105 protein-coding genes, 5 pseudogenes and 1 riboswitch are annotated in these 109,253 nt (G+C 71.6%); of the genes and pseudogenes, 76 read left to right on the top strand and 34 right to left on the bottom strand.

What is annotated here, in order from left to right; translation table 11 throughout:
• From DRB89_RS22390 to DRB89_RS22380, 3 genes are all read left to right on the top strand, one after another.
• Positions 1-1,087, top strand: a 1,087-nt coding sequence (locus DRB89_RS22390; RefSeq protein WP_162688686.1) for a hypothetical protein, incomplete at its 5' end; no start/stop codon positions are given.
• A 59-nt stretch (positions 1,088-1,146) separates the two neighbouring features.
• Positions 1,147-2,298, top strand: a complete 1,152-nt coding sequence (locus tag DRB89_RS22385) for a hypothetical protein (RefSeq protein WP_112453643.1) — start codon at positions 1,147-1,149, stop codon at positions 2,296-2,298.
• 14 nt (positions 2,299-2,312) lie between these two features.
• Positions 2,313-3,512, top strand: coding sequence for a hypothetical protein (locus DRB89_RS22380; protein WP_112450089.1), 1,200 nt, complete (start codon positions 2,313-2,315; stop codon positions 3,510-3,512).
• A gap of 93 nt (positions 3,513-3,605) precedes the next feature.
• On the opposite strand, the gene DRB89_RS22375 is transcribed toward DRB89_RS22380, so the two are convergent.
• The gene (locus DRB89_RS22375) at positions 3,606-5,123 is read right to left on the bottom strand and encodes an oligopeptide:H+ symporter (protein ID WP_112450088.1); all 1,518 of its coding nucleotides are present in this window, start codon (positions 5,121-5,123) and stop codon (positions 3,606-3,608) included.
• A gap of 496 nt (positions 5,124-5,619) precedes the next feature.
• Here DRB89_RS22375 and DRB89_RS22370 point away from each other — a divergent pair, with 496 nt between their 5' ends.
• Both DRB89_RS22370 and DRB89_RS22365 read left to right on the top strand, forming a co-directional pair.
• Positions 5,620-6,297 (top strand): response regulator transcription factor, encoded by a 678-nt coding sequence (locus DRB89_RS22370; RefSeq protein ID WP_112450087.1) that lies wholly within the window; start codon positions 5,620-5,622, stop codon positions 6,295-6,297.
• Positions 6,298-6,335: 38 nt separating this feature from the next.
• Positions 6,336-7,601, top strand: a complete 1,266-nt coding sequence (locus DRB89_RS22365) for an ATP-binding protein (protein WP_112450086.1) — start codon at positions 6,336-6,338, stop codon at positions 7,599-7,601.
• Between the two features lie 9 nt (positions 7,602-7,610).
• On the opposite strand, the gene DRB89_RS22360 is transcribed toward DRB89_RS22365, so the two are convergent.
• Positions 7,611-8,144 carry a GtrA family protein gene (locus DRB89_RS22360; RefSeq protein WP_112450085.1) on the bottom strand — a complete coding sequence of 178 codons (534 nt, stop codon included), beginning with the start codon at positions 8,142-8,144 and terminating at the stop codon, positions 7,611-7,613.
• 202 nt (positions 8,145-8,346) lie between these two features.
• Here DRB89_RS22360 and DRB89_RS22355 point away from each other — a divergent pair, with 202 nt between their 5' ends.
• The 4 genes from DRB89_RS22355 to DRB89_RS22340 all read left to right on the top strand — a co-directional run bounded on the left by DRB89_RS22355 (position 8,347) and on the right by DRB89_RS22340 (position 12,485).
• Positions 8,347-9,486, top strand: a complete 1,140-nt coding sequence (locus tag DRB89_RS22355; RefSeq protein ID WP_112450084.1) for a 5-(carboxyamino)imidazole ribonucleotide synthase — start codon at positions 8,347-8,349, stop codon at positions 9,484-9,486.
• On the top strand, positions 9,483-10,019 hold the full coding sequence (gene purE / locus DRB89_RS22350; protein ID WP_112450083.1) for a 5-(carboxyamino)imidazole ribonucleotide mutase: 537 nt from the start codon (positions 9,483-9,485) through the stop codon (positions 10,017-10,019). The genes DRB89_RS22355 and purE overlap by 4 nt, the downstream gene beginning before the upstream one ends.
• A gap of 41 nt (positions 10,020-10,060) precedes the next feature.
• On the top strand, positions 10,061-11,242 hold the full coding sequence (locus DRB89_RS22345; RefSeq protein ID WP_112453642.1) for a dipeptidase: 1,182 nt from the start codon (positions 10,061-10,063) through the stop codon (positions 11,240-11,242).
• A gap of 169 nt (positions 11,243-11,411) precedes the next feature.
• On the top strand, positions 11,412-12,485 hold the full coding sequence (locus DRB89_RS22340) for a membrane dipeptidase (protein WP_112450082.1): 1,074 nt from the start codon (positions 11,412-11,414) through the stop codon (positions 12,483-12,485).
• Here DRB89_RS22340 and DRB89_RS22335 read toward each other — a convergent pair.
• Positions 12,451-13,749, bottom strand: coding sequence for a glycosyltransferase family 87 protein (locus DRB89_RS22335; RefSeq protein ID WP_112450081.1), 1,299 nt, complete (start codon positions 13,747-13,749; stop codon positions 12,451-12,453). The two genes, DRB89_RS22340 and DRB89_RS22335, sit on opposite strands and share 35 nt — an antisense overlap.
• A gap of 129 nt (positions 13,750-13,878) precedes the next feature.
• Entirely contained in the window at positions 13,879-15,222 is a 1,344-nt protein-coding gene (locus DRB89_RS22330) for a UDP-glucose/GDP-mannose dehydrogenase family protein (RefSeq protein ID WP_112450080.1), read from the bottom strand.
• Positions 15,223-15,472: 250 nt separating this feature from the next.
• On the opposite strand from DRB89_RS22330, the gene DRB89_RS22325 reads away from it, so the two are divergent.
• Together DRB89_RS22325 and DRB89_RS22320 are read left to right on the top strand one after the other, a co-directional pair.
• On the top strand, positions 15,473-16,645 hold the full coding sequence (locus DRB89_RS22325) for an acyl-CoA dehydrogenase family protein (protein WP_112450079.1): 1,173 nt from the start codon (positions 15,473-15,475) through the stop codon (positions 16,643-16,645).
• A 113-nt stretch (positions 16,646-16,758) separates the two neighbouring features.
• The gene (locus DRB89_RS22320) at positions 16,759-17,841 is read left to right on the top strand and encodes an NDP-sugar synthase (RefSeq protein WP_112450078.1); all 1,083 of its coding nucleotides are present in this window, start codon (positions 16,759-16,761) and stop codon (positions 17,839-17,841) included.
• A 48-nt stretch (positions 17,842-17,889) separates the two neighbouring features.
• Here DRB89_RS22320 and DRB89_RS22315 read toward each other — a convergent pair whose 3' ends face one another.
• Positions 17,890-19,251: an LCP family protein gene (locus DRB89_RS22315; RefSeq protein ID WP_112450077.1), complete on the bottom strand. Its 1,362-nt coding sequence runs from the start codon at positions 19,249-19,251 to the stop codon at positions 17,890-17,892.
• Positions 19,252-19,357: 106 nt separating this feature from the next.
• Between DRB89_RS22315 and DRB89_RS22310 the strand changes: the two genes are divergently transcribed.
• Entirely contained in the window at positions 19,358-19,897 is a 540-nt protein-coding gene (locus DRB89_RS22310; protein ID WP_112450076.1) for an acyl-CoA thioesterase, read from the top strand.
• Between the two features lie 20 nt (positions 19,898-19,917).
• Here DRB89_RS22310 and DRB89_RS22305 read toward each other — a convergent pair whose 3' ends face one another.
• A complete protein-coding gene (locus DRB89_RS22305) occupies positions 19,918-21,360 on the bottom strand; it encodes an LCP family protein (protein WP_112450075.1) in 1,443 nt (480 codons plus the stop codon).
• Positions 21,361-21,380: 20 nt separating this feature from the next.
• On the opposite strand from DRB89_RS22305, the pseudogene DRB89_RS44775 reads away from it, so the two are divergent.
• Positions 21,381-21,611 (top strand): annotated as a pseudogene (locus tag DRB89_RS44775) (histidine kinase); the annotation flags it as partial.
• A gap of 121 nt (positions 21,612-21,732) precedes the next feature.
• Here DRB89_RS44775 and DRB89_RS22295 read toward each other — a convergent pair.
• On the bottom strand, positions 21,733-22,575 hold the full coding sequence (locus DRB89_RS22295) for a helix-turn-helix transcriptional regulator (protein ID WP_112448763.1): 843 nt from the start codon (positions 22,573-22,575) through the stop codon (positions 21,733-21,735).
• Between the two features lie 143 nt (positions 22,576-22,718).
• On the opposite strand from DRB89_RS22295, the gene DRB89_RS22290 reads away from it, so the two are divergent.
• The 5 genes from DRB89_RS22290 (at position 22,719) to DRB89_RS22270 (ending at position 27,327) form a co-directional block, all read left to right on the top strand.
• Positions 22,719-23,459 carry an SDR family oxidoreductase gene (locus DRB89_RS22290; protein WP_112448764.1) on the top strand — a complete coding sequence of 247 codons (741 nt, stop codon included), beginning with the start codon at positions 22,719-22,721 and terminating at the stop codon, positions 23,457-23,459.
• Between the two features lie 39 nt (positions 23,460-23,498).
• On the top strand, positions 23,499-23,855 hold the full coding sequence (locus DRB89_RS22285) for a nuclear transport factor 2 family protein (protein WP_112448765.1): 357 nt from the start codon (positions 23,499-23,501) through the stop codon (positions 23,853-23,855).
• 170 nt (positions 23,856-24,025) lie between these two features.
• The gene (locus tag DRB89_RS22280) at positions 24,026-25,330 is read left to right on the top strand and encodes an FAD-dependent monooxygenase (protein WP_112448766.1); all 1,305 of its coding nucleotides are present in this window, start codon (positions 24,026-24,028) and stop codon (positions 25,328-25,330) included.
• A gap of 207 nt (positions 25,331-25,537) precedes the next feature.
• A complete protein-coding gene (locus DRB89_RS22275) occupies positions 25,538-26,809 on the top strand; it encodes an amidohydrolase family protein (protein ID WP_112448767.1) in 1,272 nt (423 codons plus the stop codon).
• A gap of 2 nt (positions 26,810-26,811) precedes the next feature.
• Positions 26,812-27,327, top strand: coding sequence for a VOC family protein (locus DRB89_RS22270; protein ID WP_112448768.1), 516 nt, complete (start codon positions 26,812-26,814; stop codon positions 27,325-27,327).
• A gap of 58 nt (positions 27,328-27,385) precedes the next feature.
• Here DRB89_RS22270 and DRB89_RS22265 read toward each other — a convergent pair whose 3' ends face one another.
• The 3 genes from DRB89_RS22265 to DRB89_RS22255 all read right to left on the bottom strand — a co-directional run bounded on the left by DRB89_RS22265 (position 27,386) and on the right by DRB89_RS22255 (position 30,168).
• Positions 27,386-27,994: a TetR/AcrR family transcriptional regulator gene (locus tag DRB89_RS22265; RefSeq protein ID WP_112448769.1), complete on the bottom strand. Its 609-nt coding sequence runs from the start codon at positions 27,992-27,994 to the stop codon at positions 27,386-27,388.
• Positions 27,995-28,092: 98 nt separating this feature from the next.
• Complete coding sequence (locus DRB89_RS22260) at positions 28,093-28,386, bottom strand: hypothetical protein (RefSeq protein ID WP_112448770.1); 294 nt, start codon at positions 28,384-28,386, stop codon at positions 28,093-28,095.
• 72 nt (positions 28,387-28,458) lie between these two features.
• A complete protein-coding gene (locus DRB89_RS22255; RefSeq protein ID WP_112448771.1) occupies positions 28,459-30,168 on the bottom strand; it encodes an acyl-CoA dehydrogenase in 1,710 nt (569 codons plus the stop codon).
• 162 nt (positions 30,169-30,330) lie between these two features.
• Here DRB89_RS22255 and DRB89_RS43095 point away from each other — a divergent pair, with 162 nt between their 5' ends.
• Positions 30,331-30,525 carry a hypothetical protein gene (locus DRB89_RS43095; protein WP_162688685.1) on the top strand — a complete coding sequence of 65 codons (195 nt, stop codon included), beginning with the start codon at positions 30,331-30,333 and terminating at the stop codon, positions 30,523-30,525.
• A gap of 468 nt (positions 30,526-30,993) precedes the next feature.
• On the top strand, positions 30,994-31,974 hold the full coding sequence (locus DRB89_RS22245; protein ID WP_112448773.1) for an AraC family transcriptional regulator: 981 nt from the start codon (positions 30,994-30,996) through the stop codon (positions 31,972-31,974).
• A gap of 57 nt (positions 31,975-32,031) precedes the next feature.
• On the opposite strand, the gene DRB89_RS43090 is transcribed toward DRB89_RS22245, so the two are convergent.
• Positions 32,032-32,310: a hypothetical protein gene (locus tag DRB89_RS43090; RefSeq protein ID WP_162688684.1), complete on the bottom strand. Its 279-nt coding sequence runs from the start codon at positions 32,308-32,310 to the stop codon at positions 32,032-32,034.
• Between the two features lie 444 nt (positions 32,311-32,754).
• On the opposite strand from DRB89_RS43090, the gene DRB89_RS22240 reads away from it, so the two are divergent.
• From DRB89_RS22240 to DRB89_RS22215, 6 genes and pseudogenes are all read left to right on the top strand, one after another.
• Positions 32,755-35,061, top strand: a complete 2,307-nt coding sequence (locus tag DRB89_RS22240; protein WP_162688683.1) for a cytochrome P450 — start codon at positions 32,755-32,757, stop codon at positions 35,059-35,061.
• A 574-nt stretch (positions 35,062-35,635) separates the two neighbouring features.
• Positions 35,636-36,319 carry a tyrosine-type recombinase/integrase gene (locus tag DRB89_RS22235; protein WP_239516282.1) on the top strand — a complete coding sequence of 228 codons (684 nt, stop codon included), beginning with the start codon at positions 35,636-35,638 and terminating at the stop codon, positions 36,317-36,319.
• Positions 36,320-36,453: 134 nt separating this feature from the next.
• Positions 36,454-37,056: pseudogene (locus DRB89_RS22230) on the top strand (TSUP family transporter); the annotation flags it as partial.
• On the top strand, positions 37,045-37,410 hold the full coding sequence (locus DRB89_RS22225) for a TOBE domain-containing protein (protein ID WP_239516830.1): 366 nt from the start codon (positions 37,045-37,047) through the stop codon (positions 37,408-37,410). The pseudogene DRB89_RS22230 and the gene DRB89_RS22225, both read left to right, overlap by 12 nt.
• A 295-nt stretch (positions 37,411-37,705) precedes the next feature.
• A complete protein-coding gene (locus DRB89_RS22220) occupies positions 37,706-37,933 on the top strand; it encodes a CbtB-domain containing protein (RefSeq protein ID WP_112448775.1) in 228 nt (75 codons plus the stop codon).
• An 11-nt stretch (positions 37,934-37,944) separates the two neighbouring features.
• The gene (locus DRB89_RS22215) at positions 37,945-38,793 is read left to right on the top strand and encodes a CbtA family protein (RefSeq protein ID WP_112448776.1); all 849 of its coding nucleotides are present in this window, start codon (positions 37,945-37,947) and stop codon (positions 38,791-38,793) included.
• Positions 38,794-38,869: 76 nt separating this feature from the next.
• Here DRB89_RS22215 and DRB89_RS22210 read toward each other — a convergent pair whose 3' ends face one another.
• From DRB89_RS22210 to DRB89_RS22190, 4 genes are all read right to left on the bottom strand, one after another.
• On the bottom strand, positions 38,870-40,126 hold the full coding sequence (locus tag DRB89_RS22210) for an MFS transporter (protein WP_112448777.1): 1,257 nt from the start codon (positions 40,124-40,126) through the stop codon (positions 38,870-38,872).
• Complete coding sequence (locus tag DRB89_RS22205; protein ID WP_112448778.1) at positions 40,123-41,262, bottom strand: PLP-dependent cysteine synthase family protein; 1,140 nt, start codon at positions 41,260-41,262, stop codon at positions 40,123-40,125. Before DRB89_RS22205 ends, DRB89_RS22210 begins: the two co-directional genes overlap by 4 nt.
• Before the next feature lie 840 nt (positions 41,263-42,102).
• Positions 42,103-42,375, bottom strand: coding sequence for a LytR C-terminal domain-containing protein (locus tag DRB89_RS22195; protein ID WP_112448780.1), 273 nt, complete (start codon positions 42,373-42,375; stop codon positions 42,103-42,105).
• Between the two features lie 78 nt (positions 42,376-42,453).
• Complete coding sequence (locus tag DRB89_RS22190; protein ID WP_112448781.1) at positions 42,454-43,047, bottom strand: copper resistance CopC family protein; 594 nt, start codon at positions 43,045-43,047, stop codon at positions 42,454-42,456.
• 494 nt (positions 43,048-43,541) lie between these two features.
• Here DRB89_RS22190 and DRB89_RS22185 point away from each other — a divergent pair, with 494 nt between their 5' ends.
• The 18 genes from DRB89_RS22185 to mobF all read left to right on the top strand — a co-directional run bounded on the left by DRB89_RS22185 (position 43,542) and on the right by mobF (position 58,403).
• Positions 43,542-43,778: a hypothetical protein gene (locus DRB89_RS22185; protein WP_112463397.1), complete on the top strand. Its 237-nt coding sequence runs from the start codon at positions 43,542-43,544 to the stop codon at positions 43,776-43,778.
• A gap of 85 nt (positions 43,779-43,863) precedes the next feature.
• The gene (locus DRB89_RS22180) at positions 43,864-44,679 is read left to right on the top strand and encodes a hypothetical protein (RefSeq protein ID WP_112450048.1); all 816 of its coding nucleotides are present in this window, start codon (positions 43,864-43,866) and stop codon (positions 44,677-44,679) included.
• A gap of 101 nt (positions 44,680-44,780) precedes the next feature.
• Positions 44,781-44,975, top strand: a complete 195-nt coding sequence (locus DRB89_RS22175; protein WP_112450049.1) for a hypothetical protein — start codon at positions 44,781-44,783, stop codon at positions 44,973-44,975.
• Between the two features lie 91 nt (positions 44,976-45,066).
• Complete coding sequence (locus DRB89_RS22170) at positions 45,067-45,261, top strand: hypothetical protein (protein ID WP_112450050.1); 195 nt, start codon at positions 45,067-45,069, stop codon at positions 45,259-45,261.
• Between the two features lie 22 nt (positions 45,262-45,283).
• Positions 45,284-46,429 carry a hypothetical protein gene (locus tag DRB89_RS22165; RefSeq protein ID WP_112450051.1) on the top strand — a complete coding sequence of 382 codons (1,146 nt, stop codon included), beginning with the start codon at positions 45,284-45,286 and terminating at the stop codon, positions 46,427-46,429.
• Positions 46,430-46,584: 155 nt separating this feature from the next.
• Positions 46,585-47,055: a Pycsar system effector family protein gene (locus DRB89_RS22160; RefSeq protein ID WP_112450052.1), complete on the top strand. Its 471-nt coding sequence runs from the start codon at positions 46,585-46,587 to the stop codon at positions 47,053-47,055.
• A 42-nt stretch (positions 47,056-47,097) separates the two neighbouring features.
• Positions 47,098-47,511 carry a hypothetical protein gene (locus tag DRB89_RS22155; protein ID WP_112450053.1) on the top strand — a complete coding sequence of 138 codons (414 nt, stop codon included), beginning with the start codon at positions 47,098-47,100 and terminating at the stop codon, positions 47,509-47,511.
• A gap of 123 nt (positions 47,512-47,634) precedes the next feature.
• Positions 47,635-47,868: a hypothetical protein gene (locus DRB89_RS22150; protein WP_112450054.1), complete on the top strand. Its 234-nt coding sequence runs from the start codon at positions 47,635-47,637 to the stop codon at positions 47,866-47,868.
• A gap of 96 nt (positions 47,869-47,964) precedes the next feature.
• Positions 47,965-48,882, top strand: coding sequence for a DUF4097 family beta strand repeat-containing protein (locus DRB89_RS44770; protein ID WP_112450055.1), 918 nt, complete (start codon positions 47,965-47,967; stop codon positions 48,880-48,882).
• A 71-nt stretch (positions 48,883-48,953) separates the two neighbouring features.
• Positions 48,954-49,565, top strand: coding sequence for a hypothetical protein (locus tag DRB89_RS22140; RefSeq protein ID WP_112450056.1), 612 nt, complete (start codon positions 48,954-48,956; stop codon positions 49,563-49,565).
• On the top strand, positions 49,562-49,891 hold the full coding sequence (locus DRB89_RS22135) for a hypothetical protein (protein ID WP_112450057.1): 330 nt from the start codon (positions 49,562-49,564) through the stop codon (positions 49,889-49,891). The genes DRB89_RS22140 and DRB89_RS22135 overlap by 4 nt, the downstream gene beginning before the upstream one ends.
• Before the next feature lie 140 nt (positions 49,892-50,031).
• On the top strand, positions 50,032-50,295 hold the full coding sequence (locus DRB89_RS22130) for a hypothetical protein (protein WP_112450058.1): 264 nt from the start codon (positions 50,032-50,034) through the stop codon (positions 50,293-50,295).
• 1 nt (position 50,296) lies between these two features.
• Positions 50,297-50,725 carry an NUDIX hydrolase gene (locus DRB89_RS22125; protein ID WP_112450059.1) on the top strand — a complete coding sequence of 143 codons (429 nt, stop codon included), beginning with the start codon at positions 50,297-50,299 and terminating at the stop codon, positions 50,723-50,725.
• A gap of 114 nt (positions 50,726-50,839) precedes the next feature.
• Positions 50,840-51,418 (top strand): hypothetical protein, encoded by a 579-nt coding sequence (locus DRB89_RS22120; RefSeq protein ID WP_112450060.1) that lies wholly within the window; start codon positions 50,840-50,842, stop codon positions 51,416-51,418.
• Between the two features lie 59 nt (positions 51,419-51,477).
• Positions 51,478-52,092: a hypothetical protein gene (locus DRB89_RS22115; protein ID WP_112450061.1), complete on the top strand. Its 615-nt coding sequence runs from the start codon at positions 51,478-51,480 to the stop codon at positions 52,090-52,092.
• A complete protein-coding gene (locus DRB89_RS22110) occupies positions 52,089-52,322 on the top strand; it encodes a pRL2-19 (protein ID WP_112450062.1) in 234 nt (77 codons plus the stop codon). Before DRB89_RS22115 ends, DRB89_RS22110 begins: the two co-directional genes overlap by 4 nt.
• 332 nt (positions 52,323-52,654) lie before the next feature.
• Positions 52,655-53,002, top strand: coding sequence for a hypothetical protein (locus DRB89_RS22105; RefSeq protein WP_112450063.1), 348 nt, complete (start codon positions 52,655-52,657; stop codon positions 53,000-53,002).
• A 1,054-nt stretch (positions 53,003-54,056) separates the two neighbouring features.
• Positions 54,057-58,403 carry a MobF family relaxase gene (gene mobF / locus DRB89_RS22100; protein ID WP_112450064.1) on the top strand — a complete coding sequence of 1,449 codons (4,347 nt, stop codon included), beginning with the start codon at positions 54,057-54,059 and terminating at the stop codon, positions 58,401-58,403.
• A gap of 2 nt (positions 58,404-58,405) precedes the next feature.
• Here the strand turns inward: mobF and DRB89_RS22095 are convergent, their stop codons facing one another.
• The gene (locus DRB89_RS22095; protein ID WP_162688682.1) at positions 58,406-58,597 is read right to left on the bottom strand and encodes a hypothetical protein; all 192 of its coding nucleotides are present in this window, start codon (positions 58,595-58,597) and stop codon (positions 58,406-58,408) included.
• 111 nt (positions 58,598-58,708) lie between these two features.
• Here DRB89_RS22095 and DRB89_RS22090 point away from each other — a divergent pair, with 111 nt between their 5' ends.
• A complete protein-coding gene (locus tag DRB89_RS22090) occupies positions 58,709-59,035 on the top strand; it encodes a hypothetical protein (RefSeq protein ID WP_112450066.1) in 327 nt (108 codons plus the stop codon).
• A 21-nt stretch (positions 59,036-59,056) separates the two neighbouring features.
• Here DRB89_RS22090 and DRB89_RS22085 read toward each other — a convergent pair whose 3' ends face one another.
• Positions 59,057-59,308: a hypothetical protein gene (locus DRB89_RS22085; RefSeq protein WP_112450067.1), complete on the bottom strand. Its 252-nt coding sequence runs from the start codon at positions 59,306-59,308 to the stop codon at positions 59,057-59,059.
• A gap of 171 nt (positions 59,309-59,479) precedes the next feature.
• Positions 59,480-59,627, bottom strand: a riboswitch (cobalamin riboswitch).
• Between the two features lie 159 nt (positions 59,628-59,786).
• Between DRB89_RS22085 and DRB89_RS22080 the strand changes: the two genes are divergently transcribed.
• From DRB89_RS22080 to DRB89_RS22060, 6 genes are all read left to right on the top strand, one after another.
• The gene (locus DRB89_RS22080; RefSeq protein ID WP_112453640.1) at positions 59,787-60,032 is read left to right on the top strand and encodes a hypothetical protein; all 246 of its coding nucleotides are present in this window, start codon (positions 59,787-59,789) and stop codon (positions 60,030-60,032) included.
• A complete protein-coding gene (locus DRB89_RS22075) occupies positions 60,001-60,531 on the top strand; it encodes a DUF6879 family protein (RefSeq protein WP_112450068.1) in 531 nt (176 codons plus the stop codon). Before DRB89_RS22080 ends, DRB89_RS22075 begins: the two co-directional genes overlap by 32 nt.
• A gap of 16 nt (positions 60,532-60,547) precedes the next feature.
• Entirely contained in the window at positions 60,548-61,393 is an 846-nt protein-coding gene (locus DRB89_RS22070; protein WP_343234559.1) for a helix-turn-helix transcriptional regulator, read from the top strand.
• Positions 61,394-61,489: 96 nt separating this feature from the next.
• The gene (locus DRB89_RS43775) at positions 61,490-61,657 is read left to right on the top strand and encodes a hypothetical protein (protein ID WP_204357791.1); all 168 of its coding nucleotides are present in this window, start codon (positions 61,490-61,492) and stop codon (positions 61,655-61,657) included.
• Entirely contained in the window at positions 61,654-61,884 is a 231-nt protein-coding gene (locus tag DRB89_RS22065; protein ID WP_239516281.1) for a hypothetical protein, read from the top strand. The genes DRB89_RS43775 and DRB89_RS22065 overlap by 4 nt, the downstream gene beginning before the upstream one ends.
• A gap of 111 nt (positions 61,885-61,995) precedes the next feature.
• Positions 61,996-62,580, top strand: coding sequence for a hypothetical protein (locus DRB89_RS22060; protein WP_112450070.1), 585 nt, complete (start codon positions 61,996-61,998; stop codon positions 62,578-62,580).
• On the opposite strand, the gene DRB89_RS22055 is transcribed toward DRB89_RS22060, so the two are convergent.
• On the bottom strand, positions 62,531-62,827 hold the full coding sequence (locus DRB89_RS22055; RefSeq protein ID WP_112450071.1) for a hypothetical protein: 297 nt from the start codon (positions 62,825-62,827) through the stop codon (positions 62,531-62,533). The genes DRB89_RS22060 and DRB89_RS22055 overlap by 50 nt on opposite strands.
• A 207-nt stretch (positions 62,828-63,034) precedes the next feature.
• On the opposite strand from DRB89_RS22055, the gene DRB89_RS22050 reads away from it, so the two are divergent.
• The 9 genes from DRB89_RS22050 (at position 63,035) to DRB89_RS22010 (ending at position 73,482) form a co-directional block, all read left to right on the top strand.
• Positions 63,035-63,253, top strand: a complete 219-nt coding sequence (locus DRB89_RS22050) for a hypothetical protein (protein WP_112450072.1) — start codon at positions 63,035-63,037, stop codon at positions 63,251-63,253.
• A 705-nt stretch (positions 63,254-63,958) separates the two neighbouring features.
• Positions 63,959-64,864 (top strand): hypothetical protein, encoded by a 906-nt coding sequence (locus DRB89_RS22040; RefSeq protein WP_112450074.1) that lies wholly within the window; start codon positions 63,959-63,961, stop codon positions 64,862-64,864.
• Between the two features lie 204 nt (positions 64,865-65,068).
• Positions 65,069-66,253, top strand: coding sequence for a chorismate synthase (aroC, locus tag DRB89_RS44765; RefSeq protein ID WP_239516280.1), 1,185 nt, complete (start codon positions 65,069-65,071; stop codon positions 66,251-66,253).
• A complete protein-coding gene (gene aroB / locus DRB89_RS44760; RefSeq protein WP_239516279.1) occupies positions 66,250-67,350 on the top strand; it encodes a 3-dehydroquinate synthase in 1,101 nt (366 codons plus the stop codon). Before aroC ends, aroB begins: the two co-directional genes overlap by 4 nt.
• 255 nt (positions 67,351-67,605) lie before the next feature.
• The gene (gene tkt / locus DRB89_RS22030) at positions 67,606-69,741 is read left to right on the top strand and encodes a transketolase (protein ID WP_112449994.1); all 2,136 of its coding nucleotides are present in this window, start codon (positions 67,606-67,608) and stop codon (positions 69,739-69,741) included.
• Positions 69,738-71,012, top strand: a complete 1,275-nt coding sequence (gene aroA / locus DRB89_RS22025; protein WP_112449993.1) for a 3-phosphoshikimate 1-carboxyvinyltransferase — start codon at positions 69,738-69,740, stop codon at positions 71,010-71,012. Before tkt ends, aroA begins: the two co-directional genes overlap by 4 nt.
• Positions 71,013-71,112: 100 nt before the next feature.
• Positions 71,113-71,988, top strand: a complete 876-nt coding sequence (locus DRB89_RS22020) for a glycosyltransferase family 2 protein (protein ID WP_204357785.1) — start codon at positions 71,113-71,115, stop codon at positions 71,986-71,988.
• Between the two features lie 685 nt (positions 71,989-72,673).
• Complete coding sequence (locus DRB89_RS22015) at positions 72,674-73,162, top strand: MarR family transcriptional regulator (protein ID WP_112449991.1); 489 nt, start codon at positions 72,674-72,676, stop codon at positions 73,160-73,162.
• The gene (locus tag DRB89_RS22010; RefSeq protein WP_112449990.1) at positions 73,159-73,482 is read left to right on the top strand and encodes a winged helix-turn-helix domain-containing protein; all 324 of its coding nucleotides are present in this window, start codon (positions 73,159-73,161) and stop codon (positions 73,480-73,482) included. Before DRB89_RS22015 ends, DRB89_RS22010 begins: the two co-directional genes overlap by 4 nt.
• A 57-nt stretch (positions 73,483-73,539) precedes the next feature.
• Here the strand turns inward: DRB89_RS22010 and DRB89_RS22005 are convergent.
• Positions 73,540-73,659, bottom strand: a pseudogene (locus tag DRB89_RS22005) (MarR family transcriptional regulator); the annotation flags it as partial.
• Between the two features lie 902 nt (positions 73,660-74,561).
• Between DRB89_RS22005 and DRB89_RS21995 the strand changes: the two are divergent.
• From DRB89_RS21995 to DRB89_RS21985, 3 genes are all read left to right on the top strand, one after another.
• The gene (locus DRB89_RS21995) at positions 74,562-75,314 is read left to right on the top strand and encodes a DUF6879 family protein (protein ID WP_112449989.1); all 753 of its coding nucleotides are present in this window, start codon (positions 74,562-74,564) and stop codon (positions 75,312-75,314) included.
• A 24-nt stretch (positions 75,315-75,338) separates the two neighbouring features.
• Positions 75,339-76,184, top strand: a complete 846-nt coding sequence (locus DRB89_RS21990) for a helix-turn-helix transcriptional regulator (RefSeq protein ID WP_112453625.1) — start codon at positions 75,339-75,341, stop codon at positions 76,182-76,184.
• Between the two features lie 914 nt (positions 76,185-77,098).
• On the top strand, positions 77,099-77,803 hold the full coding sequence (locus DRB89_RS21985; RefSeq protein ID WP_112449988.1) for a hypothetical protein: 705 nt from the start codon (positions 77,099-77,101) through the stop codon (positions 77,801-77,803).
• A 492-nt stretch (positions 77,804-78,295) separates the two neighbouring features.
• Here DRB89_RS21985 and DRB89_RS21975 read toward each other — a convergent pair whose 3' ends face one another.
• A complete protein-coding gene (locus DRB89_RS21975; RefSeq protein ID WP_112453624.1) occupies positions 78,296-79,033 on the bottom strand; it encodes a helix-turn-helix domain-containing protein in 738 nt (245 codons plus the stop codon).
• 258 nt (positions 79,034-79,291) lie between these two features.
• Between DRB89_RS21975 and DRB89_RS21970 the strand changes: the two genes are divergently transcribed.
• The 3 genes from DRB89_RS21970 to DRB89_RS21960 are packed head-to-tail and all read left to right on the top strand — an operon-like array spanning position 79,292 to position 81,792.
• Positions 79,292-79,963 carry a DUF4097 family beta strand repeat-containing protein gene (locus DRB89_RS21970; protein ID WP_112449986.1) on the top strand — a complete coding sequence of 224 codons (672 nt, stop codon included), beginning with the start codon at positions 79,292-79,294 and terminating at the stop codon, positions 79,961-79,963.
• A 21-nt stretch (positions 79,964-79,984) separates the two neighbouring features.
• A complete protein-coding gene (locus tag DRB89_RS21965) occupies positions 79,985-81,010 on the top strand; it encodes an ATP-binding cassette domain-containing protein (protein ID WP_112449985.1) in 1,026 nt (341 codons plus the stop codon).
• The gene (locus tag DRB89_RS21960; protein ID WP_112449984.1) at positions 81,007-81,792 is read left to right on the top strand and encodes an ABC transporter permease; all 786 of its coding nucleotides are present in this window, start codon (positions 81,007-81,009) and stop codon (positions 81,790-81,792) included. The genes DRB89_RS21965 and DRB89_RS21960 overlap by 4 nt, the downstream gene beginning before the upstream one ends.
• On the opposite strand, the pseudogene DRB89_RS44755 reads toward DRB89_RS21960, so the two are convergent.
• The 3 genes and pseudogenes from DRB89_RS44755 to DRB89_RS21945 form a co-directional block, all read right to left on the bottom strand.
• A pseudogene (locus DRB89_RS44755) lies at positions 81,773-82,021 on the bottom strand (hypothetical protein); the annotation flags it as partial. The gene DRB89_RS21960 and the pseudogene DRB89_RS44755 overlap by 20 nt on opposite strands.
• 6 nt (positions 82,022-82,027) lie before the next feature.
• Positions 82,028-82,438, bottom strand: a complete 411-nt coding sequence (locus DRB89_RS21950; RefSeq protein WP_112449983.1) for a hypothetical protein — start codon at positions 82,436-82,438, stop codon at positions 82,028-82,030.
• Positions 82,432-83,007, bottom strand: a complete 576-nt coding sequence (locus DRB89_RS21945) for a MarR family transcriptional regulator (protein ID WP_162688681.1) — start codon at positions 83,005-83,007, stop codon at positions 82,432-82,434. The genes DRB89_RS21950 and DRB89_RS21945 overlap by 7 nt, the downstream gene beginning before the upstream one ends.
• Positions 83,008-83,738: 731 nt before the next feature.
• On the opposite strand from DRB89_RS21945, the gene DRB89_RS21940 reads away from it, so the two are divergent.
• The 3 genes from DRB89_RS21940 (at position 83,739) to DRB89_RS46015 (ending at position 85,684) form a co-directional block, all read left to right on the top strand.
• Entirely contained in the window at positions 83,739-84,995 is a 1,257-nt protein-coding gene (locus DRB89_RS21940) for a helix-turn-helix transcriptional regulator (protein WP_112449981.1), read from the top strand.
• 88 nt (positions 84,996-85,083) lie between these two features.
• A complete protein-coding gene (locus tag DRB89_RS21935) occupies positions 85,084-85,425 on the top strand; it encodes a DUF6415 family natural product biosynthesis protein (RefSeq protein WP_112449980.1) in 342 nt (113 codons plus the stop codon).
• 130 nt (positions 85,426-85,555) lie between these two features.
• A complete protein-coding gene (locus DRB89_RS46015; RefSeq protein WP_275431995.1) occupies positions 85,556-85,684 on the top strand; it encodes a hypothetical protein in 129 nt (42 codons plus the stop codon).
• A 62-nt stretch (positions 85,685-85,746) separates the two neighbouring features.
• On the opposite strand, the gene hisC is transcribed toward DRB89_RS46015, so the two are convergent.
• Both hisC and DRB89_RS21925 read right to left on the bottom strand, forming a co-directional pair.
• A complete protein-coding gene (gene hisC / locus DRB89_RS21930) occupies positions 85,747-86,883 on the bottom strand; it encodes a histidinol-phosphate transaminase (RefSeq protein ID WP_112463396.1) in 1,137 nt (378 codons plus the stop codon).
• A 167-nt stretch (positions 86,884-87,050) separates the two neighbouring features.
• Positions 87,051-88,163: a SchA/CurD-like domain-containing protein gene (locus tag DRB89_RS21925; protein ID WP_112448185.1), complete on the bottom strand. Its 1,113-nt coding sequence runs from the start codon at positions 88,161-88,163 to the stop codon at positions 87,051-87,053.
• 284 nt (positions 88,164-88,447) lie between these two features.
• Between DRB89_RS21925 and DRB89_RS21920 the strand changes: the two genes are divergently transcribed.
• Positions 88,448-90,082 (top strand): FAD-dependent monooxygenase, encoded by a 1,635-nt coding sequence (locus DRB89_RS21920; RefSeq protein WP_112448186.1) that lies wholly within the window; start codon positions 88,448-88,450, stop codon positions 90,080-90,082.
• 105 nt (positions 90,083-90,187) lie between these two features.
• Here DRB89_RS21920 and DRB89_RS21915 read toward each other — a convergent pair whose 3' ends face one another.
• Positions 90,188-90,406 (bottom strand): acyl-CoA carboxylase epsilon subunit, encoded by a 219-nt coding sequence (locus tag DRB89_RS21915; RefSeq protein WP_112448187.1) that lies wholly within the window; start codon positions 90,404-90,406, stop codon positions 90,188-90,190.
• 273 nt (positions 90,407-90,679) lie between these two features.
• Entirely contained in the window at positions 90,680-91,288 is a 609-nt protein-coding gene (locus tag DRB89_RS21910) for a DUF4360 domain-containing protein (protein WP_239516828.1), read from the bottom strand.
• Between the two features lie 279 nt (positions 91,289-91,567).
• Between DRB89_RS21910 and DRB89_RS21905 the strand changes: the two genes are divergently transcribed.
• Entirely contained in the window at positions 91,568-93,388 is a 1,821-nt protein-coding gene (locus tag DRB89_RS21905; RefSeq protein ID WP_112448188.1) for a glyoxal oxidase, read from the top strand.
• Between the two features lie 12 nt (positions 93,389-93,400).
• Here the strand turns inward: DRB89_RS21905 and DRB89_RS21900 are convergent, their stop codons facing one another.
• Together DRB89_RS21900 and DRB89_RS21895 are read right to left on the bottom strand one after the other, a co-directional pair.
• Positions 93,401-96,796 (bottom strand): CARDB domain-containing protein, encoded by a 3,396-nt coding sequence (locus DRB89_RS21900; RefSeq protein WP_112448189.1) that lies wholly within the window; start codon positions 96,794-96,796, stop codon positions 93,401-93,403.
• A 918-nt stretch (positions 96,797-97,714) separates the two neighbouring features.
• Positions 97,715-97,963, bottom strand: a complete 249-nt coding sequence (locus DRB89_RS21895) for a hypothetical protein (protein WP_112448190.1) — start codon at positions 97,961-97,963, stop codon at positions 97,715-97,717.
• Positions 97,964-98,001: 38 nt separating this feature from the next.
• On the opposite strand from DRB89_RS21895, the gene DRB89_RS21890 reads away from it, so the two are divergent.
• Positions 98,002-98,355: a hypothetical protein gene (locus DRB89_RS21890; protein ID WP_204357686.1), complete on the top strand. Its 354-nt coding sequence runs from the start codon at positions 98,002-98,004 to the stop codon at positions 98,353-98,355.
• 456 nt (positions 98,356-98,811) lie between these two features.
• Here the strand turns inward: DRB89_RS21890 and DRB89_RS21885 are convergent, their stop codons facing one another.
• From DRB89_RS21885 to DRB89_RS21880, 3 genes and pseudogenes are all read right to left on the bottom strand, one after another.
• The gene (locus DRB89_RS21885; RefSeq protein WP_112448191.1) at positions 98,812-99,423 is read right to left on the bottom strand and encodes a HutD family protein; all 612 of its coding nucleotides are present in this window, start codon (positions 99,421-99,423) and stop codon (positions 98,812-98,814) included.
• Between the two features lie 64 nt (positions 99,424-99,487).
• Positions 99,488-99,804: pseudogene (locus tag DRB89_RS44750) on the bottom strand (DUF6193 family natural product biosynthesis protein).
• Positions 99,805-99,952: 148 nt separating this feature from the next.
• Complete coding sequence (locus tag DRB89_RS21880; RefSeq protein WP_112448192.1) at positions 99,953-101,503, bottom strand: MFS transporter; 1,551 nt, start codon at positions 101,501-101,503, stop codon at positions 99,953-99,955.
• Between the two features lie 143 nt (positions 101,504-101,646).
• Between DRB89_RS21880 and DRB89_RS21875 the strand changes: the two genes are divergently transcribed.
• The 4 genes from DRB89_RS21875 to DRB89_RS21860 all read left to right on the top strand — a co-directional run bounded on the left by DRB89_RS21875 (position 101,647) and on the right by DRB89_RS21860 (position 104,217).
• A complete protein-coding gene (locus DRB89_RS21875) occupies positions 101,647-102,090 on the top strand; it encodes a MarR family transcriptional regulator (protein WP_112448193.1) in 444 nt (147 codons plus the stop codon).
• A gap of 80 nt (positions 102,091-102,170) precedes the next feature.
• Positions 102,171-102,365: a DUF5302 family protein gene (locus DRB89_RS21870; RefSeq protein ID WP_112448194.1), complete on the top strand. Its 195-nt coding sequence runs from the start codon at positions 102,171-102,173 to the stop codon at positions 102,363-102,365.
• A 370-nt stretch (positions 102,366-102,735) separates the two neighbouring features.
• Positions 102,736-103,146, top strand: a complete 411-nt coding sequence (locus DRB89_RS21865) for a rodlin (protein ID WP_112448195.1) — start codon at positions 102,736-102,738, stop codon at positions 103,144-103,146.
• Between the two features lie 159 nt (positions 103,147-103,305).
• Positions 103,306-104,217, top strand: a complete 912-nt coding sequence (locus tag DRB89_RS21860; RefSeq protein ID WP_112453328.1) for a glycoside hydrolase family 19 protein — start codon at positions 103,306-103,308, stop codon at positions 104,215-104,217.
• A gap of 9 nt (positions 104,218-104,226) precedes the next feature.
• Here DRB89_RS21860 and DRB89_RS21855 read toward each other — a convergent pair whose 3' ends face one another.
• Both DRB89_RS21855 and DRB89_RS21850 read right to left on the bottom strand, forming a co-directional pair.
• Complete coding sequence (locus DRB89_RS21855) at positions 104,227-106,998, bottom strand: LuxR family transcriptional regulator (RefSeq protein WP_239516278.1); 2,772 nt, start codon at positions 106,996-106,998, stop codon at positions 104,227-104,229.
• Positions 106,999-107,222: 224 nt separating this feature from the next.
• Positions 107,223-108,980 (bottom strand): S8 family serine peptidase, encoded by a 1,758-nt coding sequence (locus tag DRB89_RS21850; protein WP_204358011.1) that lies wholly within the window; start codon positions 108,978-108,980, stop codon positions 107,223-107,225.
• Positions 108,981-109,253 lie beyond the last annotated feature (273 nt).

Below are 109,253 nucleotides of genomic sequence, written 5' to 3'. Positions count from 1 at the left end.
TCCGGTGGGCGCCCGCAGCGCCACGATCAGCGCGGCCGCGCCCGGCCGCCCCGCCGCGCCCGGACGGCTCGGCGCGCTGCTGCTCGCCGCCGCGGCCGCCGTCCTGCTCCACACGGCGGCGGCCTTCCCGGCCGCCGCCGACGAGCCCGGCTGGACGGCCGAGCCCGTCGCCGGCGGCGCGCCCGCGGTGGCGCCCAGGGCCGGGGCCCGCCCGTACTTCTACCTCTCCGGCACCTCCGGCGCCGTGCTGGAGGACCGCCTCGCCCTGGACAACACCAGCGACCGGGAGCACACCGTCACCCTGCGCGGGGCCGACGCCTACAACACGGCGGACGGCGCCTTCGCGGTGCGCTCCGCCAAGCCCGCAGCCGGAGGCGGCTCGGAAGGGCCCGTCACCGGCGCGGGCCTCTGGATCAGCTTCGGCGCGGGCACCACGGTCAAGGTCCCGGCGCACACCCGCGCGGTGGTCCCCTTCACCGTCACCGTGCCGCCGGGCTCACCGCCCGGTGACCACCCGGCCGCCGTGGTCGCCACCGAGGCCGGCCGCGAGGTGGGCGTACGGGTCCACCTGCGGGTCGGCGGCCCGGCGCTGGCGGCCCTCACCGTCGAGGACGTCTCCGTACGCGGCAAGGGCGCGTCCGCGCGCGTGGCCTACACCCTGGTCAACCGCGGCAACGTGACCCTCGCGCCCGAGCTGTCCATCCGCGCCCGGGGCACCTTCGGCGAGGTCGCGGGCCGCAGCGCCCGCACCCTGCCCGTCGAGGTGCTCCCCGGCCAGCGGGTGGAGCTGAGCGAACCCTGGCCCGGCGCCCCGGTCTTCGACCGGGTCGCCCTCGACCTCACCGTCACCGCCCCCGGCGGCGCCCGCGCCACGGGGAGCGCCTCGGCGTGGTTCGTTCCCTGGGGGATCGCGGGCTGGACCGGCCTGGGGCTGCTCGGCCTCGGCGGAACCGCCGCGGCCGCGCTGCTGCTCGCGCGCAAACGGCGGTCCCGGGCCGGCGACCGGCACGGGACACGCCCGCACGGAAGCGCCGTACCCGAACAAGCCCCAGCACCGGACCACGAGTTGACGGGAGCAACCAGGTGAGCGCCAAGACCGGACGCGGCGGCAAGATCAGGGCCCTCGTCGCGGCGGGATGCGCGGGGCTGGCGGGACTCGCGCTCGGCGCGCTGACGCTGTTCCCGGCGGCACCGGCCGCCGCGGACGAGGCCAAGCCCGCCGTCGCCCTCTCGCTCAAGGAGGCCGCCAAGGGCACCGAGCTGTCGGTCACCGGCACCGGCTGGCGGCCCAAGACCATGGTGATGCTGCTGGTCTGCGGGCAGAACATGATCGGCGGCACCAACAGCTGCGCCAACGCCGACGGCATCGCCGTCTCGGTCGCCGACGACGGGAACTTCTCCGCCCAGCTCCCGGTGGTCGCGCCGCCCAAGCCCTGCCCCTGCGTCGTCAACGTCACCTCCGTCAACGGGGACCAGTCCACCGTCGCGGCCCCGCTGAAGATCACCGACCACCCGGTGGCCGAGCTGCCCGCGGAGGGCGGCACCGCCCGCCTCGCGATGCTCACCGGGGTCCGCCTCAAGGGCGAGGACGGGGTGCTGACCTGGTTCGGCGCCCCGCCGAGCCGCGAGTTCACGGTGACCGTCGGCAACCTCGGCTCCGCGCCGGTCAAGGACCCGGTCTTCCAGCTCGGCACCGCCCACGGGGTGTTCGCGCCGATCTGGGAGGAGGTCCGCTGGAAGGGCACGATCGCGCCCGGCGGCAAGGCGGAGATCTCCCTGAACGCGGCCCTGTCCGCGGGCGCCCACGGCGACTACACGGTCTCGCTCAAGTACGGCGAGACGGTCGTGGCCACGCAGCCCTGGGGCGTGGCCCGCCCGTACGGGGTGCTGCTGTTCTGGGGCCTGCTCCTCGTGGTGATCCCCGCGGCGGTCTTCCGGATCGGCATGGCCGTCGTCGACAAGGTCCGCCCGCGCGAGCAGGCCGGCGGCCGCCACCGGGGCTCCCGGATTCCCGACGCGGCGGCGGCGGTGACCACCCGGCTGCCGAGGATCGCGGCGGTACGGGGACCCGCGCGGGGTCCCGTACGAGGTCCCGCGCCGGCCCGCTCCGAACCGGCGGCCGGGCCCCCATCGACCACCACGGCGGCACTGCCGTGGTTCACCCCGGACAGCGCGCCGGGGACAACCGCACCATCCGAACCACCAGCACCACAGACACCACAAGCACCACACAAACCACATGCACCACAGACGTCCGCACCGTCTGAGAACAGTCCGACGACGAAGGGACAATCGTGAGGACCCAACGGAGGGTGAGCGCGGCCGCGGTCGCGCTGCTGTTCGGCGGCGCGGGCATCCTGCTGGCGGCTAGCCCCGCCCAGGCGGCCGACGTCTCCTACAAGGTGGAGTGCGTTCCGCCGGCGGGCGGTGGCGGCCCGGTCCAGGGCACGACCACGGCCTCGGTCACGGCCCCGGCCACCGCCAAGGTGGGCGACGAGGTCGAGGTGGTCTGGAAGACCGTGAAGCCGGCCTCGAACAACACCGACATCATGGATCTGGCCAAGGACAGCATCAAGCCGATCGGCTACGCGAAGGTCGGCGGCGCGCAGAGCGGCGAGCTGAAGATGGAGGGGACGCGGACCAACCCGCCGATCCCCAAGAAGGCCCCCATGGTCATCTCCGACATGAAGGCCAAGCTCAAGCTCACCAAGGCCGGCGACGTCACCATCTCGCCCGGCAAGTACGACGTCGACTGGAGCGGCCTGCTCACCCACTGCACCCCGCAGGAGGCCGTCGGGGTCGGCGTCACCATCAAGGTCACGGAAGGCGGCGGCGGCACCCCCGGCGGGAGCACCACCGGGACTCCGGGCGGCGGCGGCCAGACCGACTTCCCGGGCAAGGCCGTGGAGGTCGCCTTCGACTGCGGCGCCTTCCTGCCCGGGGGCATCAAGAGCCCGGTGACGATCAACGCCAAGAAGAACGGCGGCAACTACGACCTGACCGTCAAGACCGCCAAGGGGGCCATGAAGAGCCCGGCGGCCCTGCCGGCGGGGGCCCTGAAGCCCTCGATGAACATCAAGATCGGCGGCGGTGACAGCGGCACGGTCAAGGTCTCCGGTCCCGCGACCACCACGGCGATCGGCGCGGGCGACCCCGTCACGCTGAGCGATATGACCGGCACCTACAAGCCGGGCAAGACCGGCAAGGCGACGCTGAGCCCCGACACGATGACGATCGACGTCGTCATGGCCCCGGGCGCCACCCCGATCGTGGTGCCCTGCACCGCGACCAGCACCGGGGTCTCGCTGGAGCTCGACACCACCGCCCAGGCCGGCGGCGCCGCCGGCTCGCCCGGAGCCACGGGCAACACCTCCTCGGGCAACCTCGCCGAGACCGGCGCGGAGGACGAGGGCGGCATCAAGGCCCTCGCCCTGGTCGCCGGCACGGTGATGCTGCTCGGCGCGGCGGTCTTCACCTTCACCCCGTGGCGGCGCCTGCGCGGCCACCGGTAGGCCGCGGGCCCGCGGTCGCGGGCGGCACCCGGAACGACGGAACGGCCCGGCACACCATGCGGTGTGCCGGGCCGTTCCACGAGGCGGGACGCGTCAGTGGACGTCGCCCATCATCGTCTGGACCTTCTTGCGGTACATGTAGATCGCGAAGCCGGCCAGCGCCGCGAGCGCGGCCTGCATGCCGATGATCCCGGTCCCGTTCAGGTCCACCCCGGCGATCGAGAGCAGACCGGTGGTGCAGTCACCGGCGGTGACGGCGAGGAACCAGACGCCCATCATCTGGCTCGCGTACTTCTGCGGCGCCATCTTGGTGGTGACCGACAGGCCGACCGGGGACAGGCAGAGCTCGGCGATCGTCTGGATCATGTAGATCGAGACGAGCCACATCGGGCTGACCAGCGTGCCGCCGTTCGCCATGCCCATCGGGACGACGAAGACGAAGAACGAGCCGCCGACCAGGACGAGGGCCATCGCGAACTTCACGATGGTCGTCGGCTCCTGGTTCTTGCGCGCCAGCCAGATCCACAGCCAGGCGAAGATCGGGGCCAGCGTCATCACGAAGAGCGGGTTCAGCGACTGGAACCACGTCGAGGGGAAGTCCCACCCGAAGACCGTGTTGGCGGTGTTCTTCTCGGCGAAGGCGGCCAGCGTGGAGCCACCCTGGTCGTAGATCATCCAGAAGACGGCCGCGGCGACGAAGAACCAGATGTAGCCGTTCATCTTCGACTGCTCGGGGGCCGAGAGGTCCTTGTCGCGCTTGATGCGGACCAGGACGCCGACCGGGATCAGCAGACCCGCGACGGTCAGCGGGACGAGCGCCCAGTTCAGGGTGAAGACGCCGGTGAAGCCGATGATCGCGTAGAACAGCGCCGTGACGCCGACGACCGCGGCGACCTTGACGACGATCGCGTTGCGCTCCTGCGCCGACAGCGGGTTCGGGACCTGGCTGCTGACGGGGCTCAGGTGCTTGCTGCCCAGCAGGAACTGCGCCAGGCCCAGCGCCATGCCGACACCGGCGAGGGCGAAGCCCAGGTGCCAGTTGACGGTCTGGCCGACGGTGCCGATGACGAACGGCGCGACGAAGGCGCCGAGGTTGATGCCCACGTAGAAGAGGGTGAAGCCACTGTCACGACGAGGGTCCTTCGGACCGTCGTAGAGGTGGCCGACCATCGTGGAGATGTTGGCCTTCAGCAGACCGGAACCGGCCGCGACCAGCGCCAGACCGACGAAGAACATCGCCTGGCCGGGGATCGCCAGCGCGAAGTGGCCCGCCATGATCACGCCGCCGGCGATGGCGACGGTCTTGCGGGCGCCCCAGACGCGGTCACCGAACCAGCCACCGGGCATGGCCATGAGGTAGACCATGGCCACGTAGATGGAGTAGATGGCCGTGGCCGTGGCGGTCTTCATGGCCAGGCCGCCGCCCTGGCTGTCGGTCGCGGCGTCGACGCCGCCCGAGATCAGGTAGACGACGAGGAGGGCGCGCATGCCGTAGTAGGAGAAGCGCTCCCACATCTCGGTCATGAACAGAGTGGCCAGGCCACGGGGGTGTCCGAAGAAGGTCTTCTCGGTGGACGGGTCCGCCGAGTCCCTCGTCAGGCTGGAAGCCATGGTCGATCCTTGCTTGCTCGGGACGCGCGGCTTCGTGAGCTCAACGGCGCCCGGTGAGGGGTGGCCGGTACCGGCGGCGGGTTGTCCCGGCCCCACGCCCGGGGGCCTCGCTCCGCTCAGGCGGAGAGACGAGGGAACATCCGTAACCGGGATCCACGCCCTGCCGCGCTTCATCGCGCGAAGGGCCCGGCCCATAGGTCATTCACTGTCATCGGCCCCGAAGTGGGGGGGGTGCGACCACAGTGCCTGTCCGATCAGGACAGAAATAGAGACTTTCGGCTGGTTATTGGCCGAAAGTCTCTCAGATAGTGCATCAGGCGTCTCGACACCATACGACACGACAGTGCCGCATATGAAAGCACTTGAGAGATGGATCACAGGTTCGCGTGGAACCATCCGGGTACTTTCGAAGGCCGTCAGTCGTTCATAAGACCAGATCGGCAGGGGTGTGCAGGCGGGCCCCTTCTTTCACCCGCCGCGGACTACCATCACCCACATGACGCGTGTACTGCTCGCCGAGGACGACGCATCCATCTCGGAACCCCTGGCCCGCGCCCTGCGCCGGGAAGGGTACGAGGTCGAGGTCCGGGAGGACGGCCCCACCGCCCTGGACGCGGGACTGCAGGGCGGCGTCGATCTCGTCGTCCTGGACCTGGGGCTGCCGGGCATGGACGGCCTGGAGGTCGCGCGCCGGCTGCGCGCCGAGGGCCACGGCTTCCCGATCCTGGTCCTGACCGCCCGGGCCGACGAGGTCGACACGGTCGTCGGCCTGGACGCCGGCGCCGACGACTACGTGACCAAGCCCTTCCGCCTCGCCGAGCTGCTGGCCCGGGTCCGCGCCCTGCTGCGGCGCGGCGCCACCGAGTCCGCCCAGCCCCCCGCCACCCACGGGGTGCGCATCGACGTCGAGTCGCACCGCGCGTGGATGGGGGAGGAGGAGCTCCAGCTCACGGCGAAGGAGTTCGACCTGCTGCGGGTCCTCGTGCGCGACGCCGGCCGGGTCGTCACCCGCGACCAGCTGATGCGCGAGGTCTGGGACACCACCTGGTGGTCCTCCACCAAGACCCTCGACATGCACATCTCCTGGCTCCGCAAGAAGCTCGGGGACGACGCCGCGAACCCCCGCTACATCGCCACCGTGCGGGGAGTCGGTTTCCGCTTCGAGAAGAGCTGAGCGGCCGAGTCCGCTCCCCGTGGGGCATTCTCTAAGCCATGCGCCGCCGTCTGATCAACTCCACGCTCGCCGTGGTGCTCGTCGTCATCGCCGTCTTCGGGGTCTCCCTGGTCATCGTGGAGACCCGGACCATCACCAGCAGCGCCCAGGACCGCATCGAGTCCGAGGCGCTGCGGCTGGTGGGCATCGTCGAGGGCAGCGTCCTGGAGAAGCGGCCCGTCGACGCCGACGCGCTCGCCGAGCAGCTCGACGCCGGCCGCTACGCGCGGATCACGGTCCCCGGCCGCGAGCCGGTCGAGGTCGGCCGCCGGATCGAGGAGAGCGTCATCCGGGGCACGGCCCGCGGCGAACAGGGCGAGGTCGTGGTCGTCGAGCAGTCCCGCTCCACCGTCACCAAGGAGGTCGGGCGGACCCTGGCCGTCGTCGGCGCCGTGGCCCTGCTCGCCGTCGTGGCGGCCGTCCTGCTCGCCGTACGCCAGGCCAACCGGCTGGCCTCCCCGCTCACCGACCTCGCCGAGACCGCCGAGCGGCTGGGATCCGGCGACCCGCGGCCCCGGCACAAGCGGTACGGGGTCCCCGAGCTGGACCGGGTCGCCGACGTACTGGACTCCAGCGCCGAGCGGATCGGGCGGATGCTCACCGCCGAGCGAAGGCTGGCCGCGGACGCGTCCCACCAGCTGCGGACCCCGCTGACGGCCCTGTCGATGCGGCTGGAGGAGATCACCGTCACCGACGACCTGGAGACCGTCCGGGAAGAGGCCACCATCGCCCTCACCCAGGTGGAGCGGCTCACCGACGTCGTCGAGCGGCTCCTGACGAACTCCCGGGACCCCCGCACGGGCTCCGCGGTCCCCTTCGACCTCGACGAGGTCGTCAAACAGCAGCTGGAGGAGTGGCGGCCCGCCTACCGCAGCGCCGGCCGGGCCGTCGTGCGCTCGGGCAAGATCGGCGTCCGCGCCGTGGGCACCCCGGGCGCGGTCTCGCAGGTGCTGGCGACCCTGGTGGAGAACTCCCTCATGCACGGGGGCGGCACCGTGGCGCTGCGCACCCGCGTGATCGGCAACCAGGCCGTACTGGAGGTCACGGACGAGGGACCCGGAGTCCCGCCGGACCTCGGCAACCGGATCTTCGAGCGGGCCATCAGCGGCCGCAACTCCACGGGCATCGGCCTCGCGGTCGCCCGGGACCTCGCCGAGGCGGACGGCGGCCGCCTGGAGCTGCTCCAGGCGCAGCCGCCGGTGTTCGCGCTGTTCCTCAGCCGGACCGCGCCGGAACCCACCGAGTCGCGGGACACGGTCCGCTGACGCGGCCGGTCAGTTCGCGGCGGTCTCCGGGGTCCGCGCCGGGGCCCCGGTCTGGCCGTCGCGCTGCTCGACGACCAGCGATGACGCGGCCGGAGCGGGCAGGGCCTTGAAGACCCAGGTCCGGTAGGACCAGAAGCGGAACACCGTGGCGATGGCGATGCCGGAGAACTTGAAGAAGTTCGAGGCGAGCGGGGCGTTCCAGCCGAAGCCGTAGGTGGCCGTGAACAGGATGCCGTTCTCGATGACCAGCCCGATCGCGCTGAAGGCGATGAACAGGGTCAGCTCGCGGGTGCGCCCGGACCCGGTGCGGTCGGCACGGTCCCGGTAGGCGAAGTAGCGGAAGCCCAGGTAGTTCGTCGTGATGGCCACCAGGGTGGCTATCACGCTCGCGCGCACCACCTGCAGGTCCGTGAAGTGCCTGATCAGGTTGAAGACGCCCAGGTTGACCAGGACCCCCAGCCCGCCGACGGCACCGAACCTCGCGACCTCGCGCGTGAGTCCGCGCACGCGGTCGAGGGCAGATCCGTTCTCCGGCTCGCTCATAAGAGGCTTCAGTCCTGTCCCTCGGGCCCCCCGTATGAGGCGTCACGCGTTCTGCTTCGGCCCGCTCATGTTAAGTGTCACCCCGTTGGTACGTCTGCGCCTTCGGACGCCGTGCGACACACGGCACACTCGCCCCGCCCGCCACCGGGTACCGGCCAGGGCCGTGTCCGGATGGCGGAATACCGCCGGATACCCTGGAGGAGTGACGTTCCCGGTAGTCGGCATGGTCGGCGGCGGACAGCTCGCCCGCATGACCCACGAGGCGGGTATCCCCCTCGGCATCAGATTCAAGCTCCTCAGTGACACCCCACAGGACTCGGCGGCCCAGGTCGTGAGCGACGTCGTCATCGGCGACTATCGCGACCTGGAGACGCTGCGCGCCTTCGCGCGCGGTTGTGACGTGATCACCTTCGACCACGAGCACGTGCCCATCGCGCACCTGCGGGCCCTGGAAGCGGACGGCATCCCCGTCCGCCCGGGGCCCGACGCGTTGGTGCACGCCGCCGACAAGGGGGTGATGCGTGCCCGGCTCGACGAGATCGGCGCGCCCAGCCCCCGCCACCGGATCGTCGCCGATCCGGCGGACGCGGCGGCCTTCGCCGAGGAGGTCGGGGGCTTCCCCGTCATCCTCAAGACGGTGCGCGGCGGCTACGACGGCAAGGGCGTGTGGTTCGTCCGCAGCCAGGCCGACGCGGAGGCCCCGTTCAAGGCGGGCGTCCCCGTCCTGGCCGAGGAGAAGGTGGACTACGTCCGCGAGCTCGCGGCCAACATCGTGCGCTCCCCGCACGGCCAGGCGGTGGCCTACCCGGTCGTGGAGTCCGTCCAGGTGGACGGCGTCTGCGACACGGTGATCGCCCCCGCACCCAACCTCTCCGAGGCGCTGGCGGGCGAGGCCCAGGCCCTGGCCCTGCGCATCGCCAAGGAGCTCGGGGTCACCGGGCACCTGGCCGTGGAGCTCTTCGAGACCGCCGACGGCCGGATCCTGGTCAACGAACTGGCCATGCGCCCGCACAACAGCGGCCACTGGACCCAGGACGGCGCCGTCACCTCCCAGTTCGCCAACCACGTGCGGGCCGTCCTCGACCTGCCGCTGGGCGACCCGCGCCCCCGCGCCCGCTGGACGGTCATGGCGAACGTCCTGGGCGGGGACTACCCCGACATGTACGCGGCGTACCTGCACTGCATGGCCCACGACCCCCAGCTGAAGATCCACATGTACGGCAAGGACGTGAAACCCGGCCGCAAGGTCGGCCACGTCAACACCTACGGCGACGACCTGGACGATGTGCTGGAGCGAGCACGTCACGCAGCCGGCTATCTCAGAGGATCCATCACCGCATGAGCACCTCCGCAACAGCTCCCGTCATCGGCATCGTCATGGGCTCGGACTCCGACTGGTCCGTCATGGAGGCCGCCGCACAGGCCCTCGACGAGTTCGAGATCCCCTACGAGGTCGACGTGGTCTCCGCCCACCGGATGCCGCGCGAGATGATCGCGTACGGGGAGCAGGCCGCCGACCGCGGCCTCAAGGTGATCATCGCCGGTGCGGGCGGGGCCGCCGCCCTGCCCGGCATGCTCGCTTCCGTCACCCCGCTGCCGGTCATCGGCGTACCCGTCCCGCTGAAGTACCTCGACGGCATGGACTCGCTCATGTCGATCGTCCAGATGCCCGCAGGGGTTCCCGTCGCCACCGTCTCGATCGGCGGCGCCCGCAACGCCGGGCTGCTGGCCGTACGGATCCTGGCCGCGCACGACCCGGAGCTGCTGGGCCGGGTCAACGACTTCCTGCAGGACCTCAACGACCAGGCCACCGAGAAGGGCAAGCGGCTGCGCACGAAGGTCGCGGGCCAGGACTCCTTCGGATTCGGCAAGTGACCCCGGCCCACGGCGCGGGCGCGGCGGACGCCGCCCGGCACCTGGACGCGGCCCGCGAGCTGCTCGCCGAGCACCCGGTCGTCGACGGGCACAACGACCTGCCCTGGGCGCTGCGCGAGACCGTGCGCTACGACCTGGACCGCCGGGACATCGCCCGCGACCAGAAGGGCCACCTGCACACCGACATCCCCCGGCTGCGCGCCGGCGGGGTCGGCGCGCAGTTCTGGTCCGTCTACGTGCGCTCCGACTACGCGGGCGACGAGGCGGTCAGCGCCACCCTGGAGCAGATCGACGCCGTCGCCCAGCTGATCGACCGTTACCCGCGCGACCTGGTGCGGGCGCTGACGGCCGACGACATGGAGGCGGCCCGCGCCGAGGGCCGGATCGCCTCGCTGATGGGCGCCGAGGGCGGGCACTCCATCAACAACTCGCTCGCCACCCTGCGCGCCCTGCACCAGCTCGGCGTGCGGTACATGACGCTCACGCACAACGACACCATCGACTGGGCGGACTCGGCGACCGACGAGCCCCGGCACGGCGGCCTGAGCGACTTCGGCCGCGAGGTCGTCCGCGAGATGAACCGGATCGGCATGCTCGTCGACCTCTCGCACGTCGCCGCGACCACCATGCGCGACGCGCTCGCCGTCTCGGCCGCGCCGGTGGTCTTCTCGCACTCCTCCGCCCGGGCGGTCTGCGACCACGTGCGCAACGTCCCCGACGACGTGCTGGCGCTGCTGCCGGCCAACGGCGGGGTCGCGATGGCCACGTTCGTGCCGAAGTTCATCCTCCCGGCGGCCGTCGAGTGGACCCTGGCGGCCGACGAGAACCTGCGGGCGCACGGCCACCACCACCTCGACACCACCCCCGCGGCGATGGAGCTGCACCGCGCCTTCGAGGCCGGGCGCCCGCGCCCGGTGGCCACGGCCGCCACGGTCGCCGACCACCTGGACCACATGCGCGAGGTGGCCGGCGTCGACCACATCGGCATCGGCGGGGACTACGACGGCACCGCCTTCACCCCGGCCGGGCTCGACGACGTGGCCGGTTACCCGAACCTGGTCGCCGAGCTGCTGGCGCGCCGCTGGTCCAAGGCCGACCTGGCCAAGCTGACCTGGTCGAACGCGGTACGGGTGCTGCGCGACGCCGAGGACGTGGCGCGCGCGGAGTCGGCCTCCCGGGGCCCGTCCAACGCGGTGCTCCCGACCGTGCTCCCGACCGCCTGACCGGTCCGCCCGGCGGAGCCGGCGAACCGGGTGCGACCTGCGGGTTACACCCGAACGCCACATCCGCCGGGCGCCTCCGGCGTCCCACGTGTCACGGTGGCCACATCTCCCTGCTTCTCTCCCCGCTGCTTCCCGTACGAGCACAGCCGCCGAGACCGGAGCGAACGTCATGGCCGACCTTCAGGACGAACCGCAAACGAGCCCGGCGACCCCCGTGGGCCCGGGCTCCCTCGGAGCCGAGGACACTCCCGCAGCCCTGCTGCCGGGCGCCCTGGACCGGGCCGCCGCGCTGCTGTCCGTCCACCCCGTGGCGGACGGGTGCAACACCCTGGTCTGGACCCTGCGCCAGAGCCCGTACCACGACATCGACACCCCCGACTCGGGCGTCGACACCGACATCCCGCGGCTGCGCGCCGGGGGAGTGGGCGCCCAGTTCTGGTCGCTGCTCACACCGCGCGAGGCCGCGGCCCCCGACCAGGTGGTGTCCGACACCCTCGAACAGATCGACGTGGCGCTGGCCCTGATGCGCCGCTACCCCGACAGCCTGTGCCTCGCGCTGAACGCCGACGACCTGGCGGACGCCCGCAACCGGGGGCGCATCGCCTCGTTCCTGGGCCCCGTACCCGGCCGCACGCTGACGGACTCGCTCGCCACCCTGCGCGCCTTCCACGCACTGGGCGTACGGATCCTCGCGCCGGCCGGAGCCGCGTGGGCCATGGAGGGCCTGACGGCCTTCGGCCACGAGGTGGTGCGCGAGACGAACCGGCTGGCGATGCTCCTCGACCTCACCGGCTGCCCGCCGGCGGCGGCCTGCCAGCTCGCCGCGGCCTCCAAGGCGCCGGTGATCATCTCCCACACGGCGGCGGCCGCGCTCAATCCGCACCCCGACAACGTCACGGACGAGGTGCTGCTCGCGCTGGGCGCGGCGGACGGCCTGGCGATGGTCAGCTTCGACACCGCGCTCACCGGGGACTCCCTGCACGCGGTCGCCGACCACGTGGACCACGTACGGGCCGTCGCGGGTCCGCACTGCGTGGGCCTGGGCGCGGGCTTCGGCGCCGAGCTGGGCACCCCGCGGCCGGCGGGCCTGACCGATCCCTCGGGCTATCCGCGGCTGATCGCCGAACTGCTGGACCGGGGCTGGCCGGAGGCCGATCTGGCCCTGCTCACCTGGGGCAACGCCCAGCGGGTGGTGCGGGACGCGGAGTTCACCGCGCGGGCCGCGCAGCACCGTCGGACGTGACGCTCGCCCGCCACAGGCGGGCGCAGGACAGGACGGCGGCGTAGCCCAGCACGCCGTTGCGCACGCACAGCAGGAAGGTGCCGAAGCCGGTGCCCGGGAGGATCTCCGAGCCGTAGGTCAGCGGGTAGATCGCCGTGCTCAGCGCCGTGGCGGCGACGATCAGCCAGGCCACCGGCCGCTGCGTGGTGTGCCGGCAGGTCAGGCAGACGGCGGCGAGGCCGACCAGCCAGATCAGGTACTGCGGGCTGAGCACGCGGCTGGTGATGGTGAAGACGAGGATGGCGCACAGTGCGGCGTCCAGCGGGGTCGCGGTCGACCAGCGCCGGGCCTTCACCCGCCACAGCAGCAGCCAGCCGAACCCGACGACCGTGAGGGCGACGGAGAGCATGGCGACGCTGGAGACGTACGGGCCCAGGTACTCGTAGGCGCCGTAGCGGACCTCGATCTTCCCGGACCAGGCGCCGATGAGCTTGCCGAACATCAGGGCCGAGCCGCCCAGCGACTCGACCTGGATGCCGCGGTTGCCCTGGTTGCCCAGGAAGCCGAGGGTGTCGCGGAAGAACAGCGCGAGGACCGCGAGGAGCACGGCCGCGGACGCCACGGCGGAGACGACCGCGTCGCGGGTGGTCCGGCCGCGCGGGGTCCCGATCAAGGCGAGCAGCGGCCACACCTTGACCAGCGCGCCGATGCCGGCGAGGACGCCGCCGAGCTTGCGGCGAAAGCGCAGGCACAGCAGCGAGCCCACGGCGAGCAGCGTGACCTGCAGGTCGTAGCGCCCGAAGGGCAGCGACAGCAGCAGCGGCAGCGTCGTCAGCCACAGCACCGCGCCGGCCATGCTGCCGTCGCTGCGGCGGGCGGCGCGGACCAGGCCCACGGCGATGAGCGCGTCGCAGATGACGGTCAGGGCGACGAAGGCCTGGAAGTAGCTGAGGAAGGGCAGCAGGTCGGGCGACAGGAAGATCGCCGCGGCGGCCGGCGGGTACTGCCACATGACGTCGTCGTGCGGCATCGTGCCCGTCACGAGGACGTCGTACCAGTTGTTGTACGTCTGGGTGATCTCCACGCGCACGGAGGACGTGCCGTGCAGGTTCACCACGAGGAGGACCACCATCAGGGTCCGCGTGGCCAGCCAGAAGCCCGCCATGGCCAGGTGGCCGGCGCGGCCGCGGAGGGCGGAGTCGACGGAGCCCCGCCCGGCACGCGGGGCCGGCCCCGGCGCGCCTGCGGTGGGGCGGACAGGGCTGCTCGTGCTCGTACTGGTCATCGGCGGTGAGTCTAGCGATCCATTGCGCACGGCCCGCGTGGCTATGGCCAACAATCCGGTGACGAGATGCGGGGCCGGACATTCCGCGGCGTGCGGTGGTGCGGTCGTACTGGCGTACGCCGGTACGGCTCAGGCGCGGGGGCGGCCCATGGCGCGGTAGGTCCAGCCCGCCGCGCGCCAGCGGGCCGGGTCCAGCGCGTTGCGGCCGTCGAGGACGAGGCGGTCGGTGACGACCTCGCCGAGGTCGGCGGGGTCGAGGTCGCGGAACTCGCGCCATTCGGTGAGGTGCAGGACGACCTCGGCGCCGCGGGCCGCCTCCAGGGCGGAGCCGGCGTAGCCGAGGGTGGGGAAGACGCGGCGGGCGTTGTCCATGCCCTTGGGGTCGTAGACGGTGACCTGGCCGCCCTGGAGGTGGATCTGCCCGGCGACGTTCAGGGCGGGGGAGTCGCGGACGTCGTCGGAGTCGGGCTTGAAGGTGGCGCCGAGCACGGCGACGCGCTTGCCGAGGAACGAGCCGCCCACGGCCTCGCGGGCCAGCTCCACCATGTGGCCGCGGCGGCGCATGTTGATGGAGTCCACCTCGCGCAGGAAGGTCAGGGCCTGGTCGGCGCCCAGCTCGCCGGCCCGGGCCATGAACGCGCGGATGTCCTTGGGCAGGCAGCCGCCGCCGAAGCCGATGCCGGCGCGCAGGAACTTCTTCCCGATCCGCTCGTCGTACCCGATGGCCTCGGCCAGCTTCAGCACGTCGCCGCCGGCGGCCTCGCAGACCTCGGCCATCGCGTTGATGAAGGAGATCTTCGTGGCGAGGAAGGAGTTGGCGGCGGTCTTGACCAGCTCGGCGGTGGGGAAGTCGGTGACGACCAGCGGGGTGCCCTCCCCCATGGGGGTCGCGTAGACCTCCCGCAGGAGCTTCTCGGCGCGCTCGCCGTCGACGCCGATGACGATCCGGTCCGGGTGCAGGGTGTCCTGGACGGCGAAGCCCTCGCGCAGGAACTCCGGGTTCCACGCGAGCTCGACGTCCTCGCCCGCCGGGGCGAGCGCGGTCAGCTTGGCGGCGAGGCGCTCGGCGGATCCGACGGGCACCGTGGACTTGCCGACGACCAGGGCGGGCCGGGTCAGGTGCGGGGCGAGCGATTCCACGGCGGAGTCGACGTAGCTCATGTCGCAGGCGTACTCGCCGTGCTTCTGCGGGGTGTTCACGCAGACGAAGTGGACGTCGCCGAAGGCGCCGACCTCCTCCCACGAGGTGGTGAAGCGCAGCCGGCCCGTGGAGCCGGGCAGCCCGGCCACGTGCGTGCGCAGCAGTTCCTCCAGCCCCGGTTCGTACATGGGCACGCGGCCGGAGGCCAGCATCTCGATCTTCTCCGGCACCACGTCCAGCCCGAGCACCTCGAACCCCAGCTCGGCCATGGCCGCGGCGTGCGTCGCGCCGAGGTATCCGGTGCCGATCACAGTGATCTTGAGGGGGGCCATGGGTGCTCCTGGAGGTGCGGGGCCGTTTGCGGCAACCGAGCATAGTCGCGCGCACGGCCGGGGATGCATTCCGGCGACGGCCCCCGGCGTCGGGCGGGCCCCGGGCGGGCATCGGGCCGGACGCCCCGGCCGTCACCACAGCTGTCACGCAACTCACGTGCGACGCCCGTGACGCGGTCGGCGGCCGGACACTAAGCTGGGGCTACTTAACGGTAGTTAACACCACGCACCACCTGGGGAGTGAGAGATCTTGGCGGGTTCTGCCGACTTCGACCTGTACCGCCCGGCCGAGGAGCACGACATGCTCCGCGAGTCCGTCCGCGCGCTCGCCGAGGCGAAGATCATGCCCTTCGCCGCCGCGGTCGACGAGGAGTCCCGCTTCCCGCAGGAGGCACTCGACGCCCTGGTCGCCAGCGACCTGCACGCCGTCCACGTGCCCGAGACCTACGGCGGCGCGGGCGCCGACGCCCTCGCCACCGTGATCGTGATCGAGGAAGTGGCCCGCGTCTGCGCCTCCTCCTCCCTCATCCCGGCGGTCAACAAGCTCGGCTCGCTCCCGGTGATCCTCTCCGGATCCGAGGAGCTCAAGGCCAAGTACCTCGGCCCCCTCGCCAAGGGCGACGCGATGTTCTCGTACGCGCTCTCCGAGCCCGACGCGGGCTCCGACGCCGCCGGCATGAAGACCCGCGCCGTGCGCGACGGGGACTTCTGGGTGCTCAACGGCGTCAAGCGCTGGATCACCAACGCGGGCGTCTCCGAGTACTACACGGTCATGGCCGTCACCGATCCGGAGAAGCGCTCCAAGGGGATCTCGGCCTTCGTGGTCGAGAAGTCCGACGAGGGCGTCTCCTTCGGCGCGCCCGAGAAGAAGCTCGGCATCAAGGGATCCCCGACGCGCGAGGTCTACCTCGACAACGTCCGCATCCCCGCCGACCGCATGATCGGCGCCGAGGGCACCGGATTCGCCACCGCGATGAAGACCCTCGACCACACCCGCATCACGATCGCCGCCCAGGCGCTCGGCATCGCGCAGGGCGCCCTGGACTACGCCAAGGGCTACGTCCAGGAGCGCAAGCAGTTCGGCAAGCCGATCGGCGACTTCCAGGGCGTGCAGTTCATGCTCGCGGACATGGCCATGAAGATCGAGGCCGCCCGCCAGCTGACCTACTCGGCGGCCGCCCGCTCGGAGCGCGTCTCCTCCGGCGGCCCCCACGAGGACCTGACCTTCTTCGGCGCCGCGGCCAAGTGCTTCGCCTCGGACGTGGCCATGGAGGTCACCACCGACGCGGTCCAGCTGCTCGGCGGCTACGGCTACACGCGGGACTACCCGGTGGAGCGAATGATGCGCGATGCGAAGATCACCCAGATTTACGAAGGCACGAACCAGATCCAGCGGATCGTCATGGCACGGAACCTGCCGTAACGGGCAGTGTTGCCCGGGGCGGCCCCGACAAGGGCCGCCTCGGGCCGTTGGGGGTCCCCCGGATGGGCTAGCTTTGGACCTCGTACGCCCGGAACCGGTTGGGGAGAAAGCTCATGACGGAAGCGATCCTGCTGGTCGGCGGGCAGGGGACGCGTCTGCGCCCCGTCACCGTGAACACCCCCAAGCCGATGGTTCCGGCCGCGGGTGTTCCCTTCCTCGCGCACCAGATAGCCAGGGCCGCCGCCGCCGGTGTCACACACATCGTGATGGCCACCTGCTACCTCGCCGAGGTCTTCGAGCCCTACTTCGGGGACGGCGCCGCCTTCGGCCTCACCCTCGAGTACGTCGTCGAGGACGAGCCCCTGGGCACCGGCGGAGCCATCCGCAACGCCGCCGAGCGGCTGACGGGCGGCCCGGACGACCCGGTCCTCGTCTTCAACGGCGACATCCTCACCGGCCTGGACATCGCCGGCCTGGTCGAGTCCCACAAGGCGGCCGACGCCGACGTCTCCCTGCACCTGGTGCGGGTCGCGGACCCGCGCGCCTTCGGCCTGGTCCCCACCGACTCCGAGGGGCGGGTGCTGGCCTTCACCGAGAAGCCGCAGACCCCCGAGGAGATCACCACCGACCAGATCAACGCCGGCTGCTACGTCTTCCGCCGCAGCGTGATCGACACCATCCCGGCCGGCCGCTCCGTCTCCGTCGAGCGCGAGACCTTCCCCGGCCTGCTCGCCTCCGGCGCCAGGCTGCAGGGCGTCACCGAGAACACCTACTGGCTGGACCTCGGCAAGCCCGAGGCCTTCGTCCAGGCCTCCGCCGACCTCGTGCGCGGCGTCGTCTCCTCCCCGGCCGTCCCCGGCCCCCGCGGCGAGGCCCTGGTCCTCCCGGGCGCCGAAGTGGCCGAATGCGCCGTGCTCTCGGGCGGCACCGTCGTCGGAGCCGGCGCCACCATCGGGGCCGGAGCGGTCGTCGAGGGCTCCATCGTGCTCGCCGGCGCCAGCGTGGGCCCGGACACCCGGGTGAGCGCCAGCCTCATCGGCGAGAACGCCTCGGTCGGCGCGCGCACCGTGCTGGACGGCGCGGTCATCGGCGACGGAGCCGACGTCGGGGCCGACAACGAGCTGCGCGCCGGCGTGCGGGTGTGGTGCGAGGCCCGGGTGCCCGCCGCCGCGGTCCGCTTCTCCTCGGACCGCTGAGGCCCCTGCCGGGCGGCCCCGTCACAGGGGCCGGCCCCCGGCGCCCCGTCAGTTCCCGCGGACGGTGACCTTCTCGTCCTTCTGGATCTGCTGGACCAGCTGCTGCACCTTCGCCTTGTCCCAGACGAGGTTGCCGCCGCGCTGCCCGGAGATCGGCATGTTCATCGAGACGCCGTCACCGCCGTTGATGCCCTTCATCGCGAAGAACATCTGGCCCATGTCCCACAGCGACATGTCCTTGTCCACGATCAGCGTGTCCAGGCCCGCGCCCAGCACCGGGTAGAGCGTGAACGGGTTCATGACCGACGAGGGCGTCGCCGCCTGGCTCGCCAGCGCCGACAGGAACTTCTGCTGGTTCTTGGTCCGCTGCAGGTCCGACTCGGCGAAGGCGTACCGGGTGCGTACGTAGGCCAGCGACTGCTCGCCGTTCAGCGTCTGCGTGCCCTCCTTGAAGTCGGCCCCGGACTTCTCGTCCTTGAACCCCTTCTCGATGTTCAGCTCCACCCCGCCCAGCGCGTCCACGATGTTCGCGAAGCCGGCGAAGCCGATCTCCGCGTAGTGGTCGATGCGCAGGCCGGTGTTGAACTCCACCGTTCGCACCAGCAGCTCGGGGCCGTCCTCGGCGTACGCCGCGTTCAGCTTGACCCGCCGCCCCTGCGCGGGGAACTTCTTGCCCGAATCCGAGCCGACGAAGGAGGGGATCTCCACGTCCGAGTCGCGCGGCAGCGAGATCATCGTGTTCCCGCTGGAGCACTTCGCCAGGATCATCATCGAGTCGGTCCGCTTGCCCTCGGCCGAGCCCGTGTGGAGCTTCTGCTTCTCCTCGGCGGTCATGCCCTCGCGGCTGTCGGAGCCCACGATCAGGTAGGTCGTGCAGTCGCCCTCCTTCGGGCGCTCGATGACCTGGGAGAGGTCGACCTCGCGGCGCACGTTGGAGTCGGCCCAGAAGTACGTGCCGACACCCGTCACCAGCAGGCCCGTGACCAGCACGATCGACCCGATCTTGATCCGCTTGCGCCAGTCCACGACGACCCGGACGGGGACGGGGCCGCCGCCCGGCCCGGTCCCGCGCGGCCCCGCCGGCGGCCTCGGCGGACCGCCGTGGCCGCCGCCCGCGGGCGTTCCGTAGACCTGGCCGGTGTTGTAGCCGCTGTCGAACGAGCCGTCCTGCTGCCCGGGCACGTACGCCGGCCGGGCCGGACCGCCGGGTCCCGCGGGCGGCTGCACCGGCCGACGGGGCTGCTGCGGGGGCTGCGGCGGCTGCTGGCGGGCCGCCTGCGGGCCGGGCCGCCGGACGTGCCGCATCCGCTGCGCGCCCTCCGGCTGCGCCTGGCCGCTGCCGCGTCCGTACCCGTCATCGCGGCGGCCGCGCTCGTCCTGCTCGCCGCTCAACCCGTCCCAGTCACTCATGTGCCCAAGAATGCCTGGCCGGGCGTGTCGCCGAACAGCCCGGGAGGGTGTTCGTACCGGTGCTGTTGCAGAGCTGATGCCCGCGGACCGCACTTAAGGTGGCCGTATGACAGAGATACCGGGCGAGCCGGCGGGGAAGCCCACCTCGGCTTCCCGCACCACCCTCAGCCACATCATGACCGCCAACGACACCAACCTCCTCGGCACCGTGCACGGCGGAGTGATCATGAAGCTGGTGGACGACGCGGCCGGTGCCGTGGCCGGCCGCCACTCCGGCGGCCCGGCGGTCACCGCGTCCATGGACGAGATGGCCTTCCTGGCCCCCGTCCGGGTCGGCGACCTCGTCCACGTGAAGGCCCAGTGCAACTGGACCGGCCGCTCCTCCATGGAGATCGGCGTACGCGTCCTGGCGGAGCGGTGGAACGAGTCCACCCCCGCCACCCAGGTCGGCAGCGCCTACCTCGTCTTCACCGCCGTGGACGCCGAGGGCAAGCCCCGCCAGGTCCCACCGGTGCTCCCGGAGACCGAGCAGGACGAGCGGCGCTACCAGGAGGCCCAGATCCGCCGCACCCACCGCCTGGCCCGCCGCCGCGCGATCATGGAGCTGCGCGAGCAGCGCGCCGCCCAGGGCTTCGACGAGCTCTGAGCCGCCGCCCGCGGGCGGTCCTACTTCCCGCAGACCACCTGGTCGCCGGTGACCACGCCGAATTCGCCCTGGTACGGGTCCTCCGCGCGCACCGGCACCACCTTGCGGTAGTCGGCGCCCGCGATCACCACGACGGTCCGCCCCTGCCCCGGCACGGCCCGCAGCTCGCTGCCGGGCAGCGCGGTGGACACCGTACGGGCCGAACGGTCCCAGCGCGGGTCGTACGTGATCACCGTGCGCTTGACCTCGCGGCTCGCGCCGTTGCCCGGGGCGCGGGTGGTGTCGAAGCCGGTGGCGCGCAGCGCCGAGTCCACCCGGGTGCCCAGCCCGTCGATCCGGGTGCCGTTCTCCACCTGCACCCGGACCTGCCGGGGCGCCACGTCCACCGGCACCGCCGGCTGCGTCCGCGCCGGCCGGCCGGGGGCGGGCGCCCGGGCCGGGGCCATCGGCCGGTCCTCGCGCAGTGCCTCGAAGAGCTTCGCGGCCTTCGCCTCGTCCCATTTCACCGTGGAGCCGAGGCCCTTGACCCGGAAGGAGGCGTCGCCGAGGGGCACGGAGGCGAACTCCGAGGAGGACGGGGTGAAATCGCGCATCGCCTGCCCGAGCGCCAGCATCTGCTGCGAGCCGAAGCCCCGGTCGGCCCGGACCGAGCCGAGCAGGGTGGAGCTGACCTCCTTGAACTTGACCGGGTTGAGCAGCACCCCGCCGCCGGTGGCCTGCTTGATCAGGGCGGCGATGAACCGCTGCTGGCGCTGCATCCTGCCGAGGTCCGAGCCCCCGTCGACATGGCGCGAGCGCACGTACTGCAGGGCCTGGCCGCCGCTGAGCCGGTGGGTGCCGGGGAGCAGGTCGAGGCCGGTGTTGGGGTCGTGCATGGTCTTGGCGGTGCAGATCTCGACGCCGCCCATCGCGTCGACGGTCTTCATGAAGCTGGTGAAGTCGACCTCCAGGTAGTGGTCGATCTTCACGCGGGTCATGTTCTCGACGGTGCGCACGGTCAGGTTCGGCCCGCCCTCGGCGTAGGCGGCGTTGAGCTTCACGGGGTGGGCCCCGTGCTGCTTGCGGCCGGCCTCGTCCCGGTGCGCGGGCAGTTCCACGTAGCTGTCGCGGGGCAGGCTGACCACGCTGGCCCGCGTCCGGTCGGCCGAGAGGTGGACCAGCATGACGGTGTCGGTGCAGTGGCAGGGGGCCCCGCCGAGCTTGTACTCGCGCTTCTCCTCGGCGGTGATCTTGTCGCGGCCGTCGGTGCCGACGAGCAGGAAGTTCACCCCGTGCCCGGCCTGCGGGCGGTTCTTCATGTCCTTGAAGGGGTCCACCCGCTCGATCCCGGTGTCCAGCCCGGTCATCACGGCGTGCCCCAGGGCCCCGGAGCCCAGGACGACCACCGACAGCCCCGCCGCGAGCCGGACCCCCCAGCGGGGCTTGTCCGCCCGGCGTCTGACCGGACCGCCGGGCCGCGGCACGCGCTGCGACGGCCGGGCCGGCCGTCCGGGCCCCGGCCACACGGCGCGAACGCGTGGGCAAGGTGCGGCAGAAGCGGGCGCACATCTCCCAGGGCAGCTATCCACGCGAGGCGATCGCCGAACGCATCGAGATCCAGGAACGGACCGTCGAACGCGTCGCCAAGGCGCCGGTGTTGAGCCCCATCGAGGCCTCCGACCGGGAGGACGGGCTCGCCGACTGGCTGGAGGACCACGGCATCCCCGAGGGCTGGGCCCCGCTCCCCGCACCGAAGACGCCTACTGAGTTCCCACCACTGAGCGTCAGGACGACCGGAACCCCCAGGGCGAGCCACGGCAGCGACATGCGTCACGTCGTCTGGCAGCCCAGACGCATCACCCTCGTCCCGTTCCGCTGCCTTCGAGCGTGCGCGGGGAAGAGCCGAGGAGGGCGAGGGTGTCAGCATCCGGGCTGCCCGGCTCCGCGGTCCCGATCAGCAGGTGCTGGCCGGGGGCGCTCTGAATGTCGAAGGACTGGTACGTGAGGGTGAGCCGACCCGCGCGTGGATGGTTGAAGGTCTTGGATCTGAGGCCGAGAGAGCTGACGCCGTGCCGTAGCCACATCTGCTCGAACTCTTCGCTTCCGCCGCGCAGTTCCTGGATGGTGGCGGCCATCCGGAGATCCCCCGGATGGTGTCCGGCAGCCAGGCGCAGGGCCTCGACGGAGCACTGCGCGACCTCACGCCAGTCTGCGTAGAGCTCTCGGGCGGCGGGGTCGAGGAAGAGGGAGCGCAGCACACGGCGGCGGTCGGCCAGGGGCGAGAGCAGGGCATCGGCCAGAGCGTTGGCCGCGAGCACCTCGAGGCGGCGGTTGATGACGTACGCGACCGCGGCGGGGAACGCCTCCATGAGCTGGAGCAGAGCCGGGTCCACTTCGTCGGACTCCTCGGCGGCCTCGAGCGCCGGTAGGAGGCCGGCAAGACGGTAGGCGTGCCAATGGGCGTCGGCGTTCAGGCGGAGTACCCGCGAGATGGCGTCGATGACCTGGCCGGAGGGGTTGCGTTCGCGCCCCTGCTCCAGCCGCGTGTAGTAGTCGGCGCTGACACCGGCCAGCACGGCGACTTCCTCGCGCCGGAGCCCCGCGACCCTGCGGTGTCCGTAGGTCGGAAGGCCCACTTCCGCAGGCTTCAGACGGGAGCGCCGCGCTTGCAGGAAATCGCCGAGTTCGTACCCGCTCATGCCTCGATCGTACGCGGCGCGTTCCTGGGAGTGGCGCACCCAGGAAGCTCCGCCCTGCCTGCCCGGGGCAATCACCTCCAGGATCAGAGGGGGGTGGACGACCACCCGGTCCGGCAGCCGCCGGCTTCATCGAAGGGGTTCTCATGACCGTCCCGCCCATTCCTGCAGGCAAGGTCGTACTGGTCACCGGTGCGAGCAGTGGGATCGGCGAGGCGACGGCACAGAGGTTGGCCGCGTCGGGGCACCGGGTGATGCTGGGAGCCCGGCGCACGGACCGTATCGCTGCCCTCGCCGAGGACATCCGGCGCAGCGGCGGGGAGGCCGGCCACCGGGAACTGGACGTGACCAGCCTGGACAGTATGCGGGCCTTCGTCGACGCCGCGCAGGACCGGTTCGGCCGGGTCGACGTCCTGGTCAACAACGCGGGCGTGATGCCGCTCTCTCCGCTGGACGCGCTCAGGGTCGACGAGTGGAACCGCATGATCGACGTGAACGTGCGCGGTGTACTGCACGGCATCGCCGCCGTTCTCCCCCTCATGCGCACGCAGGGCTCCGGCCACATCGTGAACATCGCCTCCGTCTCGGGGCACCGCGTCGACCCGACCGCCGCCGTTTACAGCGCGACCAAGTTCGCCGTTCGGGCCCTGTCCGAGGGGCTGCGGCAGGAGAGCCGCGACCTGCGGGTGACCGTGATCAGCCCCGGACTGACCAGGAGCGAGCTGGCCGAGGGCATCAGCGACACGGCGGTGCGCGAGGCCACCAAGGACATGCTGAAGATCGCGATGCCCGCTGACGCCATCGGCACGGCGATCGACTACGCCATCAGCCAGCCCGACGAGGTCGACGTCAGCGAGATCGTCGTGCGACCCACCGCCCAGGGCTGAGCCGGCGGACCACGCAGACACGTCGTACGGAGACACGTCATGGTGACGAAGCAGCAGGTGGAAGCATGGGTCGAGGGATACGTGCGGGCCTGGACCTCCAACAGTCGCAAGGACATCGCAGCCCTCTTCACCCCGGAGGCCGAGTACCACGAGTGGCCGTACGCGACGGACTGGATCGGCCGCGAGGCGATCGTCGAGGGGTGGCGCGGCCGGGCCGGGTGGCAGGAAGGGGGCTGGAACTTCGAGTGGTCCCTCCTCGCGATCAACGGGGACACCGCGGCCATCGAAGGCACCGGGCGCTACACGGAACTCGGCACCTTCGCCAACCTGTGGACCGTCACCTTCGGCAGCCACGGGAAGTGCACGGTGTTCCGCATGTGGAACAACGAGGTCTGACGCCCACCGCGCCACAGGTGCCGACGCCACACCACGCCAAATAGAAACGTACGTTTGCGTTACGCCTCCTCCAGTGCTAGCTTCACAGTGAAACGAAAACGCTCGTTTCTCTTTGATGTGGCGGGTCTCCTGCGGATCTCACAGGGAATCCCGCACGACGAGGAGGCGTCATGCCTGCGTCGCCCATCACCACTCCCCTCCCACCGCACACAGATGTTCTGATCGTCGGCGCGGGCCCCGTGGGGCTGACCCTGGCCGCGAGCCTGCGGCAGCTGGGCGTGGACCACGTTCTCATCGACCGCGACACCAACGTGCAGACCGGCAGCAGAGCGGCAGCGCTCCAGCCCCGCTCCCTCGAATACCTGGACCGGATCGGCGTCGCCGAACACCTCGTGGCGGCGGGTGAGCGGGGGCCCGGGTTCCGCGTCCACGACCGGGAGCACACGCTGCTGCACGCTTCCTACGCCGATCTGGACACGCCCTACCCTTACGTCCTGCTCGCCTCCCAGCAGACGACGGAGGAGCATCTGCTGCGGCGCCTGCGGGAGCTGGGCGGCGGGGTGCACCGCGGTTACAGGTTTCTCGGCTTCACTCCCGATTTTCCCGGGGTCTCCGCCGTGATCGCCGACCCGGAAGGCTTGTTGCGATCGGTCTCCGCGCGCTACCTGGTGGGCTGCGACGGTCTGCACAGCGCCGTGCGGACAGCTGCCGCGATCGGCTTTCCCGGAGAGGCGCCTGAGCAGGTGTTCGCCCTGGCCGACGTCCGCCTGGATGCTGGGCCGAACGGCCTCGGGGAGCACGACACCACCTTCTTCCTCTCCTCCGCGGGGATGCTGCTCCTCTCGCCGCTCGCCGGCGCACAGCACCGCATCGTGACTCCCGCCGCGCCGGGTTCGGCCGCGCCCTGCGCCGCCGACATCGAGCGGCTGGTGTCCGAACGCGGGCCGGTGGCGGGGCGCATCCGAGTGGCGGAGGTGGTGTCCGCCTCCACGTACCGCGTTCAGGAGCGGGTCGCCGAGCGGTTCCGGGCCGGTCCGGTCCTCCTGGCCGGGGACGCCGCGCACACCCACAGCCCGGCCGGTGGCCAGGGCATGAACACCGGCATCCAGGACGCCGGGAACCTGGCCTGGAAGCTGCACGCCGTCCTCACCGGAGCGGCCCCCGCCGAACTGCTGGACAGCTACCACGACGAGCGGCATCCGGTCGCGTCCGAACTGGTCGCCTTCACCAGCCAGTTCGCCAGAATTGCCACCCTCAGGGACCCGGCCGCCGGACAGCGGCGCAACGACCTGTTCGCGGCTGCAGCAGCCGCGAACAGGTGTCCTCGACTGGATCACCGCCAAGCTCGCCCAGCTCGACATCGGCTACGCGCAGGAGCCCGGCCACGGCTCCCCACGTGCGGGAGACCGGGTCTCGCCCCTGACCGTCCCGCAAGCGGGCCTGCGCTGGACGCTGGCCCTACCCGGCCGGAGTGAACCGGAGGACGAGCGACAGCGGGGCACCGTCCTGTCCGTGTGTCACGTACCGGGACTACGCACTCCCCTGCTGGTGCGCCCCGACGGCTACCTCGCCGCGCACGGAGTACCGGCCGAACCGGCCGAGGTTCTTGGCCAGCTGGCCCAGCATCTGCCCCTGCCCGTTCCGTCCACCCGATGATCCGGCTGTTCAAAGGAGACAAGGACATGTCGACTTCTGCTTCCGCCCCCACTCTCATCCGCAACGTCGCCGTCTTCGACGGCACCGAGCTCCACGCCCCCCAGGACGTCCTCATCGACGGCCCCGTGATCGTCGCCGTCGGCCCCGCCCTCGGCACACCGGCCGGAGCGACCGTCGTCGACGGCAGCGGCCGCACCCTGCTGCCCGGGCTGATCGACGCCCACACCCACACGACCGACACCGAACAGCTGCGGCGGGCACTCCTCTTCGGGATCACCACCGAGCTCGACATGGGCGGTACGCCCTCGGTCGTCCGCGCGGTACGGGAGGCCGCGCGCGAGCGCGACGACCTGGCCGACCTGCGCATCGCGACCACCGGGGCCACCGCACCCGGCGGCCACCCGAGCCAGTTGGTCGAACTCGGCCTGATGGACCCCTTCCCCACCGTCACCGGCCCCGAGGACGCCGAAGCCTTCGTCGCAGCACGGGTCGCCGACGGGGCGGACCACCTCAAGATCTTCATCGAGGACGGCACCGCGATCGGCACGCCGATGCCCGTCCTGTCCCCCGAGACGATCCGCGCGTTGGTACGGGCCGCACACGAGCACGGGCTGCGCACCGCCGCCCACACCCTCACCCGCCGGGCAGCCCGTCTCGCGGTCGACTGCGGCGTCGACGGCCTCGCCCACGCCCCCGCCGACGGGCCCTCCGACGACGCCCTCGTGGAGGACGCCGCAGCCCGGGGCATGTTCGTCGTACCTACGCTGACCTCGCTGACCGGCACGACCGAAACCCCGGCGGAGTACGCCCTCGTCGACGACCCCCGCCTGCGGCCCTACGCCGACCCCCAGTGGCTCAAGGAGATCGAGCGCATGCGGACCGACGGCCCGGGCGAGGACGAGGTGCGGGTGGGGCCCGTCTCGGTCGACGCCCGGTACGCGGCCGACGTCGCGCTGCGGATGTTCCGGGCCGGGGTCCCGCTGCTGGCCGGCACCGACGGCACGGGCGGCGCGGGCCACCCCACCACGCACGGCATCAGCTACCACGGAGAGCTGGCCCTCCTCGTCGCGGCCGGACTCACTCCGGCCCAGGCCCTCACGGCCGCCACCACGGCCCCCGCCGACGCCTTCGGCCTCCACGACCGCGGGCGCGTCGCCGCCGGGCTGCGCGCCGACCTCCTCCTGGTCGAGGGCAACCCCCTGGTCGACATCACCGCGGTCCGGGACATCGCCCGCCTGTGGCGGCGCGGCGTACCCGTAAACCGCACGGCCGCGCTCCTCGCCGACGGGCTGGTCTGAGCATGAGCACCCTGACGACCACATCGAATACCCCGGCACACCGGGGCCTCCACCACCTCAAGCTGTGCGTCAGCGACTTGGAGCGCAGCGCCCGCTGGTACGGCGCCGTGCTGGGCGCCGGCCGGGTGAGCGCACTGGACCACCGCCGCCCCGACGGGACGCTGTTCTCCGTCGTCCTCGAGGTCCCCCACCTGCCCTGTCGGCTGGAGCTGCGCCTGGACCCGGCGACAGCCCGCGCCCTGGACGGGAACGAGCTCCTCACCCTGTCCGTCGAGGACCGCGCCGCCGTGGACGAATGGATCGCGCACCTGGACGGCCTGGGGGTCCCCCACTCACCGCCGGTCGTCGCGATGGTGGGCTGGGTGCTGGTCGTACCCGATCCGGACGGGCTGCGCCTGCGGCTCTACACGACCGAGCCCCACGGGCTCGACCGCTCGCGCATCGAGTACGACTCCCCCTGGCTGAGCACCGGGCCCCCCGTCGGCGCGGCCACGGAACGACCGAACCCCCGCGCTTGAGCGGGGCACAGCTCGTGCCGGTGGAGCGCCCCCGTTCGGGGGACGCTCCACCGGCACGTCAGCTGTCCCAGGAGGCCGAGCCTAGGGAGGACAGGCCCGCGACGAGGTGTTCCGCGGACACGGGTGCCACCAGGTGCCGACCGACGAGAAGTCCCGGCATGAGGGTCATCAGGACCGTCGCGATCCCCCGGGGATCCGCGTCCGCGGGGACCTGGCCCTCCTCGCACCAGCGCCGGGCCAGCTCCTCCAGCCGACCGTGCACGCCGAGGTAGAAGGCCCGGGTGCGTTCCTCCATGTCCGGCCTGCGCAGGGCCTCCCCCCACGACTGGATGGCGATCCGCGTGAGGTCGTACTCCGACTGGGCGTCCCGGTCCCGGACCTCACCCACCATCGCAGCAACGACCTGCGCCGGTGACGCGGTGGGACGCTGTGCCAGCAGTCCGTCGAACAGGCTCCGCACGAGGGTCATGGCCTCGTCCGCGGCGGCGTCGATGAGGTCGTCCTTGCTCCGGAAGTACCGGTAGACAGCGCTGGAGGACATGCCGGTCGCGGCGATCACATCGTCCATGGACGTGGCGTGGAAACCGTTGGCGGAGAAGCAGGTCCAGGCACTGGTGAGGATGTGACGGCGCCGCTCTTCCCGGCGCTCGTCCGTCAGGCGAGGCATCCCCCCACACTAAACGAGAACGATGGTTTCCGTTCCAGACGTGCGAGGGAGCAAGCCCGCGTTGGATCGGCCACCTGAGCGGCCCCGCCTCTGCGGAGCTACGGGGCACACAGTTCGCCCAGTTCGTTGACGTCCCGTTGAAGAGCCTGGGTTCCAGGGCTGCCCCAGGGGTGGCTGTTGAGGAAGCGCTGGGCGGCGGCGCGCACGGCCTGCCAGTCGTTGGCGTTCGTCGGGGCACCGGCGTTGCTCAGGTCCCCCTTGGTCCGGGCCACCACGTCGCGGCAGGTGGCCAGGGGCGCCGCGCTCACCGGAGCGGAGGCTCCGAACAGGGTGGCGCCGCCGAGGACCGCGGCCATCACGGCGACCGAGGTGACGGGCTGGAAGGATTTCACGGGTTTCGGGCTCCTGTTGGGACGGATCATGGGCAGAGGTTGGCTCCGCGCTGCGTGTACTCCGGATGTGGATCAAGGACGCATCGCGTAGGTTCCGGCGATCGCTTCGATGCCCTGCCACAGGTCGTGGGTCCGTTCGGTGTCGTGGGCGGGGGTGCGCAGGCAGGCGAGGGCGTGCTCGCGCTGTTGGTCCGTCGTGCCGGGCTTGCCGTGGAGTTCGGTGAGCGGACCGGCGAAGTCCCTGATGAGCAGCGCGAAGATCTGGTCGAGGACACCCCGGTCCAGTCCGGTCAGTCGGGCCTGCTCCAGGATGAGGTGGCCGTAGACGACGGTCATGAACAGCCGGCCGATCGGAAGCATGAAGTCGAGGTCTCCTCGCTGGCCGGCATCCGGACCGCAGGTGGCCAGCAGCTCGCGGAATCCTTCGACCTGTTCCCGGAAGCGCGTCACGTTCGCCACGTCCTCGAAGTGGTCGAAGGCGGGACGCCAGTCGTGGAAGCGGACCTCGCCGAGCCGGCCGGTGGAGCCCTGCCGGAACAGGAAGCCGTCGTCTCGGTCGTCGGTCCGGGAGGGCACCGGGTCGTAGGGGGCGTCGCCGAGCAGGTAGTTGCGCAGGAACTTCAGGATCAGCGTGATGTTGACGTGGACGGTCCCTTCCAGCCGTGGCAGGCCGGGCAGGTCGCGTGCGACCCAGTTGAAGTGGGTGTCGGCTTCGAAGCCCTTGGCCGCGATGGCGTCCCAGAGGAGGGTGACGACCTGCTCCGCCTCCGTGGTCACCTTCGTCTTGGACATGGCCGTGAAGAGGATGTAGCGGCGGTCGTCCTCTTGCGCGGACCTCATGTAGTCGACGGCGCGGTTCGTGAACATCTTCATGGCGAGCAGGCGGAGGTAGGCGTCGCTGAAGATCCGGCGGATGTGCGGGAAGTCGGTGACGCGCCGCCCGTAGAGCATGCGGGTGTGCGCGTGGTTGAGGGACTCGTGGAAGGCGTGCTCGCAGGCGCCGATGCCGGCGGTGCCGAGGTTGAACTTGCCGATGTTGACGGTGTTCAGGGCGACGTCGAGGGCCGGCTTGCCGGTGTGCAGGATGTCGTCGGCGGTGACGGGATAGTCGTCGAAGCTGATCTCGGCGACGTAGAGGTGGTCGTTGGCGACGTTGCGGACGGCCGTGTAGTTCGGGTGGCGGCTGTCGGCCAGGAAGAACACGTAGCCGTCCGGGCCTTCGACGTCGGCGCGGCGCCCGAAGGCGGTGACGATGCCGGCCACGTTCCCGTTGCCGATGTAGTACTTCGAGCCGCTAGCGCGGAACCCGCCGTCGGCCGTGGGGGTGAGGAGGAGGTCCGTCGCGTAGATGTCGGCTCCGTGGGTCTTCTCCGACAGGGCGAAGGCGGCCGAGTGGCCCTGCCTGAGGAGTTCGACCGTACGGCGGCGGGCTGTCGCGTTGCCGCTCTGCCAGACGGGGGCCAGGCCCAGCATGGTGACGTGCCAGGTGTACCAGCCGTTGATGCCGTAAAAGGCGAGGACCTCGTTGAAGGCGGTGTTGCGGGCGGTGTCCCAGCGCCCGTTGCCTCCATCGGCGGCCGAGGGGATCAGGCAGTGCGCGAAGATGCCCTGTTCTCCTGCGAAGGCGAGGAATTCGGCGAACCATGACGCGTAGCTTTCGACCAGCCGCTTCTTACCGCGCCCTTCGAACCAGTCGATCACGGCCCTCAGCAGCCGTCGGGTCTCCGGGTCGAACTCGGCGGGATCGTAGGACCGCGGGTTCAGAATCACCGGCTGAAGCATGTGGGATCACCCTGTTTCCTTGCGTGGCCGGGGCCCCGGCCGTCCTGGACTCTCGCGCACCCTTTGCGGACGTTCGAATATTCACGCCTGCTATCCCTCCTGCCTACCGTGGTGAGGCAGGGCATCGAGACCCACCTCGGGGATTAACAGACAGGAGCAGCGATGATGCGCAAGCAACTGATCGCAGCCGCAGTGACCGCGCTGTTCGCGGCCGGAGCGCTGGCGGCGGCGCCGAGCAGCTTCGCCGTGCCGTCGGCGTCGCCGGGCACCACGCACGTCGTGCTGAGCGGACGCGCCTCCCACAACACGTCCCTCGGCACTGTCGCGCCCCTCATTTGCAAGAGGGGCTGTAGCTGAACCATCCCGCGCGACGGAGGCTGCGCCGCCCTCTCCGCACCCCTTCGGGGAGGGCAGCCGTCGAGGACGGACTCCAGGCAGGCCTCCACCGAGAGGACAGGAGCAGCGGACCGCGCGGCCGTCGGCCGAGGAAGGGCCGGCGCCCCACGGCCCGGGATTCCGCTGGCACCGGACCGCATCAGCTCTGGTCCGCCGACTCGGTCGCGTCGCCTGGCCCTTCACCGCGAGTTCGGCGAAGGTCCGCCGCTCGGCCGTCGGTAGCACTACCTCGTCCAGGTGAACCTTGTCGCGATCCTGGAATCCGCCCATGAGCACGACCTCCTGACGCTGAGGCACCGACCGCACAACCGGCGGCGGCGATCCGGGACAAGGACCCCGCCCGGGGAAGTGCCCTGTCACCCATCGTGATGGGTGTCCAACAACATGTGAATGCTTGCCCGTCCGCGCGACTTGCGCGAGAGTCCGCTCATGGCCGCACCGCTGACCGCACCGCCGTCCGCACCCCTCCCCACGTCTGCGACCTGGGGAGATCCCATCACCGAGACCCTCGAACTCACCGGCGCGCGCTGCGCCTTGTCCCGCGGACTCATCGCCGCCGGGGACTGGGCACTGGCCTTTCCGGCGCCGGGCCGGCTCAAGATCCAGGCCGTGATGCAGGGTGTCGTCTGGCTGGTGATAGAGGGCGTCGAACACCCCGTCCGCCTGGAGGCCGGCGACATCGCCGTCTTCGCCGGCGACCGCCGGTACACCCTGGCGAGTGACCCGGCCGTGCCGCCGATCGACGCGCTGCCCGTGCTCCGGGCGACCACCGAGACATTCTTCCACGCCGGGGACGAAGGGCGGGACGCCGTCACGATCGGCGGCCACATCGATCTCAACACCACGGGCAGGGACCTGCTGCTGAGCGCCCTTCCACCTCTGATGCACGTCAGTGCCACCACGGCCGAGGCGCCCGCGGCCTGCTGGCTCATGGACCAGACCCTCCACGAGATGCGGTCGGCCGCTCCGGGTGCCGCCTTCGCGGCGGAGCACCTCGCGCAGCTGCTCTTCGTACAGGTCCTGCGCGTCTTCCTGACCGACGCGAGCGCCGACACCTACCCGGTGGGCTGGCTGCGCGCCCTCGCCGACGAACGCGTCGCCCCCGCCCTGCGCCTCATGCACGGAGACCCGGCCCGCCCCTGGACCCTGACCGAACTCGCCCGCGCCGCGGCCATGTCCCGCACCAGTTTCGCCCAGCGCTTCAAGGAGGTCGCGGGCGTCCCGCCCCTCACCTACCTGTGCACCTGGCGGATGCGCCTGGCCCAGCACACCCTGTGCCGGGAGGACACCCCCGTGGCGGCCATCGCCTCCGCACTGGGCTACGGCTCCGAGAGCGCCTTCAGCAACGCCTTCAAACGCACCACCGGAGTGGCTCCGCGCCGCTACCGGGAAGCCGTACGGGCAAACTGAGCCGACCGCCGCGCCGGCGCTGCCTCCAGCAGCACCGTCGGCCCGCCCCCGTGACCCCTACCCGCCCTGTGGGCAGGGGTCGCGGGGCGGCCAGGAGACCCCGCGCAGCGCCGCGACCGCCTGGAGCGTCCCGTCCGTACGGCCGGCCAGCAGACCCCGGGGAGTGCGGACGCTCCAGAGGGTGTCCGCACACGGTTCGGCCCGGCCCAGGGGAAGGGGATGGGTGATGTCCGTGACGTCCTGGATGACGACCTCGCCGTCAGCTCGTGCCGCGCTGTAGCTGCGGCCCATGCACTTGAAGACCGTGGGCCTCGACGTGACCTCATCGAGCCCCACGACCGAAGTCCCCTGCTCGAGCCCCCTACCGGACATTGGACCGCACATTACGCCTCCGTTACAGCAAGCTACCGATCAAACGCTCATGGTAGCCACGAGGCGGCAGTGGTCCTGCGGCTCAATGGGTTCGCCCGTCCGCGATACCTGCGTGAGAGTCCACAGAACCGGCGGACGAGAGGCCGTCGGGCCGACGAGCGGGTGACCAGCCCGCCCGTCCGGGCTTCCCTGCGCGGGAGCCCGGTCACGGGCCGCCCGCCGTGGCGGACTCTCGCGCAGGAAGCCCGGACGGTTGCGCATTCCGTCCTGATGGCGGGCAAACCTAGCCTGGCTCTCTGTGGGCGACGGGGCAGGGCCAACGGGCCGCCGGAGTGCCCGCTCGCCCGCAACCACCGCGCCGGCGCCTTCGAACCGCTGCGGGAACGCGCAACCCCTGAGGACGAGAACGTGACTACGGACGCCCCCGCATACCTGCCGCCCCGAACGGTCGCCACCGCTCCCGGGTGTCTGCCCCTGGTGGGGCACTCGCTGGCCCTGCTGCGCGACCCGATCGGCGTACTGCAGTCGATCCGACCCCTGGGCGACCTGGTGGAGATCCGGCTCGGCAACCTGTCCGTGTACGCCGTGAACTCGCCGGCGCTCCTGCGGGAGATGCTCGTGACAGACGCGGTCTCCTACGAGAAGGGACGCTACTTCCAGAAGTCCCGCCCCTTCCTCGGCAACGGACTGCCCAACTCCGAGGGTGACTTCCACCGCCGCCAGCGCCGTCTGATGATCCCGGCGTTCCACCGAGAGAAGCTCAACTCCTACACCGGCGTCATGCGCCTGAGCGCCACCACGTACTCCGAGGCCTGGACACCGGACAGCACGATCGACGTGGCCTCCGAGATGTACGCGATCGGCAGCGAGGCCGTGGCCAAGGCCCTTTTCGGCAGCGCCCTGGGCAACGAGGAGGTGCGCCTCATCCGGCGCTGGCTGCCCACCTACGTGCACGAGTTGATGCGGCGTGTGGTCTCGCCCGTCGACTGGCTGGACCGCCTCCCCACCCCTGGAAACCGCCGCTTCCGGGAGTCGGGCACCCAGTTGCGCAAGGTCGTCGACCGGCTGATCCGTGAGCGCCTCGCCGACGGACGGCCCCGTGCGGACCTCCTCGGCATGCTGATGGCCGCCCGCGACTCCGACACGGGGGAACCGATGAGCCCGGACCAGCTCCACGACGAGGTCATGACCGTCATGGCCGCCGGGATCGAGACCGCCTCGACCAGCCTGACCTGGCTCTTCCACGAAGTCGGCTCCCGGCCCGACATCGAGCGACGGCTCCACGCCGAACTCGACGAGGTCCTCGGATCGAGGCCCGTCACCTTCGAGGACCTGCCGAAGCTCGTCTTCACCCAGAACCTGGTCAGGGAGACGCTCCGGCTGCGCAGCCCGGCCTGGATCCTGATGCGCCAGCCCGCCCGCCCCGGCGTCGTCCTCGGCGGAGTGGAGATCCCCGCGGAAACCGAGCTCCTGTTCAGCCCGCTCACCATCCACCGCGACCCCGGCCTGTACCCGGACCCCATGGAGTTCGACCCGGACCGGTGGCTGACCGCCGACCCGCGCGGCTGGGCCTTCCTGCCGTTCGGCGCAGGCCCCCGCAAGTGCATCGGCGACCACTTCGCCCTCACCGAGATGGCCACGGTCGTCGCCACCGTCGCCGCCCGCTGGCGCCTGGTCCCGCTCTCCGAGCAGCCGCCCCGCGAGGTGCCCGGGGCCGTACTGGTCCCGAGCCTGTTGCAGATGTCCCCGCAGCCCCGCGCCGCGCAGACCCGCAGCGGCGGCACGCGGAGCGACGCCGGCCTCCACCTCCCGTTCCCCGCACGGATCAGCCCCGACGCCGCACGCGCGGCCGCCGAACACCTGCAGTGGCCCCGGTCCTTCGGCCTCCTCCCCACCGACGCGGCCGCCGAGCGCCACGCCCGCGGCCACTACGCCGAACTCGCCGCCCGCTTCCACCCGGCCGCGACCGGGCCGGACCTGGCCCTGGGCGTCGACCAGATGAGCTGGTTCTTCTGCTTCGACGACGCCTTCGACGGCCCGGCCGGCGACGACCCCGGACAGGCCCGCACGGTGGTCGACGTGGTCGCCGCCGCCCTGGACCAGCACCCCGCCCCCGACGCACCACCGCTCGCCCGCGCCTTCCACGACCTCTGGCTGCGCAGCCGCGAGGGCATGTCACCGTCCTGGTGCGAGCGGGCCGCCGCGCACTGGCGGGCGTACCTCTACGGGCACGTCCAGGAAGCCACCAACCGGCAATCCGGCACCCTGCTCACCGTGGACGAGTACCTAGGACTGCGCCGCGACACCATCGGCGTGCAGCCCACGCTCGACCTCGCCGAACGGATCGGCCACTACGAACTGCCCGCCGCCCTCTTCGCCTCGGACACCGTGACAGCTCTGCGCACCCTGGCCGCCGAGATCGACTCCCTCCACAACGACCTCTACTCGCTCTCCAAGGAGGAATCCGGTGCGGACCCGCACAACCTCCTGCTGATCCTCCAGCGCACGGACGGGGCGGACCGCGACGACGCCTCCACCAGCGTGCTGGGCATGCTGCACGCACGCATCGCACGCTTCCGCAGCCTCGAAAGCGAACTGCACGCCCCTGCCGGCATGGCCCTGGACCGCTACCTCCGCGACGCCCTGCACACGGTCATGCGCGGCCCCTACGACTGGGCACCACGATCCGGTCGCTACAGCACCAACCCGCTGTGATCACCGGGACGGTCCTGGACACCGCTCGCACGGATGGCGTGACGGTAGTGGCGCGGGACGCGCCGGTCGCGCGTAGCCCTCGGGTGTACGCCAGGCAGGTACGGCACAGCTTCGGCATCCCGAGGCAAGAGTCCACGAGCGTGGCAGCACATGACGAGGCGCCCCTTCCAACCGCCGGTCCCCACTCAGGTGCACGACCTGCCACCAGCCCCCGCCCTGACCGAGGCTGAGGCATGGCTGGCATGGACCTCAAGACAGGTCGCACGCCGCGACCCGACCAGCCGGCCCCACCCATGCCCCTACCCGCCTGGCCTGAACCCTCGCAGGCGCGGCGGGCACCAGGATCCGGACCGTTTCCGGACCAGTTGCCTCCAACGAACCGTACGCACCACAGTTTTCGCTGGTCAGCGTGGGTGCGATGACTGTACCTCCAGGAGACGAAGAACCTCCTGGTGAGTCACTCCCTCGACTGAAGGCCTGACCGGTTCAACGAGTGGGCGTGCCAGCCAGTAGACCGAGCTACCACAGGGGACACACCTGGGCCCCCAAACAGCGCCCTCGCCGGGTTTGATGCATGGAGTGGGCGCCCGCTGGTCACCCCGCCGGGCATGGGGGCGCCCCCTGCTGGCGCGACCGCGGCGGCTTCAACACCGCGCTTCGTCGACTGCCCACAACGTCGTGCGCCGGCCTCCGCGACATACGCACCGCCGGCGACGACCGGTTCCTCCTCATCGCCGACCTGATGAGCGGCTGCGGCATGCGCAACGGCGAGGCCTTCGCCGTGAACCTCAACAACCTGGTCGCCAGCGACATCTACCGCATCACCGAGCAGGTCAACCAGACCACCAAGACCTACGGCCGCCTCAAACACCGCAAAGCGACCGACTACCGCGACGTCCCTCTCCCGGCCCGCGTCCGGGAAACCATCGAGTGGTACGCGGACAAGCACGGCACGGTCGACGGCTACCTCCTCCGCCACCCCATGGACCCCACGAGGCCCTACCTGGCCTACTACCTCCAGAACCAGTGGCAGCGCGTCAAGCGCACAGATGAGGTCGACATCCCCGAGGGCATGGTCATCTACAGCCTCCGCCACTTCTTCGCCTCGAACTGCCTCACCAACGGCATCCCCATCACCGACGTCGCCGAATGGATGGGCCACAAGAGCCTCGACATCACCTTCAAGATCTACCGCCACCTCATGCCCGGCTCCATCGGCAAAGCCGCCAAAATCCTCGACGTCGGCCTGGCTGCGTGAAGTAGTCGCCTTCGGCCACGCGCTCCACCTGGTGCGCCATCGGGAACTGCCCGCGCAGACCAGATGCCGGGCACCCCGGCTTCGCGAGACAGATCCCGCTGATACTCGAATGGTGATCTACGGAGGGGCATCCAGTGACGTGGTCGTCAGGGCTGTTGGGGTTCGCGGCCGGGCTGGTCATCTCGATGACGACCGCCCCGGTCGGGGTGTCCGGTGCGGTGTTCCTGCTGCCGGTTCAGGTCAGCGTCTTGGGAGTGCCCTCTCCGTCCGTGACGCCCACCAACCCTCTCTACAACGTGGTCGCCGGGCCGGGTGCGCTGCTGCGGCACGCCCGCAGTGGCCGGCTTGGCGGGCCACTGACCCGCCTGTTGCTGGTCGGTACCGTTCCCGGCGTGGTCGTAGGGGCCGCGATCCGGGTGTTCGCGGTCCCCGGTCCGACCGTCTTCCGCATGTTCATCGCGGCCCTGCTGCTTCCGCTCGGCGTCTGGCTGTGCGCCCGGACCATCCGACCGGCTACGGGACGACGAACGGCCAAGCCACCGTCCCCTCGGGCCACCGGCGCCCTGGCACTGGTGGTGGGAACGGTCGGCGGGATCTACGGCATCGGGGGCGGCCCCCTGCTCGGCCCGATCCTCGTCGGCCGCGGCGTACCGGTCTCCGAGGTCGCCCCCGCCGCCCTCGCGTCGACCTTCGTGACCTCCGTCGTCGGCGCCTCCACGTACGCCCTGCTGTCGCTGATCGCATCCGTCAGCGTCGACACCGCCCGGCGGTGGGCCGACGTCGACCGCTTCCCCACCTTCCGCGAGAGCACCCGGCGGATGGTCTCCGGCGAACACCTGGCGGCGTTCTGCGTCGAACTGGCCCAGGAGGCGGCCGACGAGGAGCCGCACACGTCAGCCCGCAACGGGTTCCCCGGCATCGTCACCGCAGTCACGCTCGGCAAGGTCTCCGCCCAAGTCGAGATCCAGGCCGGCCCCCACCGTGTCGTCTCCCTCCTCACCCGGGAAGCGGTGGAGGAACTGGGACTCGAGGCCGGCGTCCAGGCCGTGGCCCGGGTCAAGTCCACCAGCGTCCACATCGATCTGGGCTAACGTCCCGGCACGGCAGACAGGCGCTCGAGGGGGCGCGGGCGCGCACGGCATCGTCGCAGCGTGCTCCTGTGATCAGGGACTCACGCCCTTGGCCGAAAGCGGAGCGCAGGGTAGCGTCACGGCGACATTTAGACATAGCGACGACGGCGAGACGGAAGTCCGGTGTGAATCCGGCATGGTCGCGCCACTGTGTGCTGCGGTGACATCCTCCGGGGTGGCATCGCGGCGAGTCAGACCCGAGGACCGTCGTCCTGCACCACCGTATGGGACGCGTGTTCCCCGAGGAGGTTCCATCATGGCCGAGGCTGTCGCTTCCGCTGCCATACCCACCCCTTCCGACTCCCTGTCGGCCCCGCTGCCCGTGCGCGCCGTACTGCCCTGGGCGGTCTTCGTCGGCCTCTTGATGCTCGTCGCCCTGTACTTCGTCGGTGCCGAACAGGGCGCCACGGCCGTGTTCTCCGGTGAAGGCGTGCACGAGTGGGTGCACGACGGTCGTCATCTGCTCGGCTTCCCCTGCCACTGAGAGGCACGCACATGTACGCCTCTACTGTCAGAGGACTGCTGGTCCGCGGCATGCTCGCGGGTCTGATCGCCGGACTGTTCGCCTTCGCCGTCGCCTACGTGGTGGGTGAGCCCCCGGTACGGGGTTCCATCGCTGTGGAGGAGGCCCAGGCCGCTCAGGAGGCTCAGGCCGACCCCGCCGCGGCTGCCCAGAGCTCGCATGCCGGACACGGCGCCGCCGCTCCGGCCGAGGCTGCGGACGAGGAGGAAGAACTGGTCAGCCGGCCGGTCCAGTCGACCGTCGGCCTGGCCACCGGCGTTCTGGTCTACGGGGTCGCGCTGGGTGGCGTCGCCTCCCTGGCGTTCTCCTTCGCCCTTGGCCGCGTGGGCAAGTTCAGCCCGCGCGCGACGGCGGCGCTCACCGCGGCGGGGGCCTTCGCGACCGTCTACCTGGTGCCGTTCCTGAAGTACCCGGCCACCCCGCCGGCCGTCGGCAACCCGGACACCATCGGGCAGCGCACCACGCTGTTCTTCCTGATGATCCTGCTCAGCGTCCTGCTCGGCCTCGGCGCGATCATCGCGGGCCGGCGGCTGGCTCCGCGCCTGGGCAACTGGAACGCGACGCTGACCGCCGGTGGCGGCTTCGTCGTTGCCGCTGCGATCGCGTTCGTCTTCCTGCCGGCGAACGACGACGCGGTCAAGCCCGGTTTCCCCGCAGCCCTGTTGTGGGAGTTCCGGGTCGCCTCGCTGGCCGTCCAGGTCGTATTGTGGCTCGTGTTCGCGATCGTCTTCGGAGTCCTGGCCCAACGACTCCTGGCCACGCGGGCCGTGGGCGCCGACGCGGAGGCGACAGCGCAGCGCGAAGCGCCCGTACTCAGCTGACTTCGCACCCCGTGCCTGTGTACGACGGCCCCGCTCCCTCCACGTGGAGGGGGCGGGGCCGTTCGCTTTCCGCCGCTCAGGCCGGGGCGAGCACACGTGCCTGGGGCGTGAGGCGTCCGGTCCGGGCCAGGACGGCGACGGCGGCCGCGCAGCCCAGCCCGGTCGCGGTGAGGGCGAGCCAGGTGATCCACAGGGCCTGATGGCGGACGGCGAAGTCCCACAGTGCGCCGGTGACCAGGTTGCCGAGGGTGATGCCGAGGCCGGAGACGGTGTTGTAGAGCCCGTAGTGGGTGGCGACCAGGCGGTCGCCGGACAGAGCCACGACGGTGTCCATCTCGAACGGGTAGACGATGGCGCTGCCCACGGCGAGGAGCACCACTGCCGCCGTCAAAGAGACCAGCGACAGGTACGGAGCTCTGGACGGGGTGAACACCAGCGGGAGAAAGGCCACTCCCATGGCGGCCAGCCCACGGACCAGGGCCTGCCGCGGGGTCCAGCGGCGTTTCGCCCAGCCCGTCAGCCGGAGTTGCCCAGCCACGGCGACAGCCGCCGATACGACGAACAGGCCGCTGGTGGCCCGGGTTCCCGCCACATCACCGAGGGCGTCTGCCGCGGCCAGCGGCAGGGCGAGGTACACCTGGAAGGTCAGGACGTAGGAGCCGATCATCGCGATCGAGAAGAGCAGGAACGGCCGGTTGGCCACGACGGTCCGCCACTGCGCGAGTACGCCCTCCGGCGAGTCGGCCGCGGCGGCATTGCCTCCGCGGTCGGGCAGAGCCCGCCATTGCAACAAGGTCAGCGCGGCGAAGATGAGGGCCGACGCCGCGCAGACCGCCCGGAAGTCCGCCGCCAGGAGTGCGAGTCCGACGAGCGGGCCGAGGAGCATGCCGGCCTGGTAGTAGACGTTGAAGGTGGCGAAGGCGTCCACGCGCCGGTCCCCCGCCTCGGCGGCGAGGTAGGCCCGCACGGCCGGGTTGAAGAGGGCGCCGGCGAATCCGGTGGCGGCGGAGGCGACGATGAGGGCCGGCAGGGTGTCGACCCAGCCGAGCAGTCCGAATCCGAGGGTGCGGAGCAGGCAGCCGGCCATGATCGGGGCCCTGTAGCCGTAGCGGTCCGCGAGGGTGCCACCGATGAGGAACATGCCCTGCTGGGAGAGGTTGCGTACGCCGAGCACCAGGCCGACGGCCCAGGCGGCCAGGCCGAGGCCGCCTGCGAGGTGGGCGGCCAGGTAGGGCATGAGCATGTAGAAGGCGAGGTTGATGGCGAACTGGTTGGCCATCAGAAGGCGTACCGCGGGTGGGAAGGAGGCGGTCTGCCGCCACAGCGCCTTCATCGGGACGCTCCGGCCGACTCGCCCCGGCGGGTGGCGCCGAGGGGATCGAGGACGGTGGTGCACCGGGTCCAGCGGGTGATCGTCTTCTCGCCCTGGTAGGTGACCTCCTCGGGGTCGTCGGCGGGCCGGTGGTCCAGGAGGTCGTGCGCGACGCAGTACGCGTCGTCGAAGACGGTGCCGACGTAGCGCTGGGGTCCGTCGGGGAAGACGGCGACGATCCTCGATTCGGCGGGCATGGTCTTGGCCAGCCAGCGGGCGGTGAGGCCGACCGCGCCGACGCTCCAGCCGCCGCTCGCGTAGCGGTTGCGGGCGAGTGCGCGGGCCGACCAGACCGCTTCGGCGGCGGAGACCCAGTGGACCTCGTCGAACAAGTCGTAGGCGACGTTGCCGGGGAAGATGCTGCTGCCCAGTCCGCGCATCAGGCGGGGCGCGGCCGGCTGGCCGAAGATCGTGGAGCCGGTGGTGTCCACGCCCACCACCCGCAGGTCGGGGAAGAAATCGCGCAGGACGGAGGCGATGCCGGCGGAGTGTCCGCCGGTGCCCACGCTCACGACGAGGGCGTCGATCCGGCCGAGCTGGGCGACGAGTTCGTGGGCCAGCGGCCGGTACGCGGTCACGTTGTCGGGGTTGTTGTACTGGTCTGGGCACCAGGAGCCCGGATCGGCGGCGAGGAGTTCTTCCACCCGCTGCCGACGCGCCTGCTGCCAGCCGCCTACCGGGTGCGGAGCGTCGACCAGCTCGACGTCGGCCCCGTAGGCGGTGAGCAGGCCGGTCATCAGCGGCTCCATGCCGGGGTCGGTGACGACGGTGACGGGATGGCCGAAGGTCACTCCGGCCAGAGCCAGACCCAGGCCGAGTGTTCCCGAGCTGGACTCGACGATCCGTGCGCCGGGGCGGAGTTCACCGCGTTCGCGGGCGGCCTGAACCATGTACAGGGCGGTACGGTCCTTGATCCCGCCGGGATTGCAGCCTTCGAGCTTGGCCCAGAATCCCCGCCCGGCGGCGGTGAACGGCTCACCCACCCACAGGGTGGGCGTGTTGCCGACCAGGCCGGCGGGGGTGAGCGTGGGGCGCTTGGTCTCGGCCAGGAGTTGGGCGGGCGAGGCGGAAAGGGTGAACGGAGCAGAGGAGTTCATGACGTGCTTCTCCCTCGGCCGGGGCGCGTGCGAAGGCGCGCGGGCGGCCGTGCTGGGGTGTCCGGGGGCTGATCGGGAGAGCCGCGGCAGCAGGCAAGTGCACCCACCGCATCAGGCGCGGCTCAGCCTCCGATCAGGTCCGCCATACACCGAGCAGCGCCCGGTCTCCCCTCACAACACCCGGGCCGCCGACCACCCCCGGCGGATGGCCGCCCCCGAACCCGAGCGGCGCCGCGGCCGGCACCGACTCGAGGGTCGTCGGAGAGCCGTCGACCGCGGTCACCGGCGCCGCAACGTCGCGAGGGGCCCGCAGGGTGGGTTCATCCGCGTCCACACATCCGCTGGCGTCGCCGTCAGTCGGGCCCATCTGTGCTGCGCCGAACCGCTCGGAGGGTACGAAGGCCGATCCGCAGCCCGGCGAGGCCGCAGCCTCCGCCGACAGGGTGTCTACGCGAGCCGAGTCCGGGGACATCGGCCCATGAGCGCAGAGCAGCAGATGCAGGAGGGCAGCCAGGGCTAGCGTCAACACCGCCCCGCTCCACGACACAGGGCGTCGGCTGCCCCCGCGTACCGCCCTGATCACCATGAACACAAACAGTAATCAAACCAGCACATAAAGTTCCCGTCAGGCGGTGCTCCACCCGCCGTCCCGGCAGCGCCCAGAGCGGCAGACCCCATGGGAACAGCGGGAAGCACCCCGCTCGCGTGCGCGCTGGTCCCCGGGCAAGACGAATCACGCGATACGTCAGATCGGGTGGAACTTGGCCCCGAGTAGCCCTCTCGACGGGGCCGGGTGATGACCCGCCTCAACCGGTCCGGGAGAACGAGCGGTCCGTTGCATCAGGACGGCGGCGGCAGCTCCGGGCCGACCGTGAGAACGAGCACCGAAGCGGATCCGGCGCCTGATTGCTCGGCTGTGAGCCCCGGCAGGCGTCCCGCGAGTGCCTTCGCCTGCGACTCCATCCCGGCCGGGTAGGTGAGCGAACTCTTCGCCGCCGGAGCGTTGCCGGTGGCCACGACCTGGAAGCCGAGTCCGCGCAGCTGCTCGGCGACCTGCTGGGCGCGCCCGGAGACGCCGGTGGCGTTGAGGCGGCGTTGCCGCCCCCGGCCCACACCGCGGCCAGGGCCACGGCCAGTGCGGCAACCAGCGAGGCGCCGAGGATCAGCCGGAGCCGCGGGCTGCGGCGGGCCTCACTCGCCACGGCCGGCCCGATTCCGGCGCACGGCGAAGATGACCGCGCCGATGACGACGACCAGGCCGACGCCGAACCCGAGCACAGCGGGCATCGCGCTGCCGCCCGCCTCCCTGTGGGGCGCGGGCGACGGGGAGCCTGTGGCGGGCGCCGGTGGCGGAGTCGCAGAGGGAGTGGATGCCGGGCCCGGGCCGACGGGCTGCTTGACGGTGAAGGTGTACGAGCCGGAGACCGGGTGACCGTCGGCGGACACCACGCGGTAGCCGACCGTGTACGTCCCCGGCAGTCCGGAAGCCTGCAGGGCGAGGCTGACCTGCTTGCCGGACACCTTCGGCGCGTCGGCCGGTGCGGGCTGTCCGTCCGGCCGGGTCAGCCCGATCTGGGCGTACTTCTGGTCCATCTGGTCGCTGAAGGTCAGAGTCAGGGAACCGGGCATCTGCTCCAGGGTGGCGCCGTCGGCCGGAGTGGAGCTTTCGAGATCGGTGTGTGCGGTCGCCTGGGGAGCGGCGAGGGTGATGAAGGCCGTGGCGCAGAGCGGTACGGCGAGGAAACGTGCCGCCCGAGGGACGGCACGCCGGTGAAGGACGGGCATGTGCGAGCTCTCTGTATCCCCTGGCGTCAGGGCACGCCGGGGTGTGATGGGGCCCCGGCGTCTCGTGCGCCGGCCCTCACGTCACGGCCGTCAGGCCATGCAGCAGGACGCACAGCACCGCCAGTACTGCCGCCCGTACCGCGCGCACCGCCCCGGACGCCGGGTTCGAGAAACCACCCACCGCGCGCCCTCCTCGACGGGCCTGCCGCGGCCTTCGCGGTGGCCGTCGGGGCGGCCGCCCTGTGCCTGACCCTGGCCCTCGTCACCCGGGTGCCGGCCGCCCGTACGCACGCCCTAGTGGTGCCCGCCCGGGACCGGGTCCCGGCCCAGGACTCCGGCGGAGCCGCCCGGGCAGCCGGTCAGGGTGCCGCCCTGGAGGGCGCCGTCTACGCCTGGCGCCGAAGCACCCCCAGCGACCGTCCCGGCAGCGCCACCCGGTCCCCGGCCGCCGACTGCCCGCCTGGACCTACTCCACCCGCGCCCTCAAGACCTACATGTACGCGGGCGCCGCCGGCGCGGCCGTCACCGTAGCCGCCATATACGGCCCCGCCATCGGCGCCGGAGCCGCGGCAGCCGCCGCCGGGGTCTGGGCCGCCGTCATCACCGCCGCCAAGGTCCTCGGCTCCATCGCCTTCCTGCTCGGCCTCGTCTACGTCCTGGCCCCGCGGAAGAGGAAGCCCCGCACCGGCACCTTCGAGGGCGTCCTGTCCGGGACCTGGCGCCAGGACTGACTCACCCCACCTCGAACTCCACCGGTCCCGCCCTCCAGCACAGGGCGGTGCCGGTGCCGTACGACCCCGACTCCGGAGGAGCTCCGTGTCCACCACCATCCGCGTCGCCGCACTCACGATCGGCGGCAAGACCGTCGAGTGCCCCGACGGCGCCGGCCGCAAGCCCGCCGCACTGCGCCTGCTCCCGTCCGGCCCGGCCGTCATGGCCACCTGCGGCCAGAGTCACGGAGCCAACCGACTCGGCGTCGGCGGCAAGCAGTGCTTCTTCGCCCTCAACGGCCTCACCGCCCAGGCCCTGGCCACCATCGCCACCCAGCTCAAGCCCGGGAAGATCGCCGTGACCCTGCCCGGCGGCGTGAAGCTGGAGGGCCGAATCCTCGAGACTGGCACCGCCGACGCCAAGACCCAGGCCGCAGCCGCCCAGTTCGCCAAGGCCAACGGCCAGCAGCCCGGCGACCAACGCGGCCGCGCCCCCAGCGGTGGCGGAACCGCCAAGGCCGCCTTCGGTGCCCTCACCGGAGCCTTCGGCGCCGTCAGCGCCGTCGCCGGAGCCGCCGGCCAGATCGCCGGAGCTGCCGGATCGGCGGTCACCGCCACGGCCGGAGCGGCCGGGAAAGTTGCCGACGCGGGCAAAGCCGGATTCGGAACCGCCACCGCCGGAATCAACGCGGTCAGCAAGAACTCCGCGCTGCGGCACAAGAGCGAACAGAACCGCGAGGACCGCATGGAGCGCGGCGAAGAACGGGCCCACGACGCCACCCAGCGCGGCGAAGAGCGCGCCGACAAGGAGCGCCGCGACATTCGCCGCGACCGGGCCGCCGAGCGGCGCGAGGCCCAGGCGGAGCGGGAATCCCAGCGGACCCACGAGCGCGAAACCCAAGGCCAGAGCGACGACGGCTGAACCAGCCGCCACCGGAAACCCACCTTGCAAACACAGTTAGGCCCGTTACCCCCAACACCCCTAACTGCACGGAATCCATTGCCAGCGACCAGGAGAAGGCCATGTTCAAAGCAGGCGACGAAGTACGGATCGTGAGCTGCGAAGACGACAGCCGTGCGGTCGGACGGACCGGGCGGATCGTGGACGAGACCCCGCCCGGCCCGCTCACCGGCGGCCGCTGGACCGTCGACCGGATCGGCATCCTCATCGGCCCCGTCCTGTGCCACGGGTACGAGCTGGAGAAGGCCGGCTCCTGACCCTGCACGTCACACCCACCTCTTCCACGCGCCCGCCCCGGTCTCCCGGGGCGGGCGCCCGCATGTCGTCACCGAACCGAAGGAGGCTGCAGTGCAGCTCTCGCTCTCCGCCGTCGTGGTCCTGGCCCTCGTGCTCGTCGTCATGATCCGGGGCGGTCACCTCAAGTGGCCCGCCGCCATCGTCGCGGTCCTGTTCGGCTTCTTCCTCGCCGGAACCACCCTCGCGCCCACCGTCCAGCAGGGCGTGGAGGGCGTCACCTCCACCGTCTCCAACATCAACCCGTGACCCAGGAAGAGGTAGCACCGTGATGCCGGACGACCCTTTCCGTACAGCAGGCGACCTGTGGAACAGGCTCGTCGGCCACCAGCCCGCCGTCGCCGCGGCGCTTGCCCTGAAGCTGCGCGAGCTGCCCGACGACTGGACGATGCGCGAGCTGGGCCTCGTACGCCCCGAGGCCGCGCTCGCCCTGCCCTCCTCCGACCCTGAGCACCGGGTGGAGATCGAGCCGAGCGACGCTGGGGACTGGGAGAACTGCCCCGCCTGCGGGGAGGCCGCCGACGACTTCTGTCGCTACCACCGGGGCTACACGGCCGGGTATGAGGCGCTGCACCAGCCGCTGCTGGACGCGATCACCATCGACACGGACGTCACGGTCCGGGTGGCACTCCAGCGAGTGGCCGACGAGGAGGACGCGTCGGCAGACGGTGTGCCGGTTGGCACCGTCTCGGCGGCCAGCCCGGCGGCACAGCCCGCTCCGTCCTCACCCCACCCCAGCACCAGTCAGACCCGTTGGACCCAACACCCCCGGCCTTCCACGGAAGGGCTAGTCGCGAAGATCCGACTGCCCTGGATGAGTCGTGCCGACCGTCGCCTGTGGCGCAGCGCCGACAGCCTCCAGGACCTTGGAGACCGGGTGGCCCTCTGGCTCACCGGCGCCGTCGCGAGCCAGGCCGGCTACCAGCCGCGGTACGGCCCGGACCCCGAGACCGCCCACCTGATCCCGGTCCTCGCCCGCCTCAACCGCTCCGGCCTCATCACCGACTGCTCCCAGCCCGGCATCGAGACCACCGAACCCGACGGCACCCACTGGAGCCAGCGCGCCGCCGTCACCGGCCTGGGCGCCGACACCGGCCTGCTCCGCCGCCTCGCCCTCTCGGCCCGCGACGCCGGCCTCTGGGGCATCGTGCACACCGCCGCGACGCCCGGTGCCGGACGGGACGGCGTCATCGTCACCACCGTGGACGGCGAGCCGTACACGCAGTTCGGCGCCCACATGGACCGCCAGGTGCTGGAGACGATCTGGCCCCCGAACCAGATCGGCCCGGGCGCCCACGAGGGTGTCCTGAGCTCCTGGCAGCTCACGATCGTCGACCCCCAGTACGGCCGGGACGACGTCCTGTGGCCCTTCCTCAGTGAAATCTGTGATGACGTCGAGGCTGATCGAATCGCCTGACCAGCACCGATTACCCCTGTTGGGTCTAACAGGGGCAACATTTGAGAGATGCCAACGAGAAGTTGGCCAATCTCCCGTTGACATGCCAACTGTGAGTTGGCATTCTTTGAGTGTGGGCAGCGGCCCGCACGACCGCGACGAAGGAGTCGAACGCCATGACGCAGTCCTCCACCACCCCGGCCGACACCACCACCGCGCGCCTCGCGCAGGCCCGCACCGACGTCATCGCCGAGATGGGCCGGACCGACGCCAAGGCCTCCGCGCTCCTCACTGTCCTGGGAATCCCGCTCACGGTCCTCATCGCCGCCGTCCCTGGCCGCGACCTCCCCACCGCCGCCACCGTCCTCGTCGGGCTCGGCGCCGCCGGCCTGGCCGCCGCGATGCTCCTGGTCCTCGCGATCGTCCTGCCCCGCCTCGGCGGGGACGCCCGCGGCTCCTACCTCCACTGGGCCACCTGCACGCCCGAGCAGGTGAGTGCCGACCTCGCCGTCGACCGCAGCGCCGAACGGCTCGTAGTCCTCTCCAAGATCGCCCTCAAGAAGATGCGGGCCCTGCGGGTCGCCATCTTCACCACGGCGGGCGCCCTCGGCGCCCTCGCCCTGGCCCTCGCCGCCACCCTCGTCTGACCGTCCCGCACCGCCCGCCCCGCGAACAGGAAGGCCCGCTCCATGACCGAGGTCATCACCACCAACACCCCGGCGCCCTCGCCCCGCAGCATCAGCCTGCGTATCCGCTACGCCGCCGTGGTCGGCGCCGAGCTGATCAGCCCGATCATCGCCGGTGTCGCCGCACTGCTCGCCGCTAACGCCTACCTCCACGACTCCGGACCCGAGGCCGGACGGCTCGCCCTCCTGGGCGGCCTCGCCGTCGCCGCCGGCATCCTCGCCCAGACGTTCTTCGGTGACGCTCTCCGCCGGACCACCGCCCGCATCAACGGGCAACTGCGCGGCGGCCGTACCTGGTCCTGCGCCTCCTGCGGGGCCTCCATCCGCGCGGACCGGTGGTCTGACCACGACATCAACACCGCCGAGCGGCTCCTCGGAGACCCCGACGCCCACGGCTGCACCGGCCTGCGGACCTGATGCACGGGGCGGTCGGCCACCCGGCTACCAACCTTGACGCCGACCGCCCCGCGTCCCAGCCCGCTCCAACCCGGAGCAGGGGGCAGCCACATCGTCCCTCAATCCCGTACGGAGCTGATCCCCATGACCCCCGCCCGACCCGACACCCCCGAGACCGAAGCGGCGAAGAAGCGCCTCGACGACGCCGTCAAGATCCGGGACACCGCCATCGAGGCCGCCCAACGCAGCTACTGGGCGACGGTCAAGGCCGAGATCGAGTTCAAGACCCTCACCCAGAACGCGGTCGCCGCGCACCTCGGATTCTCCCGAGAGCACGTCCGCAAGCAGCTCATCCGCTACACCGCCGACGGCCAGTAGGCCGGCGCAGATCCCAGGGGCGGCCGCAGCATCGGCCAAGAGGCACGGCCGCCCCCGGGGTTCCCCGTCCAGAGCAGGAACCGAGGAGACACCAGCATGCCGCAGACCCGTACCCTCACCGCCCCGCAGGCCGGTCCCATCACCATCGACGCCAGCCTCCTGGGCGCCCACGGGACCGTCACCATCCGCACCGACCGCACCATCAAGGCCGCCGAGATCGCCATCCGCACCACCGACGAGAGCGGCCCCAGCGCCGACGCGGTCCACGGCGCCCGCCTCCAGTGGGACGCCCGCGGCGCGCTCGTCGCCCACGTCAAGGGCAACGGGAGCCAGGGCACCAACCTGGTGACGGGCACCGGCGGTATCCACGTCGTCCAGAACTTCGGCGTGATCACCGGAACGGTCACCGGAGTGGTCATCACCGGCAACGGCAACAGCGTCACCGTCGGCGGCCGACGAGCCGACAGCCGCCAGGGGGTCGTCACCCTGCCCAGCAGCTCGCCGATCGAGATCACGGCGAGGGTCCCCGAGGGCAGCTCGGTCCTGGTCCGCACCCACTCCGGCGACATCCTGGCCACCGGCACGTTCGCCGCCGTCGCGGCCACCACCCAGTCCGGGGAAGTCAGCGTCCCCGGGAAGGCCGAGCAGGTCACTGCCTCCACCCAGTCCGGCGCCATCGACGTGAACGACTCGCCCAGCCTTCACGTCCAGACGCAGTCCGGAGGCATCCGGCTCGGCCGCACCGACGTCGCCGAGGCCACCACGATGTCCGGCTCCGTCACCGTCGCCGACTTCGGCGGCACCGCCCGCCTCAACACGATGTCCGGCGCGATCCGCGTGCACGCCAATGCCGGCGGCGACATCACTGCGAAGTCGATGTCCGGCTCCATCACGGTCACCGCCACCGACCAGGCGCAGGCTGACGGCCTCGACGTGAAGGCCAACAGCATGTCCGGGAGGGTTACCACCCCCCAGCGCAGGAGCATTTCCGGCCCTCGCCGCCGCACCAGCTGACACGCGGCCTGGCGCTCCGCCCGACCACCCACTTCCCCTTCCACCTGCAGCAGAGCAACGGAGACAACCGCATGATCCGCTCCGCCTTACGACTCACCCGCACCCCGGCCATCGAGCGCCTCGCCCTCTTCGGCGCACTCCTCGCCACCTTCGACGCCGTCCACGGATTCTGTGACCACTGGGGCCAGGACTCGACCGTCGCCCGCTGCAAGCGGCTCTACGGCCAGCACTCCGTCTACGCCGACGGCACCACCGTCCAGGAGGGCGACGGCCGGACCGGCGAGGCGACCACGACCGCCTCCACCCGCGGCAGGATCGCCGCGAGCAGGCACGCCGCCGAGTACACCGCGATCCAGACCAGCGCCGCCCTGGCGCTCACCCGGGCCCTCGGCTACCGCATCGGCCCCGGCGCGCTCCTGGCCGGCGCCGTCATCAACGGCGTGACGCACGCCGTAATCGACAGGGGCGCCCTCTTCCTCTGGATCGCCGACCGCACCGGCCGTCGCGGCTACATCGACCACTGCCAGACCGTCCGCCTCGACCCCGACGGCAGCGTCCACGCGGAGGCCAACGGCCCCGGGACCGCGTGGATGGAGCTCGACGAGTCCCTCCACCGGATCATCGGCGTCAGCGCCGCCGCCGTCACCGTCCTGCTCACCACCCACCGAGGTGACCAGCGATGACCCAGTCCCCCGACGCGACCGGCCGCCGCCTGGCCCACCTCCTGGACCTCGCCCGCCACGCCCTCGCCGACGCCCACCGCGAGGCCTCCACCGGCCCCCTCCAGCCCCAGCACCGCCAGCTCATCCTCGACGCCCTGCACCGCCCCGACGGCGGGGACCACGGCCTCCTGCACCTGCTCGGTGACCTCATCACTGACACCAGCCGCGACCTCCCCGAGGGCGACGCCGCCGAACAGCTCGACGAGGCCGCCGGGTACGCCTCCGAATACCCCGCCCAGCGCATCGACCGGGCCCGAGCCGCGCTCGCGGCCCCCGCCCGCCCGTGACCGCCGGCGCCAGGCCCGGCACCTGCCGGGTCTGGTACTGCGGACACTGCCGCGCCGCCTACAAGTCGGTGCCCCCGCTGGTCGACGCCGCATGCACCTGAGACACCCCGGTCGGCACCCTGCACCCGACCACCGTCACCGTGCCGCCCGCCCCGCCGGCCCCGCGCCTCCAGGCCCTCGACGACGACGAGGGCCGCCACCGCGCCCTCGCCCGCCGCGGCCGCCGAGTGAAGGTCACCTTCGAGGCCAAGGTCGACACCGCCTGGCTCACCCGCGGCGCCGACGGACACCAGCACCTCACCGTCCTCGTCATCACCGACGACGGCCATCACCACGCCATCGACACCCGACTCCCCGGCGCCCGCATCGACGCCGCCCACCCCCAAGACAAGGACGCGAACTGAAATGACCGAGACGTTCGAGACCATCCGCTACACGGCCGACGTGGTCGCGATGACGCCCGACGGCCGGGTCCTGCTGATCGAGCGGGACTGGCCGCCGTACGAAGGCATGCTCGCCTTGCCGGGCGGTCATGTGGACGAAGGGGAGACGAGCAGGTCGGCGGCCGCGCGCGAACTGGCCGAGGAGACCGGCGTCCAGGTCGACCCCGAGGAGCTGCTCCAGCTCGGCGTCTGGGACCGGCCCGGCCGTGACCCGCGCGGCCGCTACGTCACGGTCGCGTACGTCGCCGTCGTCCCCGCCGACACCACGGCCGTCGCGGGAGACGACGCCCGCACCACCCGCTGGGTGCCGTGGGACGAGCTGCCGGAGCAGCTGGCGTTCGACCACGCCAGCATCCTCGCCGCGGCCGTGAAGCCGGGTCAGACCCGTTAGACCCAACGCCTCCAACAGGTTCATCCCGGCATTTCCGCCCGCCCGCGCACCACGGAGCGACAGCATGAAGCCCGGGGCCGTCGATACCGGCCCCGGGCTCCACGAGAGGAAACCATGACCACCCCCGACACCACCACCACCGCCGACGGCCCGGTCCTCTCCACCGAGGCCTACGCCGCCGTCGAGAAGGCCGCGAAGAACCGCCGCGCCCTGTACGCGCCCAGCGTCCTGGAGCACGCCGCCGAACTCCTCACCGCCCTGTGGGCCGCCGGCGAGAAGCACGGCGTCGCACCCACCGAGTGGGCCTGGACGACCGACCTCGCGGGCGGAACGCTCGACGTCGTCACCCGCCAGTACGAGAGCGCCCCGAAGCCCGAGCGCACCATCGCGAAGGTCGTCTCCCTGCACGGCCACCTCGTCGCCGCCCTGCAGGAGCTCGGGCTCACCGCCCGGCTCGGCGGCCCGGGCATCCTCGTCGAACGCGGCCCCGACACCCCGCGCGGCGGCCGCGACGGCGATGCCGAAGTCGAGGTCCGCATCCACAGCGACGGCGGCTGGAACTTCTCCTTCGCCGCGCAGGGCGCCCCCGTCATGTCGATCGTGGCCCCCGCGTCCGAGGCCGGCGCCTCCCAGGTCGCCGAGATCGTCCGAGCCTTCGTACGCGGCGAGCTCGGCCCCGTCTTCCGCCACTGACCGACCGACCTCCGGCGGGGCCGCCGAACCCGGCCCCGCTCCTCTTGAGGAGCCCCACCGTGACCGACTGGTCCGACACCACCCTCGTCCGCGTCGCGGACGACTACGACCGCGAGATGGGCGACACCGGCGCCCCGCTCGACTCCCGCTTCGGCCGCTACCTCACCCAAAACCTTGATGGCCTGTGGGAGGAAGACCGCAAGGATCCCGCCGCCTTCCTCGTCTGGGCCTGGTCCATCGCCACCCCGCCGATCATGTCCCCCGGCTACGTCCGCATCCGACCCGATCTCGGCGCGGTGCGGCTCACGCAGTCCCCGTACGACGGCCGCCTCCTGGTCGTCATCGAGACCCCCGTCCAGCACGGACAGCTCACCAAAGACGTGCGCCCGCCGTACGCCGTGCGCGACTGGGAGAGCGACCGGTACTCGTACTCCGACGGACCCCGCGCCCTGCAGGCCCCCGAGGACGAGTCGAAGCCCGCCCTGCTGCTGGCCGCCACCCTGCGCCTGCCGGCGGACGACTGGACCCTGCACCAGCCCGCCGGAACGTGGCCCGTCGAAGAGCTCCTGATCGACGACGCCAAGCAGGCCGTCGCCCTCGCGGTGAAGCAGATCAACGCCTCCGCCGGCCACCGGATCGCCAAGCTCGTCGGCGCCGAAGGAGGCCACTGGTGACCGGCCTGCCCGACCCGGCGCAGATGTCGCACCGCATGCTGATCGCCGTCCTCATGCACCACGGCGGATCCCTGGACCTGCCCGCCGCCGCCCTCGACCGGGACGCGACCGGCACCGCAGACGCCCACCACGCCGTGCAGCTCGCCACCCTCGACGATGGCACCATGCGGCTCTCCGTCGTCGCCCGCCCGCCCGTCGACGACGCTGGTATCGAAGTCCGGGACCTCTGATCCTCCCTCCGCACACGAAGAGAGCGGCCGCGCCGCCCCCTCACGAGCCCCCGACCGCAGGCTTCTGCGGGCGGGGGCTTTTTTTGTGCCCAGGGCGCCGCGTCACGCACGTACGCCAACCTCGTTGGGCACCGGTGAAGACCCCGATCTCCCGCACCCCCGACACCAAAGCACTTCGCCTGGTCGCCGTCGCCCTGCGCTGCCACCTGTGTTCGGACGAGGTCCTCGCTGGCCCGGACCTCACCGTCACCCTCCACAGCTCCGGAACCGCCCGCCAAGTTGCCCTGTGCGGCTCGTGTCATTCCGGCCGGCCTAGCCGAGGGAAGACGGACATGGGACCCGCCGACCTCGTATGGCGGGCGGTGGAGCGCGACGCCACGACCCTGCTCTCCGCGTACGAGGAACGCCGCTGGATTCCGTACCAGGGCGAGCTGGAGTTCGCAGCCGGCCTCGCGCGGATGCCCTGGACCGAGGAGTCGATGCGGGCCGCCGTGCGCGACGCGGACAGCACCGGCATCGACGGGAAACTGATCCACGCTCTGGAAAGCGGAAACGCCTACCTGCTGCTGCGCCATGTCGCCCCCGACGACTCCGCGCTGCACTCGCTCCGTCGCCTGGTCGACGTCCTCGCCACCGCGGCGGAGCAGCCCCGTGGAGGACCCCCCGGGGACGCCGCCTGATCGTCAGAGTGAGCACGGGGGGATGGGGCCGGGGCGGTGTGGAGTACTGCATCGGGGACCGGGCTCCGGCTGCCCGCGCCGCGTGGGTGCGCTTCGTGGTCGAGGCCCAAACCGGTCGTGGGGAGACCGTGCGGACGGGACCGCGAACGGGGACGGTCCCCTTGACGAGCTGTCACGGGGACCGTCCCCCCGACACGTCGTCAGGGGGACGGTCCCCTTGACGAGCTGTCACGGGGACCGTCCCCCTGACGACGTGTCGGGGACCGTCCCCATGGCGTTGGGGACCGTGAATGGGACCGGTCCCCAACACAAGGGGACCGTCGTTGGGGACCGGTCCCCACGGACCAGGTGGACCGGAATCGGGGACCACGGACCACCCGAACCGGCACCCCGGTTCGGTCCGCAGTGCCACCATCCACAGTCCATTCGGTCAGCCGGAAACGGTCCCTGCCGGACCGGTCCGGCAGCCCTGGCGGACCACCAAACCGCGCGGACCAAGGGGTAAAGCAAACGCAAAGTGCGGATGCTCTTCGGTGCGCGCGAGCCGCGATCCGGGGGCCGCTGAACCGCCCTTCGGGACGCGCCCGACACCCGCCCACGGGACGGCTCGGCACCTCCGCGTGCGCGCCCCGATGGGCGGCGCGTGCGTCACGGTCGGACTGATCCAGGCGCCGCTCCGGGCCCGGCCCGGCACCGCCGGCCCTGCCGAAGACCCCGCCCGCAGATCACGCTCCGCGATTATCCCCAACTCGTCGGCCGGCTCACCAATATGCCTGCCCACCCATATCCCCTGATGATCTCTCCAACTCCCAAACACCATCCCTGCCTCTATCGGCCACTCCCCTACAGCTCCACTGTTTGATCCACCATCCATCCCCAACTACTCTCGACCTCCCTTCAACCCATCTCCTTATTCGTATATGTGTTCGATTCCGTTTCATGATCAAAATCTAGGGAGGTACAAAGGGGGTTACCCTCACGGGTAACCCCGGCCGCGGCCGGTGAACTGCAACTGCACAAGCGCACAAGGCGCCTGGGTATATGAGGGGGCGCCGTGGCGTGGGTGACGGAGATCAGCGCGGACGAGCAGGTCGACTACCGGCTGCGCCGTCATGCCGGATGCGGCGTGGCGGAGAGCACCGGGGCGGTCATCGAGCCGGAGCAGGCCCAAGGCGTCGACTCGCAGGATCTCGCGGTTGGTTACCGTCTGAAGTCGGACGGGGTGCTCGTGTGGATGGGCTCCGGGCTGTCCGAGGTCGGTCTCGCCGAGGGCCAGGCGCTCGATCACGAGGGTGAGGAAGCGGCCCGCCGGCTGATGAAGGGCTGCCACCCAAAGACGGGAGCGCGTCTGGCGGGGACGCCGACGTCGGTCCGCGCCCACGAGTCGGCGACGCTCACGGTGGCCCCGTTGGTGAAGGCGATCGAGGCCGCAGCGGAGAAGGCCGGGGTGGAGCCGAAGGACCTGCTGGAGGGCAAGCCGTACCAGCAGAAGAAACTCGCCCAGCAGCAGCGGATGGTCACCCGCAAAGGGGAGGCGCACCGGCTGCACGTCGAGACGCTCCACAAGCTGGCCCGTGCCGCCGGCCTCGACCTCGCCGAGGTATACGGGACCGCCGTGGTGGCGACGGCGTGGGAGAACAAGGACCTCCGCGTCGACTCCCGCGTTCGGGGATGGGACCTGGTCCTGGATCTGCCGAAGAGCGACAGCGTGCTCGCGGGGCTGATGGGTGAGGGCCAGGAGGCGGAGTACCGGGCGATCGTCCACCAGGCGAAGGTGGAGACGTTCCGTCAGCTGGAGCGGTGGATCGGCTACGGCGTCGGCTCCGAGGACGGCCGCCCGGTCCGCCTCGCGACGGGCGGACTGGTCGGCTGGTCCGTCGAGCACCGCTCGGCCCGTCCGATGGGCGACGGCGCCCCGGGCGATCCGCACCTGCACCTGCACACCGTCATCGCGAACATGGCGCTCTGCGAGGACGGGCAGTGGCGCTCGATCGCCAACAGCGGCCGCGATCTGTACCGGCACGCGAGCGCGGCCGACGCCTACTTCAAGGCGCGGGTCAGGTCGCTGGCGCACGAGAAGTTCGGCGTCGAGCGTACCCAGTCGGAGGTCACCCGGGCGTGGGAGATCGACGGGGTGCCCGAGCAGCTGCGTGACGCGTTCAGCCGTCGCTCGGCGATGGTCACCGAGGAGCTCGGCGAGGATGCCACCCGGGAGGAGCAGCAGCGCCTGGGCGCGCAGACCCGACGGGCCAAACACAACGCCGGAACGGACGGGATGCGGGCCTCGTGGCGCCAGCGCGCCGAGGCCGCCGGCGTCGACGTGGACGAGATGGTCGCGGCCGCCGCGCCCGGCGGTCCGGGCCCCGACGGCGGCGTTGCACTCGCGGGGCCCGGCGGGGGTCCGCGGATCCCGCCGCCGGACGTGATCGCCGCGGTGGTCTTCGACCCAGAGACCGGACTCACCGCGAGCAACAAGGCCTTCAGCCGGGCGGAGCTCCTGGCCGCCGTCGCCAACGCCCTCCCGTACGGGATCGGGGCGGAGCCGGCCGCGCTGGAGCGCCTCGTCGACGATGTGCTGGGGGTCGAGGGGTACGCGGTCGGCCTGCCGCACATCGGCTCCACCGTCATGTCCTCCACCGACCGGTTCACGACCCAGGACGTCCTGGACGCCGAGCACGTCGCCGTCACCCAGGCCGTGGCCCGCTTCGGCGACCGCAGCGTCGTCCTGACGGCAGACCAGGCCGCAGCCGCGCTCTCCGTGTTCGAGGTCGCCTCGGGCTTCGCGCTGTCCGCGCAGCAGCGCCAGGCGGTGACGCGTCTGCTGACCGCCGGGAACGGCATCGAGGCCGTCATCGGCGTCGCGGGCGCGGGCAAGTCCACGCTGATGGACGCCTGCCGGATCGCATGGGATGCCACCGGCACCACGTACGCCGGCGCCTGCCTGTCGGCAGTCGGCGCGCAGGGTCTGCAGGACGCCTCCGCGATCCCCTCGCGCACGGTCGCGGCCTGGCTCCAGCAGATCGAGAGCGGCACCGGCCTGACCGGGATCGACGTCCTGGTCCTCGACGAGGCGGTGATGACGGACGACCGGTCCGCTGCCAAGCTCCTCACGGAGGCCGCGCGGACCGGCACGCAGATCATCGCCGTCGGCGACCCGCAGCAGCTCCAGGCGATCGGGATCGGCGGGTGGTTCCGCGAGGTCCACCGCCTGGTCGACGGCGAGGTCCTCACCGAGAACCGCCGCCAGGAGGTCGAGGCCGAACGGCACGCGCTGGAGGTCTGGCGGACCGGCGACCACCAGCAGGCGCTGGAGATGCTCGCCGCCGGCGGACGCGTGCACGCGGTGGAGACCGCGGACGAGGCCCGTTCCGAGATGCTCACCGCGTGGGACGAGCTGCGCCGGCAGTGGCCCGACGAGCAGGACCTGCTGTCCAAGCTCGTCGTCCTGGCCCCCCGCAACACGGACGTGGACGCGTTGAACGCGGGCGCCCAGCAGATCCGGCGGGCCGCGGGCGAACTCGGCGACGAGCACACCTACGCCCTGCCCGGCGGCGCCCACCTCACCCTCGCCGAGGGCGACGTCGTCCGCGTCCGCGTCAACGACTACCGCTCCCGCCGCGGCGAGGGCCCCGACGTGCTGAACGGGTACCGGGCCGTCATCACAGAGGTCACCGACGACCACCGCGTACAGATCACGTGGAGGGCCAAGGACCGCACGGCGGAGTCCGGCTGGAGGAACGAGTCGGCGTGGATGAAGCCCGAGGACATCGCGTCCGGCTCGCTCTCCCTCGGGTACGCGATGACCGTCGCGGCCTCTCAGGGGCTCACGTGCGACACCTCACTGATGTACGGGCTCGGCGCGAACGCGTTCGCGACGTACCCGGGCATCACCCGCGCCCGGCAGGCCAACCACATCTGGCTCCCCTTGCAGGCCATCGAGGACCGGGCCACCCAGGCCCGCCTCGGCGCCGCGCGCTCCGAGACCGAGCTCCTTGAGCGCGCCATCCAGTCCTTCGCGAAGTACCTGGGCCAGTCGAGCCCGGACGGGATGATCTCGGACGAGCTGCGGGCCGCGCCGGAGCCGGTGCGCCTGCCCCAGCAGGTCGAGCACGTGGCCGCCCGCGACGGCGCCGCGGCCTCCCTGCGCCAAGCCGAACCGGAGCCAGCCGAACGCCAGGACAAGGCCGCCGAACGCACCGTCGCGCAGGCCCGGGAAGAAGCGGATGCCAACGCCCGGCGTGTGGTCTCCGCTCGCGCCGCGCGGTCCAAGTCGGCGTCCGTGCAGAGGATGGCGGAGGCGAAGAGCCGGCGCGACGCCGACCGCCAGGCCGCCCTCGCGGACAAGCTCGCCGCCCAGGTCGCTCAGGCCCAGCAGGAGGCCGCGCCACCGCAGGCGGACGTCGAGGTTGCTGCCCAGGAGAGTCCGGCCGCGCTCAGCCCCGAGCAGACGGCCCAGCTCGCCCAGCTGCAGCTGGACCGCGAGATGCGGGAGGTTCCCGCCGCGACCTCACGGCCCTACGGGCTGCGGACCGACCAGGAGCTCGCGCAGAACATCACCTACTTCGGCACCCGGGCCGAGGACTACAGGGAGAAGGCGACCAAAGCCCGCGAGGCACACGAGGCGTTCCGGGCCCGCCTCGACCGGGAGGCAGCCACCGGCACCACCTCCGGACAGCAGTGGGCTAAGGACGCCGACGCCGTACTGCACACCGCCGTGGAACTGCTGGGCACCCACCTCAGGGAGGCCGAGAACGCCGAGCGGGCAGCCGACAAGGCCAAGGAGGCCCGGGAGATCCTCCGGGAGGTCGACAAGTACCGCAACGCCCGCTGGCTCGCCCTGCGCCTGGCCGGCACCAGCCGCAAGGAGGTCCAGGAGCTGAGCGGGCACCACCTCGGGCAGGCCCTGGAAGGCGACGCGGAGGTCCAGCGGGCCCGGCAAGCGAGCCGTGACGCGAAGGACGCGGCGTGGGAGACCGTCCGCAGCAGCAAGTACGCCCAGCTGCTCGGGGCGACCAGCTACCCGCCCCGGGAGGCCCACGAGCTCGGCGAGAAGCTGGCCCAGATGCGGGCCGCCCTGCCCCAGCGCGCCCAGGACATCGACGCCATCAACGAGCGGAAGGCTGCTGGCCTCCACGGGGACGCCGTGAAGTCCGGGGAGCAGGCCGTCTACTGGAGCGGCCACGCCCAGCTCGCGCAGACCGAACAGGCCCGGCGCCAGCAGATCGCCGGGAAGTTCCCCCAGCTGCACGAGCAGGAGACCAGCGCCCGCCTGGTCGAGCAGCAGCGACAGGCCGCCGCAGCCGCCGAGCAGCGCAGGCAGCAGCGGGAGGCCGCGCAGTACGACCCGCCGTCCTACAGCGCGCCGACGCAGACGCAGTCAGGGCCGAGCATGAGTCTGTGACCTCAGGCCCGGGGGCCGGCCCCGAGGCTGCGCCGCACGGTCGCGGCCGTGGTCTCGGTCTGCGGGGCGGGCTGCTGGGGAGTCTCCTCGGCGGCCCTCTCCGCAGCGGTCCGGCCACGGACAGCGCGGAGCGCCTGGTCGTCGTCGAGTGGAACCGGACCGTGCCCGAGAGGGCGGCGTTGCGTGGTGCTCACCGCCGCAGTCTCGCAGCAGGGGTGACGGGCCGTCTGACCGAGGGGTGCACCAACTCGGGCCACGACGAGGATGATGTACGCGGACACGAAGACCAGCAACGGGAGGCGCGCATGGACACGGAGCAGTACGAGGTGCGTACCGCCGGGACAGCGGTCTTCACCGACTCCTCATCGGGGCACTGGTCTCGGATGCCGGCGCTCTGCCGCGAGTGCGACGCCCGCACAGGTCTGACGTTCACCGCGCGCGGGGCCGACGCCTGGATCACCTGCCCCGAGAGCCACGTCACCCGGGACTGGAGGCTGAGCCCCGAGGCCGTACGGGACGTCGCCTCGGTGGTCGCCACGTCCGGCGACACCGTGGTGCCCGCCACCGCCGAGATCTGGCTCAAGGTCCGCAGCAACCAGGAGATCCTCTCCGACTGCGAAGACATCGCCTGAGACCAGCCACCCCCGCGAGCGCTACCGGATGGGCTTGGCTGAACCCGGGTTTGCCTCGGGCACTTCGGAGCGCGCCGGGGCCTCCTGTCCGAACCCAGGGGTCAGCAGAAGCCCAAGGAGGGTGGCCACGGCCGCCCCGGAGGCGATCGACGCCACCAGGTCGCCACGGCCGTCGGCCCCTTGGCTTTTCGCCGTGTACTTGAAGACCACGATGCCGATGGCGAAGGCCACCACGATGAGCAGGGCCGCCAGCGGGGCGATCTGAATGGTCACGAAGTTCCTCCAAGCTGTGACCGCCGTCGAACGGCGGCGACTCGTCTGCGTACGCAGACCTCAGCTCTTCTGTGGAGAGACTCGGGGTTGGACAGCAAAGCCGTCCGATCCATCACGGATCATGGTTCTTGAGGTGCGTCCCGAAGCCCAGCCGAGAAGAGCCGGGCACGTCGCACGGCACTCTTGGTCGGCAGGTCCTCGGACTCCCCACCCAGTTGGGGCGGATACCGTTGCGGGACAGTTCCGGATTCGCACCGGATTTCCCTGCGTCGTCCAACAGCCTGATTCTACAGGCCGTGCCGTCCATCAACCGATCCGTTCATGGATGCCCGGCCGACGCGCGTCGGTGGACCCGATCCGGTTGTCCAGGAAGGGCTCCAGGCACGCGTTCGGGTCGTTCTCTGGTCGGCGAGCCCGGCTTCCTGCTCCACTGGGATGAGCGCAATTTCCCGCAAGCAGAGCGATGCAGGAGGCTGTCATGGCACTACGGTTCATCGGTATCGACCCGGACTCCGACACCGGGCAGTGCCCGACGGTGTGGGTCGACGAGGACACGGCTGACGTGGTCATCCAGGGCTGGAATGCGGATGAGGCGCTGCTCGCCCAGTGCCTGAAGACGGGATCGATCCCGCCTACCGAGGGCGTCGTACGGATCCCCGCGCGGATGGCGGCGCTGTTGAGGGAGGCGTGCGATGAAGCAGAACGACGTCGTGCCGGGCTTTGACGTCCTGCTGGACGGCGCCCAGCACTCTGCCCTCCACCTGGAGATGCGCGACGGGTACGGAGTCGCGGCGGAGTCCGCCGGCTTCGCCGACTGGCTGACCACCGGTACCCGCAACACCGACCCCGACTCGGACTACTGGGCGTTCTGGACCGGCCTGGTCCGCCGCACCGTCGCCCGCGGGGTGACCGTGCGGCGGGCCCGGATCGTCTCCGAGCCGCTGTCGGACTACTCGGAGTACAGCCACGCCGGGGCGGTGGTGAACATCGCGGCCGGCGAGGAGATCCGCTACCTGCCCCGCCGCCACGCCTCCGACATCGCGCTCCCCGGCAACGACTTCTGGCTGATCGACGGCCGCCTCATCCGCTGGAACCACTTCACCGGCAACGGCACCCCCGCCGGAGGAGAAATGTCCGACGACCCCACCGTCGCCGCACTGTGCGCGGCCGCGTTCACGGCCGTGTGGGAACGCGCCGTCCCCTACGAGGACTACAAGCCCTAGCCGGAGCAACACGCTGATGACCTCGCCCCTGTCCAGTGCCCAGGCCGCCCGCACCGCGCTCGCCACGCGCCTGCGGCACCTTCGCCTGGACGCGGGTCTGGCCGGCCACCAGCTCTCGGTCGCGTGCGGCTGGCACCCGGCGAAGACCTCCCGGATCGAGAACACCAGGGCCCTGCCCTCCGACGCCGACATCCGCGCCTGGTGTACGGCCTGCGGCGCCGACGGCCAGGCCGAGGACCTGATCGCCGCCGCCCGCAGCGCCACCTCCATGTACGTGGAGTGGAAGCGCCTGAACCGGGCCGGGCTGGCCAGCCTGCAGAAGGAGATCGTCCCCCTGGTCGAGCGCACCCGCGCCTTCCGCGTGTACTGCTCCCACGTCGTCCCCGGCCTGCTGCAGACACCCGAGTACGCGGCCGCCGTCATCACCGCGTACGGCACGTTCCACGGTGCTGCCGACGACGTCGAGGCCGCAGCGGCGGCCCGGGTGAAGCGGTCCAGGGTCCTGCACAAGCGCGGCCGCCAGTTCGCCTTCCTCATCGAGGAATCCGTTCTGCACTCCCGCATCGCCGCCCCGGAGACCATTGCCGCCCAGCTGGAGCACTTGGCCGAGCTCGCCAGGCTGCCGCAGATCTCCCTCGGCGTGGTCGCCACCCGCGCCCCGCGGCCGCTGTGGTCGATGGAGTCCTTCACCATCTACGACGACGTCCAGGTCGGCATCGAGCTGCTGTCCGCACGGGTCACCATCACCGCGCCCGGCGAGGTCGCCACCTACGAGCAGGCCTTCGCCGACCTCGCCGCAACCGCCGTCTACGGGGCCGGCGCCATCGCCCTGATCCAGCGGGCCGCCGCAGCGCACGGGTGAAGGTCCGCAATTTTCCGCAAGAACGTTGAGCGGCCTCTGTCCGGATCCCTAGCTTCAAGGGTGTTGGGATTCCACCGGCAGCACGGAGGCCCCCTGATGAGCGCACCCACCAACAGCCCGGAGCCCACCCAGTGGACCCTGGCACAGCCCGCCTACGGCACCCCCTCCCCCGAGCTGCTGGCCCGCGCGGACCGTGGCCTTGCCCGCTTCCTCGGCGACCAGGACGAGGAGCAGGAGAGCGCCACCGACGGGGGCGAAGCGTGAAGGAGAAGGCCGAGCTCGCCCTGGGCCGCGAGGAACACCCGCTGCTGGGCCACCGGGTCCGCGACATCGCCTCCGGCACCGAGGGCGAACTGATGGCCGTCGTCCTCGAGGAAGTCGACACCCACACCGGCCCGCACTGGACCCGCCGCGCCTACATCCTCCCCGAGACCGGCGGCCGCGAGCTGCCGACCGCCGTGGGCAACATCGAACCCCACGGGGCCCCCTGACCGCTCCGCACCCGGGCGGACGACCGACCCCGGGTGTGGAGCCCAGCACCGCCGTACCAGCCCGACCACGGGCGTACGGGCACCACATCCGACCGCAGAGAGGGCACCTCCATGACCACCGTCATCCAGCCCGAGACCGTCGCCCAACGAGCCCGGGAGATCCTCGCCGTCTGGGAGGCCGACCCCGAATTCGGCCGCCTGTGGGAGAGCTGCGCGAAGTACAACAGCGACTGGACCGACTGCTTCGGGTACACCGTCATCGACCGCTACGACGCCTTCGCGGACGCCCCGGCACTGTTCGTTGAGACGATGCGCGCCATGGCGCTGAAGTCCGCGATGTACGAGCTCACCGGCCTCGACGAGAAGGCCGCCGAACTTGCGCTGCCGGTCCCGGTCGACGTCATGTCGCACGCGCTGATCGCCCAGTTCACCGTCATGTCCCGCATCCAGAGGCGGACCGGCATCCTCTTCGTCCACGCCACGGACATGGAGGACGGGATGTCCGGCGGAACCTGGGTCCCGGGCGACTTCACCCACCAGTGCTACCGCGCGGCCTTCGGCCCGGTGAACGAACGGTTCTGGATCGACGCCGGCGAGACCGAGCGCCGCCGCCGGATCCTGGACGGCCTCTACGCCGAGATCGGCATCACCGAGCGAGGAAAGAAGGCAGCCATCGCCTTCGCGGCCGCGGCGTAGCCGCCGGCTCGTCGTCCAGCGCGATCGGCTTCGGCGGCGGTGCGATCCGGTCCGGCTCCACCCCGATCTTGTGCGGGTGGACACAGGCCGGGGTGCCGTCGGCGGTGTAGCGCCAGCCGTCGGCCGGGTTGAACGGGCACTCCCAGGACGGCCGGTCGTAGACCACGAAGGCCTCGCGCGGCAGCCGCTTCGAGGGGCAGATCCCGCACGCCGGATGGTCCTCGCCCGAGGCGAAGGGCTCACTCATTCCGGCACCGTAGCGCCCCCCAGCACCCTCTGGAGGCCAACCACACGAACGAGGACGGAGCCCACCCCGGAGCCCTGGGGTGGGCTCCGCCGTGCCTTCCGTAACTGATCAGATGACATCAGACCCATTGGACCCAACAGGGTCAATGGCCTGTCATCCAGAGATGTCACCTTGCCCTTGAAATCGAACATGTGAGCTACTGAGGAGATGGCTCCGCTTTTCCCCCACGACCTGATCCGCCTCCAGCACGAGTGGATCCGCACCTACGAGGCGCTCGCCCGGCTCACCCCTACACAGGGCTCCACAGACCTGCGTCGCCGGCTCATCGACCTGTCCGGCGTGCTGGCCGCCCACCCCTACTGGGCGGCTCCCGGATGCTCGCCTGCTCGGCGTACCGAGCTGCTGCGCCGGGCCCGCGCGGTGTGAGGGGCAACGACGCGGAGGGCCCGCCCCCGGTCAGGGTGCTGCTGCCGGACGGGCAGGCGCTGGTCGGCGGGCTGCGGGGATGGACCAGGTCCCCTGCAGGTGCGTGGCTGGGCGAGGTGACGCTCACGGTGTGGCAGGAGCGGGACGGCGGAGTCGTCGAGGCCGCGGAGCATCAGATCACGCTGCCCTCCACTCACGTGCGGCCCCTGGCGGGCGTCTCCTACCGTGCCGTCCGTACCCGGGGAACGGTGCAGGCTGCCGTCCGTGGACCGTCCAGTTCGGCGTACGTCGAAGGGGTCTGGCCGCCCTCCGGAGACCGCTGGATCGTGTGTCCAGGAGGCCTGGTTCCCGGCGCCCGGACGGTTCACCATGCCGGCTGCTGGCTTCCCGCTGATGGCGGCGCAGTCCTGAGTGGTGATGAGGCGCGGGTCGTCCTCGCAGAGTCAGGTGTGAGCGCCTGCGAAATCTGCGGCGTCGACCGCCTGAAGTCCTCCGGGTAGCCGGCCAGCCCCTGCGACGTCCTCGTATCCGCTCTCCGTCTGTACGCCTGGAGCGGTCGGCCTCCGCCGCCTGGTGCTCCGGCTCCTGCTCCAGGCAGGCGTGGAGGAAACCTGTACGGCTTCCTGTCCTCTTCGCAGGTCACAGTGCCTCTCACGTCACCACGAGCAGCGGTGGCGCGTGCCAAGTAAGGACAGAGAGAAGGCCATGGAGATGGAGAAGACGCCGGGGGCGTACCGGGTACGGGCAGAGCGCCGGCGCACGGTGCGCGGGACCGGGGAGACCCGGGGCGACGGCTGGATGCGCACCGAGGCCGACGAGAAGCTGCTCGCACTGGCGACGCGGTACGGGACGCTGACCCTGCACCAGGCAGCCGCCGCGTGCTGGGGCGGGAGACTCGAGACCGCACGGCTGCGGACCCGGGTGATGGCGGAGGCCGGACTCCTGGACCGCTCCGCGGAGGTGAGGTGGGCGGGCACCGTCGTGTGGACCACCGAGCGCGGAGCGCGCATCGCGGGCACCGGGCTGTCGGCGCCGTCCCGGCCGGGTGAGCGGATGCTGCACCGCCTGGCGCTGGCCGACGTCGGGCTTGCTTTGGAGGCGGCCGGGAACGTGCTGTTCACGGAACGGGAGGTCCGTGCGGCGGAGGCGGTCCCCGGGAGGCCGGCGGAGCTCCTCGCGGACCTCGGCGTCCCCGGGGTGCCCGAGGGCGCACGGCGCGGGGAAACCCTCGCGGTCCCCGCCGGTACCCGCGCGGTCCACTGGCCGGACCTGGTCCTCGTCCCGCCCGGAGGGCCCGTGGTCGCCATCGAGGTCGAACTCACCCCGAAGACCAACAGCGAGCTGCGGGCGAACCTGCGCGCCTACCAACAGGCCCGCCGCCGGGTCGTCTACCTCGGCGCCGCCCCGGTCGTGCGCCAACTCCGAGGCCGCCTCAGCCCCAGCGGCCGGTGGATCGACGGCGTCGCCCAGGACGCCGGGCTGCTCCCGCCCGGAGAGCCTGCCCCGGATGCCAGCGGGCTCCTGCGCGTACGACCGCTCACGATCGCGGACCCCGGCGTCGCCCGCCGGATCGAAGTACACGCCGGGCGCTACCGCCGCCTGGACGGGTAGCTGGGACGGAGGCTCCGGGCAGTGAATGGGTGGGGTGGATGAGGGGTGTGGGGAGAAGGCGGAACGGGGTAAAAAGCAGTCAAACAGGATTGCAGCCAGTCTCGTGGGCTCGGAGATGTGCATAGGAGACAGCCGCACACGGCACCGCCCCCCGCACCGCACACCCCGCCGGCGCAGCGCGCGCCGCACGACAGAGGATCACCCTTGAGCACTTTGCGATGGCTCACCGCGGGCGAATCGCACGGCCCCGCACTCACCGCCGTCCTCGAAGGCCTGCCCGCCGGAGTGGAGATCTCCACCAAAGCGGTCGCCGACTCCCTGGCCCGCCGCCGCCTCGGCCACGGCCGGGGCGCCCGGATGGCCTTCGAGCGGGACGAGGTGGCCTTCCTCGGCGGCGTCCGCCACGGCCTCACCCAGGGCGGACCGGTCTCGATCCAGATCGGCAACACCGAATGGCCCAAGTGGCAGACGGTGATGTCCGCCGACCCCGTCGACGCGGAAGTCCTCGCCGGCCGGGCGCGCAACGCCCCGCTCTCCCGCCCCCGACCCGGCCACGCCGACCTCGCCGGCATGCAGAAGTACGGATTCGACGACGCCCGGCCGGTGCTGGAGCGGGCCAGCGCCCGCGAGACCGCCGCCCGCGTCGCCCTCGGAGAGGTCGCCCGCGCCCTCCTGTGGCAGGCGTACGGGATCACCGTCGTCAGCCACGTCGTCTCCCTCGGCGCGGCCGCCGCCCCCGAGGGCGTGGTGCCCGGCCCCGGCGACACCGAACGCGTCGACTCCGACCCGGTGCGCTGCCTCGACCCCGAGGCCTCCGCCGCCATGGTCGCCGAGGTCGACCGGGCCCACCAGGACGGGGACACCCTCGGCGGAGTCGTCGAGGTCCTCGCCTACGGGCTGCCGCCGGGCCTGGGCAGCCACGTCCACGGCGACCGGCGCATCGACTCCCGGCTGGCCGCCGCCCTCATGGGCATCCAGGCCATCAAGGGCGTCGAGTTCGGCGACGGCTTCGGCCTCGCCCGGGTCCCCGGCTCCCTGGCGCACGACGAGATCGAGCGGGGCGAGGACGGCATCCGCCGCCGCACCGCCCGCTCCGGCGGCGTCGAAGGCGGCATGACCACCGGCGAACCGCTGCGCGTGCGCGCCGCGATGAAGCCCATCGCCACCGTGCCGCGCGCCCTGGCCACGATCGACGTCGCCACCGGCGAGCCAGCCGCCGCCCACCACCAGCGCTCCGACGTCTGCGCGGTGCCCGCCGCGGCCGTCGTCGCCGAGGCCATGACCGCGCTGGTCCTCGCCCACGCCGCGCTGGAGAAGTTCGGCGGCGACTCCCTCGCCGAGACCTCCCGCAACCACCGGGGCTACCTCGAGAACCTGGCCGTCCGGTGAGCGCCCCGACCCTGGCGGGGAGCCCGACGGGAAGCACCACGGGACGCACCCGCATCCCCATCGGCGGCGAACGGCCGTACGAGGCCGTAGTGGGCCGCGGCCTGACCGGCGAGACCGGCCGCGTGCTGGGCGCCGGACCGCTGCGGGTGGCCGTCGTCCACTCCAGGACCCTGCTGACCACGGCCCGCGCGATCGCACGCGAACTCACCGACGAGGGACGCATCGTCGTCTCCCTCGAAGTGCCCGAGGGCGAAGCCGCCAAGGACATGACCGTCGTGGTGGGCCTGTGGCGAGCCCTCGCGGACGCCGGGTTCACCCGTTCCGACGCCGTCGTGGCCGTCGGCGGCGGGGCCACCACCGACCTCGCCGGTTTCGCCGCCGCCGGCTGGCTGCGCGGCGTACGGCTCGTGCTCGTGCCGACCACCCTGCTCGGCATGGTCGACGCCGCCATCGGCGGGAAGACCGCCGTCAACCTGCCCCAGGGCAAGAACCTCGTCGGCGCCTTCCACCCGCCCGCCGGGGTCCTGTGCGACCTGGACCTGCTGGACACCCTGCCCCCCGCCGACTACGCCAGCGGCCTCGCCGAGGTCATCAAGGCCGGCTTCATCGCCGACCCGGAGATCCTGCGCCTGGTCGAGGAGGACCCGGCCGGCGCCTTCCACACCCGCGAGCTCGTGGAACGCGCCATCCGCGTCAAGGCGGAGGTCGTCACCGAGGACTTCAGGGAAGACGGCCGCCGCGAACACCTCAACTACGGCCACACCCTCGGCCACGCCATCGAGCGCGTCGCCGGCTACCGCGTCCGCCACGGCCACGCGGTGGCCGCCGGCATGGTCTTCGCCGCCGAACTCGCCCGCCTCGACGGCCGGCTGTCCGCCGCCGAGGCGCAGCGCCACCGCACCCTCCTCGCCGCCGCCGGCCTGCCCACCGGCCACACCGGGGCCTGGGCGCCGCTGCGCGACGCGATGAGCATCGACAAGAAGACCCGCGGCAACCGGCTGCGCCTGGTCGTCCTCGACGCCATCGGCCGCCCCGCCCTGCTCACCGCCCCGGACGAGGCCCTCCTCGCCGCGGCCTACGAGCGGCTGAGCCGGTGACCCGGCCCGCCGTCCGCTACGCCCGCGCCCGCGCGCGCCGCTGCGCCCGCGCCGCCGCGGGCGCAGCGGCCCGGTTCCCCTTCCCGGCCCCGCTCCTGCTGCCCGCCGCGGGTCCCGCCGGGGCCGCAGTTCCCCGTGCCCGCGCCGCAGTCCCCGGTGCCCGCGCCGCAGTCCCCGTACCCGCCGGGGCAGTCGCACTCGCACTCGCATCCGCACCCGACCCGTCCCCGTATCCCCCGAACAGGAAGGCCTGAGATGACCGTCGCCACAGCCCCGCAGGGCACCGCGCCCGCCCTGCTCTGGGAGGACGCCGACCGCCGGGCCGTCGAGGTCGCCCGCGCGCTGACCGTGGACGCCGTCGAGGCGGCCGGCCACGGCCACCCCGGCACCGCCATGAGCCTCGCGCCGGCCGCGTACCTGCTCTTCCAGCAGCTCCTGCGGCACGACCCGCGGGACCCGCGCTGGGCCGGCCGCGACCGCTTCGTCCTGTCCTGCGGCCACGCCAGCCTGACCCTCTACACGCAGCTCTACCTGTCGGGCTACGGGCTCACCCTCGACGACCTCAAGGGCCTGCGCACCGAGGGCAGTCTGACCCCCGCGCACCCCGAGTACGGGCACACCCCCGGCGTGGAGACCACCACCGGCCCCCTCGGCCAGGGCCTCGCCAACGCCGTGGGCATGGCCATGGCCGCCCGCCGCGAGCGCGGCCTGTTCGACCCGGAGGCGCGCGCGGGTGAGAGCCCCTTCGACCACACCGTCTGGGCCATCGCCTCCGAGGGGGACCTGGAGGAGGGCGTCGCGCACGAGGCCAGCTCGCTCGCCGGCCACCAGCGCCTGGGCAACCTCGTCGTCCTCTACGACGAGAACCGCATCTCCATCGAGGACGACCGGCAGATCGCGCACTCCGAGGACACCCTCGCCCGCTACCGCGCGTACGGCTGGCACGTCCAGGAGGTCGACTGGACCGCCGGAGGCGAGTACCGCGAGGACGTGCGGGCCCTGCACCGGGCGCTCACCACGGCCCGCGAGACCACCGACCGACCCTCCCTCGTATCGCTGCGCACGATCATCGGCTGGCCCGCGCCGAAGAAGCGCAACACCGGCGGCATCCACGGATCCGCCCTCGGCGCCGAGGAGGCCGCCGGCGCCAAGGCCGCGATGGGCCTCGACCCCTCCCTCTCCTTCCAGGTCCCCGCCGAAGTCCTGGCCCACGCCCGCCAGGTGGCCGACCGCGGAGCCGAGGCGCACCGCCAGTGGGACAAGACCCTCGCCGACTGGCGCGCCCTGAACCCCGACCGCGCCGAGCTCTTCGACCGGCTCTCCGAGCGCCGGCTGCCCGAGGGCTGGCAGGAGCACCTGCCGGTCTTCCCCGCCGGCGGCCAGATCGCCACCCGCAAGGCGTCGGGCGAGGTGCTGAACGCGCTGGCCTCCGTACTGCCCGAACTGTGGGGCGGCTCCGCGGACCTCGCCGAGTCCAACCTCACCACCATGAAGGGCGAACCGTCCTTCATCCCCGAGGAACTGTCGACCGAGGCCTACTCCGGCCACCAGTACGGCCGGACCCTGCACTTCGGCATCCGCGAGCACGCCATGGGCGCCATCCTCAACGGCATCGCCCTGCACGGTGGGACCCGCCCCTACGGCGGCACCTTCCTCGTCTTCTCCGACTACATGCGCCCCGCCGTCCGCCTCGCGGCCATGATGAAGCTGCCCGTCACCTACGTCTGGACCCACGACTCCATCGGACTCGGCGAGGACGGCCCCACCCACCAGCCGATCGAGCACCTCTGGTCGCTGCGCGCCATCCCCGGCCTGGACGTGGTCCGGCCCGCCGACGCCAACGAGACCGTCATCGCCTGGCGCACCATCCTGGAGAACGACGACCGCCCGGCGGGCCTGTGCCTGTCCCGGCAGAACCTGCCCGTCCTGGAACGCGGCGGGGAGAGCGGACTGTCCCCCGCCGAAGGCGCGGCGCGAGGCGGCTACGTCCTGGCCGAGGCCGACGGCGGCCGCCCCGAGGCCATCCTCATCGCCACCGGCAGCGAGGTGCCCATCGCCCTCGACGCCCGGCGCATCCTGCAGGACGGGGGCCTCGCCACCCGCGTGGTCTCCATGCCCTGCCTGGAGTGGTTCCAGGCGCAGGAGGAGGCGTACCGCGAGGAGGTGCTGCCGTCCGGTGTCGAGGCCCGCGTCTCCGTCGAGGCCGGCTCCAGCCTCGGCTGGTACGCCCTGGTCGGCGCGGCCGGCACCTCGCTGGGCATCGACTCCTTCGGCGCCTCCGCCCCGTACCAGTCCCTGTACGAGCTGCACGGGCTGACCGCTCCCAAGGTCGCCGCCGCCGCCCGCGCGAGCTTCGAGCGCGCCGCCCGCCGCAACTCCACGGTCCGATGACCGCCACCGTGCTCGAGGCCCGGATCCCGGGCTCCAAGAGCATCACCAACCGGGCGCTGCTGCTCGCGGCCGCCGCCCCCGGGCGCAGCCGCCTCGGCGCGCCGCTGGTCAGCGACGACACCCTCGCCTTCCGGGCCGCGCTGACGGACCTGGGCACCAGCGTCCGCGACGTCGGGGACGCCGGGTACGGCTACGGCGACGGCTCCGGGTACGGCGACGGATCCGGCGAGGTCTGGCAGGTCACCGGCCGCGGCACCGGCCCGGCGGGCCCCGTCCGGGTGTGGTGCGCGGACGCCGGCACCGCCGCCCGCTTCCTGCCGCCCTTCGCGGCCACCGGGTACGGCGACGTCTCCTTCGACGGCTCCGACCAGCTGCGGGCCCGCCCGCTCGGCCCGCTGCTGGAGGCGCTGACCCGCCTCGGGGCCAGGACGAGCGCCGCGGGGCTGCCCTTCACCCTCACCTCGAACGGGCTCGCCGGCGGCCGGATCGAGCTGGACTCCGGGCTCAGCAGCCAGTACCTCTCCGGTCTGCTGATGGCCGCCCCGCTGATGGCCGGGCCGCTCACGGTGGACGTACCGCGCCTGGTCAGCCGGCCGTACGTGGACATGACCCTGGCCCTGATGCGGCACTTCGGGGCGCGCGTGGAGGAGGCGGACGGCGCGATCACCGTCCACTCGGGCGGCTACGCGCCCGCCGACCTCGACATCGAACCGGACGCCTCGACCGCCTCGTACTTCTTCGCGGCGGCGGCCGTCACCGGCCGCACCGTACGGGTGCAGGGCCTGGGCACCGGGAGCCTGCAGGGCGACACGGCGTTCGTGGACGTGCTGCGGCTGGCCGGGGCGCGGGTGACGACGACCGCGGACTGGACGGAGGTCACGGGCACGGGCCCGCTGCGCGGCGGGTTCACCGTCGACATGGGCGACATCTCCGACACCTTCATGACGATGGCCGCGATCGCCCCGCTGGCCGATGCCGAGATCACCATCACCGGCATCGCCCATGCCCGCCTGAAGGAGTCCGACCGGATCGCCGCCGTCGCGGGCAACCTGCGCGCGCTCGGCATCCGGGTGGAGGAGGGCCCGGACCGGATCACGGTCCACCCGGGGACCGCGGCCCCGGCCACCATCGCCTGCCACCGCGACCACCGGATCGCGATGTCCTTCTCGGTGCTCGGCCTGCGCGCGCCCGGCATCACCCTCGACGACCCGTCGTGCGTGGCCAAGACCTTCCCGGCCTTCCACGAGGAACTGACCCGCCTCTTCGCCTGACCCGCACCGGCCACCCGGCTCCGGCGCCCGGCCCCGGCACCCCCTGCCGGGCGCCGGTACGCTCACTCCTTCGTCCGGAGCCGGAGGGAAGTGGTGGGCAGTGAGCAGACCGAGGGTGGGCGTGGCCGTGCTGACCATGGGCGACCGGATGCCCGAACTGCGGGCCCTGCTGGCCTCGGTGGCCGCGCAGGACGAGCCCTCGGTCCGCGTCGTGGTGGTCGGCAACGGCTGCGCGCTTCCCGGGCTGCCGGACGGTGTGACCGTGATCGAGCTGGCGGAGAACCTGGGCGTGTCCGGGGGCCGCAACGTCGCCTGGCGCGAACTGCGGGAGTCCGGCGACGTCGACGTCCTCGTGGACCTGGACGACGACGGCCTGCTGGTCGACACCGACGTGGTCCGCCGGATCGCCGACTTGTACGCGGCCGACGTCCGGCTCGGCATCGTCAGCTTCCGGATCGCCGACGAGCACGGCGAGACGCAGCGCCGGCACGTGCCCCGGCTGAGGGCCAAGGACCCGATGAAACGGGGCCTGGTGACGGCCTTCCTCGGCGGCGGCCATGCCCTGTCCATGCGGATGCTGGAGCGGACGGGGGGCTGGCCGGACCCGTTCTTCTTCACCCATGAGGAGACCGACCTGGCGTGGCGGGCCCTGGACGCCGGCTGGGACATCCTCTACGAACCGGCGCTCGTGCTCCAGCACCCCAAGACCTCCCCGGCCCGCCACGCGGTCTACTTCCGGATGACCGCACGCAACCGGGTGTGGCTCGCGAAGCGGCGTCTGCCGGCCCTGTTGGTCCCCGTCTACCTCGGCGTGTGGACGCTGCTGACGCTCGCCCGCACCCGGTCGGCCGCGGGTCTGCGCGCCTGGTCCGCCGGCTTCGCCGAAGGCGTGCGCACGAGCGGAGGCCCCCGGCGCCCGATGTCCTGGCGCACGGCGGCCCGCATGACCCGCCTGGGCCGCCCGCCGGTCATCTGACCGGCGGCTTCCTCGCTCAGCCCGCCAGGCGCGGCCGATAGGGGCCCTGGGGGCCAGGGGGCCCGGTTCGGGCAGCGGTTCGCGCGGGGGACCCTCGATTCCGCACCGGGGCAAACCAGATGCGACCCCGGCCACAGAAGGTGTGCCCAGACGAAGCCCGCACCTGTGCCCACCGGCGCCCACGGATTCGCTCAGCCCCGTCCGGCATCAGCCACGCTGCTGCTTGTCCCGGTCGGCGACCCCCGTGATCGGGCAGCCGAAGTCCAAGAGGTGGACCCACCTGGGAGCGCTGGAGCGGAGCGACAGGGCGAGCAGCCACCCGTCGAGAGCCGCCGGGTGGGCACGGGCCTTTCCATGTATTAAGAGGACGCAGCCCCCGCACGCTTTTGACCTGCGGAAACGTCTAATGCAACCCGATCCTGGGATCGGGTAACCCGATCCTGGAATCAGGTAACCCGATCCTGGGATCGGGTTGAGTAGATCCTGGGGTCGGGTCAGTTAGCTATGTGCACATCGTTGTCTTGACGGGCGCTCCAGTCCCGAGGCTCGGTTGATTAGCGATGAGCAAAGAATGTCCCGTTCGGGGTGGGTGTTGATTAGCCATGCGGTAATGTGCAATGTGCTAAGTGCGTCGGTCTGGGGAAGGGCCGCGTGGCTCGTGGCTAAGGGATGGGGCGGTTCGCAGATGGCGGAGTCGGCACGGAGCAAGGTCCTCGCCCTCGTCGATCCAGACACGGGCGACATGGAGGAGGTTCCCCGTGCCCCGTACGCCTTCGACGGACCCCACATCAACGTCGGGATCCGCCGAGGCCGCCAACTGGCCTCAGCCGACTCAGGTCTGAGCGACCGCGAGTTCCGGGTGCTGGTCTGGTACTGGTTCGCGACGGAGGAGCGCCAGGGGCCCGTCCAGATGACCGGTGTGGCCGTCGCGTCCGAACTCAATATGAGTCCGGACTCCCTGTCCAGGACCATCAAGGTCCTCAAGGGAGCTCGCCTGCTGGTCGAGTCCGGTGGGATCGGCCGTACGAAGTTCTATCGAACGACCCCGTACCTTGCGTTCATCGGAACGGGCTTCGAACACCGTGAGGCGGTTTCCGACTGGAACCCCCCGGAGATGAGGATTCCGAAGCCGAGAGACCGCCAACGCAAGAAGACGAGGAGAGACGCGACATGAAGGTCCACGGCAGCGAGGACGTGCTGTACGTCCTCAAGCGCACGGGACGGGTTCTGAACCCGAACCAGCGGATCGTCGTCATGCTGTACGCGGCCGCCGAGCAGCGACCGGACGGGTCGGTCTGGATCAAGGCCACCGAACTCGCCGAGACCGCGGGCATGAGCGCCCCGGTCTTCTCCCGGACACGCAAGGAGCTCGAGGCGCTCGGGTGGCTCGAAGTCGTGGACAGTGTCGGCCCGGTGAAGGTCTTCCGGCTGACGCCGACGGTGGAGGCGGAGCGCGAGCAGCCGGCCGCGCACCTGAGGGTCGTCAACAACTGAGGCCACGAAACCCCGCCCGTTGGGGCCGCCCGCCCCTCGTGCGGGACGGGCGGGCGGTTATGGGCGGTCGTTGCCCTGCGGCGGTTCCGGTTTTGCGTGGAGGATCTCGCGGGCCTGTTCCGCGGCGCGGGTGATGCTCTCGGTGACGAAGTCGAGGAAGCGGGCGATGTTCTCCATTGACCGGTCCTGCGGCGCCCCCGCCATGGAGGACGGCCCCGCCGGCCTGGTCCTCCATGGCGCTGCCGATCAAGGGATCAGCGGGTGCCCGTGTCTGGGCCGCGCACCTCTGAATCGTCACGAGCCTTCCTGCCGCGTTCGCAGTCACAGTCGAAGCACGGACGGGGGCGACTACTGCCCGGGGGCCAGAAGATGACCCCTGATCGTCTGTCCAGCACCCCGCCGTACTCAGTCCACCAACCGGCCGGAGAGTCCGCGTACGGGCCGCCTGGGTACGTCAACTGCTCGTCGGCGACTGTCTCCCCGGCGGTCACCCGCGGTGCCCGGTACCGTGCTCCCTGATTCGGGTGTCGCAGTCGGCCACGATGGACTCGTCACCGGCTTTGATCGCCGCCCGTCGGAAGATCGCTTCATGGGCGCAGGTCTTACAGCCCGGTACAGGTTTGGGGACGTGAGTCGGCTCGGCCTGAGAGGCGGGGGCAGTCATGCCTGAGCCTTCCGTCCGTGTTCCTCGGAGTGGAGCCGGATCCGGATGTTGCAGTCGGTTGCCGTACTCGCGTCCAGGATCTTGCGTGCGGCAGAGCGAAGGGCGATCAGCTCTGAGCAGTCGGCGCACCCTGCGACCGTGACGGCGTCAGCTCTGGGGAACGGATCACGCTGCGGAACCTGTTGCCACATGCCGCTCCAAGTCCCGTTGCGCTTCTTGGTTGTGGTCACAGCCATGTCGCCTCCGCTGCTGCCCGTCTCGTGCTGATGAACGGAACGGTAGGGAGGTGGAGTTGGGCCATGTTGAGACTATTCTCAATTATTCTCGCGCAGTGTGCTGGTATGCCTCGACATTCCGGAGCGGCGGCGGGGACGCTTGACAGGAGTCCCCGTCCTTCCGGCGAGAGGTCAGCGTGATGGCACGTAGGTTGCGGCTCAACGGCACGGGTAGCGGCGAGGGTGGCTGCCCGGCTGTGCACGAGGATCTGGACAGCAAGGAGATCATCGTCCACGGAACGCCGCTCACAGACCCTGAGGACATTGCCCAGCTCCGGCACCTGTCTGACGGTGAGGTGCCGATCGTGGTCCCGCGTGAGCTGCTGGTGGACTTCGGCCCGAAGGAGGTCTCTCGCGTGCCCCGCATCATCGACCTGGACGCCTTCGGCAAGCTGTTCGAGAACTTCCAGCACACTGCCTGGAGGCTGGAGACACGGTCCCGGTACGCGTCCGACGAGGGCACCGAGACGTACACCCAGTTCCTGCGGGGCGAGACTCCGGCATGGGACCTGGGCACCCCGTGGAGCGTCACCATTCGGGAGAAGACGCAGAGAGGTGTGACTGTCGGCCGCGTGCGCATCGTGGACGACCCCGTGACCGTGGGGCAGCGATACCTCCTGGCGCACGCCGACAAGAATGCGGCGCTGGGGGAGGACATCCGCAACCTGTGGAGGAAGGACGCCGAGCGGCTCCAGCTGCCGGCCGAGGACTTCTGGATCTTTGACTCCAGGATCGTCGCCGTCCTCAATTTCGATGAGGCCGACAACTTGGTCGATGTTGAGCTGATCACGGAGCCGGTTGAGGTCAACCGCTACGCCCAGGTGAGGGATGCCGCGTGGCACTACGCGGTCCCGTACAAGACGTTCGAGGCCGGCCTCACGGCAGCCCCGTAGGGAAATAGGACAGAGCAGGTGCCGGTGACGGACTTTCAGAAGGCGCGCGAGGCATTGGGGCTCCGGCTGCGTGAACTACGCGAGTCGGGGCCGCAGGGCCGTATCACCGGTACAGCTCTGTCCCAGCGCCTTGGCTGGGGGCAGAGCAAGGTCAGCAAGCTTGAGAACGGCAGGCAGACGGCGACCCCTGACGACCTGCGTGAGTGGACTGAGGCGACCGGACAGCCGGATGCGTACGCGGAGCTGCTGAGCCGGCTCCGCGGGTTCGAGTCCCACATGCGTTCGTGGCGCCGCCAACTCGCCGCCGGGCAAAAGCCCGTCCAGGACGCTCACAACGTTGTGCAGGCAAGCTCGACGGTCCTCAGGGCGTGGGAATCGTCGTGGGTCGTGGGTGTACTCCAAACGCCTGACTACGCCCGTGCCATGCTCACCCACTTTGCCGAACTGCACCACACGCCAAGGGACATCGAAGAGGCCGTACGCTCCCGGATGAGGCGGCAAGAGGGTCTGTACGCCGCGGGTAAGCGGTACGAGATCTTGCTCTGGGAAGCCGTGTTGCACGCCCAGATCTGCCCGCCCCCGGTACTCGCGGCCCAGCTTGACCGCCTCTTGGGTGTGGTCGGCCTCGACACCGTGGAGTTGGGGATCGTCCCGCTCGGGGCCCCCTTGAAGCTTCCCCCTGGTGCTGGCTTCTGGATCTACGACGACCGGCTGGTGACCACCGAGACCTGGCATGCCGAAATGTGGCTGGACGACGCTGACAGCATCGCCACCCACCTGCGCGTGTGGAAGACGCTGCGAGAGTCCGCCGTCTTCGGGGCTGGTGCTCAGCACGCGATCAGCAGGGTTCGACGTTCGCTCGCCTCCTGACGCCCCCGGGACACCCCTTTCCGGATCCGGGTTCTCTTACGTCCTCGGCCGCGGACCGTGAATCCCAGGGGCCAGCCCCTGGACCCCGCCAGCGCCTGGCCGCGCTGGACCGGCCTTGGCATGGGGGGCTACTCGCCCCCCAGACCCCCTCGCCAGGCGCTCGGGCGCCCTGGACCCGCTCCCCCTCATGCCCTGCCCCGGCTCCCTGACGGTCGCCGGTGCACCCCTCGGGCGCGGGGCGCCCTCACTGGGCATGAGGGACGCGGGAAAACGTGGTCCAGCTTGGATCGGGCTGAGGAGGGGGAGTGCGGGCCGTACGGAGCGAGAGGGCCGGAGGAAGCCAGGGTGTGTCGGCTGAGGTCCAGGGAGGGGAGCCGTATGGCAGCTGCCTGTTGTCGGTGCGTCGGGCGGAAGATGCGCGGGAGTACAGCTCACAGAGGGCCGGCGCCCGTTGATGCCGTCGCTCACGTTGCTCTTTGGTAAGAGGGCGCCGCCAACTTAAGCTCCTGACCTGCTGGTTTGTCTGACGGTATGTGTCCCCCAGGACACATTTGGACCTCTGGAATGTGTTCCCGGCAAGCACATTTCGTGGAAAACTCAATTGATCGTGAACTTTTTGGTGGCGCTGATCGGCCGCCGAACGGTGCAGGTCAGCGAGTCGGGCAGGGAGGTGGCGCGACGCCTTCGATCGAACGCCGAGGCTTGCGAATGTGTCGTCATTGCGACACGTGTAAATCAAGGAGCCATGGATTTTTGGCCCTTGACGGCAAAATAACTTCACGTGTTGTGGAGTTTTGGCGCCCCGATCGAACGGGGTTCCGCGCAGAGGTGGCTCCGGTGCGCCTGTATGCGAAAAGACAAGCACACGTTGATTTTTTGGATGTCTCGGACCGCCTGAGCCACTAGGAGGTCCTGTGACATCTGATCCGCCCGCCCGTCATCGGCAGCGCGGGCCCCGGCCTGTTCCCGCTGCCACGGCCGCGGGGGACGAAGCCGAGTACGGAGACATCCTGGCCGTCCTGGGCCAACAGCTCGGGCAGCAGGCGGCACACGCCGCCGACCCCGGTGGTCGCCGCCGACTCACGGGAGTCCACTTCGAGTACGCGGCGGATCCGAGAGCCGTCCACGACATGGCCGGAGACGCCGGATACAGCCTGGCCAGCAACTGGTTCACACAGTTGCTGGCGCAGCTGGCCGTCGCGAACAGCATCACCAAGTCCCAGCTCTGCGTGTTCCTCTTCGTGGCCGGCGGACAGCTTCCGGGGACCGGCATCACCCAGTACACGCAGCAGGAGATCACGGACGGGCTGAACAGGATCGCCGCGCAGAAGGGCGGCAAGATGATCACGCGGTCCACGGTCAACCGCGCCGTTCAGGCGCTGTGCGGCTACAACTGGGTGGAGAAAGCCGGCAACGGCCGTGTCCAGATCAACGTGCGCCTGTGGTTCCACGGCAACAGCACGGCCCAGCACGCCGTGCTCGCAGAGATCGCCGACCGCCACGGGCACGACACCGAGGCGTTCCCGTACGCGGTGGGTCCGCAAGGCGCCCATCAGGAAGAGCTCGACCTCGGCTTCGCCGTCAAAGAGGCTGTGCGCGGCAGGAGGCGCACCGGGTGATCGCGCTGCTTGACCCCCGTACGGTTGCCTCTCCCAGAGGAAGGCTGTCCCATGCCTCACGTCATGTCTCCGATCATCGCCGAGCGGATCTGGGCCCTGCCTCTGTCAGGGTCCGCCGTGAAGTTCCTCCAGTACCTCGTCTCCCGCAGTGACTTCGGGGGAGTGCTGCCGGTCCGCCAGAAGGACATGGCGGTCGAGTACGGGGTCACGCCCCAAGCCGTCAGCGGGCTCATGGCACCCCTGTGCGACCTGAACATCGTCCTCAGGCCGCGCAGTGAGGAGCGTCAGGGCAACTCGTACCGGCTTCACCCGCTCGCGGCGAAGTACGAGAGCCCCGAGACCATGGAGGTGGCGTTCCGCGTGGCCTTCGTCCGCATCCAGGCGGGTGACCTGCCCAACCTGAAGCTGCCGACTCCGGCCGCCCGAAGCCGGGAGTCACGGGCGAGACGTTCCCGTGGATCCTGCGCTGGCTGTGACCACCAAGGCGGCTGTCTATCCGCGCTCGGCGCCCGGGGGCGGTTCCGGCTTTGCGTGGAGGATCTCGCGGGCCTGTTCCGCGGCGCGGGTGATGCTCTCGGTGACGAAGTCGAGGAAGCGGGCGATGTTCTCCATGCGGGTGCCGGCCGGGGTGTCGGAGCCGAGGACGGCGACGCCCTGGCGGGTGGTCTCCACTATCAGGGCGGTGGAGCGGGCGCTGGCCATCATCGACTGGTACCAGACGTCGTCGTCGACGACGTAGCGCTCGCGGCGGCCTTCGTCGCGTTCCCGGCGGACGAGGCCCTGCTCGTCGAGGAACGTGATCGCCTTGGAGACGGACGCCGGGCTGACCTGGAGCTGCTGGACGAGTTCGGACGCGGTGAGGCTGCCCGCGTCGGTGAGGGTGAGGGCGGCCATCACCCGGGCCGTCATCTTGGGCATGCCCGAGGCGACGATGACGTTGGTGAACACCTCCTCGTACGCGCGCACCGCGTCGGCGTCGCGGCCGTAGGCCTGCGGGGCCGTTCCCGCGCCCCGCGGCGCGGGCTGCCTGGTCCGGTGTGCGCGGCGTTCGGTGGCGCGGTGGGCCTGGTCGGCGCGGTAGCCGGTGGGGCCCCCGTTGCGCATGACCTCGCGCGTGATCGTCGAGGTCGGACGGTCGAGGCGCCTGGCGATCTCCGCGTAGGCGAGGCCGTCGGCCACCCCCAGCGCGATCTGCTGGCGTTCCTGCTGGGTGAGTCTGCCTCCCGGCATCGCGGTCTCCTTCGTGGTCCGGCCCGTGACCAGTTCCCTGGTCTGTTCCGGGGTGGCCGATGGCTCCAGTATAGCGTTCACTTTCAGTTCATTGCAACGGTTGGCGGGTTCGTCGTTGCGTTTGATTGTGGTCCTTCGCAACGAAATCTGGGCTCTGAGCTGCGGAGATGTGGATTCTGCGCAATGAAGTTCTTGTCGGGAGTTGGAAAGCAACGTAGCTTTTCACTCATCGGAAACAACGAGTCGCAGGAGAACATCATGCAGAAGTTCGTCACCCCCGCCCCCATCTCGGCCGTCCTGGACATCCCCGCGGGAAGCGTCCGGTTCATCGCCACCGACCGGGCGGACACCGCGGTCGAGGTCCGCCCGGCGGACGCCTCCAAGGGCCGCGACGTGAAGGCGGCCGAGCAGACCACCGTCGAGTACGGCGACGGCGTCCTGCGGATTAAGGCCCCGGAGGCGAAGAACCAGATCCTGGGTTCCTCCGGATCCGTCGAGGTCACCGTCCAGCTGCCGGCCGGCTCCCGCGTCGAGGCGAAGGCGGCCAGCGCCGAACTCCGGGGCGTCGGACGCCTCGGTGACGTCGCCTTCGAGGGCGCGCAGGGTTCCGTCAAGCTCGACGAGGCGCAGAGCGTCCAGCTGACGCTGATGGCCGGTGACGTCTCGGTCGGGCATCTGGGCGGGTCCGCCCGGATCAGCACGCAGAAGGGCGACCTCTCCATCACCGAGGCCGTGCACGGCACCGTCGAACTGCGCACCGAGTACGGCGAGATCTCGGTCGGTGCCGCCCGCGGGGTGTCCGCCACCCTCGATGCCGGCACCTCGTACGGCCGGATCCACAACGCCCTCGGCAACACCGACGGCGCCGCCGCCGGCCTCAACATCCACGCGACCACCGCCTACGGCAACGTCACCGCCCGCAGCCTGTAAACCTGAAAAGGAGCACCCTCCATGACGAACCCCGCCATCACCGCGAACGGGCTGCGCAAGTCCTACGGGGACAAGGTCGTGCTCGACGGCATCGACCTGAGCGTCCCCGAGGGAACGGTCTTCTCCCTCCTCGGCCCGAACGGCGCCGGCAAGACCACCGCCGTCAAGATCCTCTCCACCCTAGTCTCCCCCGACCCCGCCTCCGGCCCGATCCGCGTCGGCGGCCACGACCTCGCCGCCGACCCGCAGGCGGTCCGCGCCGCGATCGGAGTCACCGGCCAGTTCTCCGCCGTCGACGGGCTGATCACCGGCGAGGAGAACATGCTCCTCATGGCCGACCTGCACCACCTGTCCAGGCGGGAAGGGCGGCGGGTCGCCGCCGAACTCCTGGAGCGCTTCGACCTGGTGGAGGCCGCGAAGAAGCCCGCCTCCACCTACTCCGGCGGCATGAAGCGCCGCCTCGACATCGCCATGACCCTGGTCGGCGACCCGAGGATCATCTTCCTCGACGAACCGACCACCGGCCTCGACCCCCGGGCCCGCCACAACATGTGGCAGATCATCCGCGGGCTCGTCTCCGACGGCGTCACCGTCTTCCTCACCACCCAGTACCTGGAGGAGGCCGACCAGCTCGCCGACCGCATCGCGGTGCTCAACGACGGCAAGATCGCCGCCCAGGGCACCGCCGACCAGCTCAAGCGGCTGATCCCCGGCGGCCACATCCGGCTCCGCTTCTCCGTCCCGTCCGCGTACCAGTTCGCCGCCGCCACCCTGCGCGAGGCCACCCGGGACGACGAGGCGCTGACGCTGCAGCTCCCCAGCGACGGCAGCCAGCGCGAGCTGCGCTCCGTGCTCGACCGGCTGGACTCCGCCGGCATCGAGGCCGACGAGCTCACCGTCCACACCCCCGACCTCGACGACGTGTTCTTCGCCCTGACCGGCACCGACCCGCGGCACGGCCGCTCCGGCCAGACCGATCAGACCGGCAAGACCGGCCAGACCGACCAGACAGGCAAGACCGACCAGCCCGAGGAGGCTGTCCGATGAGCTCGATCTCCCTCGCCGTCCGCGACTCGGCCACGATGCTGCGCCGCAACCTCCTGCACGCGCGGCGCTACCCGTCCCTCACCCTGAACCTGCTGCTCACGCCGATCATGCTGCTGCTGCTCTTCGTCTACATCTTCGGCGACGTGATGAGCGCGGGCATCGGCGGCGGCGACCGGTCCGACTACATCGCCTACCTCGTGCCGGGCCTCCTGCTGATGACCATCGGCTCCACCACGATCGGCACCGCGGTGTCCGTCTCCAACGACATGACCGAGGGCATCATCGCCCGCTTCCGCACGATGGCGATCCACCGCGGATCGGTGCTCATCGGGCACGTCATCGGCAGCGTGCTCCAGTCGATCGCGAGCGTGGTCCTCGTGGGCGCCGTGGGCGTGGCCATCGGCTTCCGGTCCACGGACGCCACCGCCCTGGAATGGCTGGCCGCCTTCGGGCTGCTCGTCCTGTTCGCCCTGGCGTTCACCTGGATCGCCGTCGGCATGGGCCTGATCAGCCCGAACGCCGAGGCCGCCTCCAACAACGCGCTGCCGATGATCCTCCTGCCGCTGCTGTCCAGTGCCTTCGTCCCGGTCGAGGGGATGCCGGGCTGGTTCCAGCCGATCGCCGAGTACCAGCCGTTCACCCCGGCCATCGAGACCCTGCGCGGGCTGCTGCTCGGCAGCGAGATCGGCCACAACGGGTGGCTCGCGGTCGCCTGGTGCGTGGGCCTCGCGGTGCTCGGCTACTTCTGGTCGGCCTCGAAGTTCAACAGCGACCCGAAGTAGCGGTCGTGACAGCGCGGGCCCGCTCCCGCAAGCCGTCCCGTCCGAAGGCGGCGTACCCCGACAACACGTCGGAGTGCGCCGCCTCGTTCGTGTGCGGCGAGCCGATCGTGATGCGCAGGCCCTCGTCGCCGAAGGGGCGGACCATCAGGCCGGCCGCCTCACAGGCGTCCGCGAAGTAGGCCGTACGGGAACCCAGGCGCAGCCAGACGAAGTTGGCGTCGCTTTCGGGCGGCAGCTACGCGCCGCTGACGGCTCGGAGTTCCCGGTGCTGCCTCTTGGGGGGCGCGGTTTCGTAGCGGGGGGCCGATGGTTCGTCGAGCGTGCCGTTCTGGATGCGGCGGGCTGCTTCCTGCACTGCGGCCGCGAGGGCTTCGATGGTCTCGTAGCCCGCGATGTAGGGATGCAGGATGTAGGTGCGGTAGCTGTTCTCCGGTCGCAGAACGAGGTGCCGGTCGACTAGTGAGGCCATGGCGGTCGAGGCGGCGTTCTTGCCGAGGCCCACACGAGCGGCGAGCTCCTGCTGGGACATCCGTACCTCGCCGCCCGGCTCCTGGAGCTCGATCAGCACGCTCAGGAGGTCTTGGGCGCCGCGGGAGAGCTTCAGCTTGTGCAGCATTCCGTGTCCGAAGGTCGCCTGGATCAGCATGCCGCCTCCTCCTGGTCCTGACCGAGTTCCAACTGCGCGCTTCGTGGGGCGGGTGGAGCGTTGAGCAGGGGAAACGCGTTCTCTGGGGTCCCTTGCCGCAGCTTAGCCAGGATCTCCTGCTGACGGTCGCCGTTGCCCATGAAGCCGATCAGGGGATTCACGAAGAGGACACCGGGGCGGACCTTCTGGATCATGTGCCACTCTTCCAGGCGGCTGACGGCCCGGGTGACGTTGGCCCGCTCGACCCCGAGTCGTTCGGCGATCAGCTTGTGCGTCGCCTTGACCCAGCCCTCCTTCTGCTTGCCGATGCACCAGACCAGGACGGCGGACTGGATCGGGGACATGCCGTGTTGGGCGATGAGGACGGCGAGGACCTCGCTGAGGAACTCGTTGCTGACGGCGCTGAAGCCGGCCGTCCCGTACATCTCGTGTGGGGCCCGCTGAGTGACCCGGACACTGACGTCCACCTGCTGGACCGGCCGGCCCCGCACCGGCGTCTTCCCGATGAGGTCCGCGAACTTCTCGGTCAGCGTCTCCCTGAACTCCTCGCCGGTGTCGGAGACGGGCACGAGCGGAGGCTGCGAGCCGGACGCTCGACGAATGGGCTGGGGGCGCGGCATGTGCGTGGGTTCCGTCCTCACTCAAGGGGGAAGTCGTCACGCAGCCTAATGGGTTGTCCCAGTGCACTGGGACAAATCCTCCCAGCCGGTGTGACTTTTGCGTGTTGGCGCCGACACGCTCTCCGCGGGCGCCGGAGACCTCCCCTTGACTGACCAGGGTATTTGTATTTTTCTCCCACTTCACTGGGAGGAAATAGTGTCGTTGGTGCTGCCCGGCGACACATCCTCGCCTGCCGATGTGTCAGCGCTGACACACCGACGTTGGTGAACTCACAGGTCAGAGCAGGTTTTTCGGAACTGCCCTCTTTTCCATAAGAGCCCACTGATGCCGGTGTGCGTCTGCGGACTCCACGGGTTGGCTGCGCCCTGCGCTGCGCTCCGGTGCTCGCTTCGTCGGTACGGGTCGGATATCCGGTGGCAGGACGAGTGGGGTTCCCTCGGAGGCAAGCAGCACAGTGGCTGATGCCGTCTGTGGTGCGGAGTAGCGCCCGTACGCCGGATACGTGGTGCGGGCTGCACTGGGCGCACCTTCTGTGGCTGGGCCCGACACGGGTTTTGGCTTCCAGGCGGGCCATCGAACCGAACCTGGCTGGGCCTTTCTTGTGCGTCCACGGGCGCACAAGAAAGGCCCAGCCCCCTACGCTGGTCAGTGTCGAGCTGTACAACGAAGGGGCAAGGCCGTGTCATCCGATGCTACGCCCGACCCGTACGACAACCCCGTCGCGTTCGGGCAACGTGTCCAGATCTACCGCAACCGCCGAGGCATGACCCGCGAGCAACTGGCTGGCCTCCTCGGCCACCACGCCTCGTGGGTCAAGAAGATCGAGACCGGCACCATGGGAATGCCGCGCCTGCCGGAGATCCTCCGCATCGCCGAAGTGCTCCGCGTCCGCCGCCTGAACGACCTCGTGGGCGATGTCGGCGCCGAACCACACACCGACCTGTTCCTCGGGCCCGGTCATGATCGTCTCCCCGCAGTCCGCGCTGCGCTGTCTGCATACCCGGCGCCCGGCGCCCGGGAGGCACCCACGAAGGTGTATCTGCGGGCCGCGCTGGATGCCGCCTGGGCCGCCCGACATGAGGCGCCCAACCACCGCGAGATCCTGGGCCAGTTGCTGCCCGGGCTGGTCCGTGACGCACAGCTCGGCGTCCGCCAGGCTGATACCGCGAGCGACCGGCGCGCAGCCCTCGCCCTCCAGGCTGAGACGTTCTTCCTCGCCCAGTTCTTCGTCGCCTACCAGCCGGACCCCTCCCTGTTGTGGCGGGTGGCCGAGCGTGGCATGGTCGCCGCGCAGGAATCCGAGGACCTGCATGCGATCGGCGTGGCAGCGTGGCTGGCTGCGCAGGCTCACCGGGACTCCGGTCCGGGTCACTACGACGAGGCGGACGACCTCGTCATGCAAGCGCTGCAACTTTTGGAGCCCGGGCTACCCGACGCCCCGCTCGACGTGCAGGCGATCACGGGAGCCCTCCGCGTCGAGGCCGGACTCACTGCTGCGAAACGCCGTGACACCGGCACCGCGTGGGGATGGTGGGACCGGGCAGGCGGTATTTCCCGCCAGCTGCCCGCCAACTACTTCCATCGGGTGACGTCCTTCGGCCGAGCTGTGATGGGGGCCCACGGAGTCACCGTCGCGGTTGAGCTTCGAGCCGGCGGAGAGTCCGTACGGCAGGCCAACCGGGCTGAGACCAGCGCGATCCCGTCCCGGCCGCGCCGGGCCCGGCACCGCATCGAGCAGGCCCGCGCCTACTACCTGGATGGGCAGCGCGAGACTGCGCTGGCCACGTTGGAGCAGGCGCACGCGGCCGCTCCGGAGACGATCCGCTACAACGGGTACGCCCGCTCCATCGTGCTGGAGGAGACCACGTCACGGGTGCCGGAGCGCCGACAACGGGCAAGCCGACTGGCTGTCGATATCGGCATGCTGGCCGCGTAGGGAGAGGGGCCCAAATCGGGCCCCTTCTTCAGTTGCCTCGCCGTCACCCTGGTTCCACCACCCGCTGACGACGGTAGGGAGCATCAGGATGAACCCCAGCAAGACGCCGACGGTTGAGGAGCTCACTGCGCGCGCTCTAGCTCCCTATTCGGAGCGCCCCGACGCCGAAAGTGTGGCCCGCCTGGTCGATGATCTGATCACCGTGGGATACGAACTTCACACCGAGGTGTCTCAGGTTCCGGCGGCCCAGAGGACCGAACGTGCGGGAGCCGCGCTGAGCGAGTGGTCGTACTTCATCGACGTAGGCCCGTCGAGCCACGGCGACCACGTGAACTGGAACCACGCGAGGGCCCTGGCCCGCATCCTGCGGAACCTCGCGGAAGCCAGCCAATACCGGGAGCCGGTACGAGGCGATGAGGCGACCGGATGAGGTACGAGGGCGGACGGTTCTGCGTGTTCTGCGACCAGGCCATCCGTGGGGCGGCCGAGCGGATCCCCTTCGAGTCGGCCTCCGGCGGCCGCCCCGTCCTGTTTGCCCACCCGATCGGCCCCACTGGCCCGTGCAAGCCGGCTCGGGGCACAGCGCCCCGTCGGACCTGCTGATGACCGAGTACGCCCGGCAGGTCCTCTACGTCGTGATCCTGCTCGGCGGCCTCGCCGTCATCATCCTCGGCACCACTCGCACCTGAGGGTGAACACCGGTCCGTAAGCCGCCCCGGGGATTCCTCGTTGCTCGCGACCGTGTGCCGGGTTACCGGTCCCAGTGGGCCGCCGTCTTCAGGAGGCGGTCGTTCGCGTCCGGGGAGCCGATCGTGATGCGCACGCCCTCGTCGCCGAAGGGGCGGACCATCAGGCCGGCCGCCTCGCAGGCGTCCGCGAAGTAGGCCGTACGGGAACCCAGGCGCAGCCAGACGAAGTTGGCGTGGCTCTCGGGGACCTCGTAGCCCTCGGCGCGCAGGCCGGCGCTGACCCGCTCGCGCTCGGCCACCAGGTCGGCGACCCGCTCGCGCAGCTCCTCCGTGGCGCGCAGCGAGGCCAGCGCGGCCGCCTGGGCGGGGCCGCTCACCCCGAGCGGTACGGAGCAGGCGCGCAGCGCGGCCGTCACCCGGGGGTGGGCCACCGCGTAGCCGACGCGGAGCGCGGCCAGCCCGTACGCCTTGGAGAAGGTGCGCAGGACGGCGACGTTGGGGCGGTCCCGGTACAGCTCGATGCCGTCGGGCACCTCTTCGTCCCCGACGAACTCCCGGTACGCCTCGTCGATGACGACCAGCACCTCGGGCGGCACCCGGTCCAGGAACCGCTCCAGCTCGGCGCGGCGCACGGCGGTGCCCGTCGGGTTGTTCGGGTTGCAGACGAAGACGATGCGGGTGCGGTCGGTGACCGCGTCGGCCAGCGCGTCCAGGTCGTGCGCCTCGTCGCGCAGCGGCACCTGTACGGAGGTCGCCCCGGCGGCCCACGCCAGCAGCGGGTACGCCTCGAAGGAGCGCCAGGCGAAGACGACCTCGTCGCCGGGGCCCGCGGCGGCCGCGACCAGGTGCTGGGTGATGCCCACGGAGCCGGTGCCCAGGACCAGGTGGTCGGCGGGCACGCCCAGGCGCGCGGAGAGCTCGGCGGTCAGCTCGGCGGAGGAGGGGTCGGGGTAGCGGTTGAGCCGGCCCAGCCAGCTCTCGACCGCGCCGATCACCGACGGCAGCGGCGGGTACGGGTTCTCGTTGGAGGAGAGCTTGTCGACGAACTCGTCGGCGGCGGCCTTGCCCGGCACGTAGCGGGGGAGCGTGGAGACGTCGGCGCGCAGCCGCGGGAAGGCCGGACCATCGGTCAGACCATCGGTCGGACCGGCGGTCGGACCGGCGGTCGGACCGGCGGTCGCGGAGTTCGGATCGGACATCGCGGGATTCCTTTGACGAGGAAGGGGCCAGGGCGGAGTAAAACACCGTCCGGCCGTGCCGACGGGGGTGGCGGCACGGCCGGACGGTGTTTTACGCCGCCCTGGCCCCTTCCTCGTCAAAGGGGGGGATTGCCGGGGGCTGCTGAGTCCGGGGGTGCCGCCGCGGGTCAGCGTTCGGCGGGGGCCCGGCGGTCGGTGATCAGGCTCATGGTGTGGCGGACCGCCGACGCGGCCGCCCCGTCTTCGGACGGCACCATCAGGCGGGCGAGTACGGCCGCCTTGCGCGGTCCGCGCACGCCGAAGGCGGTCTCCAGTCCTTCGCCGTACGGGCTGCGGACGTCGATGAGGCGTACGACGATGTCGTCGCGCTGGAAGATGCTGCTGCTCACCGTGGGGGCGTCGGGGCGGGGGGCCGCGGCCTCGTCCTCCCGGGCCAGGAAGCGGGCCAGCGCCGGTCCGCAACCGGGCTTGGCCGGGTAGAACAGTGCGTGCCTGCGTACGTCCGGGCGGTCCGCGGCGCCGGCTTCGCGGGCGGCGACGTGGTGGACGGCGGGCAGTGCGGCCCGCATGAAGAACATCCGGGCGGACTCGGGGTTCCCGAGGTCGCGGTCCTGTTCCAGGTGCGGGTTGATGGCCTCTTCCACGGCCCGCACCTCGGGCTGTTCGGAGACGTGGCGCAGCGCGGACATCAGGTCGCCGCGGACCTCCACCGTACGCACGACGCGGTTGCCGTGCATGAAGAGCGTGGTGCGGCAGAGCCGGGTGTGGCCGTCCACGTCGGCGGCCGGGGAGGCGTAGCTGGAGAGGAGGGCGGCGACGTCCTTCTCGCTGCCGGGCTTGACCGTGAAGGTCAGGGCGTGGCGGACGATGTCGGCGCCGAGCCGGGGCGATGCCTGCAGCCGGGCGCCGGTGGGCCGCTGCGCATCCTGGTAGCCGCGCCCGGTCTCGCGCAGGACGGTGTACTTCAGCGGGCGCATGGCGCGGGCGCAGGCGCCGAGGGGGCGGACCTGCTCGGCGTGGTGCTCGCTGTTGACCCAGGCGAGGTACTGCGGGGCGCTCTCCCACTCGCTGGTGATCAGCCACTGCGAGGGGTTCTCGAAGGACTGGCAGAGCTGGTCGCTGATGTGGCCGGGTTCCGAAGCGATGTCATGGCGCAGTTGCTCGTACGCCTCGAAGAACCGCTGCTGGGCTCCTTCGTGGAGGTCCATCAGCAGGACGACCCGGAGCATGGAGCCGTCGAAGGCGGACTGTGACACCCGTTCGGACAGGGTGGTCGTCATCTGCTCACTCCTTGGTGAGGGCCCTGTGTGAGGGCGTGGAGTTCCATCGCGTACGGACCCTGGTCCGTCATCGGCGGTGGCCGCCCGGCCCGGCGGCCGTCTCGGTGAAACGCGGGCCGGGGCGTCTTCGGGGGAACCGCTGTCGCTCATCGTCATCCGGGCGGGGAGGTACCGCTACATCTCCGGATCAAGCGGGTGACAACCGGCGAATCTCCTGGGCTTGGCGGTCGATCGGGGGCATAAAGAGTCCACTCCCCCCCACAGAAATCAGGAGCTCGCAGCTGATGGAAGACACCGCAGATGTTCGCGTACCGGTTCTCGTCGTGGGCGGCTCCCTCGTGGGTCTGTCCACCTCCCTGTTCCTGAGCCGCCACGGCATCAGGCACCTGGTCGTCGAGAAGCACTCCGGCACCTCCGACCACCCGCGCGGGCGGGGCATCAACGCACGGACCATGGAGCTGTTCCGGGTGGCGCGGGCCGAGGGCGCGATCCGGCAGGCGGCTTCCGTGCTGGAGAACAACATGGGCATCCTGCAGACGGAGTCGCTGCTGGGCGGCGACCACAAGTGGCTGGTCAAGGCCATCGACCCGTCCGGCGCCCTGAGCAAGTTCAGCCCGACGGGCTGGTGCGTGTGCAGCCAGAACAACATCGAGCCGATCCTCGCCGCGCAGAGTCGCGCACAGGGTGCCGACGTGCGCTTCTCCACCGAGCTGATGAGCTTCGACCAGGACGCAACCGGGGTGAACGCCCTGGTCAAGGACCGGAAGACCGGTGAGCACATCACCGTGCGCGCGGACTTCCTGATCGCGGCGGACGGTCCGCGCAGCCCCGTGCGCGAGCAGTTGCGCATCCCCCAGACGGGCAGCGGCGAGCTGTTCCACAACGTCAGCGTCACCTTCCGCTCGCGGCGGCTCGTCGAGGTGCTGGGCGACCTGCGCTTCATCGTCTGCTACCTGATGAAGCCGGGCGCGGACGGGGCCCTGCTGCCGGTGGACAACGACACGCAGTGGGTCTTCCACCTTCCGTGGCACCCGGACCGGGGCGAGACCCTGGAGGACTTCACCGAGGAGCGCTGCGTCGAGCAGATCCGGGCCGCGATCGGCGTACCGGACCTGGACGTGGAGGTCGGCGGGAAGGCTCCCTGGCACGCGGCCGAACGGGTGGCGGAGCGGTACTCGTCCGGGCGGGTGTTCCTGGCCGGGGACGCCGCCCACGAGATGTCCCCCACCGGGGCCTTCGGCTCCAACACCGGCATCCAGGACGCGCACAACCTGGCCTGGAAGATCGCGGCGGTCCTCGACGGGTCGGCCGGCCCGGGGCTGCTCGACACCTACGAGGCCGAGCGACTGCCGGTGGCCCGGGCGACCGCCGAGCGCGCCTCGGCCCGCTCGGCGGAGCACAGCCACCCGGGGTACGCGCCGCCGCCGACCATGGGCGGCGGACCGGGCAGCGGGGTCCTGACGACGGCGATGGCGTACGCGTATCCGCGCGGCGCGGTCGTCGGCGCCGACCCGGACCGGCCGGTCATCCCCGAGGGCCTGCGGATGAAGGGTGATGTCGGCACGCGCGCCCCGCACATGTGGCTGACCCGGTCCGACGGCGAACGCGTCTCCACGCTGGATCTGTACGAGCGCTCGTTCGTGCTGCTCAGCGGTGCGGGCACGCCCTGGAGCGCGGCGGCCGAGCGGGTGGCCGAGCGGCTGCCGGCGAAGTTGGACGCCTATGCGATCGGATCCGGTCCGGGGGCCGATCTGGTGCAGGAGGCGGACGTCGACTGGACCGAGGTGCACGGGCTGACGGACGCGGGCGCGGTGCTGGTGCGGCCGGACGGGTTCGTCGCGTGGCGTTCGCAGGGCACGCCGGCCGATCCGCAGGCCGCGTTGTCCGAGGCGCTGTCCCAGGTGCTGCGCCGGTCCTGACCGGCCGGACCACCGGCCTGTCCACCGGTTGGTCCCCCTGCCGCCGGCCCGTAAGCGGGCCGGGGGCAGGGGCGCTTGGGGGGATGCCCGTCGGCATCGGGTCCGTCAACCGCAGGCCCAGCAGCCGGACCAGCAGCCGGAGCCGTGGTGCGGGGGGCGCCGGCGGCGGGCGGTCGCGGCGGGTGCCTGCCCCGCTCCCGCGCTGTTGCGGCGGGCGAAACAGGCGACCACCACCGCGATGGCGGCGAGTTCCTCGGGGGCGGCCACGCCCTTCTCCACACGGAGCAGGCTGGCTATCGGGGCTATCGGAGCTTCCTTCAGCATCGGCTCGGCCTCTCGCACAGGCGGATGGCGGGACCCCCCTCGCGGAATCACCAAGGACTCCGGACGCTGCCGACGCTAGCGGCGGGCAACTTCCCCGGCATGCTGGGGAATCCGCGATCCCCCAGCTCAGAGCGGCACCGTCCGGGCGGTGACGGGGCCGAGGCGACCGGTGGCCGTTGGGCCGTCCGAGTGGCGGGCCGCCGTGGATCCCGGTGCGTGACGCCTGAAGGCGGAGCCCCGCGCGGCGGTCCGCCCGCGGGGCGCCGGGCCGGTTCAGCGGGCCGGGCACTTCTTCCAGGAGAAGTGGTAGACGCTGTTGATGCTGCCGTCGGTGGAGTCGAGCGCCATGTAGCTGGTCTTGGCCGGGTCCGAGGCCCCGACCTCGGCGCGCAGCTCCGTGTTGATGTTGAAGTTGCGCTGCTCGCCGCAGGGGGCGAAGACGAGGGCTTCGATGCCCGTGGTGTCGGACGCCTGCCAGTTGTCGTCGAGCTTTCCGCGGAACTTGTGGGTGCGGTACTCGGTCTGCTTCATGCCCTGGAAGTAGTAGCTGGCCTTCTGGGTGCCGATCGCGCCCTCCTGGAGGCTGCCGAATCCCCGGTAGTCGACCTGCGCCACGGCGTAGGTGTAGCCCTGCGGGACGTGTACGAGCAGGGAGAGCAGGCAGTTCTTGCGGGCGTCGGTCGGGGCGCTGGTCCCGCCCGCCATGGCCAGGTACTCGCTGTAGGTGACGGTGAAGGCCGAGTTGTCCTCAGCCACGGCGACGGTGGCGCTGCCCGGCCGGCAGCCCGAGCCGTTGACCGTGGCGACGTCGACGGTCACCCTGTCCTCCGGCGCGGCGAAGGTGCCGGGGCCGGCGGCGGCTCCGGCGGCGGAGGCGGGCAGGAGCACGAGGAGGCTGCCCGTCACGGCGGCGGCGCCGAGCGCGGTGCGCAGTGTTTTGATCACCCGGCCATGGAAGCGGTCCGCGGGGAGCCGACCCGTGACCGGGTGCGCGGCATCACTCCGATGGCCGGTCCCATTCACCGCAGAAACGTTTCGAGCAGTGTGGACGGCACGGCCGAATGGCTCACGGGCTGGGCTCCGCCCGCGTCACACCAGGGATTCGCGCAGGTATTTCCTACTATGAGCGCCTCGCGGGAACCGCCTGCGCCGAGGAGTCCCATGCGCCGCCTGCAACGGTCCGTCGTATCGTCCGCCGCCGCGATCGTCTCCACCCTGATCCTCGCGGCCACGCCCGCCGCGGCAGCCCCCGGACACGATGCCGGGGGCGCGGGCGACAGCGCCGAGGCCGCGGTCGTCGGCGCGGACCACGCGCGGGCGCACACGGAGCTGCGCAGCGCGGCCAAGGGGGCCGGGGAGTACCCGCAGTCGCGGCGCACCGGGAGCCTGGCGTCGCTCGCCGCATCGCAGCGCCGGGCCAACTCCGGTTTCGAGGCGGCGGTCTCGGGACGGTTCACCGACTACTTCCCCTCCCCCGACTTCGGCGTGCACGTCGCCCAGCTGCCCACGGGCAAGGTGCTGCTCTTCTCCTTCTCCCGGGTGGAGACCGATCCCACCAAGGAGACCGGCCCCACGGACCGGATCGGGCCGACGAACGCGGGCCGCGCCTACCTGTGGGATCCCGCGAAGGGGACCGGCGCCGGCGCCTTCAAGAAGGTCACGCCGCCCGTCGTGCTGATGCCCGACGGTACGCACGCACCGCGCCCGGCGCCGTTCTTCTGCGCCGGGCACTCCTTCCTCCCCAACGGGATGCTGGGGGTGTTCGGCGGCAACACGGGCGGCAAGGGCGGCAGCGGAGCGAAGCTGTCCTTCGTCTTCGACCCGTGGACGGAGGGCTGGTACCGCAACCGCGACATGGCGGTGGGCCGCTGGTACCCCTCGGTGGTGACCGGCGCGGACGGCAGGCAGATCATCATGTCCGGCCAGTCCGAGCGCGGTACGGGGACGCCCACTGCGGTGGTGGAGCGGTTCCCCGCGCTCGGGCAGCCGGTGCCCTGGCGGCCCTTCGACATCCCGCTGGACATCGCCTCGCAGCGGCTGCGGCCGGACGCGCCGTTCCGCAACGACTACCCGCACCTGCTCTCCCTGCGGGACGGCATGATCTACGGGCTGGGGCGCGACGCCGACCAGCAGTGGCTCTTCGACCCGCGCGCGCAGACCCGTACGGACCTGCCCCGACGGCCCGCCGACTTCCGGGGCTACGGCTCCGCCGTGCCGCTCCCGGCCGGATTCCGGGGCCCGGACTCGGTCCTGGTGCTCGGCGGGGACCCGCGCGACGCGAACACCTACCGGCTGTCGGGCGGGGCGGGCGGCCGCTGGACCACGGAGGAGCCGCGCGCCTTCGGGCGGACCCAGGACGACACCCTGATCCTGCCGGACGGCACGCTGCTGACGGTCAACGGGGCGCTGGACACCCGGAACTACGGATTCGGGCCGTTCAACCCGAAGGCCGACCTCAAGTACCGGCAGACCGAACTGCGCGGCGCTGACGGACGGTGGCGGCTGGGGCCGGCCCAGAGGCTGCCCCGGGGCTACCACTCCAACGCCCTGGTGCTGCCGGACGGCCGGGTCATGGTCACCGGAGACGAGCTGCAGCAGATCGCCAACGACCCGGACATCAAGGACGGCATGGACGGCTCGATCGAGATCTTCGAGCCCGCCTACCTGCACCGGGGCGCCCGGCCCGTGCTCGACCGGGTCCCGGCGGGCGAGATCGCCCACGGCGCGGAGTTCTCCGTCGAGAGCCCGACGGCCGCCGGGGTGCGGCGCGCCGTTCTGCTGGCGCCGACCACCGTCACCCACGCGGTGAACACCAGCCAGCGCCATCTGGAGCTGCGGATGACCGGCGTCCGCGGCCGCACGATCGGACTGCGGGCGCCGGCCACCTCGGCCGACGCCCCGCCCGGCTACTACATGCTGTTCCTCCTCGACGCGAAGGGTGTCCCCGGTACGGCGAGGTGGGTCAAACTCGGCAAGCGCTGAACCTGCCCGCGGTCAGCCGCCGTTGATCACGAACTGCGAGCCGGGTTCGACCAGGACGTTCCCGTCGGCCGAGCCCGTGATGGTGACGTTCGACAGGGTGGCGCTGCCGCGCGCCCCGCCGTGGGCCCGGATTCCGGCCCCGTTGTTAGACTTCTCGATGTGCACGTTGGTGACCTTCACGTCGGGCACGGTGCCGCCGCCCGTCTTGAACTGGATCCCGTCGTACGTCGAGTCGTGGATGTCGGTGTCGCGGATGGTGACGCCCGGGATGGGCAGGTTGGCGGCGAAGAGCGTGATCGCCCCGAACTCCTGGGCCTCGCCCCAGAAGGCGCCGCCCGTGCGGAAGAGTCCGTTGCCGGAGATCAGGGTCTGCCCGGAGAAGGGCAGCGGGTCGTGGTCGGTCGCCAGCATGATGCCGGGGTAGTTCATGGTGTCGTAGATCAGGTTGTTCTCGATGGTGTTGCCGTAACCGCCGTAGAGCGCGATGCCGTTGGCGCGCCACGGAAGCTGGATGGTGTTGTTGCGGAAGTGGTTGTCGTGGCCGATGTCGACCGACTGGTCCTTCACGTACTTGCTGGACCACACCGCGAGGGCGTCGTCACCGGTGGTGCGGAAGGACGAGTTGAAGACGGTGGAGTTGCGGGTGCCGTTGGCGAAGTTGATGCCGTCGGCGTACGTGTCGCGGATCCGCATGCCGGTGAACTCGATGCCGTCGCCGGGACCCCACAGGGCCGGGATGTTGTCGTAGTCGCGGCCGACCCAGACACCGACGTTGGCGTGCTCGATCCAGACGTTGGTGATCTTCGTGTTCTTGCCGAAGCGACCGTTGAGGCCCACGCCGCCTTCGGCGTTGCCGTCGCCGCCGCGGATCCGGCCCGAACCGAAGATGGCGATGTCGGAGATCTGGGTGTTGTCGTCGATCTCGAAGCCGAAGTTGCCCTCGTGCGGGTGGTTGATGCCGCCCGCGTTCTGCGGCTGGGTCAGCGTGTGGAGCTGGGAGTGCCACATGCCCGCGCCGCGGATGGAGACGTTGCTGATGCCCACCTGGTTGAACTGGCCCCGGTTCAGCGGGTCGTCGGTGAGGATCTTCTGCTCCTGGCGCCACTGGCCCTGCGGGATCCAGACGCAGGCGATCTGCCCGTTCTGGTCGGCGGTCACGGCCCGCTGGATGGCGAGCGTGTCGTCGATGCCGTCGTTCGGGATCGCGCCGTAGTCGGTGATCGAGGTGCACTCGGCGGGCTTGGCCGCCGCCGGGGCCACCTGCTCCAGGTCGATCAGGTCGATGACGTAGTACGAGGCCGTGTCTGACGCGTCGCGCTGGAGGCGGAAGGTGGTGCCGACCGGGTAGCTCTGCGCGAGCAGGGCGTGGGATTCGTCGAAGAGCCTGCGGGCGTCTGCGCCAGGGGTGTTGGTCAGGCCTTCCGGGCTGTCCGTGCTGCCGTAGAGCCAGCTGTGCTGGGAGGAGAGGTTCAGCTTCTGGGCGAAGCTGCCGTTGATGTAGAGGCTGAGGGTGGCGTCCGCGCCACCGCCGTTCGCCGCGTCCGGGACGGAGTTGCGCACCACGATGGAGTTGGTCGGGACGGTCGAGGTGAACTGCACGTACTGGCCGGTCGAGCCCAGGCGCACCGACTCGCGGCCCGAGGACTCGGTGGCGAAGTTGGTGTGCCCGAAGGTGCGCTTGGCGTCGCTCCGCAGCAGCGTGCCGGTGTAGCTGCCGGCCTCCGCCTCGTACTCGGTGTACGGGAGCGCGGCGCCGCGGCCGACCACCACGGCACGGGAGTGGGTGTTGTTGTTCTCGTTGGTCTCGGCGACGAGGCCCGTCCCGTCGGCGGTGGCGGTGAGGGTGGCCCCGCCGCTGGTCGCCGTCCAGGTGCCGTTGATCGCCACGTTGACGGTCTCCCCGGCGGCGATCGCCGGGGTGGGGCCGTTCAGGGTGGTGGTACCCGCGGCCAGCCGGGTGACGGTGCCCGCGCCCACCCCGGTGGTGCCCCGGTTGTGTACGGCCACGGTGAAGGAGACCGGGGCGCCCACGGCCGGGTTGGCCGGGTTGCTCGTGATGGAGAGGGCTTGCAGGTCGGGGCCGGGAGCCTGGCCGACGACGAGCTTCGCGGCGGCGGTGCGGCTGTTGTTGGTGTCGTCCTGCTCGGCGACGGTACCGGCCGGGTCGACGACGGCGGACACGGTGTAGCTGCCCATCGGGCGCTTGCCGACGGAGACGGGCACGGTCGTCGAAGCACCTGCGGCGAGGGCGCCGACCGGGGCCGTGCCCGAGACGGCACCTTCGAGGCTGACGTTGACGGACGTGGCCGGGGAGGCGACCGTACCGGCGTTGCGGACGGTGGCGTTGACGGTGACGGCCTCGCTCTCGGAGGGGGCGGCCGGGGACCAGGAGAGGTCCGGGACCGTCAGGTCCGGGTTCGGCGCGGCGGAGCCGATGACCTGGAACTCGGCGGCCTGACCGCCGCCGGCCCCGGAGTTGCCGGAGAACTTCAGCTGCACGTCCGCGAGCCGGCCGGTGACGGGGACGGTCACGGTGTTCTGGTTGCCGCCGGGGCTGAAGGAGTAGTCGGCGCGGGCCTTCAGGGTGGTGAAGGCGGTCGCGGACTGCTCGCGGCCCAGGACCTCGAAGCCCTGGGTGCGGTGGGACCAGGCGGGGTCGGGGTTGAGCTTGAGGACGATCCCGGTGACGTCCGCGTTGGAGCCGAGCTTCACGGTCAGCGTGGACTGCTGGCCGCCCGCCTCCCAGTAGCTGGTGACGCTGTCGTCGTTGGCGTTGGCCGCGACGAAGGACTGGGTGGTGGAGGAGGCCTCGATCGGCTTGCCCTTGGCGAGGTTCACACCGACGGGGGGCGGCGTGCCCGGATCGCCGGGGTCGCCGGGACCGCCGCTGCCGTCGGCGGAGTACACCTCGAGCTCGGATATCTGCGCGGCCTGCCAGCCCGTGTTGGCGGTGACGCTCACCCGCACGAAGCGCACGGTCGCGGCGGGGAAGCCGATGGTCACCGCGTTGGACTGGGACGGGTTGAACACCCGGCCCGCGGAGGCGGACAGGGTGCTGAAGGCGTTCCCGTCCGTGCTGCCCTGCACGGTCAGCGTCTCGGTGCGCGTCTCCCATCCGGCGGGCAGCTTCAGCACCACCTGGTCGACGGCGACGCCACTGCCGAGGTCCACCTGCACCCACGTCGGGAAGGTGCCCGACGGCCCTTCCCAGTACGAGCCCTGGTTGCCGTCGTTGACTCCCGAGGCCCCGTATCCGCCGAGGGATCCGCTCGCGGTGACCGCCTTGCCGAGGGCGAGGTTGGGTCCGCCCGCGGCGGCGGCGAAGGTGACGGGCAGGAGGCCGACGGACACCAGTCCCGCGACCACCGTGCCGGCCAGCAGCAGCCGGCCGCCTTGCTTCCATCTCATGCTGTCCTCTGTTCCATGGGGGGACCCGCCCTGTGCCCGCCCGGTGCCGATGCACCGGGCGGGAGGGCCGAGCGTGGGACTTCAGCAGGCACGCGTACACGCCTGCCGCAAACTTGCGGATCGTTCTTTAGTTTTTGAGTGATCTGATCGCAGTTATGCGGCCATCGCGGCACAGGTTTCTAGCAGATGACGACTTTGTCAACGCTCCGCACACGGACGGGCGTTGGGAAGACCCCGGACCGGAGCCGGATCAGACCCCGGATCAGACCCCGGATCAGACCCCGGGCCAGCCGCGCTCCAGGTGGTCGAAGGCGAGGTCCAGGGTCGGCGCGGGTCCCGCCGCGCGCCCGCGAGATCGGGGATCTCCAGGACGTAGCGGGCCAGGATCCGCAGCGAGAGGTCGTCGGCCGGGCACCCGACCTCCTCGGCGATCACGGCCGCCGGGGCGAGGACCCCGGCCGGCGAAGAGGGCCCGCAGGGCTCCCCGCACCGTCACCCCTTCGGCCCGCCCGCGCACCCCTTCGGCCAGGGAGGCCTCGCGCTCGGCGCTGCCACCGTCGGCGGCCCGATCCCCGCCGGGTTCCTCATCGACGCCGACCTCGCGGGCCTGTCCCGGCGCCCCGTCTTCCTGATCAACCTGGCCCTCGGCGTCTCGGCACCATCGCCGCCGCCCGGCTCCTCCCCCGCGACGCCGGCGACCGCTCCCTGAGCGTGGACGGACCGGGCGCGAGCCTCCTCGGTCTCACCCTGTTCGCCCTGATCTACGGCCTGACCGAGGGCTCCACCCACGGCTGGGGCGCGACCGCGCTCGGCTCGCTCGCCGCCGGCCTGCTGTTCCTCGTCCTGTACGCACGCCGTCAGATCACCGCCGCCGAACCGCCCATCAAGCCCTCGCTCTTCCGGAACAAGGGATTCACCTCAGGCCTGTTCGTCGGCATGCTGTACTTCGCGGTCACCAGCGGCCTGCTCTACGTGACCTCCCTGTTCATGCGGCAGGCCCTGCACGCCAGCCGCGCCGGCGAGGGTGAGCAGCATGTCGGCCAGGATGAGCGTCCGGCCGAGCTCGCGGGTGGGGCCGGTCATGCCGGCCACGGCCGAGGTGATGATGCCGAGGGTCAGCGGCAGCAGTCCGAGGGCGGTGTCGCCCGGACCGCTGGCTGCTGGCACTCGTCCTCACCCGCGGCACGGACCTCACCCGCTGGGCGATGGCCCCGGCCGTCTTCATCGCCGGCCTCGGCAGGGGCGCCTGCTTCGGCGCCATCTTCGACATCACCCTCGGCGTCATCTCCGCCGAGGCGGCCGGCAGCGCGGGCGGCTCGCTCACTGCGGTCCAGCAGATGGCCAACGGCATCGGCTCCGCCGTCATCACCACCGTCTGCCTCCACTCCGGCGCCCCTGACCACGCCATGGCCGTCAGCCTCGTCGCCGTCGTGGCCGTCACCGCGGCCTGCCTCCCGGCCCTTCGGCTGCTGCCCCGCGGCGCCCCCGCCAAGGTGGCTGGCCACGGCGCCCGACCTCTCGCCCCGAACCCCCGAGTTCGCCGACTCCGCCGCCACTGACCGGCCCACCCGAGGAGCACCACCATGAGCACCCACCCGCCGGCGCCGTCCACCTTCACCCCCGGCCTGCTCGTCTACGCCGCCCTGCGGACCCAGGAGTGGACCGCCGGGGTCCGTGCCCGCGGAGGAGGCCGTCCTGAAGCGGTTCGCCGGCTGGGACGAGCGGCTGCGGGCGCTCGTGGCCCACAGCGACGACCCGCTTCGTCGGCCGCCCCGTCCACGCGCTGCCCGTCGGTGCCACCGCTCCCGGCGCGACCCTGATCGGCGACGCCGCACACCTGATGTCCCCGTTCGCCGGAGAGGGCGCCGCCCTCGCGTCCCGCTCCGGTGACCCGCGGAGTGCCGTCGCCGCCTTCGAGGAGGCGACGTTCCCCCGCTCCGAGGCCGCCGCCGCGCAGTCCGCGGACAATATCGGCCTATGCCTCGGCGCCGGCTCCTGGTGGAGCGGGTGCTCTCCTACGCCGGCTGACCCCTGCCCATGACCGGGTCCGGGTCCGGGACCGGGGCGAGCCGGACCACCGCCGCGCACCCGGAGCTCCGTAGCGCGAGCTCACGCGGCCCCGTCACCAAAGCCGCGTCGTACGTGCCCAGTTCGACGGATCCCCCGACCTCGGCGGATCCCTCCAGGGCCACCACCAGCAGCGTCTCGCCGGGCCCGACGGTGAGCGCGAGGGCGCCCCGTACGACGGCGGTCGCGGCCGACACGGCGCCCCGGCGGTACATCACGTTGAAGTTCACCACCGGGCCGCCCAGCAGCCGGCAGTCGGTCGGCTGGTCCCCGGGGAACTCCCGCGGCTCCAGCCGCCGGTCCACGAGGCGCCGTACGCCCGCGACTCGCAGGTCCATGCCGGCGCCCTCGGCCAGGGTGAGCGTGCGGTCGACGCCCGGGAAGACGGAGAAGGGTCCGTCGGCCGTGACCTCGGCGAGGCTGGCCCGCCACGCGAAATCGTCCATCCCGGCGCCCTCGGGCCAGGCGGCGATCTCGCGGGTGACTCCCCCGCCGTTCTTCCATCCGGCCGCCGGCCGGCCGGCCGCCCGCAGGATCCGGATCGCCGCTTCGCTGGTCATGACACCTCTTCCAGGTCCGGGAGTCGCTTCCCGGACCCGGAGGAGCCTATCCGGCGGCCGTCCCCTACGCGGCGGGGACGTCCGCCGGGAGCGCGGCGACCAGCAGGTCGACGGCCCCGGCCGTGCCCTCGGCCTCCCGCAGTCGGCCGTCGGACGTCCGCACCTCGTAGCGTCCGCCCGCCAGCGCGCGGGCCGACGGCAGGCCGGCGAAGACGATCGGCGGAGTGGGCCGGCTGCTGAAGCGGAGCCAGTAGACGCTGTCCCCGGCGACAGGGCGCGCAACCGGGGTTCGGCGAAGGCGGCTTCGACCAGTTCGCGGATGCGGGACGCGTCCCGGACCTCGAGCTGCTCGCGCAGCCGCCGCCACCGCTCCTCTGACATCCGGCCGAGTCTGCCAGGAGACATGGCCGAAGGCCATGGCCGGGTGCTCGGCCCGGCCGGTACGCGCGAACGCCCCCGGGCGGCTGCGGCGCAGGCTCGGGGGCGTTCGTCGGTGCGTTGCTGTGTGGTGTGGTGCGGTGCCGACGGCTCAGGCGTCGGGGTTCCCGGACGCCCGCGCGGGCACCTTCTCCGCGGACCCGGCGGCCTGCGCGGAGGCCGCGGGGGCCTTCGCGGCCGGGGAGCCCTGCGCGGCGGCGGCCCGCGGGCCGCCCGCTCCGCGCAGGCCGATGCCACTGATCACGGCGACCAGGCCGAAGGCCACCGCACCGATCGCGAAGGTGAGGGTGAAGCCGGATTCGGCCGGCAGCGCGGGCACTCCCGCGGGCAGGTGCTCGATCGTCTTCGAGGCCAGGATGGTGGTGACGATGGCGCTGCCGATCGCACTGCCGGTGGAGCGGGAGATGGAGTTGATGCCGTTGGCGATGCCGCTCTGGTGGTGCGGAACGCTCGCCATGATGACGGCGGGCATGGCCGCGTAGCCGAAGCTCACGGCGGCGCCGACGATGAGTCCGGCGCCGATGACCGAGGCACTGTGGCCGTGGTCGAGCGCGAGCCAGCCGAAGCCGACGGCGCCGAAGGCCGAGGCCATCGCCAGCGCGACGCGCGGACCGCGGTGGCGGACCAGCTGGCCGCCGATCGGGGAGGCCAGGAGCGAGACGATCGCGCCGGGCAGCAGGAACTCGACGGAGGCGCGCAGGATGGAGGCGTCGAAGCCGTAGCCGGTCAGGGCCTTGGGCATCTGGACGAGGTAGGAGACGCCCAGGAAGTTCGCGAACATGCCGAAGCCGACGAGGATGCCGGCCAGGTTGGCCATGAGCACCGGGCGGTGGACGAACATCTTCATGTCGACGAGGGGCTCGCGGACCTTGAGCTCGGTCAGCACCCAGACGGCGGCCATGACGGCGGCGCCGGCGAAGCTGCCCAGGGTGCGGCCGGAGGCCCAGCCCCATTCGTGGCCCTGGGAGATCGGCAGCAGGAGCAGAAGGAGGGCGATGCCCAGGGTGAGCGCGCCGAGGAAGTCCGTGCGGCCGCCGGTCTTGTGCTTCGTCGCCGGGACCAGGAAGACCACGGCGAGCAGCGCGAGCACCGCGAAGCCGGTGGCCATCCAGAAGGCGTTGCGGTAGTCGGCGTCGGCTCCGGAGGTCAGCAGGCCGGTGGCGACGAGCGCGATGCCGCTGCCGAACGCGAGGGTGCCGCTGACCAGGGCCATCGCACCGGGGAGCTTGTGCGGGCGGACCTCTTCGCGCAGGACGGACAGGGCCAGCGGGAAGATCGCGGTGGCGGCGCCCTGCAGGACGCGACCGAGGATCAGCAGGGGCAGCGAGGACGCCAGTGCGGCGAGGACGGAGCCCGCGACCATGACGCCCAGTACGGCCACCAGGGTCGGCTTCTTGCCGTGCTGGTCGCCGAAGCGGCCGAGCAGCGGGGTGAAGACGGCGGCGGACAGCAGGGTGGCGGTGGTCACCCAGCTGACGTTGGCGGTGGTGGTGCCGAGATCGCTGCGGATCAGCCCGAGGATCGGGACGGGCAGCGTCTGCATCATCGACACGACCATGGCGGCGAGGCTCAGGGCGAAGACGATGACCGTCTCGTTCCGGTGCCCGCCGTCCTGCGTGGTGGCGGAGGGGGTGGTGCTCATGGCAGGGAAGACCTTCTCAGTGCTTCAGATCACAGATGTTTGACTTCATCAAGTACTTCGACTCCAGCAGACGGTAGACCTCAATAGTTAAGGTGGTCAAGTAAAAGGTTGATAATGTGAAGCACCTTGAGTACGCTCGCGGTATGAGCGCCACCACCCCGCACGCCGCCCCGACCAAGCTGGAGCTCCTGGAGCTGCTCGCCGCGATCGGCACGGCCCAGTGGCGCGATTTCGCGGCGGCCGCCGCCCACCACGGCCTCACCTCGACCCAGGCCAAGGTCCTCGCCCAGCTGAACGGCCCGCTGCCCATGCGCGGCCTGGCCGCCCTGCTGGTGTGCGACGCCTCGAACGTCACCGGGATCGTGGACCGGCTGGAAGCCCGTGAGCTGGTGCGCCGCGAGCCCGACCGCGCCGACCGCCGGGTCAAGAACGTGGTGGCCACCGAGGCCGGCCGCGAGGTGATCCGCCGGGTGCGCGAGGAGATGCAGGCCACGCACGGCGCGCTGGACGCCTTGGACGACGCCGAGAGCGCGACGCTCTACGCACTTTTGGAGCGGCTGCGACCGACCCTGGAGAAGGACGCCTGAACCCGCCCGGCCGGAACGCGCTGGCCAGGGGAAACGTCACCTGACAGACTGCTACGGCTTCAGACATTCCAGGAGGACACATGGCAGAAGAAACAGACACCCCCAAGAACGAGTCGCCGGCCGAGGAAGCCAAGCGCAAGTTCAAGGAGGCCCTGGAGCGGAACGCCGCGAATGCCCAGTCTCAGCAGGCACACCAGAGCCGGGCGAAGATCCAGGGTTCCGGCGGCAACGGCCCCGGCGGCAAGAACAAGAAGGTCCGCCGCAAGACCGGCTGACCGAGGCGCGGTCGCGGCGACGCGACACCGCGCCGGCCGGCCTCGACGGGGTCAGGGACCAGGATCTGGTCCGGATCCGGTCGGGGGCGGCGAGCAGGGGGTTCGCGGACCGGGCTCACAGCCGGGTCCGCGCACGCAATCGCACGCCGGGTCGCGCACGGCTTCCGCGTACGGGGTTCAGCACGGGGAGTGGGATCCGCCGACGGGCGGCTTTGGGTCAATCGGCCGACGTCGGCCGCCCCTTGCGGGGTGGACTGTTCCGCCAGTCGGGTGACGGGTGATAACCCCTGGTGTCCACGGCAGTTGAGCAGCTCGTCCCGCCGAGGGCAGCTATCTCATGCGACAGTGCGACAGAAGAAGGATCCCCCACATGCTCAAGAAGTTCATGGCCACCGCAGCCGCCACCGCAGCCGTTCTGGGTGCCGGTGCCGCCGTAGCCTCCCCGGCGATGGCGATCGGCAACGACAACGGCGTCAACACGGTCAACGGCAACGGTGCCGCGCAGATCTACGGCAACCAGGAGACCAGCGGCGCGATGAGCCCGCAGATGTCCGCCATCCAGGGCTCGCTCAACAAGCTCTGTGTCGGCCTGCCCGCGAAGGTCAACGCCCAGTCGATCCTGGCCCTGGTCAACGTCGGCGTCCAGGACATCAACGTCCTCGCCAACCCGCAGAACCAGCAGTGCGCCGAGAACTCCACCCAGGCCAAGGGCGACGACTCGGCCTCGCACATCCTCGACAACATCCCGGTCCTCTCCGGCAACCTCTCCGCCGGCAGCTGATCCACCGCGAAGCGCCGGTGCCACACCCCTCCGGGGGTCGGCACCGGCGCTTCGTTTTGGTCTAGACCTTGACAGGTCCAGACCATCCTCGGTTCAGTGGCGGTAGTTGTCCCCCACGACAACTCCCCCCACTGAAGGAGCACTTCCGTGATGCGCACCCTGCGCCGCCGCGCCCTCTCCCTGGCCGCCGCCACTGCCGCCGCCCTCGGCCTCGCGATCGCCCTGCCCGCCTCCCCCGCCGCGGCGGCTCCTGCCTGCGTCGGCGCGTGGGCCCCCTCGGCCGTCTACACCAACGGGATGAACGCCTCGTACGGCGGCCACAACTGGCTGGCCAAGTGGTGGACCCAGAACGAGACTCCGGGCACCACGGGCCAGTGGGGCGTCTGGTCCGACCAGGGCGCCTGCGGCGGCGGCCAGACCCCCGACCCGGACCCGGACACACCCAACCCCTCCGGATTCGTGGTCAGCGAGGCCCAGTTCAACCGAATGTTCCCGAACCGGAACCCCTTCTACACCTACAACGGCCTGGTCGCGGCGCTGTCGGCGTACCCCGGCTTCGCCACCACCGGTGACGACACCGTCAAGCGGCGCGAGGCGGCCGCCTTCCTGGCCAACGCCTCGCACGAGACGGGCGGACTCGTCCACATCGTCGAGCAGAACACCGCGAACTACCCGCACTACTGCGACACGAACCAGCCGTACGGCTGTCCGGCCGGGCAGGCCGCCTACTACGGGCGCGGTCCCATCCAGCTGAGCTGGAACTTCAATTACAAGGCGGCCGGGGACGCCCTCGGCATCAACCTCCTCGCCAACCCCTACCTCGTCGAGCAGGACCTGGCGGTCGCCATGAAGACCGCGCTCTGGTACTGGAACACCCAGAACGGCCCGGGCACGATGACGGCCCACGCGGCCATGGTCAACGGCGCGGGCTTCGGCGAGACCATCCGCTCCATCAACGGCGCCCTGGAGTGCAACGGCGGCAACCCCGCCCAAGTCCAGAGCCGGGTGAACACCTACCAGAGCTTCACCCAGCTCCTGGGCGTGACCCCGGGCAACAACCTGACCTGCTGATCCCGGACCTCAGCGCGTACGCAGTGTGGTGGCCAGCTGGGCCCTGGAGCGGACGTCCAGCTTCTGGTAGATCCGGGTCAGGCGGGCCTCCACCGTCTTCACACGGACGAAGAGCTTCGCGGCGGCCTCCTGGTTGCTGGCGCCCTCGGCCACGAGCAGCGCGAGGCGGGTCTCCGCCTCCGTCAGCGCGGCCAGGGCGCGCGCGCCGTCGGGGCCGCCGCCCTCGCCGGCGGAGGGCTCGCGCGCGAGCTCGCTCCAGGGAGTGGCGCCGGCCGCCGCGAAGGCCTCGGCCGCGGCCTGGAGCGCGGCGCGGGCGGGTGCGCGTCGGCGGCGGCGGCGTTCCACGCGGGCGAGCGCGAGCAGGGTGCGGGCCCGCTCCAGCGGGAGCCCGAGGAGCGCGAAGCGCTCGGTGGTGTCCTCCAGCAGGGCCACCGCCGCCTCGGCGTCGCCGTGCGCGGACAGGCACAGGCCGCGGGCCCGGTCCAGGGCGGCGATCACGCTGGTGCGGCCGAGCGGGAGGGCCGTCGTACGGACCCGGGCCTGCAGGTCGGCGGCCTCGTCGGGGGCGTCGGCGGCGACCAGGGCCTCGGCGAGCTCCCCGTGCCAGCGCAGGACCGAGGGGTCCACCACCTGCTGGGCCGCCTCCAGTTCGGCGACGCGGCGCAGGGTGGCCACGGCCTTCGCGGCCTCGCCCGTGGCCAGTTCGACGAGGCCGAGCACGTACAGGCCGCGGGAGAGGAAGACCTGGTCGTGCTCCTCCTCGGATGCCTGGATGCCCCGCCGGGCGTATCCGGCGGCGCGCGGGAAGCCGCCGCCCATCGCCTCCGCGAGCGCGGCGAGGTACCAGGCGGGTCCGGGCGAGAGGCCCGCCTCCACGGTCAGTTCCAGGCCGTCGCGGGCGTGCGCGGTGGCGGCCGCGCACCTGCCCCCGCGCAGTTCCACCTCGGTGAGGCTGCGCAGCACCTCGAAGACGTCCTCGGCGGAGCCGGTGCGCCGGACGGCGGGCAGCAGGACGAGCAGCTGGCGCCGGGCGTCGGCGAGCCGGTCGTCGAAGAGGGCGTGGCGCACGGCGAGGTACTGCGGGGCGTTGCGCATGCCGAGCGGCACTTCGGGGGCGGGCAGGGCGAGCGCTTCGGCGAGGATCTCCTCGGCGTCCGGGTCCCCGAGGATGCGGCCCATCCGGGCCCGCACGGTCAGGGCCATCGCTTCGGCGACCTGGTCGCCCCCGCTGCGGGCCAGGACGCCGGCCCGGGCGGCGGTGTCCCGGGAGCGGACGGGGTCGCCGTCGCTGAGGTTGTGCTTCCAGGCGAGCCGCAGCCGGACGGCCGCCTGGAGCGCGGGATCGCCCTCGGCGTCGGCCGTGGCGTGGGCGAAGGTCTCGTCGAGGGCGGCGAGGTCCTGGCCCGCCGCGTCGATGACGGCGAGGCGGGCGCGGACCCGGTCCCCGGGCGAGGCGTCGCGGGCGAGCACGGCGCGGCTGGCGCGCCGGGCCAGGTCGGCGCGGCCGGCCCACCCGGCGTCCTCGGCGGCGGCGACCAGCCGGGCGAGCTCCTCTCCGGGCAGGTGGGAGGGGGTGCGCTCGGCGGCGAGGAGGCCGAGCTCGGCGGCGAGCGCGCGCTGGCCGCGGCGCCGGCAGGAGGCGGCGGCTTCGGTGATCTCGGCGGCGAGCCACTGGTCGGGGGTGTCCACGGCCAGCGCCCGGTGGCGTACGGCCTGGACGGGGTCGTCCACGGCGTCGGCCAGCGCGGCGTGGCCGGCGGCGCGCTCGGGCCAGCCGGCGTCGGCGGCGAGCGCGGTCGGCAGGGCGCCGGCCGTGAAGCGGACCGCGCCGTCCTCTTCCACGGTGACCAGAGCCGCGCGTTCGGCCAGGGCGAGTTCGGCCTCCGCGCCCGGGCGGCCGGCCCGGCGCAGCAGCGCGGTGGTGGGGCGCGCGGCGAGGGCGGCGAGGAGCAGGGTGCGGCGGGCCTGGGCGGGCAGGACCCCGAGGAGCCGGCGGGCCACCTCGCGGGCCTGGCCGGAGACGGGCAGCGGGTCGGCGTGGTGGGCGCTGCCGTCCCGGGCCCCGGCGGCTTCGGCGAGGGAGTGGCCGAGTGCGAGGGCCAGGCGCGGGTTGCCTCCGCTGGCCTGGTGGATGCGGCCGGCGAGGCGGGCCGGGAGGCCGCGGCGCACGAGCAGTTCGGCGATCTCGTCGGTGCCGAGCGGGGGCACCCGTACCTGCGGGGTGTCCGGTCCGCAGAGGGGTCCGGCGAGCGGGGCCCCGCCCTGGACGCATTCGGCGACCAGGACCCGTACGTGCGGCGGGGTCAGGCGCAGCGCGAACCGCAGCAGGTCGGTGCTCTCGGCGTCGAGCCACTGGGCGTTGTCGAGCGCGAGGAGGACGGGGCCGCGGGCGGCGAGGGTGCGCAGCACCTCGACGACGGCGAGCCGCAGGGCGACGTGGTCGCGGCCGGCGCGGGGCGCGTCGGTCTCTCGGCGCAGGAGGGCGATGGCGGTGCGCTGGGGTCCGGAGAGCCGTTCCAGCGCGAGGGCGGGGACGGAGGCCAGCAGGGCGGCGGCGGAGGCTTCGGGTATCCAGCGGTCGGTGGCCTCGGGGGCGAGGTGCAGCACGGTCTCGTGGCGCAGCGAGGCGGCTTCGGTGAGGGCGCGCAGCACCTCGGACTTGCCCGCGCCGGCGGGTCCGGTGAGCAGGGCGCGTCCGTGCGTGGTCAGCGCGCGGTCCACCGCCTTGATCAGTTCTCCGTGTCCGACGGTCGTGTCAGCGTTCCCCGTAGCCGCCACCACGCACAGCCACCAGCCTCTCGGTTCGCCGTCCTGTGCCCTTCCTGTGAGACGCGACAATACGAGGTCGGATGCCCGGCGGGCCCGGATTGTGACGCAGAAATCAGTCACGCGGCAGGAAAACCCGTCGGACCTGCCGATACGCGGTGTATCAGCAGGTCCGACGGGCTTTGTTGGTCCGTACTATCGCCCCGTCAGTACGCGTTGGGGCGTCGCGGGGTCACGGCTCAGAAGCCGAGGCTCCAGGAGTCGATCTTGCCGGTGTCGCCGCCGGCGTTGTCGTTGACGCGCAGCTTCCAGGTGCCGTTCGCCACCTCGGAGGAGGCGTTGACGGTGTAGGTCTGGTTGATGTTGTCGGTGCCGCCGCCGGCGCGGTTGTGGACCGTGTAGACGGTGCCGTCGGGGGCGACCAGGTCGACCTTGAGGTCACCGATGTAGGTGTGGGCGATGGTCACGCCGACCTTGAGGGCGGCCGGGGCGTTGCCCGCGACCCCGCTGACGGTGATCGGGCTCTCCACGGTGGTGTTGTCGCCGATGGCGAAGTCCGTGCCGTTCTCGAAGCCCGGAGTGGGGGGCGTGGAGGTCACGGCCGTGACGGTCGCGGCCGCGTCGGCGAGACCGGCGCCGCAGCCGCCGGTGCAGGTGCCGGCCAGCGGACGGGCGTTCGCCTTGATCGCCGACTCGATCTGCGCCGGGGTCAGCGAGGACTTGGCGGAGACGAGGAGCGCGGCGAGGCCCGCGATGTGCGGGGCGGCCATGCTGGTGCCCTGGTAGGGCTTGTAGCTCTCGGCGCCGGGGGTGGTGGTGCCGGTGTTCAGGGTGGAGAGGATCGCGTTCTCGGGGGTGGTGACGGTGCCGGGCGTGTCGGTGGCGCGGCGGGTCTCACCGCCCGGGGCGGCGATGTCGATGATCGAGCCGTAGTTGGAGTAGTACGAGCGGCTTCCGGCGCGGTTGCTGGAGGCCACGTTGATCACGTTGGCGCAGCTGGCCGGGGTGAAGCCGGCGGCGTCGGCGTTGCTGTTGCCCGCCGCCACGACGACGGTCGTGCCGCGGCCGACGGCCGCGTTGATGGCGTTCTGGTAGCTGCTGGTGCAGGCGCCCGAGCCACCGAGGGACATGTTGATGACCTTGGCGGGGGTGGCGTTCGCCGGGACGCCCGGGACGGAGCCGCCGGAGGCCCAGGTGATGGCGTCGACGATGTCCGAGGTGGCGCCGCCGCACTTGCCGAGGACGCGCACGGGCTGGATCTTCGCGTTGTACGCGATGCCCGCGACGCCCTTGGAGTTGTTGGTGGCGGCCGCGATGGTGCCGGCCACGTGGGTGCCGTGCCAGGAGGAGCCGCTGGCCAGGGAGCCGGTGCCGCACTCGCCGGCCGCGCTCCAGTCGCCCTCGTCGGCCGGGTTGGCGTCGCGGCCGCCGCCGTCGCGGGCGGCGCTGGAGCTGGAGATGAAGTCGTAGCCCGAGACGATGTTCGGAGCCACGTCGGTGTGGGCGACGTAACCGGTGTCGATCACGGCCACGGTGACGCCGGAGCCGGTGGCCTTGTCCCAGGCGGTCTGGACGTTCATGCCGGCGGTGGACTCGAAGAGGTCCCACTGCTTGGCGTACTCGGTGTCGTTGGGGGCGACGGCCAGGGCGTACGCACGGGAGTCCGGCTCGACGTAGGCGACGTCGGGGTCGGCGCGGAACTGCGCCATGACGGCGGCCGCGTCGGCCGGGGCGGTCGCACCGCCGAGGTTGACGAGGGCGGCGCCGGTACCGAGGCGGCGCTCGAACTTCGCCTTCTTCGAGGCCTTCTTGCCCTTGGCGGCGGCGTCGGTGGCGGCCGCGGTGTTGGAACTGGCCTCGGCGGCGGAAGCCTTGTACCCGACGATGAGGTTCTCCACCGGTGCGGTCACGGTGGCGGCGGCTGCGGCCGGGGCGGGATCCGCGGCGGCCAGCGCCACCGAGGTGGTGGCCGAGCCGGCGAGCAGGGTGACGGACATCGCCACCACGGATATGAGCCTGCGTCTGGATGCGTGCACGGTGTTCCCTTTCGCGGGCCGTCGCGGGGCGGGCCGAGGCGGCCGGTTGGTGCTGTGTGGGAGGTGAACCGGCGGCCGCGGGGCCGGGACGGGCTGGTCGAGCCCGCCCGGCCACCGCTGCTCACCACTGTGTTGCCCGCCACGACGTCGGGGCTGGGCAACGGTGGCACCGGCGAAGAGCCGACCCTATAGCTTCACGCCATGTGGGGTGGGCGCTGTCTCCTATACCCATCT

Origin of the sequence: Streptomyces sp. ICC4 (assembly GCF_003287915.1) — a bacterium.
In the GTDB taxonomy this organism is placed as follows: domain Bacteria; phylum Actinomycetota; class Actinomycetes; order Streptomycetales; family Streptomycetaceae; genus Streptomyces; species Streptomyces tritrimontium.
The sequence above is the reverse complement of the archived record's forward strand: the minus strand, read 5'-3'. Positions and strand labels throughout refer to the sequence as shown.

Coding starts and splice junctions, on each gene's coding strand:
- DRB89_RS21905 (WP_112448188.1), top strand. CDS start 91,568: ATGCGCCGCCTGCAACGGTCCGTCGTATCGTCCGCCGCCGCGATCGTC.
- DRB89_RS21965 (WP_112449985.1), top strand. CDS start 79,985: ATGACGAACCCCGCCATCACCGCGAACGGGCTGCGCAAGTCCTACGGG.
- DRB89_RS22375 (WP_112450088.1), bottom strand. CDS start 5,123: ATGGCTTCCAGCCTGACGAGGGACTCGGCGGACCCGTCCACCGAGAAG.
- DRB89_RS22060 (WP_112450070.1), top strand. CDS start 61,996: ATGACCACCGTCATCCAGCCCGAGACCGTCGCCCAACGAGCCCGGGAG.
- DRB89_RS21915 (WP_112448187.1), bottom strand. CDS start 90,406: ATGCTGAAGGAAGCTCCGATAGCCCCGATAGCCAGCCTGCTCCGTGTG.
- DRB89_RS21995 (WP_112449989.1), top strand. CDS start 74,562: ATGGCACGTAGGTTGCGGCTCAACGGCACGGGTAGCGGCGAGGGTGGC.
- DRB89_RS22050 (WP_112450072.1), top strand. CDS start 63,035: ATGGCTCCGCTTTTCCCCCACGACCTGATCCGCCTCCAGCACGAGTGG.
- DRB89_RS21975 (WP_112453624.1), bottom strand. CDS start 79,033: ATGCCGGGAGGCAGACTCACCCAGCAGGAACGCCAGCAGATCGCGCTG.
- DRB89_RS22245 (WP_112448773.1), top strand. CDS start 30,994: ATGGCCGCACCGCTGACCGCACCGCCGTCCGCACCCCTCCCCACGTCT.
- purE (WP_112450083.1), top strand. CDS start 9,483: ATGAGCACCTCCGCAACAGCTCCCGTCATCGGCATCGTCATGGGCTCG.
- DRB89_RS22015 (WP_112449991.1), top strand. CDS start 72,674: ATGGCGGAGTCGGCACGGAGCAAGGTCCTCGCCCTCGTCGATCCAGAC.
- DRB89_RS22335 (WP_112450081.1), bottom strand. CDS start 13,749: ATGACCAGTACGAGCACGAGCAGCCCTGTCCGCCCCACCGCAGGCGCG.
- DRB89_RS22370 (WP_112450087.1), top strand. CDS start 5,620: ATGACGCGTGTACTGCTCGCCGAGGACGACGCATCCATCTCGGAACCC.
- DRB89_RS21950 (WP_112449983.1), bottom strand. CDS start 82,438: ATGCTGATCCAGGCGACCTTCGGACACGGAATGCTGCACAAGCTGAAG.
- DRB89_RS44770 (WP_112450055.1), top strand. CDS start 47,965: ATGCCGCAGACCCGTACCCTCACCGCCCCGCAGGCCGGTCCCATCACC.
- DRB89_RS21880 (WP_112448192.1), bottom strand. CDS start 101,503: ATGAGCACCACCCCCTCCGCCACCACGCAGGACGGCGGGCACCGGAAC.
- DRB89_RS22315 (WP_112450077.1), bottom strand. CDS start 19,251: ATGAGTGACTGGGACGGGTTGAGCGGCGAGCAGGACGAGCGCGGCCGC.
- DRB89_RS22310 (WP_112450076.1), top strand. CDS start 19,358: ATGACAGAGATACCGGGCGAGCCGGCGGGGAAGCCCACCTCGGCTTCC.
- DRB89_RS22075 (WP_112450068.1), top strand. CDS start 60,001: ATGAAGCAGAACGACGTCGTGCCGGGCTTTGACGTCCTGCTGGACGGC.
- DRB89_RS21850 (WP_204358011.1), bottom strand. CDS start 108,980: ATGTCCGTCACCCTGCTCGCCGGCTCGGCCACCACCTCGGTGGCGCTG.
- DRB89_RS43095 (WP_162688685.1), top strand. CDS start 30,331: ATGATGCGCAAGCAACTGATCGCAGCCGCAGTGACCGCGCTGTTCGCG.
- DRB89_RS22135 (WP_112450057.1), top strand. CDS start 49,562: ATGACCCAGTCCCCCGACGCGACCGGCCGCCGCCTGGCCCACCTCCTG.
- DRB89_RS22175 (WP_112450049.1), top strand. CDS start 44,781: ATGTTCAAAGCAGGCGACGAAGTACGGATCGTGAGCTGCGAAGACGAC.
- DRB89_RS22275 (WP_112448767.1), top strand. CDS start 25,538: ATGTCGACTTCTGCTTCCGCCCCCACTCTCATCCGCAACGTCGCCGTC.
- DRB89_RS22295 (WP_112448763.1), bottom strand. CDS start 22,575: ATGAGCGGGTACGAACTCGGCGATTTCCTGCAAGCGCGGCGCTCCCGT.
- DRB89_RS22055 (WP_112450071.1), bottom strand. CDS start 62,827: ATGAGTGAGCCCTTCGCCTCGGGCGAGGACCATCCGGCGTGCGGGATC.
- DRB89_RS22235 (WP_239516282.1), top strand. CDS start 35,636: ATGGAGTGGGCGCCCGCTGGTCACCCCGCCGGGCATGGGGGCGCCCCC.
- DRB89_RS22155 (WP_112450053.1), top strand. CDS start 47,098: ATGACCGAGGTCATCACCACCAACACCCCGGCGCCCTCGCCCCGCAGC.
- DRB89_RS43775 (WP_204357791.1), top strand. CDS start 61,490: ATGAGCGCACCCACCAACAGCCCGGAGCCCACCCAGTGGACCCTGGCA.
- DRB89_RS22070 (WP_343234559.1), top strand. CDS start 60,548: ATGACCTCGCCCCTGTCCAGTGCCCAGGCCGCCCGCACCGCGCTCGCC.
- DRB89_RS22010 (WP_112449990.1), top strand. CDS start 73,159: ATGAAGGTCCACGGCAGCGAGGACGTGCTGTACGTCCTCAAGCGCACG.
- DRB89_RS22280 (WP_112448766.1), top strand. CDS start 24,026: ATGCCTGCGTCGCCCATCACCACTCCCCTCCCACCGCACACAGATGTT.
- DRB89_RS22290 (WP_112448764.1), top strand. CDS start 22,719: ATGACCGTCCCGCCCATTCCTGCAGGCAAGGTCGTACTGGTCACCGGT.
- DRB89_RS22190 (WP_112448781.1), bottom strand. CDS start 43,047: ATGCCCGTCCTTCACCGGCGTGCCGTCCCTCGGGCGGCACGTTTCCTC.
- DRB89_RS22210 (WP_112448777.1), bottom strand. CDS start 40,126: ATGAAGGCGCTGTGGCGGCAGACCGCCTCCTTCCCACCCGCGGTACGC.
- DRB89_RS22220 (WP_112448775.1), top strand. CDS start 37,706: ATGGCCGAGGCTGTCGCTTCCGCTGCCATACCCACCCCTTCCGACTCC.
- DRB89_RS22320 (WP_112450078.1), top strand. CDS start 16,759: ATGACGGAAGCGATCCTGCTGGTCGGCGGGCAGGGGACGCGTCTGCGC.
- aroA (WP_112449993.1), top strand. CDS start 69,738: ATGACCGCCACCGTGCTCGAGGCCCGGATCCCGGGCTCCAAGAGCATC.
- DRB89_RS22330 (WP_112450080.1), bottom strand. CDS start 15,222: ATGGCCCCCCTCAAGATCACTGTGATCGGCACCGGATACCTCGGCGCG.
- DRB89_RS22165 (WP_112450051.1), top strand. CDS start 45,284: ATGCCGGACGACCCTTTCCGTACAGCAGGCGACCTGTGGAACAGGCTC.
- DRB89_RS22340 (WP_112450082.1), top strand. CDS start 11,412: ATGGCCGACCTTCAGGACGAACCGCAAACGAGCCCGGCGACCCCCGTG.
- DRB89_RS22215 (WP_112448776.1), top strand. CDS start 37,945: ATGTACGCCTCTACTGTCAGAGGACTGCTGGTCCGCGGCATGCTCGCG.
- DRB89_RS21890 (WP_204357686.1), top strand. CDS start 98,002: ATGGCCCCGGCCGTCTTCATCGCCGGCCTCGGCAGGGGCGCCTGCTTC.
- DRB89_RS22270 (WP_112448768.1), top strand. CDS start 26,812: ATGAGCACCCTGACGACCACATCGAATACCCCGGCACACCGGGGCCTC.
- DRB89_RS22360 (WP_112450085.1), bottom strand. CDS start 8,144: ATGAGCGAGCCGGAGAACGGATCTGCCCTCGACCGCGTGCGCGGACTC.
- DRB89_RS22080 (WP_112453640.1), top strand. CDS start 59,787: ATGGCACTACGGTTCATCGGTATCGACCCGGACTCCGACACCGGGCAG.
- DRB89_RS22140 (WP_112450056.1), top strand. CDS start 48,954: ATGATCCGCTCCGCCTTACGACTCACCCGCACCCCGGCCATCGAGCGC.
- DRB89_RS22150 (WP_112450054.1), top strand. CDS start 47,635: ATGACCCCCGCCCGACCCGACACCCCCGAGACCGAAGCGGCGAAGAAG.
- DRB89_RS22185 (WP_112463397.1), top strand. CDS start 43,542: ATGTACGCGGGCGCCGCCGGCGCGGCCGTCACCGTAGCCGCCATATAC.
- DRB89_RS22205 (WP_112448778.1), bottom strand. CDS start 41,262: ATGAACTCCTCTGCTCCGTTCACCCTTTCCGCCTCGCCCGCCCAACTC.
- DRB89_RS22040 (WP_112450074.1), top strand. CDS start 63,959: ATGGAGATGGAGAAGACGCCGGGGGCGTACCGGGTACGGGCAGAGCGC.
- DRB89_RS21960 (WP_112449984.1), top strand. CDS start 81,007: ATGAGCTCGATCTCCCTCGCCGTCCGCGACTCGGCCACGATGCTGCGC.
- DRB89_RS22105 (WP_112450063.1), top strand. CDS start 52,655: ATGGGACCCGCCGACCTCGTATGGCGGGCGGTGGAGCGCGACGCCACG.
- DRB89_RS21920 (WP_112448186.1), top strand. CDS start 88,448: ATGGAAGACACCGCAGATGTTCGCGTACCGGTTCTCGTCGTGGGCGGC.
- DRB89_RS22255 (WP_112448771.1), bottom strand. CDS start 30,168: ATGCTTCAGCCGGTGATTCTGAACCCGCGGTCCTACGATCCCGCCGAG.
- DRB89_RS21870 (WP_112448194.1), top strand. CDS start 102,171: ATGGCAGAAGAAACAGACACCCCCAAGAACGAGTCGCCGGCCGAGGAA.
- DRB89_RS21865 (WP_112448195.1), top strand. CDS start 102,736: ATGCTCAAGAAGTTCATGGCCACCGCAGCCGCCACCGCAGCCGTTCTG.
- DRB89_RS21970 (WP_112449986.1), top strand. CDS start 79,292: ATGCAGAAGTTCGTCACCCCCGCCCCCATCTCGGCCGTCCTGGACATC.
- DRB89_RS21925 (WP_112448185.1), bottom strand. CDS start 88,163: ATGACGACCACCCTGTCCGAACGGGTGTCACAGTCCGCCTTCGACGGC.
- DRB89_RS22365 (WP_112450086.1), top strand. CDS start 6,336: ATGCGCCGCCGTCTGATCAACTCCACGCTCGCCGTGGTGCTCGTCGTC.
- tkt (WP_112449994.1), top strand. CDS start 67,606: ATGACCGTCGCCACAGCCCCGCAGGGCACCGCGCCCGCCCTGCTCTGG.
- DRB89_RS22090 (WP_112450066.1), top strand. CDS start 58,709: ATGGACACGGAGCAGTACGAGGTGCGTACCGCCGGGACAGCGGTCTTC.
- DRB89_RS21885 (WP_112448191.1), bottom strand. CDS start 99,423: ATGACCAGCGAAGCGGCGATCCGGATCCTGCGGGCGGCCGGCCGGCCG.
- DRB89_RS22285 (WP_112448765.1), top strand. CDS start 23,499: ATGGTGACGAAGCAGCAGGTGGAAGCATGGGTCGAGGGATACGTGCGG.
- DRB89_RS21900 (WP_112448189.1), bottom strand. CDS start 96,796: ATGAGATGGAAGCAAGGCGGCCGGCTGCTGCTGGCCGGCACGGTGGTC.
- DRB89_RS22120 (WP_112450060.1), top strand. CDS start 50,840: ATGACCACCCCCGACACCACCACCACCGCCGACGGCCCGGTCCTCTCC.
- DRB89_RS21935 (WP_112449980.1), top strand. CDS start 85,084: ATGAACCCCAGCAAGACGCCGACGGTTGAGGAGCTCACTGCGCGCGCT.
- DRB89_RS22125 (WP_112450059.1), top strand. CDS start 50,297: ATGACCGAGACGTTCGAGACCATCCGCTACACGGCCGACGTGGTCGCG.
- DRB89_RS22160 (WP_112450052.1), top strand. CDS start 46,585: ATGACGCAGTCCTCCACCACCCCGGCCGACACCACCACCGCGCGCCTC.
- hisC (WP_112463396.1), bottom strand. CDS start 86,883: ATGTCCGATCCGAACTCCGCGACCGCCGGTCCGACCGCCGGTCCGACC.
- DRB89_RS21875 (WP_112448193.1), top strand. CDS start 101,647: ATGAGCGCCACCACCCCGCACGCCGCCCCGACCAAGCTGGAGCTCCTG.
- DRB89_RS22265 (WP_112448769.1), bottom strand. CDS start 27,994: ATGCCTCGCCTGACGGACGAGCGCCGGGAAGAGCGGCGCCGTCACATC.